The 112,540-nt window shown below is 64.7% G+C and carries 107 protein-coding genes, 4 pseudogenes and 1 riboswitch (1 of these 112 cut by a window edge); of the genes and pseudogenes, 68 read left to right on the forward strand and 43 right to left on the reverse strand.

Annotation, left to right across the window (positions count from 1 at the left end; translation table 11 throughout):
• Positions 1-377, forward strand: a pseudogene (glyA, locus tag QZM67_RS13385) (serine hydroxymethyltransferase); the annotation flags it as partial.
• A 120-nt stretch (positions 378-497) separates the two neighbouring features.
• Here glyA and QZM67_RS13390 read toward each other — a convergent pair.
• Positions 498-2,030 (reverse strand): amino acid permease, encoded by a 1,533-nt coding sequence (locus QZM67_RS13390; protein ID WP_175022411.1) that lies wholly within the window; start codon positions 2,028-2,030, stop codon positions 498-500.
• A gap of 289 nt (positions 2,031-2,319) precedes the next feature.
• Positions 2,320-3,330 carry a GlxA family transcriptional regulator gene (locus tag QZM67_RS13395; RefSeq protein WP_301803819.1) on the reverse strand — a complete coding sequence of 337 codons (1,011 nt, stop codon included), beginning with the start codon at positions 3,328-3,330 and terminating at the stop codon, positions 2,320-2,322.
• Positions 3,331-3,418: 88 nt separating this feature from the next.
• Between QZM67_RS13395 and QZM67_RS13400 the strand changes: the two genes are divergently transcribed.
• Entirely contained in the window at positions 3,419-4,519 is a 1,101-nt protein-coding gene (locus tag QZM67_RS13400; protein ID WP_301803821.1) for a DJ-1/PfpI family protein, read from the forward strand.
• 8 nt (positions 4,520-4,527) lie between these two features.
• Here the strand turns inward: QZM67_RS13400 and QZM67_RS13405 are convergent, their stop codons facing one another.
• From QZM67_RS13405 to QZM67_RS13415, 3 genes are all read right to left on the reverse strand, one after another.
• The gene (locus QZM67_RS13405; RefSeq protein WP_175022408.1) at positions 4,528-4,947 is read right to left on the reverse strand and encodes a hypothetical protein; all 420 of its coding nucleotides are present in this window, start codon (positions 4,945-4,947) and stop codon (positions 4,528-4,530) included.
• A gap of 116 nt (positions 4,948-5,063) precedes the next feature.
• Complete coding sequence (locus tag QZM67_RS13410) at positions 5,064-5,363, reverse strand: superoxide dismutase (protein ID WP_301803823.1); 300 nt, start codon at positions 5,361-5,363, stop codon at positions 5,064-5,066.
• Positions 5,364-5,391: 28 nt separating this feature from the next.
• Positions 5,392-5,946 (reverse strand): flavodoxin family protein, encoded by a 555-nt coding sequence (locus QZM67_RS13415; protein WP_301803825.1) that lies wholly within the window; start codon positions 5,944-5,946, stop codon positions 5,392-5,394.
• A gap of 157 nt (positions 5,947-6,103) precedes the next feature.
• On the opposite strand from QZM67_RS13415, the gene QZM67_RS13420 reads away from it, so the two are divergent.
• Positions 6,104-7,060 (forward strand): LysR family transcriptional regulator, encoded by a 957-nt coding sequence (locus QZM67_RS13420; RefSeq protein WP_301803829.1) that lies wholly within the window; start codon positions 6,104-6,106, stop codon positions 7,058-7,060.
• Between the two features lie 132 nt (positions 7,061-7,192).
• On the opposite strand, the gene QZM67_RS13425 is transcribed toward QZM67_RS13420, so the two are convergent.
• From QZM67_RS13425 to QZM67_RS13435, 3 genes are all read right to left on the reverse strand, one after another.
• Positions 7,193-8,689: an aminotransferase class V-fold PLP-dependent enzyme gene (locus QZM67_RS13425; RefSeq protein WP_301803831.1), complete on the reverse strand. Its 1,497-nt coding sequence runs from the start codon at positions 8,687-8,689 to the stop codon at positions 7,193-7,195.
• Positions 8,690-8,862: 173 nt separating this feature from the next.
• Positions 8,863-9,177, reverse strand: a complete 315-nt coding sequence (locus QZM67_RS13430; protein ID WP_301803834.1) for a TrfB-related DNA-binding protein — start codon at positions 9,175-9,177, stop codon at positions 8,863-8,865.
• An 18-nt stretch (positions 9,178-9,195) separates the two neighbouring features.
• The gene (locus QZM67_RS13435) at positions 9,196-9,453 is read right to left on the reverse strand and encodes a PAAR domain-containing protein (protein ID WP_301803836.1); all 258 of its coding nucleotides are present in this window, start codon (positions 9,451-9,453) and stop codon (positions 9,196-9,198) included.
• 470 nt (positions 9,454-9,923) lie between these two features.
• Between QZM67_RS13435 and QZM67_RS13440 the strand changes: the two genes are divergently transcribed.
• From QZM67_RS13440 to QZM67_RS13485, 10 genes are all read left to right on the forward strand, one after another.
• Complete coding sequence (locus tag QZM67_RS13440) at positions 9,924-11,177, forward strand: MFS transporter (protein ID WP_301803838.1); 1,254 nt, start codon at positions 9,924-9,926, stop codon at positions 11,175-11,177.
• 146 nt (positions 11,178-11,323) lie between these two features.
• A complete protein-coding gene (locus QZM67_RS13445; RefSeq protein WP_043178622.1) occupies positions 11,324-12,253 on the forward strand; it encodes a LysR family transcriptional regulator in 930 nt (309 codons plus the stop codon).
• A 115-nt stretch (positions 12,254-12,368) separates the two neighbouring features.
• On the forward strand, positions 12,369-12,863 hold the full coding sequence (locus tag QZM67_RS13450) for a hydroxyquinol 1,2-dioxygenase (protein WP_301803842.1): 495 nt from the start codon (positions 12,369-12,371) through the stop codon (positions 12,861-12,863).
• A gap of 38 nt (positions 12,864-12,901) precedes the next feature.
• Entirely contained in the window at positions 12,902-13,921 is a 1,020-nt protein-coding gene (locus QZM67_RS13455; protein WP_043178619.1) for a hydroxyquinol 1,2-dioxygenase, read from the forward strand.
• A 57-nt stretch (positions 13,922-13,978) separates the two neighbouring features.
• Positions 13,979-15,445 carry an aldehyde dehydrogenase family protein gene (locus QZM67_RS13460; RefSeq protein WP_301803844.1) on the forward strand — a complete coding sequence of 489 codons (1,467 nt, stop codon included), beginning with the start codon at positions 13,979-13,981 and terminating at the stop codon, positions 15,443-15,445.
• 8 nt (positions 15,446-15,453) lie between these two features.
• Positions 15,454-16,521 carry a maleylacetate reductase gene (locus QZM67_RS13465; protein ID WP_301803846.1) on the forward strand — a complete coding sequence of 356 codons (1,068 nt, stop codon included), beginning with the start codon at positions 15,454-15,456 and terminating at the stop codon, positions 16,519-16,521.
• Between the two features lie 28 nt (positions 16,522-16,549).
• On the forward strand, positions 16,550-17,419 hold the full coding sequence (locus QZM67_RS13470) for an intradiol ring-cleavage dioxygenase (RefSeq protein WP_301803849.1): 870 nt from the start codon (positions 16,550-16,552) through the stop codon (positions 17,417-17,419).
• Between the two features lie 5 nt (positions 17,420-17,424).
• Complete coding sequence (locus QZM67_RS13475; RefSeq protein WP_043178613.1) at positions 17,425-17,736, forward strand: YciI family protein; 312 nt, start codon at positions 17,425-17,427, stop codon at positions 17,734-17,736.
• A gap of 3 nt (positions 17,737-17,739) precedes the next feature.
• On the forward strand, positions 17,740-18,075 hold the full coding sequence (locus QZM67_RS13480; protein ID WP_301803851.1) for a Rieske 2Fe-2S domain-containing protein: 336 nt from the start codon (positions 17,740-17,742) through the stop codon (positions 18,073-18,075).
• Positions 18,076-18,278: 203 nt separating this feature from the next.
• On the forward strand, positions 18,279-19,367 hold the full coding sequence (locus QZM67_RS13485; RefSeq protein WP_301803853.1) for a porin: 1,089 nt from the start codon (positions 18,279-18,281) through the stop codon (positions 19,365-19,367).
• A 50-nt stretch (positions 19,368-19,417) separates the two neighbouring features.
• On the opposite strand, the gene QZM67_RS13490 is transcribed toward QZM67_RS13485, so the two are convergent.
• Positions 19,418-20,077, reverse strand: a complete 660-nt coding sequence (locus tag QZM67_RS13490) for a glutathione S-transferase family protein (protein ID WP_301803855.1) — start codon at positions 20,075-20,077, stop codon at positions 19,418-19,420.
• 128 nt (positions 20,078-20,205) lie between these two features.
• Between QZM67_RS13490 and QZM67_RS13495 the strand changes: the two genes are divergently transcribed.
• The 6 genes and pseudogenes from QZM67_RS13495 (at position 20,206) to QZM67_RS13520 (ending at position 25,820) form a co-directional block, all read left to right on the forward strand.
• Positions 20,206-21,021: a DUF6597 domain-containing transcriptional factor gene (locus QZM67_RS13495; RefSeq protein ID WP_301803858.1), complete on the forward strand. Its 816-nt coding sequence runs from the start codon at positions 20,206-20,208 to the stop codon at positions 21,019-21,021.
• Positions 21,018-22,226: a nitroreductase family protein gene (locus QZM67_RS13500; RefSeq protein WP_301803861.1), complete on the forward strand. Its 1,209-nt coding sequence runs from the start codon at positions 21,018-21,020 to the stop codon at positions 22,224-22,226. Before QZM67_RS13495 ends, QZM67_RS13500 begins: the two co-directional genes overlap by 4 nt.
• Positions 22,223-23,713: a phenylacetate--CoA ligase family protein gene (locus tag QZM67_RS13505; RefSeq protein WP_301803863.1), complete on the forward strand. Its 1,491-nt coding sequence runs from the start codon at positions 22,223-22,225 to the stop codon at positions 23,711-23,713. The genes QZM67_RS13500 and QZM67_RS13505 overlap by 4 nt, the downstream gene beginning before the upstream one ends.
• Positions 23,714-23,870: 157 nt before the next feature.
• A riboswitch (SAM-I-IV-variant riboswitch) is annotated at positions 23,871-23,974 on the forward strand.
• Positions 23,975-24,016: 42 nt separating this feature from the next.
• Complete coding sequence (locus tag QZM67_RS13510; protein ID WP_301803866.1) at positions 24,017-24,373, forward strand: hypothetical protein; 357 nt, start codon at positions 24,017-24,019, stop codon at positions 24,371-24,373.
• Between the two features lie 253 nt (positions 24,374-24,626).
• Positions 24,627-24,761 (forward strand): annotated as a pseudogene (locus QZM67_RS13515) (helix-turn-helix domain-containing protein); the annotation flags it as partial.
• Positions 24,762-25,007: 246 nt separating this feature from the next.
• Entirely contained in the window at positions 25,008-25,820 is an 813-nt protein-coding gene (locus tag QZM67_RS13520; protein ID WP_301803868.1) for a hypothetical protein, read from the forward strand.
• A gap of 475 nt (positions 25,821-26,295) precedes the next feature.
• On the opposite strand, the gene glmS is transcribed toward QZM67_RS13520, so the two are convergent.
• The gene (glmS, locus tag QZM67_RS13525) at positions 26,296-28,125 is read right to left on the reverse strand and encodes a glutamine--fructose-6-phosphate transaminase (isomerizing) (protein ID WP_301803869.1); all 1,830 of its coding nucleotides are present in this window, start codon (positions 28,123-28,125) and stop codon (positions 26,296-26,298) included.
• Positions 28,126-28,281: 156 nt separating this feature from the next.
• Here glmS and QZM67_RS13530 point away from each other — a divergent pair, with 156 nt between their 5' ends.
• On the forward strand, positions 28,282-28,773 hold the full coding sequence (locus QZM67_RS13530; protein ID WP_301803871.1) for an Lrp/AsnC family transcriptional regulator: 492 nt from the start codon (positions 28,282-28,284) through the stop codon (positions 28,771-28,773).
• A 5-nt stretch (positions 28,774-28,778) separates the two neighbouring features.
• On the opposite strand, the gene panB is transcribed toward QZM67_RS13530, so the two are convergent.
• Positions 28,779-29,636: a 3-methyl-2-oxobutanoate hydroxymethyltransferase gene (gene panB, locus QZM67_RS13535; RefSeq protein WP_301803874.1), complete on the reverse strand. Its 858-nt coding sequence runs from the start codon at positions 29,634-29,636 to the stop codon at positions 28,779-28,781.
• 77 nt (positions 29,637-29,713) lie between these two features.
• Here panB and QZM67_RS13540 point away from each other — a divergent pair, with 77 nt between their 5' ends.
• Complete coding sequence (locus tag QZM67_RS13540) at positions 29,714-30,532, forward strand: helix-turn-helix domain-containing protein (RefSeq protein ID WP_301803877.1); 819 nt, start codon at positions 29,714-29,716, stop codon at positions 30,530-30,532.
• A gap of 19 nt (positions 30,533-30,551) precedes the next feature.
• On the opposite strand, the gene QZM67_RS13545 is transcribed toward QZM67_RS13540, so the two are convergent.
• Together QZM67_RS13545 and QZM67_RS13550 are read right to left on the reverse strand one after the other, a co-directional pair.
• On the reverse strand, positions 30,552-31,085 hold the full coding sequence (locus QZM67_RS13545) for a methylated-DNA--[protein]-cysteine S-methyltransferase (protein WP_301803880.1): 534 nt from the start codon (positions 31,083-31,085) through the stop codon (positions 30,552-30,554).
• A complete protein-coding gene (locus QZM67_RS13550; RefSeq protein ID WP_301803883.1) occupies positions 31,082-32,560 on the reverse strand; it encodes a DNA-3-methyladenine glycosylase 2 family protein in 1,479 nt (492 codons plus the stop codon). Before QZM67_RS13550 ends, QZM67_RS13545 begins: the two co-directional genes overlap by 4 nt.
• Positions 32,561-32,880: 320 nt before the next feature.
• Here QZM67_RS13550 and QZM67_RS13555 point away from each other — a divergent pair, with 320 nt between their 5' ends.
• Positions 32,881-34,173 carry an MFS transporter gene (locus QZM67_RS13555; RefSeq protein ID WP_089453766.1) on the forward strand — a complete coding sequence of 431 codons (1,293 nt, stop codon included), beginning with the start codon at positions 32,881-32,883 and terminating at the stop codon, positions 34,171-34,173.
• Between the two features lie 102 nt (positions 34,174-34,275).
• Here QZM67_RS13555 and QZM67_RS13560 read toward each other — a convergent pair whose 3' ends face one another.
• Positions 34,276-35,379, reverse strand: a complete 1,104-nt coding sequence (locus QZM67_RS13560) for a LacI family DNA-binding transcriptional regulator (protein ID WP_301803887.1) — start codon at positions 35,377-35,379, stop codon at positions 34,276-34,278.
• 82 nt (positions 35,380-35,461) lie between these two features.
• Between QZM67_RS13560 and QZM67_RS13565 the strand changes: the two genes are divergently transcribed.
• Complete coding sequence (locus QZM67_RS13565; protein WP_043178578.1) at positions 35,462-36,298, forward strand: NAD(P)-dependent oxidoreductase; 837 nt, start codon at positions 35,462-35,464, stop codon at positions 36,296-36,298.
• 19 nt (positions 36,299-36,317) lie between these two features.
• Here QZM67_RS13565 and QZM67_RS13570 read toward each other — a convergent pair whose 3' ends face one another.
• From QZM67_RS13570 to QZM67_RS13580, 3 genes are all read right to left on the reverse strand, one after another.
• A complete protein-coding gene (locus tag QZM67_RS13570; RefSeq protein ID WP_301803890.1) occupies positions 36,318-36,638 on the reverse strand; it encodes a DUF1330 domain-containing protein in 321 nt (106 codons plus the stop codon).
• A gap of 198 nt (positions 36,639-36,836) precedes the next feature.
• On the reverse strand, positions 36,837-37,535 hold the full coding sequence (locus QZM67_RS13575; RefSeq protein ID WP_301803893.1) for a hypothetical protein: 699 nt from the start codon (positions 37,533-37,535) through the stop codon (positions 36,837-36,839).
• Positions 37,536-37,648: 113 nt separating this feature from the next.
• Positions 37,649-38,113, reverse strand: a complete 465-nt coding sequence (locus tag QZM67_RS13580; RefSeq protein ID WP_175022382.1) for a MerR family transcriptional regulator — start codon at positions 38,111-38,113, stop codon at positions 37,649-37,651.
• Positions 38,114-38,190: 77 nt separating this feature from the next.
• On the opposite strand from QZM67_RS13580, the gene QZM67_RS13585 reads away from it, so the two are divergent.
• From QZM67_RS13585 to QZM67_RS13625, 9 genes are all read left to right on the forward strand, one after another.
• Positions 38,191-39,435, forward strand: a complete 1,245-nt coding sequence (locus QZM67_RS13585; RefSeq protein ID WP_301803896.1) for an NADH:flavin oxidoreductase/NADH oxidase family protein — start codon at positions 38,191-38,193, stop codon at positions 39,433-39,435.
• Positions 39,436-39,628: 193 nt separating this feature from the next.
• Positions 39,629-40,012 carry a DUF2946 domain-containing protein gene (locus tag QZM67_RS13590; RefSeq protein WP_301803898.1) on the forward strand — a complete coding sequence of 128 codons (384 nt, stop codon included), beginning with the start codon at positions 39,629-39,631 and terminating at the stop codon, positions 40,010-40,012.
• 109 nt (positions 40,013-40,121) lie between these two features.
• Positions 40,122-41,039 carry a hypothetical protein gene (locus tag QZM67_RS13595; RefSeq protein ID WP_301803899.1) on the forward strand — a complete coding sequence of 306 codons (918 nt, stop codon included), beginning with the start codon at positions 40,122-40,124 and terminating at the stop codon, positions 41,037-41,039.
• A 16-nt stretch (positions 41,040-41,055) separates the two neighbouring features.
• Positions 41,056-41,421 carry a copper resistance protein CopC gene (locus tag QZM67_RS13600; protein WP_043178564.1) on the forward strand — a complete coding sequence of 122 codons (366 nt, stop codon included), beginning with the start codon at positions 41,056-41,058 and terminating at the stop codon, positions 41,419-41,421.
• Entirely contained in the window at positions 41,418-41,582 is a 165-nt protein-coding gene (locus QZM67_RS13605; RefSeq protein WP_301803903.1) for a hypothetical protein, read from the forward strand. Before QZM67_RS13600 ends, QZM67_RS13605 begins: the two co-directional genes overlap by 4 nt.
• Before the next feature lie 6 nt (positions 41,583-41,588).
• On the forward strand, positions 41,589-41,810 hold the full coding sequence (locus tag QZM67_RS13610; RefSeq protein WP_301803905.1) for a hypothetical protein: 222 nt from the start codon (positions 41,589-41,591) through the stop codon (positions 41,808-41,810).
• Positions 41,811-41,976: 166 nt separating this feature from the next.
• On the forward strand, positions 41,977-42,228 hold the full coding sequence (locus QZM67_RS13615) for a FeoA family protein (protein ID WP_031402528.1): 252 nt from the start codon (positions 41,977-41,979) through the stop codon (positions 42,226-42,228).
• The gene (locus tag QZM67_RS13620; RefSeq protein ID WP_301803907.1) at positions 42,225-44,084 is read left to right on the forward strand and encodes a ferrous iron transporter B; all 1,860 of its coding nucleotides are present in this window, start codon (positions 42,225-42,227) and stop codon (positions 44,082-44,084) included. The genes QZM67_RS13615 and QZM67_RS13620 overlap by 4 nt, the downstream gene beginning before the upstream one ends.
• Complete coding sequence (locus QZM67_RS13625) at positions 44,081-44,389, forward strand: DUF6587 family protein (RefSeq protein ID WP_301803909.1); 309 nt, start codon at positions 44,081-44,083, stop codon at positions 44,387-44,389. The genes QZM67_RS13620 and QZM67_RS13625 overlap by 4 nt, the downstream gene beginning before the upstream one ends.
• Before the next feature lie 124 nt (positions 44,390-44,513).
• Here QZM67_RS13625 and QZM67_RS13630 read toward each other — a convergent pair whose 3' ends face one another.
• From QZM67_RS13630 to QZM67_RS13660, 7 genes are all read right to left on the reverse strand, one after another.
• Positions 44,514-44,963: a hypothetical protein gene (locus QZM67_RS13630; RefSeq protein ID WP_175022377.1), complete on the reverse strand. Its 450-nt coding sequence runs from the start codon at positions 44,961-44,963 to the stop codon at positions 44,514-44,516.
• Positions 44,964-45,074: 111 nt separating this feature from the next.
• Entirely contained in the window at positions 45,075-47,192 is a 2,118-nt protein-coding gene (locus tag QZM67_RS13635; RefSeq protein ID WP_301803912.1) for a TonB-dependent siderophore receptor, read from the reverse strand.
• Positions 47,193-47,230: 38 nt separating this feature from the next.
• Entirely contained in the window at positions 47,231-48,703 is a 1,473-nt protein-coding gene (locus QZM67_RS13640) for a PepSY domain-containing protein (RefSeq protein WP_301803914.1), read from the reverse strand.
• 242 nt (positions 48,704-48,945) lie between these two features.
• On the reverse strand, positions 48,946-49,431 hold the full coding sequence (locus QZM67_RS13645; protein WP_175022374.1) for a hypothetical protein: 486 nt from the start codon (positions 49,429-49,431) through the stop codon (positions 48,946-48,948).
• 104 nt (positions 49,432-49,535) lie between these two features.
• Positions 49,536-50,081 (reverse strand): hypothetical protein, encoded by a 546-nt coding sequence (locus QZM67_RS13650; RefSeq protein WP_301803917.1) that lies wholly within the window; start codon positions 50,079-50,081, stop codon positions 49,536-49,538.
• On the reverse strand, positions 50,078-50,311 hold the full coding sequence (locus QZM67_RS13655) for a hypothetical protein (protein WP_301803918.1): 234 nt from the start codon (positions 50,309-50,311) through the stop codon (positions 50,078-50,080). Before QZM67_RS13655 ends, QZM67_RS13650 begins: the two co-directional genes overlap by 4 nt.
• 88 nt (positions 50,312-50,399) lie before the next feature.
• Positions 50,400-50,723 (reverse strand): hypothetical protein, encoded by a 324-nt coding sequence (locus tag QZM67_RS13660; RefSeq protein WP_021162626.1) that lies wholly within the window; start codon positions 50,721-50,723, stop codon positions 50,400-50,402.
• Between the two features lie 599 nt (positions 50,724-51,322).
• Here QZM67_RS13660 and QZM67_RS13665 point away from each other — a divergent pair.
• The gene (locus QZM67_RS13665; RefSeq protein WP_175022371.1) at positions 51,323-51,955 is read left to right on the forward strand and encodes a LysE family translocator; all 633 of its coding nucleotides are present in this window, start codon (positions 51,323-51,325) and stop codon (positions 51,953-51,955) included.
• Between the two features lie 18 nt (positions 51,956-51,973).
• Here QZM67_RS13665 and QZM67_RS13670 read toward each other — a convergent pair whose 3' ends face one another.
• A complete protein-coding gene (locus QZM67_RS13670) occupies positions 51,974-52,942 on the reverse strand; it encodes a LysR family transcriptional regulator (protein ID WP_301803919.1) in 969 nt (322 codons plus the stop codon).
• Positions 52,943-53,211: 269 nt separating this feature from the next.
• Here QZM67_RS13670 and QZM67_RS13675 point away from each other — a divergent pair, with 269 nt between their 5' ends.
• Together QZM67_RS13675 and QZM67_RS13680 are read left to right on the forward strand one after the other, a co-directional pair.
• Positions 53,212-54,540: an MFS transporter gene (locus tag QZM67_RS13675; protein ID WP_301803921.1), complete on the forward strand. Its 1,329-nt coding sequence runs from the start codon at positions 53,212-53,214 to the stop codon at positions 54,538-54,540.
• Between the two features lie 132 nt (positions 54,541-54,672).
• Positions 54,673-55,839, forward strand: coding sequence for a Xaa-Pro peptidase family protein (locus QZM67_RS13680; protein WP_301803923.1), 1,167 nt, complete (start codon positions 54,673-54,675; stop codon positions 55,837-55,839).
• A gap of 68 nt (positions 55,840-55,907) precedes the next feature.
• On the opposite strand, the gene QZM67_RS13685 is transcribed toward QZM67_RS13680, so the two are convergent.
• The 3 genes from QZM67_RS13685 to QZM67_RS13695 form a co-directional block, all read right to left on the reverse strand.
• Positions 55,908-57,536, reverse strand: coding sequence for an NADP-dependent glyceraldehyde-3-phosphate dehydrogenase (locus QZM67_RS13685; protein WP_043178538.1), 1,629 nt, complete (start codon positions 57,534-57,536; stop codon positions 55,908-55,910).
• A gap of 703 nt (positions 57,537-58,239) precedes the next feature.
• Positions 58,240-58,716: a hypothetical protein gene (locus QZM67_RS13690; RefSeq protein ID WP_301803925.1), complete on the reverse strand. Its 477-nt coding sequence runs from the start codon at positions 58,714-58,716 to the stop codon at positions 58,240-58,242.
• Between the two features lie 39 nt (positions 58,717-58,755).
• On the reverse strand, positions 58,756-59,703 hold the full coding sequence (locus QZM67_RS13695; protein WP_043178535.1) for a LysR family transcriptional regulator: 948 nt from the start codon (positions 59,701-59,703) through the stop codon (positions 58,756-58,758).
• Between the two features lie 224 nt (positions 59,704-59,927).
• On the opposite strand from QZM67_RS13695, the gene QZM67_RS13700 reads away from it, so the two are divergent.
• The 3 genes from QZM67_RS13700 (at position 59,928) to QZM67_RS13710 (ending at position 63,970) form a co-directional block, all read left to right on the forward strand.
• A complete protein-coding gene (locus tag QZM67_RS13700; protein ID WP_043178533.1) occupies positions 59,928-60,956 on the forward strand; it encodes a DUF1338 domain-containing protein in 1,029 nt (342 codons plus the stop codon).
• A 502-nt stretch (positions 60,957-61,458) separates the two neighbouring features.
• Complete coding sequence (locus QZM67_RS13705; protein ID WP_122948785.1) at positions 61,459-62,610, forward strand: branched-chain amino acid ABC transporter substrate-binding protein; 1,152 nt, start codon at positions 61,459-61,461, stop codon at positions 62,608-62,610.
• Between the two features lie 187 nt (positions 62,611-62,797).
• Positions 62,798-63,970: an FAD-binding oxidoreductase gene (locus QZM67_RS13710; RefSeq protein ID WP_301803927.1), complete on the forward strand. Its 1,173-nt coding sequence runs from the start codon at positions 62,798-62,800 to the stop codon at positions 63,968-63,970.
• A gap of 104 nt (positions 63,971-64,074) precedes the next feature.
• On the opposite strand, the gene QZM67_RS13715 is transcribed toward QZM67_RS13710, so the two are convergent.
• The gene (locus tag QZM67_RS13715; RefSeq protein WP_301803928.1) at positions 64,075-65,256 is read right to left on the reverse strand and encodes a serine hydrolase; all 1,182 of its coding nucleotides are present in this window, start codon (positions 65,254-65,256) and stop codon (positions 64,075-64,077) included.
• A gap of 353 nt (positions 65,257-65,609) precedes the next feature.
• Between QZM67_RS13715 and QZM67_RS13720 the strand changes: the two genes are divergently transcribed.
• Together QZM67_RS13720 and QZM67_RS13725 are read left to right on the forward strand one after the other, a co-directional pair.
• Positions 65,610-66,737, forward strand: coding sequence for an aminotransferase class V-fold PLP-dependent enzyme (locus QZM67_RS13720; RefSeq protein WP_301803931.1), 1,128 nt, complete (start codon positions 65,610-65,612; stop codon positions 66,735-66,737).
• A gap of 121 nt (positions 66,738-66,858) precedes the next feature.
• Positions 66,859-66,993, forward strand: a pseudogene (locus QZM67_RS13725) (GNAT family N-acetyltransferase); the annotation flags it as partial.
• Between the two features lie 207 nt (positions 66,994-67,200).
• On the opposite strand, the gene QZM67_RS13730 reads toward QZM67_RS13725, so the two are convergent.
• The 3 genes from QZM67_RS13730 to QZM67_RS13740 form a co-directional block, all read right to left on the reverse strand.
• Positions 67,201-67,665, reverse strand: a complete 465-nt coding sequence (locus QZM67_RS13730) for a serine/threonine protein kinase (protein ID WP_301803933.1) — start codon at positions 67,663-67,665, stop codon at positions 67,201-67,203.
• A gap of 199 nt (positions 67,666-67,864) precedes the next feature.
• Complete coding sequence (locus QZM67_RS13735) at positions 67,865-68,290, reverse strand: hypothetical protein (RefSeq protein WP_301803936.1); 426 nt, start codon at positions 68,288-68,290, stop codon at positions 67,865-67,867.
• 224 nt (positions 68,291-68,514) lie between these two features.
• Positions 68,515-68,973, reverse strand: a complete 459-nt coding sequence (locus QZM67_RS13740; protein WP_301803938.1) for a GNAT family N-acetyltransferase — start codon at positions 68,971-68,973, stop codon at positions 68,515-68,517.
• On the opposite strand from QZM67_RS13740, the gene QZM67_RS13745 reads away from it, so the two are divergent.
• A complete protein-coding gene (locus QZM67_RS13745) occupies positions 68,972-70,108 on the forward strand; it encodes a helix-turn-helix domain-containing protein (protein WP_301803940.1) in 1,137 nt (378 codons plus the stop codon). The genes QZM67_RS13740 and QZM67_RS13745 overlap by 2 nt on opposite strands.
• 87 nt (positions 70,109-70,195) lie before the next feature.
• Positions 70,196-71,110 carry an alpha/beta hydrolase gene (locus QZM67_RS13750; protein ID WP_301803942.1) on the forward strand — a complete coding sequence of 305 codons (915 nt, stop codon included), beginning with the start codon at positions 70,196-70,198 and terminating at the stop codon, positions 71,108-71,110.
• Between the two features lie 231 nt (positions 71,111-71,341).
• Here the strand turns inward: QZM67_RS13750 and QZM67_RS13755 are convergent, their stop codons facing one another.
• Positions 71,342-72,016: a hypothetical protein gene (locus tag QZM67_RS13755; protein ID WP_301803943.1), complete on the reverse strand. Its 675-nt coding sequence runs from the start codon at positions 72,014-72,016 to the stop codon at positions 71,342-71,344.
• 204 nt (positions 72,017-72,220) lie between these two features.
• Between QZM67_RS13755 and QZM67_RS13760 the strand changes: the two genes are divergently transcribed.
• The 3 genes from QZM67_RS13760 to QZM67_RS13770 all read left to right on the forward strand — a co-directional run bounded on the left by QZM67_RS13760 (position 72,221) and on the right by QZM67_RS13770 (position 73,602).
• Positions 72,221-72,595: a VOC family protein gene (locus tag QZM67_RS13760; protein WP_301803945.1), complete on the forward strand. Its 375-nt coding sequence runs from the start codon at positions 72,221-72,223 to the stop codon at positions 72,593-72,595.
• A 75-nt stretch (positions 72,596-72,670) separates the two neighbouring features.
• Entirely contained in the window at positions 72,671-72,877 is a 207-nt protein-coding gene (locus QZM67_RS13765; protein WP_089453716.1) for a hypothetical protein, read from the forward strand.
• A 146-nt stretch (positions 72,878-73,023) separates the two neighbouring features.
• Positions 73,024-73,602, forward strand: coding sequence for a hypothetical protein (locus QZM67_RS13770; RefSeq protein ID WP_301803947.1), 579 nt, complete (start codon positions 73,024-73,026; stop codon positions 73,600-73,602).
• Between the two features lie 120 nt (positions 73,603-73,722).
• Here the strand turns inward: QZM67_RS13770 and QZM67_RS13775 are convergent, their stop codons facing one another.
• Complete coding sequence (locus QZM67_RS13775; protein WP_301803948.1) at positions 73,723-74,064, reverse strand: hypothetical protein; 342 nt, start codon at positions 74,062-74,064, stop codon at positions 73,723-73,725.
• 246 nt (positions 74,065-74,310) lie between these two features.
• Here QZM67_RS13775 and QZM67_RS13780 point away from each other — a divergent pair, with 246 nt between their 5' ends.
• Both QZM67_RS13780 and QZM67_RS13785 read left to right on the forward strand, forming a co-directional pair.
• Positions 74,311-76,203: an SAM-dependent methyltransferase gene (locus tag QZM67_RS13780; protein ID WP_301803949.1), complete on the forward strand. Its 1,893-nt coding sequence runs from the start codon at positions 74,311-74,313 to the stop codon at positions 76,201-76,203.
• A gap of 107 nt (positions 76,204-76,310) precedes the next feature.
• Positions 76,311-76,988, forward strand: a complete 678-nt coding sequence (locus QZM67_RS13785) for a hypothetical protein (RefSeq protein ID WP_301803950.1) — start codon at positions 76,311-76,313, stop codon at positions 76,986-76,988.
• Between the two features lie 69 nt (positions 76,989-77,057).
• Here QZM67_RS13785 and QZM67_RS13790 read toward each other — a convergent pair whose 3' ends face one another.
• Positions 77,058-78,029 carry a LysR substrate-binding domain-containing protein gene (locus QZM67_RS13790; protein ID WP_175022346.1) on the reverse strand — a complete coding sequence of 324 codons (972 nt, stop codon included), beginning with the start codon at positions 78,027-78,029 and terminating at the stop codon, positions 77,058-77,060.
• Between the two features lie 137 nt (positions 78,030-78,166).
• Here QZM67_RS13790 and QZM67_RS13795 point away from each other — a divergent pair, with 137 nt between their 5' ends.
• From QZM67_RS13795 to QZM67_RS13825, 7 genes are all read left to right on the forward strand, one after another.
• A complete protein-coding gene (locus QZM67_RS13795; protein ID WP_175022345.1) occupies positions 78,167-80,467 on the forward strand; it encodes an NADP-dependent malic enzyme in 2,301 nt (766 codons plus the stop codon).
• 675 nt (positions 80,468-81,142) lie between these two features.
• Positions 81,143-83,674: a type VI secretion system Vgr family protein gene (locus QZM67_RS13800; RefSeq protein WP_301803951.1), complete on the forward strand. Its 2,532-nt coding sequence runs from the start codon at positions 81,143-81,145 to the stop codon at positions 83,672-83,674.
• 4 nt (positions 83,675-83,678) lie between these two features.
• Complete coding sequence (locus QZM67_RS13805; protein ID WP_301803952.1) at positions 83,679-84,689, forward strand: DUF4123 domain-containing protein; 1,011 nt, start codon at positions 83,679-83,681, stop codon at positions 84,687-84,689.
• Positions 84,690-84,709: 20 nt separating this feature from the next.
• Positions 84,710-87,571 carry a T6SS effector BTH_I2691 family protein gene (locus QZM67_RS13810; RefSeq protein WP_301803953.1) on the forward strand — a complete coding sequence of 954 codons (2,862 nt, stop codon included), beginning with the start codon at positions 84,710-84,712 and terminating at the stop codon, positions 87,569-87,571.
• 2 nt (positions 87,572-87,573) lie between these two features.
• Positions 87,574-88,317: a putative type VI secretion system effector gene (locus tag QZM67_RS13815; RefSeq protein WP_301803954.1), complete on the forward strand. Its 744-nt coding sequence runs from the start codon at positions 87,574-87,576 to the stop codon at positions 88,315-88,317.
• A gap of 51 nt (positions 88,318-88,368) precedes the next feature.
• The gene (locus QZM67_RS13820; RefSeq protein ID WP_301803955.1) at positions 88,369-89,106 is read left to right on the forward strand and encodes a putative type VI secretion system effector; all 738 of its coding nucleotides are present in this window, start codon (positions 88,369-88,371) and stop codon (positions 89,104-89,106) included.
• A gap of 56 nt (positions 89,107-89,162) precedes the next feature.
• A complete protein-coding gene (locus tag QZM67_RS13825) occupies positions 89,163-89,438 on the forward strand; it encodes a PAAR domain-containing protein (RefSeq protein WP_301803956.1) in 276 nt (91 codons plus the stop codon).
• A gap of 67 nt (positions 89,439-89,505) precedes the next feature.
• Here the strand turns inward: QZM67_RS13825 and QZM67_RS13830 are convergent, their stop codons facing one another.
• Complete coding sequence (locus tag QZM67_RS13830) at positions 89,506-90,507, reverse strand: type VI secretion system baseplate subunit TssF (protein WP_367620445.1); 1,002 nt, start codon at positions 90,505-90,507, stop codon at positions 89,506-89,508.
• A 51-nt stretch (positions 90,508-90,558) separates the two neighbouring features.
• Between QZM67_RS13830 and QZM67_RS13835 the strand changes: the two genes are divergently transcribed.
• From QZM67_RS13835 to QZM67_RS13845, 3 genes and pseudogenes are all read left to right on the forward strand, one after another.
• Positions 90,559-90,753, forward strand: coding sequence for a hypothetical protein (locus QZM67_RS13835; RefSeq protein ID WP_301803958.1), 195 nt, complete (start codon positions 90,559-90,561; stop codon positions 90,751-90,753).
• Between the two features lie 8 nt (positions 90,754-90,761).
• Complete coding sequence (locus tag QZM67_RS13840; protein ID WP_301803959.1) at positions 90,762-91,499, forward strand: putative type VI secretion system effector; 738 nt, start codon at positions 90,762-90,764, stop codon at positions 91,497-91,499.
• Positions 91,500-91,534: 35 nt separating this feature from the next.
• Positions 91,535-91,783, forward strand: a pseudogene (locus tag QZM67_RS13845) (PAAR domain-containing protein); the annotation flags it as partial.
• A gap of 54 nt (positions 91,784-91,837) precedes the next feature.
• On the opposite strand, the gene tssF reads toward QZM67_RS13845, so the two are convergent.
• Complete coding sequence (tssF, locus tag QZM67_RS13850) at positions 91,838-93,727, reverse strand: type VI secretion system baseplate subunit TssF (RefSeq protein WP_301803960.1); 1,890 nt, start codon at positions 93,725-93,727, stop codon at positions 91,838-91,840.
• Positions 93,728-93,894: 167 nt separating this feature from the next.
• Here tssF and QZM67_RS13855 point away from each other — a divergent pair, with 167 nt between their 5' ends.
• Together QZM67_RS13855 and QZM67_RS13860 are read left to right on the forward strand one after the other, a co-directional pair.
• Entirely contained in the window at positions 93,895-94,275 is a 381-nt protein-coding gene (locus QZM67_RS13855) for a hypothetical protein (RefSeq protein WP_301803961.1), read from the forward strand.
• A 485-nt stretch (positions 94,276-94,760) separates the two neighbouring features.
• On the forward strand, positions 94,761-95,663 hold the full coding sequence (locus QZM67_RS13860) for a hypothetical protein (protein ID WP_301803962.1): 903 nt from the start codon (positions 94,761-94,763) through the stop codon (positions 95,661-95,663).
• A gap of 40 nt (positions 95,664-95,703) precedes the next feature.
• Here the strand turns inward: QZM67_RS13860 and QZM67_RS13865 are convergent, their stop codons facing one another.
• Both QZM67_RS13865 and QZM67_RS13870 read right to left on the reverse strand, forming a co-directional pair.
• Complete coding sequence (locus QZM67_RS13865) at positions 95,704-97,398, reverse strand: bacteriophage N4 adsorption protein A (protein ID WP_175022335.1); 1,695 nt, start codon at positions 97,396-97,398, stop codon at positions 95,704-95,706.
• Positions 97,395-99,362 carry a glycosyl transferase family protein gene (locus QZM67_RS13870; protein ID WP_301803963.1) on the reverse strand — a complete coding sequence of 656 codons (1,968 nt, stop codon included), beginning with the start codon at positions 99,360-99,362 and terminating at the stop codon, positions 97,395-97,397. The genes QZM67_RS13865 and QZM67_RS13870 overlap by 4 nt, the downstream gene beginning before the upstream one ends.
• 940 nt (positions 99,363-100,302) lie before the next feature.
• Between QZM67_RS13870 and QZM67_RS13875 the strand changes: the two genes are divergently transcribed.
• From QZM67_RS13875 to QZM67_RS13900, 6 genes are all read left to right on the forward strand, one after another.
• On the forward strand, positions 100,303-100,611 hold the full coding sequence (locus QZM67_RS13875) for a hypothetical protein (RefSeq protein WP_301803965.1): 309 nt from the start codon (positions 100,303-100,305) through the stop codon (positions 100,609-100,611).
• A gap of 12 nt (positions 100,612-100,623) precedes the next feature.
• Positions 100,624-102,267: a DUF2334 domain-containing protein gene (locus QZM67_RS13880; protein WP_175022333.1), complete on the forward strand. Its 1,644-nt coding sequence runs from the start codon at positions 100,624-100,626 to the stop codon at positions 102,265-102,267.
• A 107-nt stretch (positions 102,268-102,374) separates the two neighbouring features.
• Positions 102,375-103,343, forward strand: coding sequence for a hypothetical protein (locus tag QZM67_RS13885; protein WP_301803968.1), 969 nt, complete (start codon positions 102,375-102,377; stop codon positions 103,341-103,343).
• Positions 103,344-103,646: 303 nt separating this feature from the next.
• Entirely contained in the window at positions 103,647-104,846 is a 1,200-nt protein-coding gene (locus QZM67_RS13890; RefSeq protein ID WP_301803969.1) for a PLP-dependent aminotransferase family protein, read from the forward strand.
• Between the two features lie 12 nt (positions 104,847-104,858).
• Complete coding sequence (locus QZM67_RS13895) at positions 104,859-105,050, forward strand: hypothetical protein (RefSeq protein WP_301803970.1); 192 nt, start codon at positions 104,859-104,861, stop codon at positions 105,048-105,050.
• A 95-nt stretch (positions 105,051-105,145) separates the two neighbouring features.
• Positions 105,146-105,742, forward strand: coding sequence for a pyridoxamine 5'-phosphate oxidase family protein (locus tag QZM67_RS13900; RefSeq protein WP_301803972.1), 597 nt, complete (start codon positions 105,146-105,148; stop codon positions 105,740-105,742).
• Here the strand turns inward: QZM67_RS13900 and gcvA are convergent.
• Positions 105,715-106,635: a transcriptional regulator GcvA gene (gene gcvA / locus QZM67_RS13905; protein ID WP_301803974.1), complete on the reverse strand. Its 921-nt coding sequence runs from the start codon at positions 106,633-106,635 to the stop codon at positions 105,715-105,717. The two genes, QZM67_RS13900 and gcvA, sit on opposite strands and share 28 nt — an antisense overlap.
• A 134-nt stretch (positions 106,636-106,769) precedes the next feature.
• Between gcvA and QZM67_RS13910 the strand changes: the two genes are divergently transcribed.
• A complete protein-coding gene (locus tag QZM67_RS13910; protein ID WP_039354670.1) occupies positions 106,770-107,474 on the forward strand; it encodes an SDR family oxidoreductase in 705 nt (234 codons plus the stop codon).
• A 182-nt stretch (positions 107,475-107,656) separates the two neighbouring features.
• On the opposite strand, the gene QZM67_RS13915 is transcribed toward QZM67_RS13910, so the two are convergent.
• A complete protein-coding gene (locus QZM67_RS13915) occupies positions 107,657-108,802 on the reverse strand; it encodes a succinylglutamate desuccinylase/aspartoacylase family protein (RefSeq protein WP_301803977.1) in 1,146 nt (381 codons plus the stop codon).
• Positions 108,803-109,123: 321 nt separating this feature from the next.
• On the opposite strand from QZM67_RS13915, the gene QZM67_RS13920 reads away from it, so the two are divergent.
• Positions 109,124-110,248 (forward strand): aminotransferase, encoded by a 1,125-nt coding sequence (locus QZM67_RS13920; RefSeq protein WP_175022327.1) that lies wholly within the window; start codon positions 109,124-109,126, stop codon positions 110,246-110,248.
• 94 nt (positions 110,249-110,342) lie between these two features.
• Here the strand turns inward: QZM67_RS13920 and QZM67_RS13925 are convergent, their stop codons facing one another.
• Positions 110,343-110,990, reverse strand: coding sequence for a transcriptional regulator (locus QZM67_RS13925; protein WP_175022326.1), 648 nt, complete (start codon positions 110,988-110,990; stop codon positions 110,343-110,345).
• A gap of 74 nt (positions 110,991-111,064) precedes the next feature.
• The gene (locus tag QZM67_RS13930; RefSeq protein ID WP_301803980.1) at positions 111,065-112,069 is read right to left on the reverse strand and encodes a succinylglutamate desuccinylase/aspartoacylase family protein; all 1,005 of its coding nucleotides are present in this window, start codon (positions 112,067-112,069) and stop codon (positions 111,065-111,067) included.
• Positions 112,070-112,339: 270 nt separating this feature from the next.
• Between QZM67_RS13930 and QZM67_RS13935 the strand changes: the two genes are divergently transcribed.
• Positions 112,340-112,540 carry the 5' end (the start) of an ABC transporter substrate-binding protein gene (locus tag QZM67_RS13935; RefSeq protein ID WP_301803983.1) on the forward strand. The gene runs 594 nt beyond the window's last position, so the window shows 201 of its 795 coding nt (coding positions 1-201); it begins with the start codon at positions 112,340-112,342; its stop codon lies beyond the right edge, outside the window.

The raw sequence follows: 112,540 nt of genomic DNA on the forward strand, positions 1-112,540 counted from the left end.
AGAACGCACGCGTGCTGGCTGAAACGCTGGTGAAGCGCGGTCTGCGGATCGTGTCGGGCCGTACGGAAAGCCACGTGATGCTGGTCGACCTGCGCGCAAAGAACATCACCGGCAAGGCAGCGGAAGCGGCGCTGGGTGCGGCGCACATCACGGTGAACAAGAATGCGATCCCGAACGATCCGGAAAAGCCGTTCGTGACGAGCGGCGTGCGCCTGGGTTCGCCGGCGATGACGACGCGCGGCTTCGGCGTGAAGGAAGCGGAGATCGTCGGCAACCTGATCGCCGATGTGCTGGAGGCGCCGGAAGATGCGGCTACGCTCGAGCGTGTGCGCGGGCAGGTTGCGGAGCTGACGAAGCGTTTTCCCGTCTACGGTTGATGGTCGCGGGGTTCGGCTGCCGCAAGGCGGTCGAACCGCGTCGCTTCACGTTCCAACAAAAAGCCGACTCGCGGCATCGAATCCGCGAGTCGGTTTTTTTCAGCCTGCTTCGAAGACGCTTCAGACAGTCGGATCGACGTTCGCCTCGAGTTCGCGGATGCGGTCGAGATTGCGTGTGTCCTTCAGCACCGGCGGCCCCGCGAACGTGTTGCGCACGCCGAAGCCGTACCAGATCACCATCAGCACGACGACGAAACCGACGAGCACGTACAGCACCTTCTCGTTCGGCGGCTGGATGCCGACATACGCGAGCACACAGGCGCCGACCAGCGCGAGCAGCGCACACGGCTTCGACCAGATCCCCAGTTGAAACGGGCCCTTGTCGGTCCACGTGCGGCCTTCGGCCAGCATCCCGGAGCCGATCGGCATCGCATACGAGATGAACAGGAACACCGCGCTGCCGGCGCTCAGCACCGAGAACGCGTCGCCGTACAGCGTGACGACGATCGCGAGCACCGCACACGTCCAGATGGCGGGGCCGGGCGTCCGGTGCGTCGGGTTCACGCTGCGCAGCAGCTTCGATGCCGGCAGCCCGCCGTCGCGTGCGAACGCATACATCATCCGCGACGTCGACATGATCGCGGCGAGCCCGCACACGTAGTTGATGAAGAACATCGCGAGTTCGAGGACGACGCGCAAGGTCTTCGGAATCGGCGCGAGAATCGCTTCGAAAAAGCCGGTGCCCTGTTTCATGCTGGCGGTCAGGTCGGGCATCACCAGCACGAACGCGCACACCATCACGTAGCCGAACACCGCAGACCAGAACACCGATCCGATGATGCCGCGCGGCACGTTTTTGGCCGCGTCGTGCGTCTCTTCCGACGTGTGCGCGGAAGCGTCGAAGCCGGTGATGGTGTAGGTCACGAGCAACAGGCCGGACAGGAACGCGAGCGGCGTGGCCTGCTTCGGCCATGCGCCGCCATCGACGCCGGTGAAGTTGGTGAACGTCACCAGCCGATGCGCATCGAACGCGACCGGCGAGTAGTAGAGCAGCGATACCACCAGCGCGATCGTCACCACGAAAATGAGGTAGCCCGACAGGTCGGTGATCTTGCTCGCAATCTTGATGCCGCGGGCATTCAGGATCGCCTGCGAGATCGTGATGAACGCGATGAACGCCGTCTGATGCCACCACGTCAGGCTGTCCGGGCTGACGCCGAACATCGGCGCGATCAGCGTCTTGAAGAACGGATCGTAGGTGCCGAAATTGATCGCGGCGATCACGAAGATCAGGCCGATCAGGTTGAGCCACGCGGTCATCCACCCCCATTTCTTCCCGCCGAGGATCGCGCCCCAGTGGTAGAGGCCGCCGGCCGTCGGAAACGCGGACGCAATTTGCGACATCGACACCGCGACGATCAGCGCGAACAGCGAGCCCAACGGCCAGCCGAGGCCGATCGACGCGCCGCCGGTGGCGGAAAACGCGAGCTGGAACGCGGTGATGCCGCCCGACAGGATGCAGATCACCGAAAACGAAACCGCGAAGTTCGAGAAACCGCTCATACGTCTCGACAGTTCCTGCGCATAGCCCATCTTGTGCAGCAGGCTTACGTCACTGTCGGTGCCTGAATCAGGCTGGAATTTTGCATCCATGGTCGCTCCGTCACGAATGTCCTGCGTGGCAGGACCGTCATCGCCGCCCGGGCCGTGCGATACGGCCCGCTCCTGGGATTCGTCGGCGGCTCGCGATGCCGTGGGGTAATCGGCAATCGCTTTCCAGTCCGATGCGTGAACGGTATGAAATCAAATCTCCCGGCTCTATCAGATTTCGGCAACGTAGTGAAATTCCGGATGACCGGGGCGTGACCGATGCGCCGCACGTGCCGACAGGCGATTGCCGCCGGGAAAGTGGCCCCGGACACATGCCGAACCCGGTGGCGGCCTATTCCGCCCGCGGCTTGTCGCGTCGCGGTCCGAAGCGCGCGCGATAGTCGCGCGGCGATACGCCGACCTGCTTCGCGAACGCGCGCTGCAGCGCGTCGATACTGCCGAATCCCGATCGCTCGGCGATCCGTTCGATTGGCCAGTCGGCCCGCTCCAGCAGCGCCTTTGCGCGCTCGATGCGCGCTGCCAGCACGTACTGCGCGGGCGACAGTCCGGTCTCCTTGAGGAAATGGCGCGCAAACGAGCGTTCGCTCATGTGCATCCGTGCGGCCAGCGCGGCGACACCGAGATCGCCGGCCGGATCGTCGGCGATCTCGGCGAGCAGGGCGCGCATGCGCGGCGTCGCGTGGGCCAGCGAGCCGAGCCCGACGCTGAACTGCGCCTGTCCGCCGGGCCGGTGCATGAACAGCACGAGTTCGCGAGCGACCGCGAGCGCGGTCGGCGCACCGCAGTCCGCCTCGACGAGTGCCAGACACAGATCGATGCCGGCCGTCACGCCGGCCGACGTATGGAACGGCGGATCGCTCACGTAGATCGCGTCCGGTTCGATCCGCGCGCCGGGGCAGAGCGCCTGCAGCGCCGCGCACTGGTTCCAGTGCGTGGTCGCGCGCTTGCCGTCCAGCCATCCGCCCGCGGCGAGCACGAACGCCCCCGTGCAGATGCTCGCGATGCGCCGCGTGTCCGCGATCCGCGTGCGCAGCCACGGCAGCACGCCGGCTTCCGACGCGGCGTGCCGCAGCGCCGCTTCATCGCCGCCGGCGACGACGATCGTGTCGATCCGCTCCGGCAGCGCCGCCAGCGCGACGGTACCGGCGAGGCGCAGGCCCGCGTGCGTGACGATGTCATCCCCGTGTTGCGACGCGAGCGTGAGCCGGTACGGCACGGCATGGTCGGGCAGGTAACGGTTCGCGACCGCGAACACTTCCATCGGGCCCGTGATGTCGAGCGACTGGACGCCTTCGAAGCCGACGACGACGATGTCGCGTGCCGGGCAGGTTGACTGGGACATGGCGGAAAGTGCGGTGGAGTTGTCCTTGTGACCGCGAGCATGATCCTTGTAATTTTCAGGACGTGCAATCGACGGATGCGGGTGGACGATGCGGGTATGGAAGACAGGCGGGGCAGTGCTGCTCGCGGGCGCGATGCTGGGCGCGTGTGCAGCGGGGCGGACGGCACCGGCGATGGCGGAGGACACACCGCCGGTCGCACGCGCGCTGACGATCGGCGCACCGAAGGCGGGCCGCACGCGGCCGCTCGTTGCGATCGTCGCGGACAACGCGGGCACGGAGACGACCGATTTCATCGTGCCGTACGCGATGCTGAAGACGTCCGGTGTGGCCGATGTCGTCGCCGTGTCGGCCGACGAAGGCGAGGTCGAACTGATGCCCGCGCTGCGCATGCTGGCCGACACGACATTCGAACGGTTCGATGCCGCCACGCCAGTGGGGGCCGATGTGGTGATCGTGCCTGCTTTGCATCGCGCGGACAGCCCCGCAGTATTGGCGTGGTTGCGCAAGCAGGCCGGTGCCGGCGCGACGATGGTGGCGATCTGCGATGGCGCGGAAGTCCTCGCGAATGCGGGCCTGCTGCGGCATCGCACGGCGACGTCCCACTGGTATTCGCGCGACGGCCTGCGCCGCCGCTTTGCCGATACGACGTGGGTCGACGATCGCCGCTACGTGATGGACGGCAACGTCATGACGACGACCGGCGTGTCGGCGTCGATGCCCGCTTCGCTGGCCTTGGTGAGTGCGCTGGCCGGGCCGGCAGCGGCACGCGAGACTGCGCGGCGCGTTGGTGCGCAGGCATGGAGCGATGTTCACGACGGCAGCCGGTTCGCGTTGACCGCGCGTGCGGTGGCGGTCGCGTTGACGAACCGCGTCGCGTTCTGGCGGCACGAGACGTTCGATCTTCCGGTCGAAAACGGCTTTGACGAGCTTCCGGTTGCGTTGACCGCCGACGCGTGGGCGCGAACCTGGCGCAGCGACGTCGTCGCGACGGCGGACGCGCGCGTGATCGCGTCAACGCACGGGCTGCGGTTGCTGGCGCAGCCGGCGAATGTCCGGCATGCGCGCGTGACGATGCCGGCCGGTCGGCGTGGCGAATCGGTGCTTCCCGGCGTGCTCGGCGACATCGCGGCCCGCTACGGCGATGCGACATCGGGCTGGGTCGCGCTGCAGCTGGAGTATCCGAAGTAGCGGCCGGTTTACTTCACCCACTCTGCGAGCACTGGATCGGGATAGGGCAGGATGTCCCGCGACTCGGTGGGCTCGGCCACCCATTTCGTCCCGTTCCAGTGAAAATCGGCCTGCGTCTCCGTCCCGTGGCCGTTCGAGCGGATGACCAGCGTGCAGGCCGCCTGGATCGGGTAAGTCGGGTTTTTCGCGCCGATGCAGGAGCCGAGAAACACCATGACGTCGCCGAGGCCGAACCGCTCCTTCATCGCGTAGGTCGCGTCGAAGTCCGAGAGTCGATCCGGTACCGGCGTCGCGTCGCACGCTGCGACGCTCGCGGCAAGCAGCAGCGCGGCGGCCCGGCTGGCACGCCGCCAGTTGCATGGGGTGTTGGCCGAACGTGCATCAGCGTCGGCGCGCTTCCACGCGCGGGAATGGGACGGGCAGGGCATTCGGGTTTCGGGTGACGGACACGACGGCCATTGTGCCGGATTTCACCGGGGCCCGGCCTTGCCCAGTCGAAGCGCGAGCGAGCGGCATGTTCGCGTCACGCCGCCGTCCGCGAGGATCACGCGTTGCCCGCCGCGAATAGCGTTTCCCAGCCGAGAAACGCGCCGAGCGGAATGATGTCCCAGTCGATCAGCCCGGCCTTCGCCAGCGGAAACTCGCGTAGCGCTTCGCGGGCGCTTTCGATCGAATCGCACTCCGCAATGATCGCGACGCCGGGACGATCCTGACGGAAATAGATGTCGCGGACGAACCCGTGCTTGAGCAGTTGCCACGCGTGGCGTACTTCATCGAGCAGGTGCGGCTGATAGGTCTCCGGGCTGGCGCCGGGCAGCGGTACATCGAGGCACAGCAGTTTCATGTCGATCCCCTTGCGAACGTCTTGCCGCTTACGCGCTGGCCGCGAACCGCGACGCCAGTTCGGCGACGCGCTGCCCAAGATGCGCGGCGGTGTCGAGGTCGCTGGCGATCGGCGAGTGTTCCGGCGACACGTCGTCGGACTGCGCCATCGCACCGAGCCAGCCGCCGATCCGGTTGCGCTCGTTCGGCGTGGCGCCGGCGAACAGGTCGAGCCCGACCCAGATCATCCCGTGCTGCGCCGCGAACAGCGTCATCGTCATCAGCGAGTTCAGCTTGTCGCCGTGCTGCGCGCCGGAGTTGGTGAAGCCGGCCGCGATCTTGTTGCGCCAGGTTTGCGGAAGCCAGGCGGGGCGCGTCGAGTCTTCCATGAACTTCTTGAGCCGCGAGCTGATCGAGCCGTTGTACGTCGGCGAGCCGAAGATGATCGCGTCGCTCGCGGCGAGCGCCTCCCACGGAATCGCGCCGTCGGCGACCGCGACGAGCCGGACTTCCGCGCCCGGCACGCGACGCACGCCTTCCGCGACGGCTTGTGCCTGTCGCTCGGTGTGACCGTGACCGCTGTCGAAAACGATGGTGACAAGCATGGCAACTCCTTTGCAGTACGTTGAACGATGGCCGCATTGTGGGCGGCGCGAGTCGTAACCGGAAGTTGGGTCCGGGTTGAGTCGCTCTCAACTTCAGGTTGATAATCGGCGGCAGGTGAGGATGTACCGTGCAACGTGTCGACTGAAGGAGGCTGCTTTGGATTTGTCACAACGGACGCGCGCGATCCTGTCGTTCGTGCACGCGGCCGACGGCGGCAGCTTTGCGGCGGCCGGCCGCATGCTGGGCATTACGTCTGCCGCCGTCAGCAAGAACGTCGCCGGCCTCGAGCACGCGCTGGGCGTGCGGCTGATGAACCGCACCACGCGCACGCTGAAGCTCACCGACGAGGGCAGCGTGTTCCTGCGCCAGGCGCGCGTCGCGCTGGAGGCGCTCGACTCGGCGGTCGACAGCATCGTCGCGCAGCGGCTCGGGCCGCAAGGGCGCGTGCGCATTTCGACCAGCGCCGCGTTCGGGCGCGATCACCTGCAACCTGTGTTGCCCGGATTGCTGGCGCGGTACCCCGGCCTGTCGGTGGAAGCCGATTTCGACGACCGGATCGTCGATGTCGTACGCGACGGCTACGACATCGTCATACGTGGTGGCAACATTCGCGATTCGGCGCTGGTGTCGCGGCCGATCTTTCGCATGCATGCGGTGCTGGTGGCGTCACCCGCGTATCTGGCCAGCCACGGGATTCCGAGAACGCCGGACGATCTCGGCGCGCACCGGCTGATCGCGCGCCGCTTTCTTGACGGTGAAATCGCGACGTGGGGATTCAGGCGGCGCGACGGGAGTCTGGTCGAGTTCGATCCGGGCGAATCGGCACTGCTGACGTTCTCGGCGCCGGAAGCCGGGGTGCAGGCGGCCGTCGACGGGTTGGGCATCGCGCGGGTCGGCGTGCATCTCGCTTGGACGCATCTGCAAGCCGGCAGGCTGAAGGTGTTGCTGCGCCGCCATTTCGCGCCGGGCACCTACGAGATGGCGCTGCAGTATCCGCATCGCGCATTGAAGGCGTCGCGTGTGCAGGCGACGGTCGACTATCTGCTCGACGCGTTTGCCTCGAACGAGAGCCTGCATGTGCCGTTGAAGGCGCTGGACGCGTATGGCGCGTGATGACGTGCGGAAGGCAAGGTGCGAAGCCGGTGCGGCTTCAATCGACACCGTCGCCCGGCCGCGCATCGAAGCATCGGCTTCGTGCGCGAACGCGGGTAGGGCGGGGGCAGTAGGGCGTGGCGGTGTTCCCGTTCAGGCCGAAGCCGAAGCCGAAGCCGTGCGCCGCGCGGACCAACGATTCCACAGCATGCCGGCGCGGTTGCCGCTGCCGCAGTAAGCGAGTACCGGCTTCTGCAGCGTATCGACCAGCGCGCCGAATGCGTCGACTTCTGCCTCGCCGATGCGGTCGCGCTCGACCGGCAGATAGCGTGCTTCGAGGCCCAGTTCGCGGGCCGCCGCGGCGATCTCGTCGAACGCGGGCTGGTCGACACCTTCGCCGTCGGGCCGGTTGCAGATCACCGAACGGAAGCCGGCATTGCGGATCGCCTTCAGGTCGGCCGGCGTGATCTGTCGCGACGCGGAGAAGCCGTTCGCGGCCGTCGCGCGACACTGTTCGATCGCTTGCCGGAAACAGGCGATCGCGAAATCGACATCCTCCTCCGTCGTGAAGCGGCCGAAGCTCACGCGCACGGTGCGGCCTGCCGTCTCCACATCGAGGCCGATCGCGGTCAGCACGTGGGACGGCGCGCCGCTGGTCGAGTTGCACGCGGACGTCGACGACACGGCGAGCGCTTCGCCGAGCATGAACGGGAAGAAGCCGGGCGCATTCACCGTCAGGCTCAACGTGTGCGGGATACGGCGCGCGGCGGCCGCGTTCTGCGTGACGTCGCCGAGTGCGACCAGCGCGTCCGTCAGGCGGGCGCCGAGCGCCGCGATCCGTGCGGTTTCGCCGTCGAGCTTTTCGGCGGCCAGTTCGCATGCAACGCCCATGCCGACGATCTGATGCGTCGCGAGCGTGCCCGAGCGCAAGCCGCGCTCGTGCCCGCCGCCGTGAATCTGAGGGGCGATCTGGTCTGCGATGTCGCGGCGGACGAACAGCGCGCCGATGCCCTTGGGGCCGTACAGCTTGTGCGCGGACATCGACAGCATGTCGATGCCGAGCGCGCGCACGTCGATCGGCGTCTTGCCGAGCGCCTGCGCGGCGTCGACGTGGAGCAGCGCGCCCGCGGCATGCACGATTCGGGAGATTGCGCCAATATCGGTCAGCGTGCCGAGCTCGTTATTGACGAGCATCAGCGATACGAGGCCCGTATCGGGGCCGATGGCGGCCGCGACCGCGTCGGCGGTGATCTCGCCGTCGCGGGTGGGCGTCAGGTACGTGACCGACGCGCCGTGCTTCGACAGGTTCGCCATCGTGTCGAGAATGGCCTTGTGCTCGATGCGGCTCGTGATCAGGTGGCGCTTGCCGGTCGCGTTTTCCGCATAGCCCTTCAGCGCGAGGTTGTTCGATTCGGTGGCGCCCGACGTCCAGACGATCTCGTCGGCATCCGCGCCGATCAGCGCGGCGACTTGCGCGCGCGCCTGCTCGACCTTGTCTTTTGCCAGCCGACCGGCGGCGTGCGAACTCGATGCGGGATTGCCGAAGATGCCGTCGAAGCCGAGGCAGGCCGTCATCGCTTCGATCACGCGCGGATCGGCGGGCGTCGTGGCCGCGTAGTCGAGGTAGTGCAGCGTGGTGGTGTCGCTCATGTCCTTCTCATACTCTTTTCTTTCGGAATGGAAGAAATGATACGGGGGACAGGCGGGAAAAAGGATCCAAAATTGGCTGGCGATTCAGCTTGATATGGAATAACGTTTTCTTTGGATGTGGAATAAGGGAATTCATTTCTCCGCAGGTTAGCCGGACCGGGAGCGGGTGTCGATCACGTCGTCGCATCGGGGCCGGGTTGGGTCGATAACCGATGTGCATCCCGTACCCATGCCAGCAGCGCGTGCTCGTGCTTCGACGGGATCGTGACCGTGAGCGTCGTGAGGCGCGTGTCGTTGCTCGGCAGTTCCAGATAGCGTCGCCAGGCTTTTCGTACAAGTTGCGACATCGCGGAGCACGTCATGCCGAGTTCGGCGGCCAGCGCCCGTTGTGATCTACCTTTCACGAAAATCTCGTGCAAGGCCCACTGGTTCAGCGGCTTGATCCTCGTATCCTGCATCCGCAACAGCCGGAATTGTTCGGCGGTCATGCGTCGGGTCGTCGGCATTCAGACCCGCCCCGAATGTTGAAGTGACGAGATCAATTCCGCGCCGCACGAAGTCTTGTGACCATCGAACGCGGCGGGGCGGCCTTCGATGTCGAAGGCCGGATCGCCTTCGGCGATCTCGCAGGCACCGTGAATCGGACACGAACACGCATCGCCGCGACGGGCGACCGCGCGCCCCATCACCGTGCTGTTCCTGGCACCGGATTCGACCCGGCCGCCGTGGGTATGCCTGTCTTCTACCCGGATAATTCCCCGCATGGGATTCCATCCTCCAAATGGTCTGACGCGGCGACCACGTTCGGGCGAAGCAATCTGCCGCGCCGGTTGGCATCACCACGAATACCCAGCCTGTCGGACGATGTTGTATAGCTCGCGTGCGCGGGGCCCTGCGCGGGCGCTCGCAATGTCTATCAGGGATTCCCCCGTCACGCGCGAGCGAGCGCCATGTCTACCTTGCGCGCACCGGCTCCACGCCCTCCCGCCGCCCCTTTCTGCCCGCTCCGCCCGATTATTTGCGTTTCGCGAATGGCGCGTTCGCCGGTTGTTCCATACCCGATTGGCGGCCTTGCACCTATCGTGGTGACGTCGGCTGACTGAATTCCGCGCCACGAACCGGAACGGCGGCCGACACTTCCTCGCGATTCGCGTCGCACACAAAAACCATCGGACCTGGCTCATGCGCAGGCGCTCCGGCGCGCGCAGGCGAACCTGTGTCCACGGAGACGGACATGAAAGCAAACGAGTGGGATACCTCATACGAGTGGAAGGCGGTCACGCTGCTGGCGCTCGGCTTCGGGCTGGTCGGCCTCGATCGCTGGCTGATCGCGCCGCTGTTCCCTTCGATCATGAAGGACCTCAACCTGAACGCGCAGGACGTCGGCAACTGCATCGGCGTGCTCGGCTTGTCGTGGGGCATCTTCGCGGCGCTGATGGGTGGCATCTCCGACAAGATCGGCCGCAGGAAGGTGCTGATTCCGGCCATCGTCGCGTTCTCGCTGCTGTCGGGCTTCTCGGGGCTCGCGGGCGGGCTGCTCGGGCTGATGGCGATTCGCGGCCTGATGGGTGTGGCCGAAGGCTCGTTCTGCCCGACCAGCTTTGCCGCGACGGCCGGCGCGTCGCATCCGCGGCGGCGCGGGCTGAACCTCGGCCTGCAGCAAAGCGGCTTCGCGCTGTTCGGGCTCGCGCTGTCGCCGATCATCGCGACGCAGCTGCTCGGCTTCGTGTCGTGGCGCTGGGTCTTTGCGCTCGTGGCCGTTCCCGGGCTGATCCTCGGCGCGATCATGTTCTTCGTCATCCGTGAGCCGAAGGTCACGAAGGCCGTTGCGTCGGAGCATGCGCCGGCGTCGCTTGGCCATGTGCTCAAGAGCCGCAACATCCTCGTGGCGATGGCCGCCCTGTGCTGCGCGATGACGGGCGTCTTCGTGCTCGGCGCGCTGCTGCCGCTGTACCTGACCGATTACCTGTCGCTCGGCACGCAGAAGATGGGTCTCGTCGTGTCGGCGATCGGCTTCGGCGGTTTTCTCGGGCAGTTCGGCTTGCCGGGCCTGTCCGACCTGGTCGGCCGCCGCCTCGCGAGCATCGTCGGCTTCGCGGGAACGGCCGCGATGCTCTACATTTTCCGCGGCCTCGGCCCGCAGCCGCTCGCGCTGTTCGGGGTCCTGTTCGTCGCGTCGTTCTTCACGCTCGGGCTGGTGTCGCTGCTGTCCGGCCCGGTGGCGACCGAGGCCGCGCCCATCGGGCTCGTGTCGACGTCGATCGGCGTGGTGGTCGGGGTCGGCGAGATATTCGGCGGCGGCATCGCGCCGGCGCTGGGCGGCTACGTCGCCGCACACTTTGGCATCCAGAACATTCTGTGGCTGCCGATGTGCGCGGTCGTGCTGGGCATCGTGGTCAGCCTGCTGCTGAAGGAAACCGCGCCGGCCGTGCTGCAGCGTCGCATGGCCGTGCAACCGGAACTGGCGGCCGGCGAGCAATCGCGGTAAGGCCCGCGCGGGCAGCGCGGCGCATGCGGGGGCCGGTGTCCTCGGCAATTGACATCGATTGGGGGACACAGTGACGCCTCCCGCATGACACAGCCCGATACCCGCACAGGTAGACTGCCGGTTTCGCTGTCGAAAAAGGGCGCGGTATGGACCGGTTTCTGAGCATCGAGGCATTCGTCAGGGTGGCGGAGGCGAGCAGCTTCGCCGAGGCGGCGCGGCAGCTCGGCGTGACCAGCTCGGTCGTGACGAACCGCATCCAGCAGCTCGAGAAGTTCGTCAACGCGCCGCTGTTCCATCGCAGCACGCGCCACGTGCGTCTGTCGGAAGTGGGCGAGGCGTTCTATCGCGAGTGTGCGGAGGTGGTCGGGCGAGTCAACGAGTTGACGGACCAGATGCGCGAGCTTCGCGCGACGCCGACCGGGCGGTTGCGCATCCAGGTGCTGCCCGGTTTCGCCCTCGATCACTTCGGTGCGCCGCTGATGGAATTCAACCGGCGCTACCCGGGCATCCAGCTTGACGTCATCGTCAACGACCGCGTCGTGGATCCTGTCGAAGAAGGGTTCGACATCGCGTTCCAGATCTTCCCGCCGATCTCAGAGTCGCTGATCGAACGGCGGCTGTTCACCGTCAGGCGCCTCTTTTGCGCGTCGCCCGCCTACCTCGACGCGCATGGTGCGCCACAACATCCGCGCGACCTGCTGCAGCACACCACGGCGCTCTATTCCGGCTATCCGTCGCGCAACCGCTGGACGATGACGCGCGGCGACGAGGTCGTCGAAATGGAGTTGCCGGGCATGATCCGCTCGAACTCCGTGCACCTGCTGCGCGAGTACGCGCTGTCGGGCGGCGGCGTCGTGTGCCTGCCGACGCTCGTGGCGAGCGACGCGCTTGTCGCCGGCCGACTGGTGCCCATCCTGACCGACTTCCAGCTCGCGCCGCTGAGCTTTGCCGCGGTTTATCCCGCGACGCAGCGACAGGCGTTGAAGGTGAAGGCGCTCGTCGAATTCCTCGCGGAAACCATCGGCGACGAATCCCCGTGGGATCGTCCGCTTTTGGAGCGTGGTTGGGTGCGTTGAGCCGCGCGGATTATTCGCGAAACGCAAATGCCGTAGTCGCCGTCCCGTGCCTTGTTGCGGGGGGGCCTTGCCCCTAGAGTTGAATCCAACAAGCGGTTCAACTCAGGAGACAGAAATGACCGACACGGCATTCCACACCGTATTTGGCTCGCTCGACCATTACCGGAAGGGCGAGATCGAAATCACCAGCGGCAGCGCCCGCCACTACGCCTTCTCGAATGTCTTCGAGGTGGCATCGAAGTCGGCCCCTTATGAAAAGGTCGTCGCCGGCAAGAACCTCGAATACGTGATCGAAGTGCTGCGAACCGACGGCCAGTCGCCGTGGTTCGCCTGCGCGCACGACGAGTTCGTGATCCAGATGGATGGCGAAGTCCGGATCGAATTCATCAAGCTCGATACGCCGCCGACATCGGGGCGCGGCACCATGAGCGCCGGCACCCAGCCGGCCGGCCGCAAGATGGGTTACGTCGTATTGCGCCAAGGCCACCAGGCGCTGCTGCCGGCCGGCTGTGCGTACCGCTTCACCGCGAGCCAGCCGGGCGTCGCACTCGTGCAGACCGTCCTGGGCGAGCTGTCCGTGGAGAAGTGGGCCGATATCTGCCTGCACTGATTCGACCGACCTCATTCGACTATTCCAGGAGACACGTTATGGCCACCCTCGACACGCTCGACCTTTCCGCGGGCTTTGCCGCCGATCTGGTGCAAGCCACCGAAGCCGATGCCGTCACCGGCTACCGCCGCTTCCGGCTCGGTGAATTCGAATTTCAGCGCGACGAATATTTCGTGAAGATCTGCTGGCCCGCGAAAGGCCAGACGCGCACGCATGCGATGCCGGCGGACGCATTCCTGCGCGCAATGATGCGCGACGTGGCATGGGGCTTCTTCTACGGCTGGGTGAACTTCGACCACGTGTTCGGCACGCGCAATCACTACGGCAAGGTGGACATGTATGCGGGCACCTTCAACGGCATCCTGAAGGACGCCGGGGTCGACTATACCGAGACCTTCGACACGCCCACGATCATGGCGACCTTCAAGGCGATGCTGCACGACTGGACCAACGAAGGCTTCGACCCGTTCGCGGCGCCGGAGGAAACGGGCACGGCGTTCGGGCGCAAGCACGGCGAAAACGGTTCGGCGATCGAGCGCACGCGTATCGCGACGCGCCGCATGCCGGGCCTCGAAGGCGATTCGCCGCTGCGTGACGACCTGCCGGTCAACCGCGCGTTCGTCGACGTCGCGCAGGACGAACCGGAAGTGCATGTCGAGCCCGGCTTCGAAGGCGAGCTGCACGCGTTCAACCTGTTCAAGTACCTGTCGCGCTCGGACGTGACGTGGAATCCGTCGGTCACGTCGGTGTGCGGGCGCAGCCTGTTCTGCCCGACCACCGAGGAATTCATCCTGCCGGTGTTCCACGGCAACGACCGCGTCGAATGGTTCCTGCAACTGTCCGACGAAATCGTGTGGGACATCGGCGACAAGAACACCGGCGCGCCGCGCGCACGCGTGACGATGCGCGCCGGCGACATCTGCGCGATGCCTGCCGACATCCGGCATCAGGGCTATTCCACGAAGCGGTCGATGCTGCTGGTCTGGGAAAACGCGACGCCCGACCTGCCGCAACGCTACGAGAGCGGCGAGCTCGCGCCGTATCCGATCGCGTTCTGAGCGGCGCGTCAGTTTCCGCTTCCGCATCCGCTTCAAGCCTGACACCGAGGACGATTCATGCAAACCCAACTCTTCATCGACGGGCGCTTCGTTGACGCCGTCGACCGCGGCACGATCGACGTGCTGAACCCGCACGACGGCTCCGTCATCACGAAGATCGCGGCCGCCACCGCGGCCGACGTTGATCTGGCCGTCGAAGCCGCGACGCGCGCGTTCCCCAAATGGTCGGCCCTGCCGGCCGCCGAACGCGGCCGGTTGCTGCTGCGCCTGGCCGACGCGATCGAGGTCAACGCCGACGAGCTGGCGCAGCTCGAATCGCTGGACACCGGCCACCCCATCCGCGATTCGCGCTCGCTCGACGTGCCGCGCACGGCCGCCTGCTTCCGCTACTTCGGCGGCATGGCCGACAAGCTGCAAGGCTCGGTGATTCCGGTCGAAACCGGCTTCCTGAACTACGTGCAGCGCGCGCCGATCGGCGTCGTCGGCCAGATCGTGCCGTGGAATTTTCCGCTGATGTTCACGAGCTGGAAGATGGGCCCGGCGCTCGCCGCCGGCAACACGGTGGTGCTCAAGCCGTCGGAAATCACGCCGCTGTCGACGCTGCGCATCGTCGAGCTGATGGCCGAGGTCGGGTTCCCCGCGGGTGTCGTCAATATCGTCCCCGGCTACGGGCAGTCGGCTGGCCAGCGGCTCGCCGAGCATCCGGGCGTCGGCAAGATCGCGTTCACGGGATCGACGGCCACCGGCCGACGGATCGTCGAAGCGTCGCAGGGCAACCTGAAGCGCGTGCAACTCGAACTGGGCGGCAAGGGCGCCAACATCGTGTTCGACGATGCCGACCTCGACGCGGCCATCAACGGCGCCGCGTGGGCGATCTTCCACAACCAGGGGCAGGCGTGCATCGCCGGCTCGCGTCTGGTGCTGCACGAGCGCATCGCGGATGCGTTCCTCGAGCGCTTCGTGGCACTCGCGTCGTCGATCCGCATCGGCAACCCGCTCGATGCGAACACCGAGATGGGGCCGCTGACGTCGAAGCAGCACCTCGATCGCGTGCTGTCGTTCGTCGACGTCGCGCGCGAACAGGGCGGCCGCGTGCTCACGGGCGGCAGCGCACCGCAGGATCCGGCGCTCGCCAACGGCTACTACGTGCGCCCGACGGTCATCGAGGCAAGGAGCGCGGCCGACCGCGTCGCGCAGGAAGAAGTGTTCGGCCCGTTCGTCACGGTGCTGCGCTTCGGCAGCGACGATGAAGCGCTGGCCATTGCCAACGCAACCGAATACGGGCTGGGCAGCGGCCTCTGGACCAAGGATCTCTCGCGGGCACACAAGATGGCATCGCAGATCAACGCGGGCATGTGCTGGATCAACTGCTACAAGCGCGTCAATCCGGGCAGCCCGTTCGGCGGCGTCGGCCAGTCGGGCTACGGCCGCGAGATGGGCTTCGAGGCGATGCACGACTACACGGAAGCGCGGTCGGTGTGGGTCAACGTCGACGGCAACGTGCCGCCGCACTTCAAGCGCTGAGGTTCGCCATGGATCGCTTCGTCTATCAGGGCACCCCTTCCCGCGTGGTGTTCGAATGGGGCGCGCTCGACAGGCTGCCGGACGAGCTGTCGACGCTCGGCGCCCGCCGCGCGCTGATCCTGTCCACGCCCGAGCAGCGGCCGCTCGCCGAGCGCGTGGAGGCGATCCTGGGTGAGCGGGCCGCCGGCATCTGTGCGCAGGCGGTCATGCACGTGCCGATCGAGGTCGCGCACGCGGCGCGCGAGATGGCCGGCGAGCTGGAGGCGGACTGCTGCGTCGCGATCGGCGGCGGGTCGACGATCGGGCTCGGCAAGGCCATTGCGCTCGAATCGGTGCTGCCGATCCTGGCCGTGCCGACGACGTATGCCGGCTCGGAGATGACGCCGATCTTCGGGCTCACGGAAGGTCGGCTGAAGCGCACCGGGCGCGACGCGCGCGTGCTGCCGCGTACCGTGCTCTACGACCCGTCGCTGACGCTGTCGCTGCCGCCGGACATTTCGGCGGCATCGGGCATCAATGCGATGGCGCATGCCGTCGAGGCGCTCTATGCGGAAGACGCGAACCCGGTGATCAGCCTGATGGCCGAAGAATCGATCCGCGCGCTCGGCGAAGCGCTGCCCGTGGTAGTGCGCGATCCGGGGAACCGCGAGGCGCGTAGCCGCGCGCTGTACGGCGCATGGCTCGCGGGAACTTGCCTGGGTGCGGTCGGCATGGCGCTGCACCACAAGCTGTGCCACACGCTCGGCGGCACCTTCAACCTGCCGCATGCACAGACGCACGCGGCGATGCTGCCGCACACCGCGCACTACAACCACGCTGCCGCGCCCGATGCGCTGCGCCGCGTGGCGCGCGCATTGGGCGGGAACGACGCAGCCGAAGCCGGCCCGCTGCTGTTCGCGCTGAACGCGCAGCTCGGCATCGCGCCGGCGCTCGCCGACCTCGGGATGCCGGAGGCGGGCCTCGACGAAGCGGCCGACCTCGCGTGCCGCAATCCGTACGCGAATCCGCGGCCGATCGAACGCCCGGCGATTCGCGCGCTGCTTCAGCACGCATGGGAAGGGCGTGCGCCGCAATGAACGGCCCGACGCGTCAACGGAGACAGAGATGAGCCATGACCACCATGACGACGCCAGGCTGACCGGGCAGGTCGTCGCCAGCTTCGACGGCACGCCGAGCCCGCGCCTGCGCGCGCTGATGCAGAGCCTCGTGCGGCATCTTCACGCGTTCGTCCGCGAAACGGAGCTGACGGAGGCGGAGTGGATGGCCGCGATCCGCTTCCTGACCGAGACCGGGAAGAGGTGCGACGACGCGGTGCGACAGGAGTTCATCCTGCTGTCGGATACGCTCGGCGTCTCGATGCTGGTCGATGCGATCAACCATCGCTTCGCGACCGGCGCAACGGAAACGACCGTGTTCGGTCCGTTCTATATCGAGGGGATGCCCGATCGCGCGTATGGCGAGAACATGGCGTGTACGCCCGGCGTGCCGGCAGTCGTGCACGGCCGGGTGCTGACCACCGACGGCAAGCCGGTGGCGAACGCCGTGCTCGACGTGTGGCAGACGGCGGAAAACGGCATGTATTCCGGCCAGGATACGGCGCAACCGCACGGCAACCTGCGCGGCCGCTACCGCACCGACGCCGAAGGCCGTTACGCGATCACGACGATTCTGCCGATCAGCTATCCCATTCCGACCGACGGCCCGGTCGGGAAGATGCTCGAAGCCACCGGGCGTCATCCGTGGCGGCCCGCGCATCTGCACTTCATGATCGACGCGCCGGGCTGCCGTACGCTCGTGACGCATCTGTTCGACGAGGACGATCCCTATCTGAAGTCGGACGCCGTGTTCGGCGTGAAGCCGTCGCTGATGGTGGCGTATCGCCGGTGCGACGCGGACGACGCGCTCGCCCGTCAGTTCGGCCTGACCGGCCCGTATCGCGAGGTGACGTACGACTTCGTTCTCGACTGGAGCTGACTGTCATGGCGCGATTCTTTGCGGTGTTTGCAACGGACCAGCCGGGCATGCGCGACGTGCGCGATCGCGTGCGGCCGCGTCACCGGACCTACCTGCGCTCGGCCGACCAGCACGGCGTGGTGGTGCGGCTCGGCGGCCCGACGCTGGACCCGCACGGCGACGCGATGAACGGCACGCTGCTCGTTGTTGAGGCGGACGACATTCAGGCGGTGATGCAGTTCATCGGCAACGATCCGTATGTGAAGGAAGGGCTGTTCTCGCGTGTGGAGGTGCGGCCGTGGGACTGGAGCCTCGGTAACCCCGAGCAGCGAGTGTGAGACATGGACGCACGACAACTCTGCCGGTTTTCCGATGTGCCCGACGGCGGCGCGCGGGTCGTCGATGAAGCCTGCATCGGACGTCCGGTGATCGTGGTGCGACGCGGCGAGCAGGTATGGGCGTACGTGAATCGTTGCCCGCACTTCTCGGTGCCGCTCGATTTCGTACCGGGCAGCGTGTCCTGTTACCGGTCGCAGGTATTGATGTGCGCCCATCACAGCGCGCTGTTCCGGTTCGACGATGGCGTGTGTATCGACGGGCCGTGTTCGGGATCGGCGCTGGAGGCCGTGGTTGTCGAGGTGGATTCCGCTGCGTGGATCATCTATCGGGGCGCTTGATTCGAGTGCTTCGATGCGTATGGGCGGGGCCGGTCGATAAGACGGTAATCGTATTGATAAATCAGTAAGACTAATCATATTTCAGGTACTGGCCAGACGACGCCGGACACCGGAATGAAGGCGATTTCCTGTGGAGCATCGAGCGAGCACCTGCCACGTAGCGGGTGGCGGTCTCGCATTTTCATAAAAAAGACGGAGACGCAATGAAACTCAGGTTTGGAGCAGTGGCGATTCTCGCCGTGGCGCAGGGCGCATGGGCGCAGAGCAGCGTGACGATGTTCGGTCTGATCGACGCCGGCATCTCTTATGTCAGCAACGAGGGCGGCGGAAAAAACGCCAAGTTCGACGACGGCATCTACGCGCCCAATCTGTTCGGCTTTCGCGGCACGGAGGATCTCGGTGGCGGATATCGCGCGACCTTCGCGCTCGTGAACCAGTTCTCGATGGCGAACGGCAGCATCATCGGGACGGGGATTTTCGGGCGCAACGCGTACGTGGGCCTCGAAAGCGATCGGTTCGGCAGCATCACGCTGGGCAATCAGTACGATTTCATGGTCGATTCCCTGTTTTCAAGGAACAACGCGATTTCACGGGATATCTCGGGGCTGTACGGCTTCCGGAATGGCCCGTTCCAGCGCCTCGCGCTTCCTGGTAATCCGACCGGTGCGTTCGATTGGGATCGCACGGCGGGTAGCAAGCCGATCGCGAACTCCGTCAAGTACAGTTCGCCGACGGTGTCGGGTTTTTCCGGCGGCGCGATGTACGCGTTCGGCGGGGTGGCCGGATCAGTCGGGGCGGACAATGCGGTCAGCGCAGGGCTGAACTACGACATGGGGCCGTTCGGGGTGGGCGCGGCCTACACGAACGAGAAATACGGTCCCGCACCCGGCGTGCCGTCCACCAGCGTGCGCAACTGGGGCGTCGGGATGCATTACGACTTCGGTGTCGTGACCGCGGATGCGCTGATGACCACCGTGCACAATTCCTTCAACGACGCCGGGGTGTGGATGGCCGAAGCGGGCGGGCTGTGGCACGTCAGGCCGGATGTCGTGCTGGGCGCGAAGTACATGTACATGAAGGGCAATGAAGCGGTGAACAACAACCACGCTCATCAGGTCAGCGTGGCACTTCAGTACCTGTTCTCGAAGCGGACGATGGTGTATGTGTCGGCCGACTACCAGCGCGCGAACAACGGCGCGAATGCGCAGGTCAACGGCGTGCTGGATCCGAACGGGGCGTCGAGCTCCGCGAGTCAGACCGTGGCGCGGATCGGGTTACATACGGTGTTCTGACGGAGCGGGTGGAACGGGCATCCCGTTCCGCCCCGCCTTGTGCCTTTGCGCTACCTGGCAGGCGCGGCGGCCGTCTTCGCGTTGTCCTGCTCTGCCGCCAGCGCCGCGTCGGCCGCTTGCGCGCGCTGGATCGCCGGACGCGCGAGGATACGGTCGATGTACGCGCGCACCGTCGGCGTCTCGGGCATCAGCTTGAACAGCGTGATCCAGTTCAGCGCCGCGCCCCACAGTACGTCGACGGCCGTCAAGCGCTCGCCCAGCAGATAGGGCCCCTTGGCCAGTTGCGTCTCGATCGCGTTGACGACGGCATCGAAGTCGCCATAGGGCGACGTGGCGTACGGTGCGGGCGGGCGGTTCATCGAGCGATCGACGATGGCCGGCTCGAAACACGAACCGTAGAACACCATCCAGCGCAGATAGGGCCCCCGCAGCGCATCGCCTGCCGCCGGCGAGAGACCGGCTTCCGGATACAGCTCGGCCGCATACAGGTAGACGGCGGCCTGTTCGGTGACGATCACGTCGCCGTGGCGCAGCGCGGGCACCTTGCCCATCGGGTTGGTGCGCAGGTAGTCGGGGTCGTGATGCTTGCCGCTCGACAGGTCGAATGTGTGCAGTTCGTAATCGGCGTTCAGTTCTTCGAGCAGCATGCGGGCGCCGGCCGAGCGGCTGCGCGGCGCGTGGTAGAGGATCAGGTGACGGTCTGGTTGCATGGCGAGCATCCGGAATGCGGTCGGGGAAAGGGAACCCAATGTAGGACGTCCGTGCGCCGCCGTCTTGGAAAAATCCGCTGTGGCGGTGCATCATCGTGACATCGCCGCTACCGTCTACCGTCCACATCATGTCCGACTTGCGCAATGTGACCACTACCCCGAAGGGCGTGGTTGGCCCACGGGCTGCCCGGCAGCGCTTCCGCCTGAATCGCTACTACCCGTGTGCGGAACTGGCCGGCGTGCTGGATCACCACTGGATCGTCGAATGGGATTTGCGCGACCAGCCGCCCCATGTGCAGCGCACGCTGCCGTATCCGTGCGTGAACCTGGTGTTCGACCGGCGGCGCACGGGCATCTTCGGTGTGGTGTCCGGTGCGTTCGAAACCACGCTGGCCGATGCGGGGCGCGTGATCGGCGTGCGCTTCCGGCCCGGCGCCTTTCGTGCGTTTTTCGGCAAGCCCGTGCATTGGATGACCGACAAGGTGCTGCCGGTGTCGACGCTGTTGGGTGGTAGCGATGCGGAAGCCGAGGAGGCGGTGCTCGGTGCGCCGGACGATGCCGGAATGGTGTCGGCCGCGGAGGCGCTGCTGCTGCGGGTGCTGCCGCCGCCCGATCCGCAGGTCGAACGCATCCACGACATTCTGCAGATGCTGCAGCAGGATAGCGGTCTCACGCAGGTGCGTGACCTAGCCGAACGTGCCGGCCTGAGCGAGCGCACGCTGCAGCAGCTTTTTTCCGGCCATGTGGGCGTGACGCCGAAGTGGGTGATCTGTCGGTATCGGCTGCATGAGGCCGCGGACAAGCTCGCCAGCGGCGATGCGGTGGATCTGGCGGAGTTGGCGCATGCGCTCGGCTACTTCGACCAGGCGCATTTCACGCGCGACTTCCGCAAGCTGGTGGGCAAGGCGCCGGCCGAATACCGGCGGGACGACTCGCAGCAGTGAGGTCGCCCGGGCATCCGTGGGGGAGCCTCGGCCCTCATGTAAGATGCGCACAGCTTTACCCGGTCTTGAGAGGGGCCGGTTCTCGCGCAACAACGGCAATCAGCCGCACAACAACAAGGAAGCCACGAGATATGCCGGGGATTCCCGCTGAAGACTTTTCTGTCTGGCACACGATCCTGACCGTGGCCCGACATGCACCGTCGCCGCACAACGTTCAGCCGTGGCGCGTGCAATTGATCTCGGACGATTACGCCGAGCTGTTCATCGACGGCACGCGCACGCTGCCGAAGGAAGACACGACCGGTGCGTTCCTGTTGTCCGCGATGGGCATGTTCATCGACGCGATCGATCTGCTCGCGGCGCCGCACGGCTTGCGCGTCGAATGGCAACTGCATCGCCCGGTGCAGGCATTCGCGGCCATGCTGTCGCAGCCGACGCCGCCGGGGCTGATACCGTTCGCCGCGTTGCGGCTCGTTGCCCACGCGAACGCGGACGCGTCGCGCGACGATCCGTCCGCGCTGATGCTGGCGCGCCGCACGTCGCGCGTTTCGATGGATCCGACACCGGTACCGGACGCGGCCGTCGCGCAGCTGGCGGCGCTCGCCGACGAATGGGGGCATCGATATACGCACCTGTCGGGTGCGGAACTGATCGAGCCGATCATCGCGACGAACATCGACGCCGTGTTCCATGACATGAACGTCGCGGACTACCACGACGAAATCACCGGCTGGTTTCGCTTCACCGACCGTTCGACGGCCCGGCACCGCGACGGCCTCGACTGGCGCTGCATGAACCTGTCGCGGGCGGAGTTCTGGATGTCAGCGCGTCTGTCGAAGATCCTGACGTTCAAGCCGACGCGCTTCTATTTCAAGCGCCGCTATCGGTCGCAACTGGGCCACGTACCGGCGATCGGCGTGTTGAGCGGCGATTTCTTCAATCCGGAGAACGCGATCGAATCGGGCCGTTTCCTGCTGCGCTTCTGGCTCGCGCTGACGAGCCTCGGCCTGTACCTGCATCCGTACGGCAACCTGGTCACGAACCCCGAGGCCGCCGCGTGGTTCAGCGCGCATACCGGAGTCGACCGGGCCTGGCTCGTGTTCAAGGTCGGCTACTCGCGTACGCCGCCGCAGAGCCAACGCAGGGCGCTTGCCGACATCCTCGTCGATGCGCCGGTTCCGTTCCACTCGCCGAGATCCGCATGAACACGCTCATTCGCCTCTTTCTCGAAGCCGTCCTCTGGACGCTCTGGTTCCTTCGTCGCGTGATCAGCGTCGACGGACGTCTCTATGTATTCCTCAACGCGCCGATCTTTCAGCCCTATCTGGCTTATGTCGGCCGCATGCGCGCCCGCGTCGCGTTCCTCAAGGCGAGCACGTCGTGCCCCGCGTACATCGCGTTCCTGAAGGCCGAAGGCTACAAGGCCGGCGGCACATGGCGGCTGTCGGACCTGCCCGCCATGACCAAGGAGAACTACATCAAGCGCTATTCGATCGAGCAGCGCTGCTATGGCGGCGCGATACCGAAGTCGGGCGTCGTCATCGACGAATCGTCGGGATCGACCGGCCAGCCGAACAACTGGGTGCGCAGCGCGGCCGAACGCAGCGACGTCAAGCGCATCCTGCAGCTGAACTATCAGCTGGTGTTTCGCGACTCCGGCAAGATGCTGCTGAACTGCTTTGCGCTCGGGCCGTGGGCGACCGGCATGAACGTATCGATGTCGCTCGTCGACGTCGGCATCATGAAGTCGATCGGCCCGGACAAGGCCAAGCTGATCAACACGCTGAAGCTGTTCGGGCCGAAGTACCAGTACCTGATCTTCGGCTACCCGCCGTTTATCCGCTCGGTGGTCGACGAATGCGACCTCGACCTGACGCCGTATCACATCGATTTCATCGTCGGCGGGGAAGGGTTGTCGGAAGCGTTGCGCGACCATCTCCTGCGCAAGGCGAGCACGGTGATCTCGTCGTATGGCGCGTCGGACCTCGAGATCAACATCGGTGTCGAGACGCCGACGACGATCGGCTTGCGGCGTGCGCTGCTGAGTCGCCCCGAGTTGTGCCGCGAACTGTTCGGGCGCGATACGCCGCCGATGATCTTCCAGTACAACGCGCTCGATTACGTGATCGAGACGAATGACGACGGTGAACTGCTGGTGACCATCGGGCGGCAGTCCGGCGCCGCGCCGAAGATCCGGTACAACATTCGCGATTCGGGTGGGACGTATCAATTCCGCGAGCTGAACAAGCGTCTGTCGGCGCATGGCATGCGCCTGACGGACTTTGCGTCACGCACCAGCCATTTCCCGTTTCTGTTCGTGTACGGGCGTAACGATTCGAGCGTGCCGTTTTATGGCTCGAAAGTGTTCCCGTCGGATATCGAGCAGGTTCTGTCCGCGTCGCCGGTGCTGCATGACGCGATCAGCACGTTCCAGCTCGCGACGACCGAGGACGCGCAATTGACGAGCTTCCTGCATGTCCATCTCGAACGGGCTTCGGGGAATGGGGCGATGCAGCTCGACGATGCAGCGCTGCACGGCGAGGTGTTCGAAGGGATGAAGCGCGTGAATCAGGATTTTCGCGAGGTGTCGCGGCTGTTCGATTCGGAGCAGGTGATCGTGCATGTGCATGAGCACGATACGGGGCCGTTTCAGGGGCGGGATATTCGGATCAAGAACAAGTACATCGCGTGAGGGTGGGGCGATGCGCTCGGACACGCGTTGCCTGATGGGGGGCGCGAGGGTCGGATCGGCGGCGCCGTCCGGCCAAGGTACTGCTTTCCCGGCACTTCTTGCCCGATATCTGTTTTTCGGTATAATGAACCATCGTTCGAGATGTCGAACGTGAGAAGTCAAGCATCCAGAGTCGGATTCTCCGACGCCAACCTGCCCTCCCGGGCAAGGTGGACGCCTCTGAGGCGATGCGGCCGATTTACGGCAACGAAACGGGAGCAGCATGGCTGGCACCGGTTCGATAACCAATCATCCGGAGCAACCATGAGCCAAATTTCCTCCGCTTCCCGCCCGGCAGTCTGTGAAGACTGGTCGCAGTTCCTTCCTGGTTTTACGTTGACGCATACGGTTCATCTCGTGTCGAGACGGAATCCGGGCATTGTCTCGACTGCGGCGGCTGTGCTCGAAGGTGAAACTGCTACGGTTGATCGTTGGGCCATTACCCGCTGTGGTGATGTTCTTGAGCAGAAAATCGTTCTCGGGGAAATGACGGAAGGGCAGGCGGTGCGGCTGCGTGAACGGCTTGCTGGGCTCGATGGTGTACTGCGCACGAGGGTGGAGCATCATTTCGTGCGGGGTGGGTCAGCTGCGTCCGAGAATGCGTCGGGGAGCGGTTGTTAGGCGATGGCAGTGCGACCTGTCGCCCCTGAGCTTGAACGTTTCTCACTGCCAGCCAAGCTAACGAGCGTTCACATACGACTTCCTCGACATGTTTCGGAGACGTAGTCTTCAAAACTAAAGTGCCAGTGTCATCTGGTAGCCAGAGCTCTTGAGCGACGCGTTCGACCGCCCGGAGATTTCCTCGCCGCGCTGAGCACCCGTCGATGCATAGAGCCCGACGGAGTGTATCCGTGCGTGAATCTGGTGTTCGATCGGCGGCGAACCGGTCGATCTCGCGGAGCTGGCTTATGCGCTCGGGTATGTCGATCAGGCGCATTTCACGCGCGATTTCCGCAAGCTGGTGGGGAAGGCACCAGCGGAATACAGGCGGGAGGATCGGCAGGAGTGAGGTTGCGGTTTCGCGACGGGCAACTGAATGTCACCGCCCCCGCCCGTCGCGCCGCTGCTCGCTTGTCGTGGATTGTTGTAGTCTGGGCAATACGATAGTGTGGCGCGCCGGCCTGTCGCCCAACTGACAATGAACCTATGATGTGTCGCGCAGGCGATCGGTGAACTCGAACGGTTGGTACGTTACCGATCGTTTGATCCTGCCGATCTCATAGTCGACCGATCCGCCAGAAAACCAGGAGTTGTCGTGTCTCACCGGAGATCCTTGTTGGGCCGTCTGAATGGCGCGTGCGTCGTCGCCGTGGCGATCATGCTGGCCCCAGTCGCGACGCGTGCAGCGGCCGACGATGTCAACGAAACGGCGAGCGTCGCGCCTGCCGTTTCGGCCAACACGCCGCTCACGCGGCCGATTGTCGGCGACGATCCGGTTGCGATTCGGGAAGCACTGGAGAAGCTGCACGTCAACAGCGCGTCCCCGTCCCTGAGCGATCGCGTCCGCAGCCTGATCCCCGGCGTGGTCGACAAGCATGGCCAGAACGCCGACCTGGCTGCGGTCAACCTGGATCGTGAGGTAACTTTCCTGGTGCCGGTGTCGTACGGGCTGCGATATCAGTCGCAGAAGCATCTGTTGAAGGTGAACGTCGACCTGGTCGACGCCGACGGCGAAGGCCGGACAGGCATCCTGCTCAGAAAGGTCATTACCGGGCCGCGAGGGCGAGGGCTCGTGATCGCACCCGAGGCGAAGGCGAAAGGCTATATCCAGCAGATCGACATCATCGAACTCGATCCCGGAAAAGGCAGGAAGTCCACTGTGCGCGGCCGCGTGAGGCTGTCACCCGCTGCGTACGCGCAAACGCATGGCGGGTTCGTGTTCGCTCTTTCCGGGCGTCTGGTCCGGCCGTACCTGACCGAACACATCGCGCACGCCGAGCCGAGCAACGACGAGCCGACCGACATCACGACGAGGACTTCGAGGTTGTACCTGGATATCGAATCCATTTCGCTCGTGAGTCCGGCGAGTGGTGCGGTGTTGTTGAAGAAGCGGAGTCTCTCGAAATAGCGGGTTTCTTGCGCGAGTCTTTGGCCGGTAAAGGGGCTCCGCAACGGAACATTCGAGCGTGCGGGGTTGAGCGAGCGCACGCTGCAGCGGCGTTTTTCCAGCGATGTGGGCGTGATGCCGAAGCGGGTGATCTGTCGATACCGATTGCATGAGGCCACCGTCCGGTTCGCCGGCGGCGAGCCGGTCGATCTCGCGGAACTGGCTCATGCCCTCTCGGGTATCTCGATCGGGCTCGCTGGACGCGCGATATCCGCGAGCTGGCGGGGAAGACTCGGGCAGAGTATCGGCGGGAGCATGGTCTCGAGTGACGCCGCAGCACACGGCGGTGCCGCAACGTCAGGCCGGATGGTGCTGCTGCGGAAACAGGGCGACGTCAGCCTGATCGTTGCTCGGCTGCGATGCGGGCAAGTCATTCCTGAAAACTTCTCGCGCTGCGCGTTGTCATGCCCGACCCGAATCGCTGATTCGGAGACCCTCACTCCACCGTCACCGACTTCGCCAGATTCCTCGGCTTATCAATATCTGTCCCCCGTGCCAGCGCAGCGTGATACGCGAGCAGTTGCATCGGCACCGTATGCAGAATCGGCGAAAGCGGCCCGTAGTACTCATTGAGCCGAATCACCTCGATCCCCTCGCTGGGCACCAAACCGCAGTCCACATCCGCAAACACAAAAAGCTTGCCATTCCGCGCACTGACCTCATGCATGTTCGACCGTAGCTTTTCGAGCAGCATGTCGTTCGGCGCGACCGCAATCACCGGCATTTCGTTGCTGACGAGCGCCAGCGGCCCATGCTTCAGCTCCCCTGCTGGATACGCCTCCGCGTGAATATACGAAATCTCCTTCATCTTCAGCGCGCCCTCTAGCGCGATCGGATAATGCATCCCGCGCCCGAGAAACAGCATGTTGTCGCGTCGCGCGAGCAACTCTGACCACGCCATGATCTGAGGCTCCAGCGCGAGCACCTTCGACATCGCATCGGGCAGATGCCGCAGCGCACGCAGATGTTCCTTCTCCTCGTCGTCGCTTAACCGCCCGCGCACCTGCGCAAGCGACAACGTCAGCAGAAACAACGCAACGAGTTGCGTCGTAAAAGCCTTCGTCGAAGCCACCCCGATCTCGATCCCCGCACGTGTCACGAACTGCAGCGCACATTCGCGCATCAACGCACTCGTCGCGACGTTGCAGATCGCGAGCGTATGCATCATCCCGATACGCTTGGCGACATGCACCGCACCGAGCACGTCGGCCGTCTCGCCGCTTTGCGACACTGCGACGACCAACGTGCGCGGATTCGGCACACTGTCGCGATACCGGAACTCGCTGGCAATTTCCACGCTGGCCGGCAGCTTCGCGATGCTCTCGATCCAGTATTTCGCCGTGAGCGCCGCGTGATAGCTACCACCACACGCGAGCAACAAAACCGAATCGACGTCATTGAAAACCCGCCACGCACCGTCACCGAACAACTCCGGCATGATCGAAGACACATCGAGCAACGTATCGGCCACTGCCTGCGGCTGCTCGAAAATCTCCTTCTGCATGTAGTAGCGATACGACCCGAGATCGGCCGCACCGCTATGCGCGGCGACCCGTTGCACCGCGCGCTCGACGCGCTGGCCGGCCGCGTCGACGATCCAGTAGCGATGCAGCTGGATATCGGCAACGTCGCCGTTCTCGAGGTAAGCGATCCGATCGGTGATCCCCGACAGCGCAATCGCATCGGACGCCAGAAAATTCTCGCCTTCACCGACGCCAACGACGAGCGGCATCCCGTCGCGCGCGCCGACGATCCGGTGCGGCTCGTCGCGACACATCACCGCGATCGCATAGCTGCCGCGCAGTCGCGCGACCGCGCGCCGCACCGCCTCGAACAGATCGCCGTCATACAGGTGGTCGATCAGGTGCGCGATCGCCTCGCTGTCGGTCTGGCTCGCGAACGCGTAGCCATGCGCCTGCAATTCCGCGCGCAGTTGATCGCAGTTCTCGATGATCCCGTTGTGCGACAGCGCGATGCGCGCATTGGCGTCGCTCGGCGAGAAGTGCGGATGCGCGTTGAGCGTGACGGGCGCGCCATGCGTGGCCCAGCGCGTATGCGCAATGCCGGTGTAGCCCGACAGCGCTTGCTCGGCGATCTCGCGCTGCAGGTTCGCGACGCGGTCGACGCTGCGGGCGCGCGCCAGCGCCCGGTCGCGGTAGACCACGACGCCGCACGAATCGTAGCCGCGGTATTCGAGCCGTTTCAGCCCGTCGACCAGGTTCGGCAGGATGTCCCGCTGGGCAACCGCCCCGACAATTCCACACATATCGCGCTCCGTAAATGTCCTGTCTGGATCAGTGAGAGCGATGGTAGAGCGGCCTAAATGGAATTTAATTTCAAAATACAAGTACAAATGAAATGAATGGCAGATCGTCTATCATGTTGAAATTAAATTTCACGTCCTGACTGGAAGGAGCCGCCGATGGCCGGCATCACCCTCGACGATCTCGACCTGCGCATCCTCGCGATCCTGCAGGACGACGCGTCGGTGTCGAACCTGCAACTGGCCGAGCGCGCGCTGTCGTCGCCGCCCACCTGCATGCGCCGCGTGCGGCGGCTGATGGAGGCCGGCGTGATCCGCCGGCAGGTCGCGGTGCTCGATCCGGTGGCGATCGGCACGGCCGTCACCGCGCTGATCGAGATCAGCCTCGACCGGCAGACAGCCGAAGACTACGACGCGTTCGAAGCGTACGTGTGCGCGGAGCCGGCCGTCACGCAGTGCTATCGCGTGTCGCCGGGGCCGGATTTCGTCGTGGTGGCCGATCTGGCCGACGTCGCCGAATACGACGAATTCGCGCGACGCTTGTTCACCGGCGCGTCGAACGTCCGCAACGTGCGGACGTTCTTCTCGACACATCGCGCGAAATTCGAAGCGAACGCGCGGGTTGCGCATGCGATGCGCAAGCGCGCGTAGTGCGATCACGCAGTCGCGTCGGCCACGTCCACCAGTTGCAGCGGCTTGCCGTACCCGAAGCAATGCGCGGGGTCCGGGAACACACGCTGCCGCACGTCGTGTGCGTACTGACGAATCGCATCGCGCATCACCGCATTCGCATCGGCGTAACGCTTCACGAAGCGCGGCGTGTATGCATCGAATGCGCCGATCATGTCCTCGGTCACGAGCACCTGCCCGTCGCACGCGGGCGATGCGCCGATGCCGATGGTCGGGATCGTCAGAGTTTCGGTGATATGGCGCGCGAGCGCTTCGGCAGTGCCTTCGACGACAACGCTGAACGCGCCGGCCCGTTCGGCCGAGCACGCGGCGTCGAACACCTGCGCGGCCGAACGCGGGTCCATGCCCTGCGCGCGGAAGCCGCCCGTCGCGTTGGCCTGCTGCGGCATGAGGCCGACGTGCGCCATCACCGGGATACCGCGCTCGGTCAGGAAGCGGATCGTGTCGGCCATTTCGCTGCCGCCTTCGAGCTTCACGGCCTGCGCGCCGGTTTCGGCGAGCAGGCGCGCGGCGGAGCGATACGCTTGCGCGGGCGATTCCTGGTAGGTCGAGAACGGCAGGTCGACGACGACGCACGCCTGCGCGGCGCCGCGCACGACGGCTGCACCGTGTGCAATCATCATGTCGAGCGTGACGCGCAGCGTATCGGGCATCCCGTACAGCACCATGCCGACGGAGTCGCCGACGATGATCACGTCGGCCACCTCGTCGACCAGCTTCGCCATCGGTGCGGAATACGCGGTCAGCGACACGAGGCTGCCGATGCCCTTGGTCGATCGGATCGCGGTGACGGTCTTGCGGGTGGTGCGGGTATGAGCGCTCATGAACGGAAGCCGTGTGAAAGAAGAGCCGCCACGGTAGCATCGCGCTCGTTCGTGCAATGACCTTCGGAGGACGTCTTATGTTGCTGGCGGGACAACCGGGTGACCCTTACGCGGTGCCGCCGATGGCGCGCCTGCCGAGGCCGTTGTACGTGCGTGCGTTCGAGATTCCCGGCAACGCGAATGTCGACGCGCATAGTCATCCATGGGCGCAGCTGATGTATGCGACGAGCGGCGTGCTCGAGGTGTCGACGCCGTCGGGCCGTCACCTGCTGCCGCCGCACTATGCGATGTGGATTCCGCCGCACGTGCCGCATGCGGTGTCGACGCGCGATTGCGTCGCGTTCCACAGCCTGTATCTCGATGCAGCGATCGCGCGCGACGACGTGCACGACGATTGCGCGATCCTCAGCATGACGCCGCTACTGCGCGAGCTGGTGATCGCCACGGCCGACTTGCCGGTGAACTACGACGAGACCGGGCCGGACGGTGCGCTCGTCTGCCTGATCGCCGACCGGATCGCGCGGATGCGACAGGCGCCGCTGACGGTACCGCTGCCGCGCGATCCGCGTCTGCTGAAAATCGCGCGTGCGTTGCATGCGTTTCCCGGCGATACGCGCAGTCTCGACGATTGGGGGCATCAGGTCGGCGCGACGCGGCGCACGCTGTCGCGGCTGTTCCGGCAGGACACGGGGCTGTCGTTCACCGAATGGCGGCAGGCGGTGCGGCTGCTTGCGTCGCTGCCGCTGCTCGATGCCGGCGAGCCGATCGGCGCGGTGGCCGCGCAACTGGGCTACGACTCGACGTCGTCGTTCATCGCGCTGTTCCAGGCGAAATTCCGCGTGACGCCCGGCGCGTATGCGAAGCGTGAAGCGCGCCGGCCTGTGCTGAGCGCGTGACGCGGTCGCTTGACGCTACTCAGAACGCGAGCGCCTGCTGCACCGGATGATGAGCACCGCGCTCGAACCCCGCGCCTTCGAGCGACAGCAGCGCGCGCTTGCGATCGATGCCGCCCGCATAGCCGGTCAGGCTGCCCGACGCACCGACCACGCGATGGCACGGCACCATGATCGACACCGGGTTCCGGCCGACCGCACCGCCCACGGCGCGCGCGCCGCTCATCGGCAACCCGACGCGCTCGGTGATCTCGCCGTACGTCACGAGTTCGCCGAACGGAATCGCGAGCAACTCCTTCCAGACCCGTCGCTGAAACGCCGTGCCGCGCAAGTGGATCGGCACCGAGAACGTCTCGCGCGTGCCGGTGAAGTATTCGGCGACTTCTTCCGCGACCTGGCGCGCAAGCGGCGACATCGCGCGCGCGTCCGCTTCGGTCACGATCGCAACCGGCGGGAAGTATTTCTGGCCGACGAAGTAGAGGCCCGTCAGCGCATCGTCCTCGATGCGCACGGCGATGTCGCCCAGCGGGCTCGGAATCAGGTGAGCGGGAGTCATCGCAACACATCTCCATGAAGGCGCCACACGTGCAGTGCGGCATACGCGCGCCACGGCGCCCAGCGCGCCGCATGTGGCGCAGATGAGGGCATACGGGCGCGTTCGGTGCGGGCGGGAAGCCACGCGTCGTCGGCCGGGAACGCATTCGGCCAGGCCATCGCGCGCATCGCGACGTATTGCACCGCGCGTTCGTCGAAGCCGGGCAGCGCGCGCAGCGCGGCCAGCGTCGCGTCGAGCGGCGCTACCTGTTCGAGCGCGAGCGTGCCGTCGCCGACTGCGCGGGCGAGCGACACGATCGCCTGGGCGGCGTCGCGCGCGATGCCGATCGTTTCAAGGGCGGAAGGCGGCAGGGCGGCCAGCGTCGCGGCGGAAGGCAGCGCGTGCGCGAGGCCCGGCGGCGCGCCTTCCACCGATGAGCCGAAACGTTCGGCGATGCGCGCCAGCACCGGCGTGCCCGCATGCGCTGCCGCCAGCCGTTCGCCCACGATCGCACGGATCGCAATCTCGACGCCGTCGAACGCGCCCGGTACACGCAGGCCCGGCGCGCCGCTCGCGAGTTCGCCGAGATGCGCGTCGATTACGTCGGGACGGCTGTCGAGATCGAACAGCCGCCGCACGCGCGCGAGCACGGCCGGTACGACCGGCGTCAGCGCGGGCGATACGGTGACGGCCAGCGCGAAGCGCTGCGGTACGTGCGTGACGGACAGCCAGCCGGCGACGCGCCCGTTCTCGCCGTTGCCGTTCCGGTTCGGCATGTCGACGACACGCGCATAACCCTGCGCATCGATCCGCTCGACCCCATCGATCTGCCGCTGCGCGAGAAAGCGCATCAGGTCGTCCCACGCGAACGGCGGCCGGTACGCCAGCGGAAACGTCATGTCGCCATCGGACGATGCACGGGCCCCTTTGCGCAGCCGCAATGGATTGAGGCCGTAACGCTGCAGGAACAGGTCGTTGAAGCGCCGCACGCTGCCGAACCCGGCCGTCGACGCGACGACGGCCACCGGCAGCGCGGTATCGGTCAGCAGCCGCTTGGCCATCAGCAGCCGGTGCGTTTGCGCGAACTCGACCGGCGACACGCCGAACTGCGCGCCGAAGATCCGTCGCAGATGGCGCTCGGTCACCCCGACACGCTGTGCGAGCGCGTCGACGGAATGGGTGTTCAGAAAACCGTCCTCGATCAGCGTGGCGGCCGCGTCGGCGAGATTGCCGGACAGGTCGAGCAGCCCGTGGCCGGGCGCGAGCTCCGGGCGGCAGCGCATGCAGGGTCGAAAGCCGGCTTTCTCGGCGGCCGCGGCGGTCGGGTAGTAGCTGCAGTTCTGCGCCTTCGGCGGCTTCACTGGGCAGACGGGGCGGCAATACACACCGGTCGTCGCCACGCCGACGAAGAACCAGCCGTCGAAGCGGCGGTTCCGCGAAAGCAGGGCGTCGTAGCAGGTGTCGGGATCGAGGCGCATGGGGCGACTGTAAACCATCCCGGCCGCCGGTTCTGGCTGGAATCGGACATGTGTATCGGTTGCCGCACCCGTGGGCGCCCGTCAAGAAAATCCGGGAAAAACGGTTAATGCCACGCGGCGAAACAGTCGTCTCTTTTGCCACGACCAATTTGAGATGACTCATCGAAATCCCCGACTGACAGGGCGCCGGCACACGCCCTATCCTTTGAAAAACGTTTTCCAGATTGATCGGCGGAATCGGCCGCGCGCGACAGCGCGCAACCGTCCGCCCCGGCGCCGGTCGCCGGTCAACGAACATCGTGCGGCGCGACGGGCGCGGCCGCGTATCGGAGACATTCATGCAATCTGCCGTCGTCGGCGCCGTGCGCGCTGCCGCCAGCCGCTACCGCTGGACCGTCTGTGCGCTGCTGTTTTTCGCGACCGTGATCAACTACATGGATCGGCAGATCCTCGGCCTGCTCGCGCCGATGCTCCAGCACGACATCGGCTGGAGCCAGGTGCAGTACGGCCGCATCGTGATGGCGTTTTCCGCGTTCTATGCGCTCGGCCTGCTCGGCTTCGGGCGCATCGTCGACCGGCTCGGCACGCGCATTTCGTATGCGCTGGCGATGCTGGTGTGGAGTATCGCCGCGATGCTGCACGCGGCGGTCGGCTCGGTGATGGGCTTCGCGTTCGTGCGCGCGCTGCTCGGGATCGGCGAGGGCGGCAACTTCCCGGCCGCGATCAAGACGACGGCCGAATGGTTCCCGCGCCGCGAACGCGCGCTTGCCACCGGCATCTTCAACTCGGGCGCGAACATCGGCGCGGTGTTCGCGCCGGCGATCATCCCGGCGATCGCGGTGGCCTACGGCTGGCGCGCGGCGTTCGTGATCATCGGCGCGATCGGCCTCGTGTGGCTCGCGGTGTGGCTCGTGTTCTATCGCCAGGCCGATACGCGCGCGCTCGCCGCGGAGTACGACGAGCCGCGCGACGAGGCCGAAGCGCTCGACGCGGCGAACGCGAACGCCGGTGCGCCGCGCTGGGGCGAGCTGATCCGCAAGCGCGAGACGTGGGCGTTCCTGATCGGCAAGTTCCTGACCGACCCGGTGTGGTGGTTCTACCTGTTCTGGCTGCCGAAGTGGCTCAACGAATCGCGCGGGATGGACATGCAGCACATCGGCCTGCCGCTCGTCTGCATCTATGCACTGACGACGGTCGGCAGCATCGGCGGCGGCTGGCTGTCGTCGATGCTGCTGCGCGCGGGCTGGAGCGTGAACGGCGCGCGCAAGACGGCGATGCTGATCTGTGCGTGCTGCGTGCTGCCGATCGCATTCGTGTCGCAGGTGCAGAGCCTGTGGGCTGCGGTGCTGATCGTCGGCCTCGCCGCCGCCGCGCACCAGGGCTGGTCGGCGAACCTGTTCACGACGGCATCCGACCTGTTCCCGCGCCGCGCGGTCGCGTCGGTGGTCGGCATCGGCGGGATGGCCGGTTCGATCGGCGGCGTGCTGTTCTCGGAAGTGATCGGCCAGGTGCTGCAGCGCACGGGCCACTACTGGGTGCTGTTCGCGATCGGCGCGTCGGCCTACCTGATCGCGTTGGGCGTGATGCACATGCTCACGCCGAAGATGAAGCCCGCGCAGCTCGACGCGTGACGCGGCGATCGCTTAGTCGCTCAATCGTGTAATCGCCTGTCTGCAAACGAACGCGCCGCCCTTGGGCGGCGCGTTTTCTTTTGAAGGCTCGAAGCGGGGAACTCAGCCGACCGCGGCCGTCGACGCGCGCATGATCAGCCGCGGCTCGAACGTCGAATAGCTCGCATCGGTGCGCCCCGCGAGCGCGTCGATCAGCTTCTGCATCGCGAGCTCGCCCATGTTCTCGCTCTGGATGTCGACGGTCGTCAGCGCAGGCGCCGCATATTCGCCGTACGGCACGTTGTCGATGCCCGCGACCGACACATCCTGCGGCAGCCGGAAGCCGAGCGACGCGGCTTCCTTCATGAAGCCGAGCGCGATCAGGTCGTTGTAGCAGATCACGGCCTGCGGGCGCTGCGGCCCGAGCATCACGCGCGAGCACGCGCGTTCGCCGGCTTCGGCGGTCGGCGCATGCGCATCGTGCACGTCGAGCGTGAGCCCGGCTTCCGCGAGGCAGTCGCGCGCGCCCTGGATCCGCTCGTCGTTCACGCGCGCGGTGCCGAAGCCGAGATACGCGATGCGCGTGTGGCCGAGATTGAGCAGGTGGCGCGCGAGCATGTAGGTCGACAGCCGGTTGTCGATGCCGACGCTCGGAATCGGCAGGCCGGGGCTGCGACGCAGCAGCACGAGCGGTTTGTTGAGGTCGAGCATCCAGCCGGCTTCTTCATCCGGCATCCGCGTGCTGACGATCAGCCCGTCGACGCGCTGCGCGAGCGCTTCGATCAGCGAGCGTTCGCGCGTCTGGTTCTCCTCGGTATCGACGAGCAGCAGCGTGTAGTCATGCTGTAGCGCGACGCGGTTCGCGCCCTTCACCACGTTCGTGAAGTGCGGGTTGCTGATGTCGAGGATCACGAGGCCGATGGTGCGCGTGCGCCCGGTGATCATCGAGCGCGCGAGCGGGTTCGACCGGTAGCCGAGACGCTCGATCGATTCCTTGAGCCGTGCCTCGACGGTCGGCGAGAAGCGCTGCGTGCCGTTCACGTACTTCGATACCGTCGCGACCGACACGCCGGCTTCCGCCGCCACGTCGCGGATCGTCGGGGAAACTTTTTTCATCGGAAGGGTAACGTTTTCGTTCGATAACGCCGGATTGTGGCAGAAAAAGGGCGCGCGCGGCCACGCGGCGATATCGGGAAAGTGCGGATGGCTGCGAACGGGTTCGGCCATTGACGTTCGGCGACGCTCCCGCGTATAGTTGGAAAACGTTTTCCGATTCGGTCAGATTTCAGGTCAGATTCAAGGAGATTCAATGAACGCCTCATCCACCGGCACGCGCAAACCGTTCGGGCGCCTGCTGCTGACGGGCGCGGCCGGCAACCTCGGCCGCCAGTTGCGCGGCGCGCTCGCCGACTGGGCCGACGTCGTGCGCGTCAGCGACATCGCGACGCTCGGCGACGCGGCCGCGCATGAAGAAACCCGCGTCGTCGATCTGGCCGACCGGGCCGCGGTGATGCAGCTCGTCGACGGCGTGGACGCGATCGTCCATCTCGGCGGCATTTCGGTCGATGCGCCGTTCGACGATCTCGTCGGCGCGAACATCACCGGCACGTACAACCTGTACGAAGCCGCGCGCAAGCACGGCGTGAAGCGCGTCGTGTTCGCGAGCTCGAATCATGCGATCGGTTTCCATCCGGTCACGGAAGTGCTCGACGCCGATTCGCCGCTGCGTCCCGACAGCCTGTACGGCGTGACGAAGTGCTTCGGCGAATCGCTGTCGCGTTACTACTTCGACCGCTTCGGGATCGAGACGGTGTGCCTGCGGATCGGCTCATCGTTCGAAGTGCCAAAGAATCCGCGCATGCTCGTGACGTTCCTCAGCTATCGCGACTTCATCGAGCTGGTGCGCTGTTCGTTGCTGACGAACCGCGTCGGGCACGCGATCGTGTACGGCGCGTCGGACAACCCGGTGAAGTGGTGGGACAACACGAAGGCCGGCTTTCTCGGCTTCCGCCCGCGCGACAGCTCCGAGCAGTTCGCCGGGTTGTTCCCGGTGACGGCGCCGACCGCCGACTACGACGATCCCGCGCAGCGGTTCCAGGGCGGCGGGTTCGTCGTCGGCGAGCCGATGGAGCGCAACGCGTCGTAAGCGCCGCCGGCGTGGCCGATCAGCGCAGGATGTCGGTCGCCTTGTGCGGTTCGTCGACGCCGTCGATCAGGATCAGCGGGCCGCTCGCATGTCGGGCGCGCAGCGGCTGGATCTGCCGGTACGCAGCCGATTCGTACCACGTGCGTGCCGTGTCGAGATCGGGAAACGCGATCGCGATCAGGTCGCCGCGCCATACGCCTTCGCGTACTTCCGGCCGCGCGCCGTGAATCACGAAATGGCCGTCGAACGGCGCAAGCGTGCCGTCGATGCGTTCGAGGTACTCGACGATGTCGTCGCACATCTCGACGTCGTGCAGGTGGGCGATGGCGTACGCGGTCATGGTGGGCTCCCTGGCGTGATGCGGTTCGTGCGTCGATGGAGCCATGATCGCGGCGCGGGCGGCGCGCGTCGATTACCTGCGACGTAATCAAAGCTGCACGGCCGGGGAAGGGCACCCGCGCGTGCCGACAGCCACATCGCGCGTGCAGCACGGTACCGCTTACCCGCCTGCATCGTCAGCCGTGACGCCGCGTTGCAGTCAATGCGGCTTGCTGCAAACCGGATCGGTGTCGCGCCGCTCCACCGAATCGCACCAGTAACGCGGCCGCCATGCTTCGAACGTGACGGCTTTCGCCGCATTGGCGCGCGTGACGCGCACCGGGTCGGCCTTCAGCGCATCGCCGTCCGGGGCGTCGTTGAGGCGCCAGTTCCGCATGACCTCGCGGTGGAACACCCACGTGCGATGGGCGGCGTCGTAGCGAAACGTCACGCGGTCGCGCCAGTGGCTCGGCCCCGCGAAGACACCCTGTTCGACCGTGAAGGTGCGGGGTTCGATCGTGAGCGCGTTGTCGGCCACGCCGTCCAGATACGGGTCGCCCATCCCGCCTTCGTCGGCTTTCATGATCACGGCGTCGTTGCGCGCCGCCAGCCGATAGTGCCCGTCCTTGCCCGGCAGGAAGATCAGCAGCGGACGCAGCGACGCGTTGCGCATCGAATCGTCGGGCTGATGCGCGACGACGACATAGCCGATGCGGGCGCCGTCGGTCAGGCGCCCCGATGCGGCATCCAGCGCTTCGTAGCCGGCGGGAAGCTGCGCGACGATGTCGCCTGGAAGGCCGGCGGTGTCCGGGCAGCGGATCGAAGCCGGCGTGTCGCCGCAGGTCGCGGCGAAGGTGCTGCCGATGCCGAACGTCAGCAGCGCGGCGACGAGGCATCCTTTGATGCGGGGGATCGTCATGCGGATCGGGACTTGATGAGGATGAGGTCGCGCGGCGGAAGCCGACGGGCACGCGTCGTCTTGTCTCGCCACGGCGCAGGTTGTGTGTGCGTCAGGTGACGCAGTGTAGCCAGTCATGCGCGCTTGCGCGTCGGCCGCGGGACGGGCACGGGCACCGGTGCCGGCGGCTCGTCGGCCTGCGCGCACAGCCGGTCGAGCATCCGTTGCGCGGCGCCCGCGCAATCCTCGCCCGCCGGCTTGTTCTCGATCTCGTCGATCAGCACCTGCAGATGTTGCCGGTTCTGCGCGAGACGCCGTTCGAGCAGCGCGATTTCATCGACCTTGTGCCGCAGCGCGACCAGCAGTTCGTCGCGCGGCCACGCGCCGAGATCGGGCGGCAGCACTGCGCGGATTTCGTCGAGCGCAAAGCCCGCGCGCTGCGCGCGGTCGATGATCGCGAGCCGCGTCAACGCTTCCGACCCGTATTCCCGATAGCCGTTTGCCTGCCGACGGGCCGGTTCGAGCAGACCGCTCGCTTCGTAGAAGCGGATGCGCGACGCCGCGATGCCGCTGGCGCGCGCCAGTTCGCCGATTTTCATGCTGTGCTCCAAAGGGGCTTGACCTTAAAGTTGACTTTAAAGTTATCGTTGGGCATCGTCAATCGAGGGTGCCCTCCATGAACCTGTTTACACCGCTGACACTGCCCAACGGGGCGGTGATTCCGAACCGTCTGGCCAAGGCCGCGATGGAAGAGAACATGGCCGATGCGAACCACGCACCGTCCGACGCGTTGCTGCGCCTGTACCAGGCGTGGGCCGATGGCCAGGTCGGCCTGATCCTGACCGGCAACGTGATGGTGGACGGCCGCGCGATGACGGGGCCGAACGGCGTCGTGCTCGAGAGCGATGCGCATCTCGACCGCTTCCGCCGCTGGGCGCAGGTGGCGGGCTCGGGCGGCGCGCACGTGTGGATGCAGATCAATCACCCGGGGCGCCAGATGCAGGCGGCGCTTGGCCAGACGACGCTCGCGCCGTCGGCCGTGCCGCTCGCGCTCGGTGCGTTGTCGAAGCAGTTCCCGGTGCCGAAGGAGATGACGCAAGCCGATATCGCCGATGTGCAGCAGCGCTTCGTGCGCGCGGCGCAGCTCGCGGAGCGGAGCGGCTTCACCGGCGTGGAGATTCACGCGGCGCACGGCTATCTGCTGAGCCAGTTCCTGTCGCCGCTGACGAACCGCCGGCAGGATCAATGGGGCGGCAGCATCGAGAATCGCGCACGCCTGTTGCTCGATATCGTGCGGGACGTGCGCGCGACGGTGTCGCCGGCATTTGCCGTCGCGGTCAAGCTGAACTCGGCCGATTTCCAGCGCGGCGGCTTCAGCGCGGACGATGCGAAGCGCGTGGTCGAACTGCTGAATCCGCTCGGCGTCGATCTCGTCGAACTGTCGGGCGGCAGCTATGAAGTGCCGGCGATGCAGGGCGAGGCACGCGACGGGCGCACGCTGGCCCGAGAAGCGTATTTCCTCGAATTCGCGCGCGACATCACGGACGTCGCACGGATGCCGCTGATGGTCACGGGCGGCATCCGGCGCCGCGCGGTTGCCGAGCAGGTGGTCGACAGCGGCGTGGCGATGGTCGGCATCGCGACCGCGCTGTCCATCGAACCGAACCTGCCGCGCGACTGGCGAGCCGGCAAGGACAGCGCGCCGGTGCTGGAACCGATTCGCTGGAAGAACAAGGCGCTGGGCGCGCTGGCGAACATGGCCGTCGTCAAGTTCCAGCTGACGCGGCTCAGCGAAGGCCGCCGCACGCACCCGCAGGTGTCGCCGCTGCGCGCGCTGGTCAGGCAGCAAATGGCCGCGCAGTGCCAGACGCGGCGCTACCGGAAGTGGATGGCGGGGCGCGCGGCAGGCACGCGTGCGTGACGTGTGCGCGCGGGGCTGCATCGACCGCCCCGCACGGATCGGCCCGCCGCATGGCGGGTCGTTTCAAGGCTCGATTCTTTCGGATTGCTTTCCGAAATATCGAGCCTGTTTACTGCATTATTCAGGCACCTGAGCGCGATTTCAGCGTGGCATAATCCACCACCTTCATCGCCAGCCATCCTCGTCGCGCGTCATGCATGTCGCCCGTTTCCGCAAGCCCGGCAGCCTGATCGGATTGATCGCAATCCTGATGATGGCGCTCGCCCCTGCGGTCTCGCAGATGATGGCGTCGCGTCACCGGCTCGTCGATGCGCTGGCCGTCTATTGCACGGCGAGCGTCGAAGAGGCGGTGGTCGTGCACGACGACGGCAAGCCCGCACATGGCGTCCACGCGCACTGGCAAGCTTGTCCCTATTGCAGCTTCGTTGCCCACGCCGTCGCACTGCCGGGCCATTCCGTCTCCTTCGCCGTGCCGCGTCGGGATTCGCAGCGGCCGATCGTGTCGGCATCGATTCCGGCCCGCATCCGTCTCGTCCATACCGTCGCGCAATCGCGCGCGCCGCCTGCGTTCTCCTGAGTTCGTCTGATTTTCCTGCCTGACACGCCGCCGCTTCGCGCTCGGAGCGAGCGGCCGTTCGTCGCGCGCGTGCGCGACGGCATCGAACGACAACCGGAGAACACACCACATGCCCCGCTTTACCGAACGGCACGCGCCCCGCGCATGCGCCGCGCTGCTGGCCGCCTTTGCCGGCCTGTCCCATGTTTCTTTAGCGAACGCGCACGCCGTGGTCGGCGATCGCGTCTTTCCTGCGACGATGACCGTGGACGACCCCGGTGTCGGCGACGAATTCGACACACAGTTCGGTCACATCAAGTCCTCCGACGACAGCGGCAACAGCTTCAACGTCAATACCGTGTCGTACGAGTGGGACAAGCTGATCACGAAGAACCTCGCGTTCAGCGTCGCCAGCCAGTACGTGTCGCAGAACGTCCCGGACGGCGGCTCCGCGAAGGGCTGGGACAACGTGACGCTCGGCGTGAAGTACCTCGCCTACACGAACGCCCCGCACGAATTCATGGCGTCAGTCGGCCTGAAAACCCAGATCGGCGGCACCGGCGCGAAATCGATCGCGAATCCATACTCGACCTTCACGCCGGCCGTCTACGTCGGCAAGGGCTTCGGCGATCTGCCCGCGTCGCTCGGCTACCTGCGCCCGCTCGCGCTGACGGCCGAGCTCGGGCCGAACCTGACCACCGCGTCGTCCGACCAGGGGCCGAATTCGCTCGGCTGGGGCGTGACGCTGCAATACAGCATCCCGTACCTGCAGCAGCAGGTGAAGAACCTCGGCCTGCCGCAACCGCTCAGTAACATGATCTTCGTCGTCGAGGCGCCGATGAGTACCTGCACCGCGGGCGCGTGTTCGGGGCAGACGACGGGGACGCTCAACCCGGGTGTCCTGTGGCTCAATCGCTACGGGCAATTCGGTGTCGAAGCGCAGATTCCGGTCAACCGGGCAAGCGGCCATCATGTCGGTGTGCTCTTCGATGCGCATCTGTATTTCGACGACCTGTTCCCCGGCTCGCTCGGCAAGCCGCTCTTCTGATCGACGGAGACTCGACATGACTGTCCAGACCACGCTGCGCGCTGCCGCCGCCGCGCTGTTGCTCGCCGGCGCACAGCTCGCGCACGCGCACGCCTATCCGACCCACCAGGCACCGTCCGCGGGCGAAACCGTGACCGGCTCGCCGAAGACGGTCGCGATCGATTTCGACGACGGGCTCGAACCCGCGTTCAGCTCGATCGCCGTCACCGATGCGCAGGGTCACGCCGTCACGAACGGTAAAGCCGAAGTCGACGCGTCGAACCGCAAGCACATGTCCGTCGCGCTGAACCCGCTGACGCCGGGCGTCTACACGGTGGCATGGGTGGCCGTCGCGCTCGACGGTCACCGCACGCAGGGGCACTACGCGTTCACGGTGAAGTGACGGCAAGCGCGCTCGTCGACGCGCAGAGCGCGCTGGCGGCCGGGCAGGGCCTCCTGTTTGCCGTCGCGACCGGCGCGTTCGCCGTCGTGCTTGTCACGGAGTGCTACGACGTGCAGCGGGATACGGCGCTGACCGGGGCGCGGCTGCTCGGGCCGGGGTAGGTCCGCGTGCTCGCGGCCCCGCTCGCGTGCGCGCCGCTGCTCGGCGGCTGGAACCGGATGGTCGTGCTGCCTGCGCTGCATATGCGCGCTGAACAGCACGATCCCGGTTGTCCCGCCGCGCAGCGGCACTTCGACGCAGTGCTCTGCGCCGAGGCCGCCGTCATGTTCGCGGCGCTCGTGCTCGCCGCAGTGCTCGGCCAGACAGCGCCGACCGCCGGCTCGCCCTGAGGCGGCGTCCGTGGCCGCACCCAGCCGGGGCCTCGCGCCGGGGCCTGCCTCACAGTCATTGCACCTCGCGGTCGAACAGGTTCGGGCCGACCTTCGCGTCGTGATTGTCCCCGGCCACTTATAATGAGAACGATTTTCATTTTTCTTCCGTAGCGTTCTCCCCGCCATGCGCCTCTCGAATCTGACCCAACACACGCCGGCCTTGGTCGACCATGTCGACGACGCGCGGCCCGACGACCCCATCGCCCAGCGCCTGCGCGATCTCGGCTTCGTGCGCGGCGAGCCGGTACGCGTCGTGGCGCGCGGGCCGTGGGGCGCCGATCCGCTGCTGATCCAGGTCGGCTCGACCCGCTTCGCGCTGCGCCGCGCCGAAGCGGAGCGTGTCAGCGTGAGCGTGCAGGAGGGCGGCCAGTCATGAGCGCCACGGCATTGCGTATTGCGCTGGTCGGCAACCCCAATTGCGGCAAGACCGCGCTGTTCAACCAGCTGACCGGCGGCCGGCAGAAGGTCGCGAACTATGCCGGCGTCACCGTCGAGCGCAAGGTGGGACGTTTTGTCGGGCCGTCGGGCCGGCAGATCCAGGTGCTCGACCTGCCGGGCGCGTACAGCTTCGATTCGACGAGCCCCGACGAGCGCATCACGCGCGATGTGCTGCTCGGCCGTCACCCGGGCGAAGCGCCGCCCGATCTCGTGGTGTGCGTGGCGGATGCGACCAACCTGCGCCTGCACCTGCGCTTCGTGCTCGAAGTGCAGCGCCTCGGCCGGCCGGTCGTGCTGGCGCTGAACATGATGGACGCGGCCGAACGCCGCGGCATCAGGATCGACGTCGACGTGCTGGCGCGGGAGCTGGGCGTGCAGATCGTGCAGACGGTGGCCGTGCGGCGCGGCGGCGCGAGCCGGCTCGTCGACGTGCTCGACCGCGCCGTCGCGAACCCGCCCGCGGCACCGGCTGGCCAGCCGGCCTCGGTCGACGCGGCCGATCCCGATGCGATCCACACGCGCGTGCGCGCGCTGCTCGCGGCCGCCGTCGTGATGCCGCGCGCCACCGACATCCGCGACGATCGAATCGATCGCTGGGCGCTGCATCCGGTGTTCGGGCTCGTGATTCTCGCGGCCGTGATGTTCCTGGTGTTCCAGGCCGTGTATTCGATCGGCAAGCCGATTACCGACGCGATCGGCGACGGCTTCGGGTGGCTCGGCACACTGGCTGGCGCGCACCTGCCGGACGGGCCGCTGCGCGGCCTCGTCACCGACGGGCTGATCGGCGGCCTCGGCACCGTGCTCGGCTTTCTGCCGGAAATCCTGGTGCTGTTCCTGTTCATCCTGGTGCTGGAGGAGTCGGGCTACCTGCCGCGTGCCGCGTTCCTGCTCGACCGGATGATGGTGTCGGTCGGGCTCACCGGCCGCTCGTTCATTCCGCTGCTGTCGAGCTTCGCGTGTGCGATTCCCGGCGTGCTCGGCACCCGCAGCATCACCGACCCGCGCGACCGGCTCGCGACCATCCTCGTCGCGCCGCTGATGACATGCTCGGCGCGCCTGCCGGTGTACGCGCTGCTGATCGGCGCGTTCATCCCGTCGCAGCGCGTGCTGGGCATCTTCAACCTGCAGGGCGTCGTGCTGTTCGTGCTGTACGCGGCAGGCATCGGCGGCGCGATGCTGGTGGGCTGGATCATGAAGAAGGTGCGCGGCCCGCAGGGCGAGCACGCGTTGCTGATGGAGCTGCCGTCGTATCGCCTGCCGCGCCTGCGTGACGTGGCGATCGGCCTGTGGGAGCGCGGCTCGATCTTCATGAAGCGGCTGACCGGCGTGATTCTCGCGCTGACCGTGCTGATGTGGTTCATCTCGACGTTCCCGTCGCCGCCGGCCGGCGCGGTCGGCCCCGCGATCGACTATTCGTTCGCCGGCTACATGGGACGCGGCCTGCAATACGTGTTCGCTCCGCTCGGCTTCAACTGGCAGATCAGCCTGTCGCTGATCCCCGCGTTCGCCGCGCGCGAAACCGCTGTCGCGGCGCTTGCGACGGTCTACGCGGTGAGCGGCGGCGACGCCGACATCGCGAGCGTCGGCCACGCACTCGCCGCCAACTTCTCGGTCGCCAGCGCGCTGTCGCTGCTGGCCTGGTTTGCATTCGCGCCGCAATGCATGTCGACGCTCGCGGTGATTCGCCGCGAGACGGGTTCGTGGCGCAACGTCGCGATCTCGTTCAGCTACATGTTCGTAATGGCGTATGCCGCGTCGTTCGTCACCTACCAGATCGCGCGGGCGCTGACATGAGCGCGGCCCTTGCCTGGCAATACGCGGCGATCGCGGTGCTGGTCGCCGCCAGCGCGCTCTTCATGTTCCGCAAGCTCGCGCCGAAATTGGCGGCGCGCGGTCAGCGCGCCGCCGCGCTCGCCTTGTCTCGGCCGGGCCGGCCGCGCGCGCTGCGCTGGCTCGGCACGCGCCTGATGCCGGGCTCGGCGGCCGCGAGCGCCGGTTGCGGCGACGGCTGCAGCACCTGCGGCGCCTGCGACACCGGCGGCGCACCCGCGCCGTCGGACGAACAGCCGCTCAGGTTCCATTCGCGCGTGAGAGACTGAAGGGCGCGGCGAGGATCACGATAGCCCGGTCAGGCAACGGTCTGGCTATCGCATTCCTCGTCGAGTTCCGGCGGAGCCGGCCGTCGCGATAGCACGCGCAACGCGTCGGCTGCACGGCGGCCGCCTACCATTTGAACGCCTGCCACCGGTACGTATCGTCGAGCGACTCGATGACGAGCCGCTCGACCGGCACCGGCTTCACCGATCCGCACCACTCGAGCGGGTCGGCACCCTGCCGCACCCCCTCCGTGACGAGCGCGTCGCGCGCCGCATCATCGACACGCGCGCGCTGCCAGAGCGTCTGGTCGTGAAGCAGCTTCGTCGCATCGATTCCGAAGCGCACCAGCCCGCCGCCGGCCTGCCGCGTCTGCCACATCGTCAATGTCACGCGATCGCCGGTCACGGGATCGATCGCCCGCCGGTTGGCCATCTTCTCCCAGTGGGGATTGCGCGAGAACCAGGCGACGGGTTTCGCTTCGGGCGCCATGTCGAGCGCGTTCGGCATGATCACTTCGCTCATGATGATCGACTCGAAGTGCAGCATGACCGTGTAGTGCCACGCCATCGTAGCCATCCGGCATTCTCCTGTTTCGATTGAACGTGTCCGCGGGGCGACCCGGCCCGCCCGCTCGCTCGTCCGCCGCGGCGGATCGGCCGCGCGGGCGTGGGGCGGGGTCGCGCGGCGTCAGAACCGGTAGTTCGCGAGCACTTCGAGCCGCCGGTCGTTGCCGAGCAGGTACTGCGTCTCGTTGTAGTACGCGGACTGCACGAAGCGCCGGTTGAACACGTTGTAGGCGCGCGCGGTGATCGTCGTGTCCTTGCGCGGCTTCCACGCGAGGCCGAGGTCGACGGTGGTGTACGACGGCATCACGAGCTGGTTCGCGGTGTCGGCGAAGCGCTTGCCGACGTACTTGACGCCCGCGATGCCCGTCCAGTCCGGCGCGAAGCGCCAGCTCACCCACAGGTTCGCGAGCCGCTGCGGCACCGATATCGGCACGTTGCCCGCGCGCGAGACCGTCGTGCCGCCGGAGGTCTGCTGGAAGTCGTCATATTTCGCGCGCAGGATCGACACGTTCGCGTCGACGCGCCAGTCCTTCGCGATCTCCGCGCCGACCGTCGCCTCGAGCCCGCGCGACGACTGCTGGCCGACCTGGATCGACTGGTTCGGATTCAGCGGATCGGCCGTCAGGAGATTGCTCTTCACGATCCGGTAGGCGGCCAGCGTCCATTCCGCCTTGCCGCCGAGGAACGACTGCTTCACGCCGATCTCGATCTGCCGGCCGGTCGCGAGCGTGAAGTTCGCCTTCGACGCATTCAGCGACAGCAGCGAGCTGATCGGATCGGCCGCGACCGAATACTGGCCGTATACCGCGAGGCCGGGCTGCACGTCGTACACGGTGCCGATGCGCCAACCCGTGTTCGCGAACACCTTCGTGAACGCGCCACCGTTCACGAGATCGTCGCGGTTCACGCTCGCGTGGTCGTAGCGCAGCCCGCCGATCACCGACCAGCGCGGCGTGATCTCCAGCCGGTTCTCGGCGAACAGCGCGTACTGGTTCGACTGGCTGCGGTACTTCGGATAGGTGCCGGCCGTGTTGATGAAGCTGCCCGGATCGAAGTTGAACGGATCGACCGTCGACGTGCCCGAATACGGTGAGTCGTTGTCGTGCTGGAACGTCGTGTGATTGAACTCGAAGCCCGCCGAGAACGTGTTGCGCATCCCGAGCAGCGCGCTGCTCACGGTGGCCGCCGTCACGTTGCCGTACTGCTCCTGGTCGTGGAAGATCTCCGTGTAGCTGCTGCGCCGCACTTGCGCGGTCGACGGCAGGTACGTGTAGTACTCGGCATCCTTCCAGTGACGGTTGCTCTTCATCCGGTACAGCGTGCTCGTCACGTTCAGGCTGTCGCTCGGCTGCCAGTTCGCCGACACCGTCGCCCAGCTGTCGCGGAACGCGATGTCGCTGTCGCCGACGTTGTAGTTCTTCTTGTCGAGCGCGCGATCGCGTGCGCCGTTGACGAGCGGCACGCCGAAATACTGCATCGGATGCTGGAAGCCCTGCGCATACGACGCCGTCACGTACAAGTCGGCTGTCACGTCGTAGCGCAGCGCGCCGGAGATCGACAGGTTGCGCGAATTGCCGCGGTCGACCCAGTTCGACGAGCGGTTGCCGCTGATGTCGAAGCGGTACGACAGCTTGTCGTTGATCGCGCCGCCGCTGCCGAACGCGGCCCGCGCCGTGCCCTCGGTGCCGCCGCCGACCTGCAGCTCGTTCTGGATCGCGCCGCGCGTCGGCTTCTTCGGCACGATGTTGACGACACCGCCGATCGCGCCTTCGCCGTAGATCACCGAAGCCGGGCCACGCAGCACGTCGATATGGTCGACCGACCACGTGTCGAACGGAAAGGTGATGCCGATCGCGCCGTACGGGCGCAGGCCGTCATAGAGCTGCGTGACCGACGACGCGCCGACGAAGCCGCGCGCGCCGAGCTCCGAGCCGCCGTTGCCGGGATGCGGCGATGCGCTGATGCCGGTGGCGCGGCTCACCGCGTCGACGATCGAACTGTCGCCGCGCGTGTCGAGCGTCTTGCGGTCGAGCTGCTCGACGCTCGCGGGCGTTTCGAGCGACGACAGCCCGAGACGGCTGCCGGTGTCGAGCGGTTGCGTGAGCGGCGTCGCCTTCCGGGCGTTGACGCGAATCGGTGCGAGCGTGGTGCCGGTGCTTCCGGCGTCGCTTTCCTGTGCCTGCCCGGCCGGCGCGAAGGCCGCGAGCAACGCGGCGGGCAGCATCAATCTGAACTTCATGTTTCGTTATCCTTCGAATCGGTGGAATCGCTTCGCGATCACGCTGCCGCGCGTGCCGCACGGCCGAACAGCAGGCGGTCGACCAACCAGACCGCGACGATCGTCGCGCCCATCAGCGGAAAGACGACGCCAAGCAGCACGAGCCCCGAGATCCAGCCGCGCATCGGCGGCGCACCGCGCTCGCGCGACGGCGCGCCCAATTTGCGGGCCGGGCGGCGCTTCCACCACATCACGGTACCCGTGACGGCCATCGCGGCGAGCCCGAGCGACAGCACCGCGCAGACGATCTGGTTCGCCAACCCGAAGTAGCGGCCCATGTGCAGCGACGTGCCGTACGACACGGCCCGCGAGACCGCGCCGTAGTCCTCATAGCGGATGTCCTTCAGGACGGCCCCGCTGTACTGGTCGATGTAGATCGTCCGCTCGGCCTTCGGGTCGTCCGGGAAGTACGACGCGGTGAACACGCCGTCCGCGCCGGACGGCAGCGCGAGCGTGTAGCCGCTCGTCACGCCGAGGCCCGCGACGATCGCGATCGCGCGGGCCGGCGGCAGCGGTGCCGGCGTCGGTGCCGACGGCGAATGCGGGACGGGCACGTTGCCGACTGCCCACGGCGTTTGCGGCAACGGCAGGTCGTCCATCACCATTCCCGGCATCGATTCGCCGGATGCGTGGTGATGGCCGGCCGGCGCCGCGGCCTGGGCCGGCGCGGGCGCCGTAGCGGCACCCGGGCGGGTCGAGCGCACCGACCCGCCGCCCCATGCGCCTTCCGGCGCGCCGAGGTTCACGGTCGCGGCCAGCGCCTTGAAGTTCTTGCCCCACGAGCCCGACCACGGCAGCCCCGTCAGGATGAATGCCACCGTGCCGGCCGCGAGCCAGATGCCGGCCGTCGCGTGAATGTTCTTCCACAGCGGTCGGCCGCGCAGCGACAGGTCGGGGCGCAGCGCCTGCCCGACGCGCGCAGCGCCTCGTGGCCACCACAGCGCGATGCCGGTGCCGATCATCACGAAGGTCCAGCACGCGGCGAGCTCCATCAGCAGTTCGCCCGTCTTGCCGAGCAGCAGCTTGCGATGCAGCATCCGGTCGATCTGCATGAAGCGGTTCTCGACGCTCAGCGTGCCGAGCACGCTGCCGTCGTACGGGTTCACGTACACGCTCTCGCGGCTGCCGTCGCGCAGCCGGAACACGTATTCGGCGCTGCGGTCCGGCGCGGTCGAGACCTGCATGGAAACCGGCGTCGCGCCGGCCGGCATCGCGGTGCGCGCGTTCGCGAGCAGCGCGTCGGGATCGAGTCGCGGCGTGGCACGCGGCTCGACGACGAGCCGGTGCGGATACAGCAACGGCTCGATCTGCGGCTGGAAGCAATAGAGCGTTCCGGTGATCGCGAGGACCACCAGGAACGGCATGACGAACAGGCCGGCATAGAAGTGCCAGCGCCAGAGCGTCCGGTAGCCGGCGTGGGCGGATTGGGCGGATTGGGCGGGCGAGATGGCCCGCTCGACGGTGGTCGACATGGTGTCAGCTCCTCGTGTTCGTTGAGCGGCCACGCCGGCGCGGGCCGGCGGACGTCAACGTGCGTCGCGCCCGCCAGCGCGCATCGATGGAACGGGCGGCGCGGCGCCACGCGCAGGCGGGGCGCATGACGGCGTCGCCCGCGCGATGCGGGCAGGCGGGTGAACGCTTGAATCAGGTCGTATGAGACGAATGGCGTGCAGGCCCATGCACATCGACGTGCACGAGCCGCTGGGCGGAACCGTCAGCAGAACAGAGGAGGCGCGCGGGAAGGTGGGCGATCGTCGAAGATCGATCGCACGAAGGGAATACTGTCGAAGTGAATCCGGAAGCGCCGCGGCGCGGCGGCGGGAAACAGCAACACCAGCAATACGAACGACGCCAGCGCCGTGAACAGCGCGGCACCGAATGCGCACAGGCTGTCGCCGTTTCCGGACGATGCCGTGTTGTCGGCATGCGCGTCATGCTTGAGCGCATCGGCGAGCGCCAGCGCATCGTTGGCCGGTGTGATCGGCGCGCCGGCATCGAAACGGACTGCCAGCGCGGCCACGTTGACGATCAGCGGGCCGCGGCCCGAACACAGCACCACCGAGCCCGCATCCGGACCTTCCGGATCGAGCATCACGGCACCCGACATCAGCGCACGGGACAGCAGCGTCACGAGGAGGAATCCCCACAGAAGCTGTCGCGCGACACCGTGCCGGAGCAGGAAGCGGCGAAGTGCGTTCATGGCGCGCGATTGTACCTCCGTTTGCGGGGCGGGGCCGGTCGTCACGCTGATGCGCGGCATCGGCCCGGCGTGCTGTAGCAGCCGAACGGGCGTGTCGGCGGCGGCTAGTCGGAACTGCACGATTCGCTGCCGGGCGGCGCGTTCGCCGGGCCGTACGACCAGGTGCCGTCCGCGCGGGCGGTCAGCACGTTGCCCGAGCGCCGGTCGTAGAGGTGCCACTGTTCGTCCGCCGGGTCGTCACCGTAGGGCCAGGTCGTCAACTGGCCGCCGAGGTCGAAGTCGAACGCCCACGAACCCGGCTGGGCACGCGGCGCGACCGATTGCAGGATCTGCCCGTCGAGACGTTGCGCGGCAGCCGCGATGTCGCCGGACCGGGATTCGCTGTGCGCGAGCTCGTGACCGTCGAGCGCGATCGACCAATGGCAGTAGCAGATCCACAGATGCCCGTTGCCGGTGACCGTCACGTGCCGCGACGCGAGCCTGTCGCGTGCCGCCGCGGACAGGCCGCGCGAGCCGGCGATCGGCTCCCTGACATGCAGCGCGGGTTGCCCGAATTCGAACGTGAGAAAGCTGCCCTGGCCTTTCGTCACGGACCAGGCCGGGGTTTCGCAGATGGCCGGCCAGATCCGGTCGAAGTCGGCAGCGTTCACGGCGTGCGTCTCACCTCGGCGAAACCGGCCTCGGCGTCATCCGCGCTGGCGTCATCGTCGGCCAGCAGATCGGAGAGGTCGGCCGGCGACAAGCGCAGCATCGTGCGCTCGACGTCGTGATCGTAGCGGCGGTCGTTCGGGTCGTGATGCTTCTGCGCCTTGCGCCCGTAGCGCTTCATGAACACGCCGAGTGCGCCGGCCAGCCGGGATTTCCGGTTCCTGATGCTCATGCGGCGAGGTCATCGGGCATGCGCGCGGATCGGGCAGGGCTGCCGTGGCCGCGCTTGCCGCCCGCGGCAGCCGCTGCGTGGTGCCGGCTCAGGCCGGATACGCATCGTCGACTTTCAGGTTCGCGAGCCGGAACAGCGTGCGCAGCGTCTGCGGATGAATGTCGCGGTGCGCGGCGAGCGACGTCAGCATGAAGTCGAGCACCTTCGCGTAGCGGAGCAGCACGAGGCAGCGCGCCAGATCGGGCGTGCGGCCGCGCATGTCCTCGGCGAGGTGGACCATTTCGGTGGACAGCGAGCGCGCCATCTCGAGTTCCATCTGCTGTTTTTCGGTCCAGTCGGGCAACGGCTGTTCGAGCAGCTTCGCGAGAAAGAGCTGGAACGACGTGTCGGACGAATTGGGCAGCGCATCCATGAAGGGCCTCGTTGCTTGCGCGGATCGATCGGGCGTATCCGGTGGGTGCGCCCGAGGGTGGATTCGTGTCCGCGCGATGAACGGCGCGGCTGTCCCCCGAATGGAATGCAGGTTCCGTACCAGCGCCGCGAGACCATTGTCGAGCAGGGCTGAGCCGCGCTGCGGCGCGCGGCGGCGAGTCCCGCCGATACTGGGGAGCGGAGGTGATCGAGGCGGCCATCGACATGCGCGGCGCGATGCATGTCGGGTACGGCGGGCGGTGCGGCGAGGCGAAATGCTTCACGGATGTAACGTAACGGCGGGATAAATTGCGCGGCGCGTGCCTCGCCGGATCGACGAAACGAGGCGGCCCGTGCGTGCCGCCTGCGCCTGCCAAGCGTTCGGCCGGCCGGACGCGGTGGGACGGGACGGCCGCCAGGGTCGGCAAAAACCGCAGGGGAATGTGACGAGTGTTTCAAAACCGAGACGGATTCGCCGGCGGCGATCCGGTTGCGCGACCGCCCAACTGGCAACTGGCCCAGCGAATTACCGGCCAATTGTCCATGGGCAGGCGGCGCGCGTTTGCCAACAATCTCCCGATCATCCCTGCGAGGTTCGACATGAGCGTCCACGCCTTCTTCTCGGCCAACCTGTTGCTGGCCTACACCGCCTATTTCATCGGTACGGCCAGCCCCGGGCCGAGCAATCTCGCGATCATGTCGGTCGCCGCGAACCAGGGCCGCAAGGCGGCGCTCGCGTTCGCGCTCGGCGTCATTTCCGGGTCGATGTTCTGGGCGACGGTGGCGGCGCTCGGCGTGTCGGCCGCGCTGCTGGCGTGGTCGAAGCTGCTGGTCGCGATCAAGCTCTTCGGCGGGGTGTACCTGCTGTGGCTCGCGTTCAAGTCGGGGCGCACGGCGCTGTCGGGCAACGCGGCAGCGTCGCTGAACGCGGCGGGCGAGCAGCGGCTCTCGCGCTTCTATGTGCGCGGCGCGATGCTGCACCTGACCAATCCGAAAGCGATCCTCGTGTGGGTGTCGATCGTCGCGCTGTCGTCGAACGGCGCGGGTGCGTCGCATGGCGCGGTCGTGCCGGGCTGCCTTGCGATCGGGTGCCTGGTGTTCGGCGGCTATGCGCTCGTGTTCTCGATGGACGGCGCGCGCCGGCTGTACGTGCGCGGCCGGCGCGCGATGGAAGCGTGCCTCGCCGTCGTGTTCGGCGTCGCGGGGATCAGGCTGCTGGTGTCGAACGTCTAAGGCGGCACGCCCGCGCATCTAGCGGGCGGCGCGCCGGGTGGCCGGGCGCGCCGTGCTGCCCGGCTGCTCCGCCGGGCGCGTGAACAGCGACACGATCGTCTGTCGGAGCCAGCGGTGCGCGGGATGGCTGTCCCAGCGTTGATGCCAGATCACGCAGTAAGGCCGCGCGGGCATGCGCACCGGCGGTTGGCGCGACACCAGTTGCTTTTCATGGATCGACAGATCGAGCAGCGTGGTCGGCAGCACGCCGATGAAATCCGACTCCCGGATGATCGCCAGCGCGGGCGAGTACGCATTCAGCGTGAGGACGAGATTGCGCTGCAGGCCATGCGCCGAGAGCAGGCTGTCGTACACCGGCACCCGCATGCCGGAAAACCCGACGTCGAGATGCCGCGCCGCGAGGAAGCGTTTCAGCGTGAGCGGCCCCTTGGCGAGCGGGTGATCCTTGCGCATCAGGCAGCTCCAGTGGATCGGCCACATCTCGTGCGTGCGCACGCCGTTGCTCGGGCTCGAGTCGTTCAGGTAGCCGCCGATCGCGAGGTCGACGCCGCCACGGTCGAACATGCCCGGCAGGTCGGCGACGCTGAACGGCGTGAGCTCGATCCGCATCGATGGCGCATGCGTGCCCATGTATTGCGCGAGGCGCGGCATGATGCGTTCGACCGAGTAGTCCGACATCGCGATCGTGAAGGTGCCCCGATGTTCCTGCGGGTCGAACTGGTCGGGCGAGATCGCCTGCTTCAATGCGTCGAAGTGCGGCTGGACCGCCGACCACAGCTCGCGCGCACGCGCGGTCGGCCGCACACCCGAGACGGTCTTCTCGAACAGCACGTCGTCGAGCGATTCGCGCAGCCTGCGCAGCGCATTGCTGACCGCCGACTGTGAAAGCGCCAGCCGCTCGGCGGCGCGCGTGACGTTGCCTTCGGCCATCAATGCCGCGAACACGCGCAGCAGGTTGAGGTCGAGCTGGCGGAACACATCCTTCATCGCACCTCTCCCGTTTGAGTGCCGGCCTCCCGTGCGCGGCGCGGGAACCGGAACGTCGTGGCGGCCAGTGTCCGGTCGGCGGACCGTTCGGGCAACGCGCGTTTGCCCTTGTGGCGCGCCGGCCTGACGACGCAACGAAGCCGCGCGACGGCGCACACCATTATTCACGTTGGTGATGATCATATTCCGGAAATCCGTTGGACGCGGTAACGGTGCGCATCGAACATGAGCACGAAACCACTGCAGCCAGCAGATGGAGGAGACAGACGATGAAAGAGGATGCAGTGAATCCGGCCGGCACCCTGGCGCTCGATCGCCTTTCGGCTGCGGCGCAGCCGTCTGCGCGGGCAGGCACGATGCGCGACGTCGCGGCGGCCGCGGCAGGCAACGCGCTCGAATGGTTCGACTTCGTGATCTACGGCTATTTCGCCAGCGTGATCGCGAAGCTGTTTTTCCCGGTGGCCGGGCAGGTCGGGTCGCTGTTGCTCGCGACGGCGACCTTCGGCGTGGGGTTCGTCGTGCGGCCGCTCGGCAGTGTCGTGCTCGGGCTGTACGGCGACCGGTACGGCCGCAAGGCGGCGATGTCCGTCACGATCTGGCTGATGCTGGCCGGCACGGCCGCGATCGCGGTGGCGCCGCCGTATGCGCAGGCCGGCTGGCTCGGCGCGACGATCCTCGTGCTGGCGCGGCTCGTGCAGGGCTTCGCGGCATCGGGCGAATTCGGCAGCACCGTCGCGTTCCTCGCGGAAAAGGCGCCGCCGCATCGACGCCATTTCTTCGTGAGCCTGCAGATGTCGAGCACGATGCTGGCCATCGTGCTGGGCGGCACGATCGGCACGATCCTGACGACGTCGCTCAGCCAGCCTCAGCTCGAAAGCTGGGGCTGGCGCGTGCCGTTCGTGGTCGGCCTGCTGATCGGCCCGGTCGGCTTCTACATCCGCAGGAGCGTGTCGGAAACCGATGCGTTCGTGCACGGCGAAGCGCTGCCGGTCGCACAGGTGCTCAAGCGCCTGTTCGGCGAGCACCTCGCGTCGTTCCTCGCGGCGATCGGCGTGACGATCGTCAGTACCGCTGCGTTCTACATGTATCTGATCTACATGCCGACGTTCGCGGTGAAGCAGCTCGGGTTGCCGATGTCCGCGCCGTTCATGAGCACGACGGTCGCAGGCATCGTGATGGTGGCGATCGCGCCGCTCGCTGGCCTGATCGGCGACGTCTGGCGCCGGCCGGTCGCGATGGTCGCCGCCGCGATCGTCGTGCTTTCTGCGATTACGCTGCCGCTCTATATGTGGGTCATTGCGAGCCCTTCGCTGCGCAACCTGCTGATCATGCAGGCCGCCGCCGCCGCACCGATGGGCGTGCTCGTCGGGCTGGTGCCCGCGCTGTCGGCGCGGGCGTTCCCGGCCGCGGTGCGCAGCACCGGGCTCGCGGTGTCGTACAACATCCCGACGACGGTCTTCGGCGGCTTTTCACCGCTGATCGTCACGTGGCTGATCGCGACCACGCACAACAAGGCGTCGCCCGCGCTGTACATCGTCGCGATGTCGGTCGTGAGCCTGGTCGCGCTGGTCGGGTTCCGACGCATGCCGCACGAATAAGCGAACCGGATTCAGTCGCCGTTTGTTTCTGTGAAATGCAGGATAACGAAAGAATTAAGCGTACTGGAGTGGTGGCATCGAAATGACCGGTCTGTGCGGCCGCTCCCTCACCCTCAACAGGAGAAGTCCCGCATGAAATTCACCCCCACCTTCGCGCCGCCCAGCGAGGCGGAACTCAAAGGACGCCTCGACCGCGTGCGTGCACGCATGGCGGAAGCCGGCCTCGATCGCTACGTGGCGTTTTCGCCGGACAACATCTACTACCTGACGAACTTCGCGAACATCGTCCATGAGCGGCCGTTCGTGCTGGTCATTTCGCGCAGCGGGCCGCCGCAGTTCGTCGTGCCGCAGCTCGAGCAGCCGCATGTGCGGACGCGCTCGATCGGCGAACTCGAGATGATTCCGTACTTCGAATTCCCGGCGCCGGCCGGTCGCGAATGGAGCGACCGCTTCAAGGCGCTGTTCGGGCCGGGCGAACGCGTCGGCGTCGAGTCGGTGTGTCCGTTGCAGGTCTATGCGCAGACGCCGGGCGAGCGCGTGTGCATCGACATCATCGACGATGTCCGGATGATCAAGTCCGACTACGAGATCGGCCGCCACGTGTATGCGTGCGGGATCGCCACCGACGCGCACAACCTGCTGCTGAGCGAAGCACGCCCGGGCCTCGGGATGGCGGAGATGTCGTCGCGCGTTCGCGGCTTCATCATGCAGCGGCTGCTGGGCGACGATCCGTCGCTGAACCCGTCGGCCACGCGGATCGTCGCGGTGTTCCAACCGGCCAGCGTGTCGCACGATCCGCACAACTTCAGCAACATCGACATGCGGATGGAGGAGGGCGGCCCGCACGTGTCGATCGTCAATGCGGTGATGAACGGCTACGGCGCGGAAGTCGAGCGGACCTTCTTCCTCGGCCACGTGCCCGACGCGGCGCGCCGCGCGTTCGACGTGATGTCGGAAGGGCGCCGGCTGGCGTTCGATGCGGCGACGCCCGGCGCGTTGCTGAGCGACGTCGATCGCAAGGTCAACGACTATTTCCGCCGCGCGGGGATGGGCGACCGGCTGCTGCACCGGACGGGGCACGGGATGGGTGTCACCGCGCACGAGGCGCCGTTCTTTGCCGAAGGCGACGACCGGCCGATCGAGAAGGGAATGTGCCTGACGATCGAGCCGGGCATCTATATCGAGGGTGTCGGCGGCTTCCGTCATTCCGATACGGTGCTGATCGGCGATGAAGGCCCGGTTCAGCTGACCGGCGGGCCGCTCGATCTCGACGCGTTGACGTTCCCGGTTCGGGCGTAGTGACGCGCAGGTGCAAAAAAAGCCGCTGCACGGGCGTGTGCGGCGGCTTTTTTCACGAACGCTTCGCTTCAGAAAATGAAGCCCGTATTGATGAACTTCGAGTAGTGATCCGACACGATCGAATCGAGCAGCTGCTTGCTGCTGTCGGTCTGCTTTGCCGCGACCATCGAGCGGATCGAGAACGCGCGCAGCGCGTCGCTCACCGACAGCGTGCCTTCCGCCGAATCCTTGCGGCCCGCGAACGGGAACACGTCGGGCCCGCGCTGGCACTGGCAGTTGATGTTCACGCGGCACACCTGGTTCACGAGCGGATCGACGAGCGCGCCGATCTGCGCCGGATCGGAACCGAAGATGCTGACCTGCTGGCCGTGATCCGACGTCGTCACGTAGTCGAGCGCGGTGTCGACGTCGTCGAACGGCGCGACCGGGATGATCGGCCCGAACTGTTCCTCGCGATACAGCTTCATCCCTTCCGATACCGGATACACGACGGCCGGATAGAACAGCGTCTTGCTGAACTCGCCGCCCGAATGGTTGACGACCTGCGCGCCCTTGGCCTTTGCGTCGTCGATCGCGTCCGTCATGTAGGCGGTGCGATGCATGCCCGGCAGCGGCGTGATGCTGACGCCCTTCTCCCACGGCATGCCGATCTTCAGCTGTTCGAGCGCGGCGGTGAAGCGCTTCAGGAACTCGTCGACGATCGAGCGGTGCACGAGCAGCATCTTCAGCGCGGTGCAGCGCTGGCCGTTGAACGACAGCGCGCCGAGCAGGCATTCCTTCACGGTGAGGTCGAGATCGGCGTCGGGCAGCACGATCGCCGCGTTCTTCGCGTCGAGGCCGAGGATCGCGCGCAGCCGGTGCGACTTCGGGTGCTGCTTCTTCAGGTGATCGGCCACCTTGCTCGACCCGATCAGCGCGAGCACGTTGATCTTGCCCGACGCGAGCATGTGCGGCACGACCACCGCGCCCGGCGCGTAGATCGTGTTGATCACGCCCTTCGGGAACGCGTCGCGGAATGCTTCGAGCAGCGGCTCGAACAGCAGCGTGCCGTACTGAGGCGGCTTGAACACCACGGTGTTGCCCATCAGCAGCGCGGGGATCAGCGTCGCGAAGGTCTCGTTCAGCGGATAGTTGTACGGGCCCATGCACAGCACGACACCGAGCGGCGTGCGGCGGATCTGGCCGATCGTGCCTTCCGCGATCACGAAGCGCGAATTCGCGTTGTCGAGCTCCTTCAGCGCGTCGATCGTCTGCGTCATGTACGTGACGGTGCGGTCGAACTCCTTCTGCGAATCGGCGAGGCTCTTGCCGATCTCCCACATGATCAGGTTCACCACCAGCTCGCGCTGCGCGACCATCCGTTTGATGAAATCCTGCATGCACGCGATGCGCTGCTCGACCTTCATCGTCGGCCACTCGCCGCGGCCGGCGTCGTACGCGCGCACCGCGGCGTCCAGCGCCGCGTCGCTTTCCGTTTCGCCCATCACCGGGTAGCTGCCGATTTCGACTTGCTCGACGCTGCCGTCCGCCTGCCGGACGCACACGGGCGACAGCACGGTCTTGGTCGCGCCGTCCCACGGCCGCAATGCGCCGTCGACGAGCGACACGCGCTGGTGGATCGGCGAAGTCAGCCGGTACTCGGCGGGGATGTCCTGAAAGGCGGGAAACAACTGCTGCAGGGAGGCGGAATCGGGCATGACGGTCTCGTTTGACGGGGTGTCCGGGAAGGACGGGCGATGCGAATCCTGAGCTGAGCGATCCTCGATCCTGAATCGGCATCATGACGCGCGGACGACGGAGCGTCACGCATCGGCATGGCCGAATCAAGGATTGGAACCAGTTCCATTAAAAAGGAACGCCGAGCCGAATGCAAGATTTGCCGAACGATGACGCATGCGCCGTAAGCATTTGGAAAGACTATTGCCGAATGGGCGGTATAACGCGCGCGGAGCACGCGCAAACGTTTCCCTTGGGCCGGATTACGCGGATAATGGCGCAGCGCGGCGAAGAAAAAAATGCAGTGAACCTGAGAGCATACGTAGTGAAGAACAGCAGTCGGTCCGCCGCGCTGCCGATGCGAGGTCGGCTGCCCGGAGCGCCGGGTCGGGGTTGCCCGGTCCGGCGCGTACCGGACCCGATGTGCCCCGCCGGCTTCAACGGATCCTTCGCGATTCCTCTCCCTTTTCAGCGTGGTCGTGTGCCCGGCTTCGGTTTCCGTCCGGCCGGTGCGGCGCGAAGCATGGCACGCGGCCGATCGCCGCTAGCCCCCGAATTCCCCCGATCGTACGGATCGTCGCTGCCGCGCACGGCCTGCGTATGCCGTCTGCCACGATGACGCGGCACCTGCTGCAATGCACGCGCTGCGCGACAATGCGGGTCTTCGTCACGATGCCCCGCACCTCACTGCCCATGATCCGCAAAGCGCTTGATGTGTCGACCCTGACCGGCTGCGCCCGCGCGCTGGGCGTGTTGCTGCTGGCGTGCGGCGCGGCCGCGGCGGGCGCGCAGCCTGCGCCGGCCGACGCCGAACCCGAATGCCATCCGGTGCATGTCGGCCGGGCGATCACGCTGTCGGGCCGTTACGCGCTCGACTACGGCGACGAATCGATCGGGTCGGACGTATGGTTCGAAGAGGACGAGGCATCGGCGCGGCGCTTGCCGGACCGCTCGCAACGCGCGGGCGTGATCGTCTTCACGAACCAGCGCGATGCGCTGCGCGGACTGCGGCTCCCCGCCGCGCAGCCCGACGGCGTATGCCGCTTCGACGGGCGCGCAACGGTCGTGATCCGCGCGCTGGACACCGTGTGCCCGGGGCTGGAAGCGCCCGATCGCGCGCGGCTGGTGAAGGTGGTGACGGCCGGCCGACGCGACACGCATGCGACGCCACCGCGCCATGACGCCGGCGCGACCGCGCCGTTACTCGACGTCCTCGTCGTCCACCATCTCGCCGTCATCCGCGTCGAAATCCGGCGACGCATACGCGCTCGCCTGCTCGAGCAGCCAGCCGCGAAACAGCTCCAGCGGCTTGCTGTGGCTGAGCTCCGTCGGATACACGAGGTAGTACGCGGAATCGCCGACGGTCGCCGCGTCGCACGGCACGACGAGGCCGAGCTGCTGCAACTGTTCCTCGACGAAGAATTTCGGCACGAGCGCGACGCCGAGCCCGGCCGCGGCCGCGCTGATCAGCATCGTGTGCAACTCGTAGCGCACGCCCTGCATCGTGCGGATGTCCTCGACGCCGTGCGTCTCGAACCACTGCGCCCACGCGCCGGGGCGCGTCGTCGAGTGCAGCAGCGGGTACGCAAGTAGATCCTCGACACGCTCGACGGGCCCGTCGAGCAGCGCGGGCGAGCAGATCGGCACGACTTCCTCGCCGAACAGGTAGTCGGACGATGTGCCGGGCCAGGTCGGCTTGCCGTAGTGGATCGCGGCCTCGAAGTGGGTGTCCTCGAACGAGAACAGGTCGGTGCGGCTGCCCATGTTCACGCGCACGTCGGGCGTGCGGTCGTAGAAGCTCTTGATGCGCGGAATCAGCCAGTGCGACGCGAAGGTCGGCAGCACCGCCAGCTCCAGGTAGCCGCCGCCGCTGCCGTGCGCGATGATCGACAGCGTGTCGCGGTCGAGCGTCTCCAGCGCGCGCCGCACCTGCGTGCCGTACAGCTTGCCGGCGCGCGTCAGCACGACGCGCTGCTTCACACGCGCGAACAGCCGCACGCCGAGGCTTGCTTCGAGCGTCGCGATCTGGCGCGATACCGCGCTTTCGGTCAGGAACAGCTCCTTGGCCGCGTGCGTGAAGCTCTCGTGGCGCGCGGCGGCTTCGAAAGCCACGAGCGCGCCCATGTTGGGGATCTTGAATTTACGCATGATGTTCGATTCGTCTGACGATCAGCCCACACGGCACAAGGCGGAGGGCGGAGCAGGGGGCGGCTGATAATTCCAAAAACTCATCACATATCAATTTAATCTCGCTTTACGCCCGGCTGCAACCCTTTGAATAATGCTCCCCACGCAAGGCCAGGCGCCCGCAGGGCAGCCGGCCAACGAGTTGCCGGCACGTTTGCCGGCGGTCCCCCGAGACGAGAAACCTGATGCGCAATCCGAATATCGAGAGCTTGCTGACGAAGCTGCTGGGACAGGCGAAGACCGACGCCCTGTTCTCGACCCTGAACATGCCGGCCATCCTCGAAGAATGGGAAGACGGCGTCGTGACGCGCGCGGAAATCGCGCAGGCGATGAACATGGCGCTGTTCGAAGGGCTGCTCGAACGATCGGCGAATGGCCGCGCGTACACGGCCGATGCGATCGAAAGCGGCGGCTCGGTCTATTTCGACCACGGCGCGCTGCGCACGGTGCGCTGGCCGAACACGGGCGCGCTGCCGCCGGGCGAAGCCGCGTTCACGCGCATCCTGCGTCCGCTCGGCTTCCGCCTGAACGGCCGTTACCCGCTCGACAAGCTCGGCATGACGGGCCGCGCGTATGCGCATGAAGACGCACCGGACGAAATCGCGCAATTCTTCGTCAGCGAGTTGCATCCGGAACGTTTCTCGAAGGAATTCCAGCAGGCCGTGACGAACGTCGTGAGCACGTCGCGCGATCCGCTGTCGCCGGCCGCCGTCGCGCTGCTGTGGGAAGTCGAGCGCGAAGGCTGGCTGTCGCTCGACGCCGCGCACGCGCTGCTGCCGGAGATCGTCGGGGCGTTCGCGCGCCAGCACGACCTGCCGAACGAGCTCGACTACGAGACGCTGCTGCTGGAATCGGCGGAAATGGCGTGGATCTCGACCGAAGGCAACGCGTTCAACCATGCGACCGACCGCGTCGCCGACGTGTTCAAGCTGTCCGACGACGAGAAGGCGAAGGGCCGGCCGATGAAGCCGGAAGTCGAGCGCTCGCGCTCGGGCCGCGTGTTCCAGACCGCGTATCGCGCGGATACCGTCGAGCGCGAGTTCCGCACGCGCGACGGCAGCACAGTGAAGCGCAACGTGCCGGGTTCGTTCTACGAGTTCATCACGCGCAAGCGCACGTTCGACCAGGCGGCACGCCGCTGGGTGACCGACCTGCGTTTCGATGCGGGCAACGCGCAGGGCATCTTCAAGATGACGGCGAACGCGGCGAAGTAACGCAGCGAAAGCGGGGCGCGCCGCTTCCGGAAGAAGTGAGCCGATCGGGCAGGGCGCGTACGCGTCCTGCCCGATTTGCGTTGGGCGGCCCGCGACGCAGCGGAATACGCGCGGCCGGCCGGGCCGTCATCGCAACGATGATGCGCCGCCGGCATGACCACCGCCGGCCTTGATGGACGGGCGCCGGCGCGGTTTCCCACCGCAACTGTCGACCCACGGCTCCCCGTTGCGCGGGCCGCGGGCCGGCCGCGAGCGCGGAACTTGATGACAAATCCTCACAACATAGTTCCGATATTTCGTTTGCTGCACGGGTATTGGCTACCCACAATCCATTCACCTCTTTCGCGATGAAAGGTTCTTCGGAGACGGAGCCGCGGCGATCGACCCGCTAGCAGGGCGTGTTGCATGACGCCCCGCCGGCGGACGAGATGACCGGCACGCGAGAGGTTGCCGACGCGCGGCAGTCGCGTGTTGCATCCCGGCCCCCAGAACAAGGATTGTCATGACGTTCCGCATTCGTTCGCTTTCCGGCGTCGCATTGACCGCCGCGATCCTCGCGCTCCAGACGGGCGCGGTTCATGCGCAGGAGACGGTCGTCAAGGTCGGCGTGGCCGGCCCGCTGACGGGCGGTGGCGCCGCGTACGGCAAGGACATCGAGAACGGCGTGCGCATGGCCGTCGACGAAGCGAATGCCGCGCATACGACGGTGGGCGGCAAGCCCGTGAAGTTCGTCGTCGCGTCGCAGGACGACCAGAGCGATCCGCGCACCGGCGTGCAGGCCGCGCAGCAGCTCGCCGACGCACAGGTGGCCGTCGTGATCGGCCACTTCAACTCGGGCACGACGCTGCCCGCATCGAAGATCTACGCGAAGGCCGGCATTCCGATGATCACGCCGTCGGCGACCAATCCCGACATCACGCGCGCCGGGCTCGGCACCGTGTATCGCGTGATCGCGACCGACACGCAGAACGCCGGCAACGCAGGCGCCTATGCGGCGAGCGTGACCAAGGCGAAGCGCATCGCGATCATCGATGATCGCACCGCGTTCGGCCAGGGCGAAGCCGATGAATTCGAGAAGTCGGTGAAGGCGAACGGCGGCACGATCGTCGCGCGCGAATTCACGAACGACAAGGCGGTGGACTTCAGCGCGCAGCTCACGAAGATCAAGAGCACCAATGCCGATCTCGTGTTCTTCGGCGGGCTCGACGCGCAGGCCGCGATGCTTGTGAAGCGCATGCGCCAGCTCGGCATCCGCGCGCAGTTCCTCGCGGGCGGCGGCGTGATGAACGCGAACTTCATCAAGCTGGCCGGCAATGCGGCGGAAGGCGCGTCCGTGTGGGAATACGGGCAGCCGCTGTCGCGTCTCGCGAAGGGCAAGCAGTTCGAAACGAAATTCAAGCAGAAGTACGGCATCGACATGCTCGCGTACGCGCCGTTCGCGTACGACGCGACGTGGATCGCGATCAACGCGATGCAGAAGGCGAACTCGACGAAGCCGGCCGATTTCAACGGCGCGCTGAAGGGCACGCGCTACGACGGCATCACGGGCACGATCGCGTTCACGAACACGGGCGACCTGAAGAACCCGAGCTCGACGCTGTATGAGGTGAAGAACGCCGCGTGGCAGCCCGTCACGACGAAATCGGCGGATTAACCCGCGCGCGGACTTTCGCGGCGATGCCGGACGTGCTGAAATGCCATCAGCGATCGGTTGCGATCGCGGCGCACGCCGGTGTGGCAGCCGCCCGGGTCTGCCCGCGCGACGCCGCGTGTGACGCGGCACGAACAACCCACGGGCATGGCCGGCTGGCCGCGCCCAACCTGTGCAACTGGAGTCAGTCGTGAGTTCTCAAGTCGTCATCGTCGGCGGTGGTGTGATCGGCAGTTCGATCGCCTATTTCCTGCGCGCCACCGATCCCACGGTTTCCGTGACCGTGATCGAGCGCGACCCCACCTACGCGCGATCGTCGTCGGCGTTGTCGGCCGCGTCGATCCGCCAGCAGTTCTCGACGCCGCTGTCGATCGAGATGTCGCTGTTCGGCATCGACTTCCTGCGCACGATCGGCGAACGGCTCGAAGTGGACGGCCACCAGCCGTCGATCGACCTGCACGAAGGCGGCTACCTGTTCCTCGCGACGCCGGCCGGCGATGCGACGCTGCGCGAGAACCATGCGCTGCAGACGAGCCTCGGCGCGGACATCCGGCTGATGGATCGCGATGCGCTGCGCGCGAAGTTTCCGTGGCTGAACGTCGACGATCTCGTGTCGGGCGCGTACGGCGTGAGCGGCGAAGGCTGGTTCGACGGCTACGGGCTCGTGCAGGCGCTGCGCAAGAAGGCGCAGGCGCTGGGGGCGCGCTATGTGCCGTCCGACGTGAAGTCGGTGGTGCGCGACGGCCGCAAGGTGACGCAAGTGGTCACGGCCGATGGCGAGCGCTATGCGTGCGACACGCTCGTCAACGCGGCAGGGGCGTGGACGCGCGCGCTGTCGTCGATGATGGGCATCGACATCCCCGTGTATGCGCGGCGCCGCAGCATCTTCAACGTGTCGTCGCCGGCGAAGCTCACGGATTGTCCGCTGCTGATCGATCCGACCGGCGTGTATTTCCGGCCGGAAGGGCGCACGTACATCTGTGGGACGTCCCCGAGCCCGAACCGCGACCCGGACGACCTGCCGCTCGACGAAGTCGACCACGACCTGTTCGACGACGTGATCTGGCCGACGCTCGCGAATCGCGTGCCGGAGTTCGAGGCGCTGCGCGTGGAGAACTGCTGGTCCGGATACTACGAGTACAACGTGTTCGACCACAACGCGATCATCGGGTATCACCCCGAGCTCGACAACGTCGTGTTCGCGAACGGCTACAGCGGCCACGGGCTGCAGCAAGGGCCGGCGACGGGGCGCGGGGTCAGTGAACTCATTCTGGGCGGGCGTTATGACACGCTCGACCTGTCGACGCTCGGCTGGGCGCGGGTGCTGGAAAACCGGCCGATCGTCGAAAAGAACGTCGTGTAGCGCGGCGTAACCCGCCCGGTGTGGTGGGCGGGGATTCTCCTTGTGTCTCAACTCATTGGCCCGACTGTGTCGGGCCTTTTTTGTTGCGCGCGCAATTGTGCGTGTCAGCCGATGCCGTAGATCGCGTCGCGCAGATCGAGCGTGTACGGGCCGTTCATCCCTTCGTAGAGCGTGTTCGACAGCGACACGACGGTGAGCCCGCGGGCGCGGTCGACGAACCACGAATGCCCGTAGACGCCGCCCCAGCGCCACGTGCCCGGGGACTCCGGCGACAGTGCCGCGCGCGGGTCGCGCAACACGGAAAACCCGATCCCGTAACCCGCACCCGGCAGATCGGGCAACTCGAGGTTGCCGGAGTGGATGCGGCCCATTTCGTCGACGAGCTCGGCCGGCAATACGGTGCCACCGCCCGCTCGTAGCGTGTCCAGCACGTTCAGCACGTCGCCGGCGGTGCCGACCATCCCGGCGCCGCCCGATGCGAATGCATCCGCGTTGAGCGCACGCGACGGCGAGTACGTCACGCCGACGGTTCCCTCGTAGATGGGTACGGCTTCGTTCTCGGCGAGCCGGTGCGGCTGCGGCGTGTCGTTGACGTAAGGCGTCGCGAGCCGCGCGGCGTCGCGTGCGACGAATCCCGTGTCGCGCGTACCGAGCGGGCGGAGCACGAGCGCATCGACCGCATCGGCGAGCGGCAGTCCGGTGACGGCCTCGATCACCGCCCCAACGACGTCGATCGACAGCGAATAGTTCCAGCCGGTGCCGGGTGCGTACAGCAACGGCACGCTCGCGATCCTGCGGATGTTTTCGGCGAGCGTGATCGATGCGCCATCGAGCCCGTCGGAGACGCCCGCACGCGCATACGGGCCCGTCGCGTCGGCTTCCGCGAAGCGATAGCCGAGGCCGGCGGTATGCGTGAGCAGGTGGCGCACCTTGATCACCGGTACGCTGCCGTCACGCAGCGCCGGGCGGAACTCGGGCAGCCAGCGCGTGACGTCGTCGTCGAGCGACAGCTTGTGTTGCGCGACGAGCGCCATGGCGGCCGTCGCGACGATCGGCTTCGTCACCGACGCGAGCCTGAACAGCGTGTCCTCTTGCATCGGCGTGCGCGCTTCGCGGTCGGCGAACCCGGCCGCACGGCGATAGACGAGCTCGCCGTCGCGTGCGATCAGGACGACCGCACCGACGAGGCGTTGCGTTTCGAGTTGACGGGACAGTACCGCATCGACGCGCTGGGTGAGTGCGGGATCGGCCGACGGTTGCTGTGATGACGCTCGGTTGGGGATCATCGAAGACTCTGTCGTGAGGGGGGAGCCGACATGTTAGGCGGCACGCGGCGGAAGTGCCACTTATCCATACATGGAACAGGGCTTCGTGCGCCGCACGGTCGACGTCGACGGCCACCGGGCGGGCGATTCAGCCGGGGGCCGCGGCGGCTCCGTGGCAGCGGCGCTCCGGCTGGCGGCGGCGCCACGTCGCCCATACGCGGGACCGCCGACAAAATAGGCCCCAAGCGGCGCGCGGCCTTCGTTAGAATCTGCTTTCGTCGAGAAAATAACGCAATTGCATGGGTGCAGGGCGGTATCGCATGACGGACACTGCTCGCCCAGATTCCATCGTTCATCTTTCACCGGAGGCGAGCATGCCTGGTTTACTTCCCGATGTTGACCGCGAGGGGCTCCTCGAATATTCGGTGGTGTACACCGATCGCTCGGTCAACCATATGTCGCAACGCTTTCAGGGCGTGATGCGCGACATCTCCGCCACGCTGAAAAAAGTCTACAACGCGAAGTCGGTCGTGATCGTCCCCGGCAGCGGGACGTTCGGCATGGAAGCCGTCGCGCGGCAGTTTGCAACGAACAAGAAGTGCCTGGTCATCCGCAACGGCTGGTTCAGTTTCCGCTGGTCGCAGATTTTCGACATGGGCAGCATTCCGTCCGAAACGACGGTGCTGAAGGCGCGCCCGGTCGAAGCGGGACGGCAGGCCGCATATGCGCCGGCCCCGATCGACGAAGTGGTCGCCGCGATCAAGGAGCACAAGCCGGATCTGGTGTTTGCGCCGCACGTCGAAACCGCGTCCGGAATGATGCTGCCCGATGCGTATCTGCGCGCGGTGTCGGACGCCGTGCATGCGGTCGGCGGCATGTTCGTGCTGGATTGCATCGCGTCCGGCACGGTGTGGGTCGATATGCAGGCGAGCGGCGTCGATATCCTGATCAGCGCGCCGCAGAAGGGCTGGAGCGCGTCGCCGTGCTGCGCGATGGTCATGCTCAGCGCGCTCGCCCGCGAACGCATCGACACGACGACCAGCACCAGCTTCGCGTGCGATCTGCGCAAGTGGCTGCAGATCATGGAAGCCTATGAAGGCGGCGGGTTCGCGTACCACGCGACGATGCCCACGGACAGCCTCACGACGCTGCGTGACGTGATGAAGGAAACCGAGTCTTACGGTTTCGACAAGGTGAAAGCGGAGCAGCTCGAGCTCGGCACGCGCATTCGCGCGCTGCTGGCCGACAAGGGTTTCCGCAGCGTCGCGGCCGAAGGCTTCGAGGCACCGGGCGTCGTGGTCAGCTATACGGACGACGACGGGATTCGAACCGGGAAGAAGTTTGCCGACGTCGGCCTGCAGATCGCGGCCGGCGTGCCGCTGATGTGCGACGAGCCGGAGGATTTCAAGACCTTCCGTCTCGGGCTGTTCGGCCTCGACAAGCTGCATGATGTCGATGGGGCGGTTGCACGGTTCTCCGACGCGCTGGATCGGATTCTCTAGCAGGCTGTTGAAATCGGGAACGGTATAAACGGGCCCGGAGGACGGTGCGTTAGAGATATGCAGCAGTTTCTTTCGCATCGTCGCTCATTGCGACAGTGTCCCGGTCGGAGTTGGCCGGGTAATCGGCGACGGCGGCTGTTTCGTCGAGATCGTCGATATCGCGGTGTTGCCCGCTCACCAGAAGAAGGGCGTAGGCGACCTGATCATGCGGGCGCTCATGGGCTACATTCACGAGCATGCGCGGCCGACCGCCTATGTCAGCCTGATGGCCGATCACGGGGCGCCGAAGTGCTACGAGCGTTACGGCTTCCAGCCGTCGCTGCTGCCCGACAAGGCAGGGATGTTCCTGCGCATCGCGTCACGCGCGGGACGCCGATGCAAGCCGTCAGATGTGGTGGTGCACGATCTTGACGCGATGCCCGAGAATCTTGCCGAGTTCGACGGCGAGACGTGGCTCGATCAACTAGTTCGTGAACCCGAATCCGAGATTGCCGAATGCCCAGTCGAGCTCGAGGAACGTCCAGTCGACGATGCGTGCCGAGCCGCCGCATGCGGGGCAGGCGAGCGTGTCATCGGCTTCGTTCGAGTACCAGGCGCCGACTGCGTCGCCCCAGGGCACCTCATCGAGTGAGTGAGACGCGCCGCAGTGTGGACAACGTACGTCGTTGGGCCCCGGGCCTGAATGAAAGACCGTGCGTTCGGTCTCGAGGCCGACGCCACACCAGTCGTTGCCGAGATTGATGAACTCGGACCACGCATCGGCATTCGGGCCGGGACGATAGATATCGCCGTGCAGCCCATTGCCGCTTTCGGGCACCGCTTGCACGATGCCTTGCTCGGCAAGCCATGCGATGCCGCGTTGCGCGAGGATCGGTGCTTCTTCAAGGCTTGCGTCGATATCGACGACCCAGACGATATTGTCACTCATGGCGAATCGGGTTATCTGATCGGATGGTCGGGGTTCACTGGCTCAGTCACTCGATTGTCGGCGATCCGAACGTGCCTGTCGAATGACCCGGATTGGACCCTGTCGCCGGTACTCCACAGTACCGATGAAGGCTTCCTCGACGGGGAGGACGATCGAACGATGACACGGCCGGCGCGTTTCGTCACGACGTCGGCAACGTTCAACCGGCTGCCAGGCGCTGGTTCGGGTAAGGGTCTTCATCCGAAGACTGGTGCCAGACGGATCGATCGGCCCGCTGGAGTGCTTCAGCATGTTTTTCCCTGAGCCGTTCGATGTCCGACGCCGCCAACAGGTTTTCCGAGGCACGGATCGAGTCGCCGCTGGTGAGATACAGATAGAGCGCGGTCAACTCCTCCAGTTCTGGCGCGTCCGATTTGACCGCGAAGATGGCTGGATCGGTGTCGGTCGGATCGATCTCGACGCTCGGGGCGTCGCTTTTCCTGTCGCGGAGGTACAGGCGCGTCCAAAGCCTGCTGTTGACCGGATAGGCGTCGCCATCCGTATCCACATTCCGTGGGTGCCCGTACAGCAGGTCGATAAAGCATCTGAAATCCGGGCGGTTCCTGGCGATCTTGACGGTATGCATTGGGTTCCTGGCTGTTCGCACGCTGCTGTGGATCGCAGCAGGAAGCGATTCTAAATCGCTATGTCGAAAGACGCTTCATCCGCGTTCTGGCGGTGTCGAAGGCGCTTGTCGATGTTTGGCTGGACTGAATTGGCTGACCACATTTCTCCTCGGCAACCATGCCCGTCTCATCTCTTCAATCATCGCCGATGACGAACACGCGATGCGAGCCACGCGGGCCGACGCTACCGCGCCAAGCGATACAAAACATCGGGACAACCTTCCTCGTTCCTGCTTCCGTCGCTGTATGCAATCGCAACGAACCCATGCCGCTCATAAAACGCAGCAGCATCGCGATTCATCTGGAACGTATAGAGCTGGAGCATGCCAACCGTCTGCGACTTCACCGATTCCAGGAGGGAAGACCCAATCCCTCGTCGCTTGAATTCGGGGCACACATACAACTGGTCAAGCCATGCCACGCCATCGGTAACGACGTGCGCGGCCATGCCGACTATGCGGTTATCGTTCACGGCGACGGTAACGTTGCCCGACGGCACCAGTACGTTGGCAACCCAATCGTGGACCGCGGTTTCAGCGTGCGCGAGCGGCGCATAGGATGCCAGCGTGTTGCGCGACCGTAGATAGACTTCAGCCACCTCTGCGGCATCATCCGCAATCGCTCGACGCAAGATCAAGGGCATGTATCGGCCGCTCCGAAAGCTTCAAAAGGGGCACAACGATAGCAGCACGGAATCGAACTTCCAAGATCGCGCAGACTGCGCTGGAACTGGCGCGATCGGAAGTTCAATGCGGCGTATCGAGTCTCCGGTACAGCGAATCGGCGGTGAGATCTCGTTACCGATTCACGGCTTCCCGCCAGGATTCCCGGGATCCGACATTCCCGTATCATCTGTCCGATTCGCCCGGATCGCACGACCTGGCGATCCCGCACAAACGAGAGGACGAGCGATGAAGGTCGAAGGGCGCGGCCACGGTAAAGCGATCGAGCACGACGCGGCGGCAGCGCCGAAGCGGGCCGGTATCGCATCCGTCACGAAGAGCACCGACCCGCGCGACTACCAGCATGCGCCGGGGATCGCCGCCGTCATGCCGAAAGCATTCCCCGACGGCTTCGTTGTCGCCGAGCATCGGCACCCGCGCGCGCAACTCGTCTACACCACGACGGGCATCGCTGAAGTCATCGCCAGCCAGTCGGTCTGGATGATCCCGCCTCATCGCGCACTCTGGATTCCGCCCGACCTGCCGCACGCGATGCGCGCGCACGGGCCACTCGAAATGCGCACGGTCTACGTCGACCCGCAAGCGTACCGGTCGGCATACCCGGATCAGCCGAGCCTGGTCAACGTTTCGCCGCTGCTGCGTGAATTGATCGTGCGCGCGTCGTCGTTCCCGGTCGAGGTCGATCCCGACGGCCGCGACGATCTCGTCATCCAGCTCATGCTGGCCGAGATCGAGTGGTCTCCGGAGCAGCCCTTGCGGCTGCCGTCAGGCCAGGACCGGCGTCTTGCCCGAGTCTGCGACGCGCTGCTCGAGCATCCGGCCGATCAGCGAACGCTGACGGAATGGGCCGATGAAGTCGGTGCGTCGAGCCGGACACTCGCCCGGCTGTTCACTGCCGAAACCGGGTTGTCGTTCAGCCAGTGGCGGCAGCAGGCCCGGATTTCAGCCGCGCGTCCGTTGCTGGCGTCCGGATGCGCGGTGATCGCCGTCGCGGCCGAACTCGGCTACGAAACCACGAGCGCCTTCTCGACCGTGTTTCGCCGGTTTGTCGGCATGACGCCCAGCGCGTACGCGAAACTGTCCGATTCCGCGTAGCAATCGTCTTTCCTGCAAACGCGGGGCGTGGCGTGCACGCTTATCGTGTCGGTCATCGATAACACTGACCGAAAGAGGTACGCCGACATGACGCGACACGACATCGAATTCCTGTCCGAAGCCGCCACGCTGCGAGGCTGGTACTACGAGCCGGCGCAGCGCCTCGCCGATACGGCGACGTATCCGGCGATCGTGATGGCGCACGGTTTCTCCGGCGTGAAGGAGCAATATCTGGACCGCTACGCCGAGGTGTTTGCCGCCAGCGGTTTTGGCGTGCTGCTCTACGATCACCGGAATTTCGGTGCGAGCGACGGGTACCCGCGTCAGGAGATCGACCCCGTGCAACAGAAGCGCGGCTATCGCGATGCGATCAGCTATCTGCTGACCCGCCCCGAGGTCGACGCCGCACGCATCGGCATCTGGGGCACCAGTTACAGCGGTGGCCACGTGCTCGAAGTCGCGGCAATCGACCGACGCGTCAAATGCGTGGTTGCGCAGGTGCCGACGATCAGCGGGTATCAGTCGGCGTTGCGCCGCACGCGTTCCGATCTGGTGCCGGCGCTGCTGGCTCGCTTCGATGAAGATCGCAGGCAGCGATTCGCGGGTGGCGCGCCGGCGATGTTGCCGGCAGTGAGTGCCGATCCCGCGACAGCCTGTGCGATGGCCGGCGCGGATGCGTACCGGTTCTTCACCGAGTCGGCGGCGCAGTTTGCACCGAACTGGAAAAACGAAGTGACGCTGCGCAGCGCCGAGATGTCGCGCGAGAATGAACCGGGCCAGTTTGTCGATCGCATCTCGCCCACCCCGTTGCTGATGATCGTGGCCGACCAGGATCTGCTGACGCCCACCGACCTGTGCCTCAAGGCGTGGGGAAACGCGCTGGAGCCGAAGCGCTTGCTCCAGATCAAGGGCGGGCATTTCACGCCGTATATCGAGCATTTCGACGCAACCAGCCAGGCGGCGGTGGAGTGGTTCACGCTGCATTTGTCCGGCACGCGTTGATCTGGCACGTTGCTGTGTTGGCGGTGTCCATAGCTTGTATGACTGCCGCCGCTGCCGGTTTTGACGGTGCGTGCGTTTGCCGGGCACGTGGAAGCTTGAAGCGCGATGGCGCCCATCTGCCAGCCCGGAGCGACGCACGCGAACGGCACGCCGTGCCGTCGTGACACGGGCACGCGGGCTCACGGGCGATGTGTCACCACCTGGACGCATGCGACGGCAGCCGATGCTTCGTTATATGGAGTAATAGCTGTAATTTGGCCTGAAATTTTCTTTCGGGCGACTCGGGCTAGACTGGTCTCGCCTTGATACCCCCCCAAGGTGTTGTTGTGTTCTCGGCTTGGCCCGCGCATTCACGTGCGGGCCAATTTTTTCGGGCGGGCGCCGCGGGCGGCCGGACGATCGCCGACAGGATGCACATTGGAGGAAACGTAGCGTGACAGTACGCCCGACCGTTCGCGATGCCGGTTCGCTCGTGCGGATCGCCGCGTTGAGCGCGGCGGCCGCCGCGATGATGTCCGCCATGCCGCCGGCGTTCGCGCAAGCCAGCGAGTCCGTGACCAGCAGCGTATTCGTGCACCGGTCGTACGATACGGGCAATAGCGCGATCAATGAAAACTTCCAGTACATCGCGCATCCGCCGATCCGGCCGGTTGCCGCGAGCGCGCCCCCGGTCGTGCGTGGCGCACACCGCGGCCGCCGCGGACAGACTGGCACCACGAATTCGGCCGGCGCAACGGGCAGCGGGGCGAATAGTGCGGCGGTTCCGTTGCCGACGATGCCGGCGGACGGAGCATCCGGCGCTCCGGTTTCGCAGTAGTCGTTTCTTTCCGAATCCTTCCAGGCAAGCCTGTTGATCGACGATCGGTCGCAACGCCGTGCGCGATCGTCGGCTATCGCCAGGATCATGATGATGTCAGGTAGCGCGCAGTGACCGCTCGATGAGGGATGAGCGGGATGTCTCCTTGTATCTCGCTCGTTGGCCCGACTGTGTCGGGCTTTTTTTTGTTCGGTCGCGAGCGGGGGTGCCGGCGACGGCTACGTGTGGCAACATCGCGGTGATTTCCACATTCCATCCGGGTGCCGGCAGACCCATCTATCCGAGGGGGAGTCATGTTTGACCATGTCAAATTCGGTGTGAGCGACTATGCAGCCAGCAAGGCGTTTTTCCTGAACGCGCTTGAACCGCTTGGCGTAGTGGTGCAGGGGGAGGGCGAGCCTTCGTACGGCATCGAGATTTCTCCGCCGGGCCAGCCCTCGTTGTGTCTGTTCCAGACGACGGAGAAACCGGCGCATCTTCACATCGCGTTCGTGGCCGAGCATCGGCAGCAAGTCGACGCGTTCTATCGCGCGGCGCTGGAGTCAGGCGGGAAGGACAATGGCGCGCCGGGGCTGCGGCCGCGTTATCACGCGAATTACTACGCGGCGTTTGTCATCGGACCGGATGGACACAATATCGAGGTGGTGTGTCATCGGGCGGAGGGGTGAGCTTCGGGCGACTGATCGCTGTCATTCAAACCATGAGCGAACGCATGCGCCACGCACGCAACCGAGCATTCCCGGATGAGTGAAATCACCATTGATTGGCCTTTTTATCTCATCGTGCTTGGAACCGGCATGGAATACTGGCCCGTGACGCTTTGTGTCGGCGTGGTGGGATTGTATTTCGGGGCGACTCGCCTGCGCGGTGTGTGGCGAGTTGCCTGCCTCCTCATTGCGCTCTTGTTCATCGTTGATGCCGGTACCGGAATTTACTTATCCCTTGGTTAGCGTTCAGGAAAATCACGCTGACGCATGGCGTGCAAAACGTTGTCGGCGTGGGCGCGCGGTACGCGTCGGAGCGCGAGCGGTCAGGAGCAGGCGCCGGGTTTCGGTGTCTGGCGTGTCAATCAGTAGTGGAAAGGCAGCGTAAAAGAATGACGAAAAATCGCGGTAACGGGATGCGCGCCGACGGCGGTGCGGGCGTGTTCCCCTTGCGGGCACGGGCCGTACTTTTGCGGGCGGTTTTATTTTTCCCGTTGGCATACCACTGCCAGGCTCACGCCGAAGCGTCGGTACCGAAGAACATCACGCCGGCAAGCTCCGGATATAAAACGGAGATCTTCAATCTCGTCGGCCCGGACGGGGATCAATTCGATACGGCGATCGGCCGGACGGTATCGGCCGCATTCGACCGTTTCCTGAATCTGGCCGGCCAGGATTCGAAAACGATTCGAAAGCGCTTGCTGAGCGGTCCCGCGACGGAAGGGACCCTGTGGCAAATCGGTGAGTCTCGCGAATGGCTTTATCACATTTGCCAGGCCCACCAGTGCAACGTGACGAATGTTGCCCTGCTTTACGATGAACAATCACATCGCACGGCAGGACGGCTGCTGTACCGCTGCGAGACAAAGTGGCTCGGAAACCCGAGCGACGCGGAACGGGCGCTGATCGAGCGTGAATATCCCGTCAAGATCGACCCGGACGACGCAAAGTTCTTTTGCAAGAAGCCGTGATCGACGTGGTTTTCCTCGCCAACGCGACCGCAACGGGACGCGTTTGTGCGGGGCCGTATTCGCGTGGGTTCAAGCGTGCGACTTCAGTCTGGCCGCTGGCGTAGCGGCCGGATGAATGGTCTATTTCTTCCACGATGGCGGGAAAAACAGCTCCGTGGTCGCCGCAAGCAAACTGGCGTCAAACATCTTCAAAAGGTGTTCGGCGCGCATGTCGTACAGCTTGATATGGACCAACTCGATCGCGCCGCTGTCGTCCTCAAGCGTGGATGCGTCCACTTCCGGACTCACGTAGTGTTGTTCGCCGGCGAACCGTTCGAGTGGCTGCATCCCGAGCGCCGTCGCAAGGAAGATTCGAGTGGCTTCGGGCAGACGGGTATCGGCAGTGAACTCCCAGCCATCGTCGGTTAGCCGCTTTTCATTCGGTAGCGGGAGAATGAATGCCGCTTCGTAGCGTCGCCTCAACGGAACCCCCTTGAATCATGGCGAAAGACAGACGATCGAAGCATATCTCTTCCCGCTCCCGCGTTCGGCATGATCGGGCTTCGTCGACAAGAATCCGGGAACGCCGTCGCAAACATCCGCAGCAGGTTTGCGTGAAGACCCGGAAGATGACCCCGACGTCTTCCAGCCGCACATACAATCCCTTCGATTTCACTTGCACCTGACGCTACGTCAGCTTTTATGGTCGACCCCGACGACTGGGAAAAAATGCGACTCAAAATCGGCGATCTGGCGAAGCAGGCGGGACTGAGCGTCCGGGCCCTGCATCACTACGATGCAATCGGGCTGCTGTCACCGTCGCAGCGCACGGATGGCGGCGCGCGCCTGTATGGGCGGGACGACCTCGTCCGGCTGCATCGGATCGAGGCGCTGAAGCGGTTCGGGTATTCGCTGCCGGACATCAAGGCCAGCCTCGATGGTCAACTCGCAGGTTCGCCGCTCCAGCTTCTGCGGCGCCAGATTGCGGAACTCGACGTGCAGGCATCGCGTGCGCAGCGCCTCAGTCGTCACCTGCGATACATCGTGGACATGATCGCCGCCGGCGACGAGACCACGGCGACCGACTGGCTGAACGCTCTGGAGTTGATGAACATGATCCAAAAACACCTTGATGACGACGAACTCGATGCGCTGCTGGCAACCGGGCCGGATACGATCGCGCCGACGGATCCATCCTGGCTCGAACTGATCGACGAAGTCCGCATTGCCCGGCAGCAGGCGCTGCCGGCCGACAGCGAGGCCGCCCATGCACTGGCGTGGCGCTGGATCCGGCTCGTGGTCCGGATGACCCGCAACGACCCGACGCTCGCGGCCAAGCTGATGACGATGCAGCTCGACGAGCCGCGCGCCCCGCAAATCGTCGGCATCACGGCGGAGATGCTGGCATGGATCGACAAAGCGTTCACGCACGCGCGCTGTGCGTTGCTCGCGAAATACCTCGATCCGGCTCAGGCCGACGAAGTGCGGCGGCGCCAGTTCGCCGCGATGAAGCATCGGGCGTGGCCGGCACTGGTGGTCGAGCTGAGAGCGCACCTGGACGCGGGCGTCGACGCCGGCGCCGCACCGGTGCAGGCCGTCGTCAAGCGCTGGCAGCAGCTGTTTCTCGACAGCTTCTGCGGCGACGACGCGGCGCTGGAGGCACGCGTGCGCGATGCGATGATGCGTGAACCGGATCTGCAACTGGGCATCGGCCTCGACGATGCGTTGCTGGCCTATCTGAACCGGGCGCATATCGTCGGCCACGACACGACACCGGTGAACGCCGGCCCCAAGCCGAGCGCATTGATGGTGGCCACGCAGCGGGCCGCGCACCAGTGGCTCGACCGGCCGCTGGTGCTCGACGATCCGGTCGCGCTGACCGTCCTCGGCACGGCCGAGGCGCAAGCGTTGCGCGACAACCTCGACAAGTTCCGCCAGCCGATGACCGTGGGCATGCGCAGCACGGTGGTCGTACGCAGCCGGCTGGCCGACGACGTCTGGGCCGATGCGATCGAACGCGGCACCCGCCAGTACGTGGTGCTCGGCGCGGGGCTCGATACCAGCGCATACCGGCGACCCGATGCGCCGGGGCGCGTGTTCGAGGTCGACCTGCCGGCGACGCAGGCGTGGAAGCAGGCCCGCTTGCGCGAGGCCGGCATCGCGGTTCCGCCGTCGCTGCAGTTCGTGCCGGTCGACTTCGAGCGCGTCGGTCTCGCGGAGGGACTGGCGCGCGCCGGTTTCGATGCCGATGCGCCGGCGCTGTTCAGCTGGCTTGGCGTGACGATGTATCTCGACGAGGCCGCGGTCGTCGAGACGCTGCGCTTCATCGCCGGCTGCGCCAAAGGCAGTGCGGTTCTGCTCGAATATGTGGTCCCGCTGTCGAGCCTGTCGCCGATCGTGCGTATCGCGGTGGAGCAGATGATGGTGCGCTTCGCCGAGCGTGGCGAACCGTGGAAGAGCTTCTTCGAACCCGCCGAGCTGACCGGGAGGCTGGCTGCGCTGGGCTTCAGCCACAGCAACACCTGGACGCCGGACGAGTTGAACCAGCGTTATCTCGCGAATCGTTCCGACGGGCTGCATATCGGCGCGTCACCGGGGCGTCTGGTGCTGGCCACCGTCTGATGTGTGTTGGCCGGCGCACGTCGCCGGCCGCGCCCGTTCATTCGACAGACGCGGCCGGATCATCGACAATTCGCGCCTAACAAAACATGAGAGAAGGGGGCAGGTGCATGCGCAGGGTTTTCAAGCCGCTCGGCGTGATCTTGAGCGTTTCCGTCATTGGCATCGCAGGGGCTCAAGCCGCATCCAGCGAACTCGCATTCCCACGTTTCGCTCAGGCGGAGGGCCGGCTGGACAACGAGGGGTTCCCGTTGTCCGGCGTGAAACTCTGCGTGCTCCCCGATCGCGCGCCGTGCTTCGAAATGCCGCCCGCGCCGCTTTACGATGGCTCGAAGGACGTGTACCAGTTCGGTCTGAAGCCGCGATCCGAACGGTTGCCGATTGCGTCGGGCGGCTCGTGGGTGTTCTTCTCGGGGATGTTCTTCGGCGGTGGCAGCGGGATGCTGGAGCGCGTGGCGATATTGCGTTATGGCGCGAACGGCAAGATCGAGAACCTGATGCCGAAAGTCACCCAGACGGAGCTGGCCGACCGCGCGATGTGGAAGGTGCCGGACGTGTCGCCCTATCCGGTGTTCGTTCGAGCCGATTACGTGTGGGGCGACGGCGAGAGTCATTTCGAGGCGCACCTGTTCGTCGTTGATGCGTGGGTGTTCGATCCCGCCACCAGCCAGTACAGGAAGCGGTTTTCCTACCGGACGACCAAGCGCTATGACCGCGGCGAGGGCTCGGATCATGTGCTGACCGCTGAGCGTGCGGAAATTCTGCGTCGCCTCACCGCCAGCCAGTAGCCTGCTACGGGGCGGCCCGGTATTCGTCGAAGCGCATCACGGCTTTCGGCGGACCCGGCGCGCGAACCCTTATCGCTGTGCATCCCCGTACGTCTCCCTGCACACCTCGCGCAGTGCGTCCACGAGCAGATCGCGCGCCGGCGCGCGCGAATCGGCGGCGCGGGTAAACAGCGCGATGGGCGGGAGCGTCCACACCAGCGAGTACGGCACGATCGCCACGCCCGCGAACCGCACCAGTTCTTCCGCGATATCGGCGGGCACGATCGAGACGGCCTCGTCGCTCGACGCGATCATCTCGCCGATCAGCTTCGACGAATAGCTTTCGACGATCGGAACGGGCGGCGGGATGCCGGCCGACAGGAACAGGTCGGTCACCTGTTCCCGCATCGGCGTATGCGGTGCGCCGAGAATCCAGTCGAGCGCGTGCAGCTTGTGCCAGTCGAGCGCGGTGCGAGCCAGTTTCGCGGCCAGACGCCGGCTCGCGATCATGCGCGGCTGCTGCTGGTACAGCACCTCGAAGGAGACCTGGCCCAGATCGATCGCCGACGACGCCCGCCCGATCACGATGTCGACGCTGTGGTCCCTGAGCTGCAGCAGGAGCTGATCGCTGGTGCCTTCGTGAATCGTTACGGTCACGCGCCGCTCCATGCGCGCTTGCAGCCGCTTGAGCGCCGCCGACAGCATCTGTCCGGAAATGAACGGAATCACGCCGATATGCAGGTGGGCCGCATGCCCGGCGGCGACGGCCTCCATTTCGCGGGCGAGGTGGTCGAGATCCTTGATCATCGCCTTCGCCCGCTCGAGCACGACCGCGCCGAGCGCGGTGGGCCGCATGCCGCGCGACGAGCGCTCGAACAGCGGCGTGCCGAACATGCTCTCCAGCTCGGACAACGCGTTCGTCACGGCCGGCTGGCTGCTGGCCATGTGCTCCGCGACGCGCGTCAGCGATCCGTGCTGCTGGATCTGCAACAACAACACCAGGTGCCGCATCTTCAGGCGCGCGCCCAGCCGCCTGACCACGTCGTTCGCGTCAAAAGTCATTGACTGGTCATGTATTCATCATGAAAAAGTGATGGGCCGATATTAAAACAGAATCATCTCCTTATGGCGGATCCCTAGAATCACCTTCATGGATCGCGCCGGGACTGGCCTGGCGCCCGTGCCCGGATCGGAAAAACATGAAACAGACAGAGACACAGCAGCAGGCCGCGTTCGACTATCACGAATTTCCGACCCCGGGAAAGATCTCGGTCGTCGCCAGCAAGCCGCTCGTGACCCAGCGCGATCTCGCGCTGGCCTACACGCCGGGCGTGGCGGGCGTGTGCGAAGCCATCGCCGCCGATCCGCTGCAGGCGCACCGTTTCACGAGCCGCGGCAATCTGGTGGGCGTGATCACGAACGGCACGGCCGTGCTGGGTCTGGGCAACATCGGCCCGCTCGCTTCCAAGCCGGTCATGGAAGGCAAGGCCGTGCTGTTCAAGAAGTTCGCGGGGATCGACGTGTTCGACATCGAGATCAACGAAACCGATCCGGACAAGCTGGTCGACATCATCGCCGGTCTCGAGCCGACCTTCGGCGGCATCAACCTCGAGGACATCAAGGCGCCCGAGTGCTTCACGGTCGAGCAGAAGCTGCGCGATCGCATGAAGATTCCGGTGTTCCACGACGATCAGCACGGTACCGCCATCACCGTCTCCGCCGCGTTCATCAACGGGCTGAAGGTCGTCGGGAAGTCGATTTCGGACGTGAAGGTCGTGACGTCGGGGGCCGGCGCCGCCGCGCTGGCCTGCCTGGACCTGCTGGTCGACCTCGGGCTGCCGGTTGAAAACGTCTGGGTGACCGACATCGAAGGCGTCGTCTATCGCGGCCGCACCGCGCTGATGGACCCGGCCAAGTCGCGCTTTGCGCAGGAAACCGACGCGCGCAAGCTCGCGGAAGTGATCGGCGGCGCGGACGTGTTCCTGGGCCTGTCGGTCGGCGGCATCCTGACCGCCGACATGCTGAAAGAGATGGCGCCGCGCCCGCTGATTCTCGCGCTGGCCAATCCCACGCCGGAAATCTTCCCGGAACTGGCGCATGCGACGCGCGACGACGTCGTGATCGCGACGGGCCGCTCGGACTACCCGAACCAGGTCAACAACGTCCTCTGCTTCCCGTACATCTTCCGCGGTGCGCTGGACGTGGGCGCGACGACGATCACCCGCGAAATGGAGATCGCCGCGGTTCACGCGATCGCGGGGTTGGCCGAGGAGGAGCAGAACGAAGTCGTTGCGGCCGCCTATGGTGCGTACGACGTGGCGTTCGGCGCGCAATACCTGATTCCGAAGCCGTTCGATCCGCGCCTGATCGTCCGCATCGCGCCGGCCGTGGCCAAGGCGGCGATGGAAGGCGGCGTGGCGAAGCGCCCGCTGACCGATCTCGACGCGTACGTCGAGCAACTGCAGCAATTCGTCTACCACTCCGGCGCGTTCATGAAGCCGCTGTTCGCGACGGCGCGCCAGCTGGTGCGCGACGGTGGCAAGGCGCGGATCGTCTTTACCGAAGGCGAGGACGAGCGCGTGCTCCGCGCGGTGCAGGTGATCGTCGATGAGAAGCTGGCGCGTCCGATCCTGGTCGGGCGCCCGGAAGTGCTGCTGGCGCGCATCGAGCGATTCGGGTTGCGGATCCGGCTCGGGCAGGATGTCGAGGTGACGAACCCCGAGTATGACGAGCGGTTCCCGCAATACTGGACGACGTACTGGGAACTGCGGTGCCGGGATGGCATCTCGAAGGAAATGGCGCGGGTCGAGATGCGCCGCCGCCTGACGCTGATCGGCGCGATGATGGTGCGGCTCGGCGACGCGGACGGGATGATTTGCGGGACGGTGGGCGAGTATCACAACCACCTGCGGTTCGTCGACGAGGTGATCGGGAAGAAGCCGGGTGCGTCCACCTATGCGGCGATGAACATCCTGTTGCTCGATCAGCGGACGGTCGCGCTGGTGGATACGCACGTCAACGACAACCCCGATGCGGAGCAGATCGCGGAATTCACGATTGCCGCGGCACGTCAGATGGAATGGCTGAATCTGACGCCGAAGGCGGCGTTGCTGTCGCGCTCGAACTTCGGGTCGGGCAGTGCGGCTTCGGGCGTGAAGATGCGTCGGGCGCTGGAGATCGTCCGGGAGCAGGCGCCGGATATCGAGGCCGACGGCGAGATGCATGGCGACTGTGCGCTCGACGAGGGCTTGCGGTCGCGGCTGCTGCCGATGTCGCCGCTGAAGGGGGCGGCCAACCTGCTCGTGTGCCCGAACGTGGATGCGGGGAATATCGCGTACAACCTGCTCAAGACCGAGGCGGGCAGTAATGTGGCGGTGGGGCCGTTCCTGCTGGGCGTCAATGCGCCGGTGAACATTCTGACGTCGAGCTCGACGGTGCGGCGGATCGTGAATATGGCGGCGCTGACGGTGATTGAGGCGAATCGCAACGCGGGTGCCTGAGTAGGGGCAGAAAGGGGGGCGGGTTGACCGGGCGTGGTGTCGTTCGGGGAACCCGCCCCATTCGTGATTGATTCGAACACGTCGTGTCGCGCGGCGTGGGTCGAAACGGCGTTCGGGTTCGTCAATGCGATCAAAGGCGGGATCGGCGTTGTTCGTTTCCTTATGGCGATCTTGACGAGCGCCGTTTATTACAAGATCGTGAAACGACGCCTGATTTTCCCATTTCTTGCACTTCTCCAATCGAAAGGGCGACGGGATAGGTGGCGCCGAGGGCGAGAAAGCTCGAGCCGCTTAATTCCTGGCTGAGAGTCAATAGAGCCCGGATACGAATCTCGCGATCGATACGCATGCGAGGCTGACTGGCACGGCATCAAAGAGGGGGAAATTCGCCGAATTTCCCGTGCGCAGCGCGCACTATCCGGGAGTACGGCCGCAGAGTCGCCACGGTTGGCCGGGTTCAGAAAAGAGATGAGTGGTTTAAAGCGACTCACGAGAATAATCGGAAATTTTTTCCTGAAAAATTGTGAAGTCTCTTTAATTTCGTGTGCGCCGGTCATATTTTCCGTCTATTTGAAATAGATGAGGTGCAACGGCCACTATCGTCTTGTTCCGAAAGGTATTTATAATCACCGCTCGGCAGAAACCCCACCTGAATACCAACCAAGGGCAAGCTGCATGGGCCATACCGCGCTTTATAAGACATTGCGTCTTGGCGACGCGCAATACAATCGTCTTGTCAAACTGGACACGCCGCTCGGCGTCGACTGGTTATTGCCGCTCTATGTGAAAGGAACGGCTAGACTCGGCCGCGATTACGAATTCGAGATTGATGCCGTTTCACCGCGCGGCAGTCAGATCGAACTCAGCGCGCTGCTCGCCAAGCCGGTCACGCTTTGGATCCAGCAGGCAAACGGCTCATACATGCCGATCCATGGCTATGTTCACCGATTCAGCCGGTTGGGAGCGGATGGGCCGTTGACCTTTTACAAGCTGGCCTTCTCTTCCTGGCTCTATTTTCTGCGCCTGCGCCGCGATATGCGGGACTGGCAGGAGCAGAACGGCGAGCAGATTCTGACCGACGTATTCGACCAGCATCCGCAAGCACGCGGCGCGTATCGTTTCGATTTGCATAAACCGCTTCCGTCGTATTCGAACCGCGTGCAATGGGAATACGACCTGAACTTCGTTCATCGCAGCCTTGAAGAGGTGGGCGTGTTCCCGTACTTCGAGCAGGCGGACAATGGTCGGTCGCACACGATGGTGCTGACGGACGACGTTTATTTTGTCCCGCAGCTGAAGCAGCCGGTTGTCGAGTTCGGCCCTACGGAAATCAGCGGCGAACTGGACGGGTTCGCGCAATGGAAGGAGCAGCTCCAGATCGATAGTGCGCAACTGACGTCGCGCTCGTTCGACTACAAGCGCCCCGATCTTCCTCGGCAGGTGCAGGGTGTGACCGACGTGGACGGCAAGCTGCCGACCGATGGGGAGATCTACGACTATCCCGGTGCGTACATGTGGTCGGATCGTGAGCAAGGCGAGCGTCTTGCGCAGATTCGGCTCGAAGAGCGCAAGTCGCGGATGAAGCGCTTTCACGGCATCGGCGGCTTGCGTTGTGCGATGCCGGGGCGGCGCTTCGAACTGCGTGGCCATCCGGTACACGATGCGGGCAGTCAACCGGATCGCGAATTCGTTCTGCTTGGCGTCGACTGGTTGATCTGCAATAACCTGCCCGGTCTGGACGAAGCAGAGCAATTCCCCGACGGGCTGGCTGAGGAGGTTGCGCAAGCGAAGGCAGGCGCGACGGTTCGCCATGCCGATGGCAGCGAAGGTTTCTTTCAGGTGATGGTCGAAGCGCAACCGCGCAACGTTCCGTTCCGCAGCCCGTTCGAACACAAGAAGCCCGTGATGCAGTTGCAGAATGCGATCGTGGCCGGGCCGAGCGGCGAGGAGGTCTATACCGATTCGCTGAACCGGGTGAAGGTGTGGTTCCACTGGAATCGCCGCAACGGCCAGGATGAACGCGCGTCGTGCTGGGTACGTCCGACGTTTCTGGATGCGGGCTCGAGCCGTGGCGGGATTCAGCCACTACGCAAGGGCGACGAAGTCGTCGTGGGCTTCATGGAAGGTGACTGCGATCGGCCCGTCATCATTGCGAGGATGTACGGGGGCGCGACGCAGCCGGTGTGGCACACGAACGGTTTGCTGTCCGGTCAACGCTCGCGCGAGTACGGCGGCACCGGCTACAACCAGCTCGTGATGGACGACTCGACGCAGCAGAATCGGGTTCACCTTTACTCGAGCAGCTACCAGTCTCATTTGCACCTCGGGTACCTGATCCAGCAGACCGACAATACGCGTGGTGCGTTCCTCGGTAGCGGTTTCGACCTCAAATCGGACGCCTATGGCGCCATTCGGGCGGGGCAGGGCTTGTTCGTATCCACGCACCCGACAGCGACGAACCAGCCATTGAACGTGACCGCTGCATCCGAACAGTTGGCCAGTGCGGAAACCGTCGTCGATCTGACGTCGCAGGCGAGTTCGGCGAACCAGGCGGAGAGCCTGCAGGAAGGGCAGGACGCGCTCAAGAAATTCACCGACGCGACGCACTATGGCGTGAGCGGCGGCGCCGGCAGTGGTGGTCGGACGGACGGGGGCGGCACGGGCAACGCGAACGGGTTCTCGACGCCGATCATGCTGATGGCGAGTCCCGCAGGCGTGGGCCTGTCGACGCAGGAGTCGGCGCAGGTCACGGCGAACCAGCAGGTCAATATCGTCAGTGGCAAGAGCGTGCACGTGGCGGCCGGCAAATCGCTGATCGCGAGTGTGATGGAGAAGATCAGCCTGTTCGCGCAGAACGCGGGGATCAAGCTGTTTGCGGCGAAGGGCAAGGTTGAGATTCAGGCGAAAAGCGATGCTATGGCGCTGACCTCGCAACAGGATCTGAGCATCACGAGTGTCGACGGTCGGGTGGTGATTTCGGCTGACAAGGAGATCTGGATTGGTGCAGGCGGGTCGTATATCAAGATCACGCCCGATCTGATCGAGAACGGGACAACAGGCCAGATTCTTGAGAAGGGTGCGTCGTGGAGCAAGCAGGGCGCGTCGTCGATGCGCTTGCCGGCACAGATTACGAGTGTCACGAAGGGATGCTCCTGGCAAACAGCTTCGGCGTCCGCCAATAGCGCGTCAACCGTCGTGCTGGAGTAAGTCGATGTCATACGTGCAGACACCGCAAGGGCGCGATGGACGTGAGGGGGACGATTCCGTTACGGAGGATGTCCGGATTCGCGAGCAGGTCAGTGCATTAAAGCGCTGGTTCAACCAGCATCCAGACATGCGTTGCCTGTTGCTTGTCGACCCCAGCCAGCGGGATCCGCTGGCCGACGATGCGGGTGACAACCCGCTATCCGCAGACCTACCCAAGACCGACGTGGTAATCGATCACGAGGCGGTTTCGCCGACACATTACCCCTACCTGCTCGAGCTGGATCTCAAAACTGAATCGGATGTTGCCGCGCTGGCAGAAAGTGCGCGACTGGCGTTTGAGGACAGACGCCCGCAATCGATGGCCGAGGGGCTGGGACAACGCATCGGTGGCTGGCTGGCCAGTTCTGCATCAGCACGAGAGGTCGCGGCACATTGCTCGCGTCTCGCGCTTCAGAACGACGATCGGGGCCGTCTTTGCTTGGTGAGATTTTACGACCCTCGTTCACAGGCGCTGCTGTGGCCTTTGTTGGCGCCAGCGCAACAGCATGCTTTGTTAGGTCCGATCCAGGCATGGCATACCCTCGATGCCGGAGCGGCAACTATCACCCGCATGAACACCGTGGGGCGACGAGACGACTTTGTGCTCGACGACGCGCAATGGCAGGCTATCCAGTGCCATGGCATCGTCAATCGTGCACTTGCGCTGCATGCGTACGATCTCGACCGTCAACCGAAGCAGCATGAGGTCGATGCAGCTGTGGCAGCGTCGCTGAGGGCCCGACGCTATGGCCTGACCGATGAGGAAGATGAGGTGGCGTTTGTTGGTCACGCGCTCTCATTGCATCCGGAGTTCGACCTTCACCCACGGGTCTTACAGATACTGGGTAGCAGGGCCGACGGGGACCTCTATACCGAACGGATCGACGAACTCACCTCGGACGAAATCGCGGAAATTCGCCAGGGCATCTGGCATGAACGCCTGCGCAACTCGGCTAGCCCGGCAGGCCGCGGCTGAACCCTATAACGAAACAGATCATGGCAAACACTCCTCTGACTTGCACCGCGACTTGCCCGAACTGTATGAAATCCGGTCTGGCGATTCTGCCGGTTCGATATGCCGTTGTGCCGAAAACCATGTCGAGTGCGATGCCGCCCGGTATCGTTGGTCCGGGTGTCATGGACATTACGCTGAGCGCACACCACTACAGCCTGAGAACCCTCCGGGAGGGCTGGCTCTATCTTTTCTACGAGAAGGGCGCCCGTGGCAGTAACTACTGGGAAGCTTATCGGGTGACTGAAGACGGACGGCTCTGGAAGCAGACGATTCCGGTGCCATCGGTGCCGAAGACGGACCCCGCGTGCGCCCAGACCGGCGGTGCGGTACAAATGGACGTGATCTGCATCGAGAAGCCTGAGAAGGCGACACGGGTCTTCATCGCTTTCTCCGAGTATCCGTGGATCAAAGAGGTTTTCCAGAAGTACACGACGTCCTCGAAGCTGCGCAGCGAACGCATGCAGGTCATCATGCCGGCGACTTGGCTCAAGACAGCAAGCGGCATGTTCGGCATGAATAAAGGCGAGGCCGGGCATGCGACCGCTGCGACGGAGGCTGGAATAGACCAGATCGTCGAATACCAGCCGGGCTTGAAGGCCGATCTGCTCGCTCCGCCCGCCAAACCGATCGCAGTGGATGAGTATGGGCGTGCGACTGACGATACCATCTGGGAGCAGGAAGCCACGCGCTACCCTCTGTACATCCGTCAGACGTCGCCATCGGGTTCGTCCAGCAAGGATCTGGTGAAGCTGATGAACGATATTGGCGAGAATGCTGGCGGCACGCCCCATAAACCGATGCTGCTGGCGTTATGGGACGGCATTGGTATTACGCACGAACTCGCCGGGTTTCACAACGATCCCGCCGGCACGCTGATGCGCTACGTCAGCATGCAGCCGCTTCGCGTGGATGCCACGCAGTCGATCGAAGCGGCCGAACGGTCGGTTCGCAGTGGTGCGGCATTGAGCGCGAGTCTCTTGCGTAAGGGGATGATGAGTGCTGCGCTGGGTGCGGGTGACGGCGGCATTATGGCGCCCAGCGCACTGGAGATGATTGACAAGGCGGGGCAACTCACGCCGGACGAAAAACGAACCGTAGGTAACAAAGCCTGGCACAAATACCAAGCCAGCATCAAGGGCGGGAAATGGCCGAACAACTTCAGTACTTGGTTCGATAAAGTCACCCTCAAGGTCGAACAGCTACAGAAGCAACGTGTGCCCGACCGCGACGCCTGGCTGTCTTCCGATGCGTTCCGGCATGCGCTCAACGACTACCATTCGGATGACGCGGGGGACGGCTTGGCGTTTCACGGGGTGATTGACGAAGCGTACGCTGGATTGTCGGCGACTGATCCGGGGCTGCGTATCGTTGAGAAACTCATCAACAACATGGACCCGACCGATGAGCGCAGCTATTACTGGCGGGCGTTCGCGTATAACCAGACCGACATTCGCGAGGAGATGAAGACTTTCCTGGCGATCGTGCGGGCCGGCCAAAGCGAATCCATCGTGGACCGGGCCGCGTCGTGGTACGTGACGAAGCAGGCATCGCTCTATCTCGATCTTGGCTACCTGAAGGCGTTTGTGAAGTTCTACGAAAAGGTCGAGGACATATTCAAGCACGAACGCGCGGGGTCGGCGACCGAGCGCCCGCTCAAGGCGCTCGGGATTGAGCGATTGATGCTGTGGTCAGGGCGTGCGATGGTGAATGTCTTCGGACCGATTTCTCGTTCCGTTGGCGGGATCTTGATCAAGGGCGCGCTCTTGGTCCGTGGGGGCCTCGTACTGGAAGACGCGAAACGTATCGTGGCGGAGCTGGCTGCCTGGGAAGGGCAGATGGATACCGCCGTAAGCAAAGCGGTATGGGACATCAAGGCGAAGAATCCTAGTTTGGACCCGATGCAGGTCCGGGCACAAGCTTATGTCGCGTTGGCTGAAGATGACCGTGGGGCGCTCGTGCGCAAGCTGTATGCCGAGGCGCGGCTTACCCCGAATGCCACGCGGGACAAGGCTGCCGCGTCGGTGAAGCTTTCCGGGGCGTTGTTCATTATCGAGATGATGAATTACTTCCTGCTCTGGACAAAGCCGGACAAGACAGCTACAGACGACTTGGCTATTGCGAGCGGGACGTTATCGTTGGTTGGGGCGGGGCTGAACGTCTACAACAAATGGCTGAGCAGCTTCGGCAAGACATCGGCGAGTTCGACGCTTGCCAGCATGAAAGTCGCCGCGAGTTGTTTGGGCGGAATGTCGTCGTTTATTTCGATGACTACTGATGGGATGAAAGTTGTATCTGGATTCTCATCGTCAAACTACAAGCAGATTATTTTCTATACTTTTAAGGCGTTTTTCGATTTTGGGATCGGAGTCGGGACTGTATTAACAGCTATCAGTTCCTCTGCGCCCTTGCTAATGAAATCAACTAGTTTGGCACCGGGCAAGGTGCGATTCGTGGGCCGGCTCGCGGCGGGCATGGCCGGTGCCCAGGCTCGGATCGAAGGCAGGGCGGCCGGGTTAGCGGGACGAGAACTGGGGACCTTTGTCGGGGAATCGGTACTTAAGCAGGTCGGGGCCTACGCAAGCGAGACTGTTGCAGCCGGACTGGCGAGTGAAGTAACCGCAGGAGGATGGCTCCTGTTTAGTGGACGGGTGATCCTGATCGCAACGGGTTGGGAAGTGGGTGTGATCGTAGCGATCATTACGCTGATCTACAACTACTTTACGCCAGATGACCTTGAAAATTGGTTATCCAGTTCGCCATTTGGAACTGCGCCGGACAAAGGGGTTACATTGGATAAGCAGCAGGCCGCCTTTAATAAGGCGCTTGGGGTGACGGGGAAATAAAGATGGGAAATAAGCAGGCTGCTGCTCCAGTGCTTCTGCGTGGAGTGATCACGGAAATGACGAAAAGTCGAGTCTACTATGACGCCATCTTCACGGAAGCAGATAAGCGGGCGATGGAGAACACTGCGATCGTTGCGGCATTGGCAGGATTGAACGATATTGCGCTTAACCTCAGTGCATCCTCGGAATTCACGGATACGGTTGGTGATCTTGTGACCTTCCGGTTGAACGGTGAGGAAGTCCGCGCATGGCTTTGGCTGTCTGTCTTCGAGAATGGAGACGAGGTTGAGGTTGTTGCAGAACGGACGGAGGCTGGATGGATAGGGTATGCCATCCGGCGATGCAGTGATGGGATTTTATCCGTTCATCCTCATTGTGAGCGGGGTAGTCGGGCGTTATTTAAATTCTTTGTGAAGATATCGATGTTGTTTTGGAGTGGTTGTGCGCTTGTTGTGACGTTGATGGTGGCATCGATGATGCTTTATCAAGGCATGCATGATCGGTGGATAATGTTTGCTGAAACCTTTCTTGTTTCATGGGGAGGGATTGAGGTGGTGGCTGTCTTTTTGGCGTATAGAGTGAGTAGCCGATTCAAGAGGCAGTTGCCAATGGCAAATCGGATATTTGCGACATTTGGCTGGAAGGATCCTGAAAATGTTAATTTACCGAGAACCTCTAAGAAGTTGCGGCAACCAGAAGATACATGGCAGATGGGAGTGCTGATTTTTCGCTACAGCGAGTCATGACTTTTCATCAAGTTAGAGCGTGGGCGGTGCTGACCGTAACCGGATACCAAGATGGACCGTAATCAAGCCGCCGCTCCAGCGCTTTTGCGCGGAGTGATCACGGAAATGACGAAAAGTCGAGTCTACTATGACGCCATCTTCACGGAAGCAGATAAGCGGGCGATGGAGAGCACTGCGATCGTTGCGGCCTTGGCAGGATTGAACGATATTGCGCTTAACCTCAGTGCATCCTCGGAATTCACGGATACTGAAGGAGATCTTGTTACTTTCCGGTTGAACGGTGAGGAAATCCGAGCGTGGCTTTGGTTGTCCGTCTTCGAAAATGGGGACGAGGTTGAAGTTGTTGCAGAGCGGACTGAGTCTGGATGGATAGGGTATGCCATCCGGCGATGCAGTGATGGGATTTTATCCGTTCATCCTCATTGCGAACGTGGTAGTCGGGCGTTATTTAAATTTTTTGTGAAGTTGTCAGCTCTATTCTGGAGTTTCTGCGCGTTAGTCCCAACCCTTTTTTTGCTACTGCCCCTCCCGCATGATCAAGATCAGTGGATATTTTTTTTGAAAGTCTTTGTCCCTTTGTGGACTGGGACTGAGTTAATGGCCGTTTTTCTTGCGTATAGAGTAAGCCGCAGATTCAAGAGGCAGTTACCTATGGCAAATCGGATATTTGAGACATTTGGGTGGGAGAATCCGTCCAATGTTGATTTGCCGAAGACCTCTAAGAAGTTGCGGCAACCTGAAGATACATGGCAGATGGGTAAACTTATTTTTCGCTACAGCGAGTCATGAACTCTTGCGGGATGGGAAACGAAGCGCCCTCAACCGTTCACTAGCCGGAGTCCACTATGAGTAAAGCGTTGGTATGCGATGGCGATCCGACTACGACCGGCGGGCGTGTCATCGCGGCCGCTTCGAGTATGTACGATGGCGACAGACGTATCGCCCTGGATCACGAAATGGCAACGTGCACCAAATGTCCTGGCGAGCATCCGATCCAAGGTAGCGGTGCCGATATGCAAGAGGACGGTCGGTCATGCGTCTTGGATGGCGATCTGGTTCTGTGCCCTTGCGGAACGAACCACGTTAAGGCAGGCAGTGGATCGGGGTGCTCGACAGTCTGAAGAAGAAATGCGTCCCATGCTGATGGGGTATCAGTCTATCTGTTTTGGCGGGCCATGCAACAGCCCGTCAAGCGAGCGGAATTGTGCCAGGTCGCGGTGTACAGCGTCGAATTTCTGCACCAGTGCTGGCAGACATCACGACGAGTTGAACAAAGCTTGTCGCCGGCGCGTGCACCGTGAAGAAGTGATCCATCACGCCGATGAAAGCGTTTAAGTTGACGGCGGCAAACGCTTGTTCGTCGACCGTCAACGTCACTTCAAGACCCCGGACGAAACTCGGCATTGGTTTTCCTGGAAGCCAGAGCTGTTTGGCCCGATGGCTCAGGTTCGTCAGTCCGTCGAGCAGTTTCGCGTGTCCCGCGGAATGAGCGGTGAATTGGTGGAACAGGCGTTTCAGCTCCGCAAGCCCGGTGCGGGTCAATTCGATCGAGTGCGGGGCGAACTGCGTGATGAGCCGCCAAGCCGCATCGCCTTCCTTCGACAATCGCGCGCCTTCCGTAGGTACGTCCAGCATCACGATGCGCGAAACCATCGTTCCCTGCTCGTTCACCAGATCACCATCCTCGGCACCGACCCGCATCGTGCGAGGGCGATTGCCATTCGAGCAGGTGACGTCTGCTGTTATCTGTTCGATCTCGGTGTCGATCGCCGGTCGGCCGTCGAGTTCGACCAGGCTGAGCGCGGTTTCCTTCTTTCCCGATGGCGAGGCCGCGTTATGGTGCATGAGAACCCAATAGGGGCCGGCCGGTTTGGCGGAACTGCCGTGCATGAGCGACGCGAACGGATGAATGATGTTCGCTCTGGAACTGCCTGTCGTGGCACGGACCGACTCGACAGACCAAACTTCGACTCCCGCAGCGTCCGTATTCTGGGATTGCACGGGGTACGCGTTCGTGATCGGATTCCGCTTGAGTGGCCGCGACGTAAGCCGGGCTTCCGGAACGACGCTGAGACTCGGGTCGTTCACAAGCCCCGAGGTTGCGGAGGCCGGCGGGTGGTTTGCTCGACAGGGTGCGGCAAAGAAGGCTGGCATAACCGCAGTCGGTACAGCGGTGGAGGAGGCTGGCATAACGGTCGGTTGGCGAGGGGGGGGGTGCTCCTCGGTCGAGGTGTTTTGATCTTGACTGGTTGGGAAGTCGCCGTGGCAGTGGTCGCTATTCAGTTTTTGATTTGGTATTTTTCGGACGATGAGCTGCAGACATGGCTTGAAAAGTGTGCATTCGGACGAAAACCTGTGAATCCGGCTTGGGATGCGGGAAAGCAGAGCGATGAATATGAAAAGGCATTGAAGGTAATGGGTCTTTCGACTGACTGAATGGATTAATGATGGCAGACACAGCACAATCCGCCCCTACACAGCTGTTGAGGGGGCATATCCGGAATCTTCGTAGCACGAGGCAGTCCCAGGCGTTTTTGTTTACAGATGCTGACCGGACGGGGATGGGAGTTACAGCTGTTGCTGCGGGGCTGGCGGGTCTTGGCGGTGTAGCTATCGGGCTGGCCGCGTCTGCGGACGATACTGCCGAGGACGCCGATCTGCTTGAATTTGAACTGGATGGGAAAAGCATTCGTGCTTGGGTATGGGTATCCGTGTTCAAAGAGGGCGACGAAGTCGAGATTGTTGCTGAACGATTGGATCAGGTATGGCATGCATTTGGCATCAGGCGTGTCAGGGATCGAATCGTGGCGCTGCATCCGCATTGCAGTCGAGGCCGATATGCGCACTATAAGGCGACTGTGCGATGGTGGATTGGTCTGACGGGAGTATTCTTATTGTGCTTTAATATTTTTGCTGTAATTGTTTTGTATTTTAGTGACGAGAATGATTGGCTTGGTGTTTCAAATTTGTTTTTGGGGGGTGGGGTGATCGTCACGATGATTACTGGCGTCATTTCATTCCATATAGGTAGGAAGATGATGAAATTCGTTCGCCTTGCCGAGGGAATTTTTTCGGGGTTTGGTTGGAAGGATGTCAAGAGTATCGATCTGCCCACGATCACGAAAAAGAGCAAGCAGCCTGGGGAGCCTGGTGCATTGGGTGTCTTGTATTTCCGTTACTAACCGTAGTTCGCTCATTCGAAGGTTGGGCCTTACTCATGATGAATCTCATCCGTGTCGGCGATGACACCGACCACGGCGGCAAGGTGATCACTGGTTCGTCGACGATGCGCTTCGACGGCCGTTTTGTTGCCCGCAAGGGCGACGAGGTATCGTGTCCTCAGCATCCCGACGTCAAGCCGAATCTGATTGTCGAGGGCGATGAATCAATGACCGACAACGGTGTTCCGATTGCGCGGCACGGTCATCGGGCGACCTGCGGCTGCCATCTGATTTCGAGTCTTACCTATCCGCGCGGATTTCGGACGTGCCATGACGCCGGGATTTGGGCCGCAGGAAAGTCAGGTCAGCGGGATCGTGCCCGGCCTCGGTGCGCAGCGTCGAATCTCTCTGCCATTGTTAGCAGACGTCACGACGAGTTGAACGAAGCTTGTCGCCGGCGCGTGCATGGCGAAAAAGTGGTCCATGACGACAATGAACGTGTTCAGGCTGGCAGCAGCGAATGCCTGTTCATCGACCGTCAACGTCACTTCCAGGCCTCGCACGAAGCTCGGCATCGGTTCTCCCGACAACCAGAGCTGCTTGACGCGATGGCTCAGGTTCGTCAGCCCATCCAACAGGTTCGCGTGTCTCGCAGCATGATTGGAGAATTCGCGGAACAGGCGTTTCAGCTCCAAGAGCCCCGCTCGGGTCAGTTCGATCGAGTGTGGGGCGAGCAGCGCGATAAACCGCCATGCCGCATTGCCATCGCGCGGCAAACGTTCGACCTCCGTCGGAGCGCTCAACATCACGATGCGTGACACCAGCGCGCCCTGCTCATTGACCAGATCGCCATCGTCGGCACCGAATCGCATCGTGCGAGGGAGGTCGCCATTCGAGCAGGTGACGTCTACCACGATCTGCTCAATCCCGGTGTCGGCAGCGGGTCGTCCGTCCAGTCCGACCAAATCGAGTGCGGCCTCCTTCTTGTCCGATGGAACAGCCGCGTTGCGTTGTTTGGGTACCCAGTAGGGACCGGCCGGTCTGGTATAGCTGCCGTGCATGAGCGACGTGAACGGATGAATGACGTTCGCCCGGGATGCGTTTGTCGTGGCGCGGACTGCGTCGACCGAGCAGATTTCGACGTCGGTGGCATCGGTATTCTGGGACCGGACGGGGTACGTGCCGCTGATCGGGTCTCGCTTGAGCGACAGCGACGTGAGTTGGAACAGGTTGACGATTGGCGTGCAAAAGAGCCTGAGATGGTCGGCCGACAGATTCTTCAACCTCTGGGCAGCCGGCGAATCCGGGTGAATACTGGAAATGGCGAGGTGGAGTGTCAGACGTTGCGCGGAGCCCGCCGCACGCGCGAGCGACGCGAGATCGACGTCGACGAAATCGAATTTCTTCGGATACGCAAAGTATTCGCTCAGCAACCTCAACGCTGCCGGGCCGTCATCTTCGTCAATCAGCCTCTCGGAATCACCGTAACCAACTGCGGCAAGGGGTGGCGCGTTCAATGCCTCCCAGCGATGTTCCGTGTCCTCGACGAAGGCTGCGGCCGTGTATATCGTCATCGCATCCATGGTGGCGCTGACGACTTCGCTGGCGCCACTGATGTGGATGCGCAACGGGTGGGGCATGGCGTCGATGCGGAAGTCCGGCCGGGCAACTTCGAAGGTGATGGAGAGCAGGCCAGCCGTGTTCGGGGGCAGCGCCACATTGGACGGGGCGGCCGATGCCGACGTGTAGCGCGCATCCGAAATACGTACGGGTGCCAGCGTGACGTCATAGACGGTTCGGAAACGGCAGTCTTCGGTCTTGCTGACCAGCTCGGTTGCGCGGGGAACGATGGACGGCTCGGTGATCTTGTCGAACATGTCCGAGACATCGAACTGGGCGACCGCGCATGCCGGAAACGCGCGTAGATACCGGGGGTAAAGCATGCCGAGGAGGGCGTCGGCAAACTCCGGATAGCTGTCATCGAGCCGACTGTCTATATCCGCCGCGAGGAGCGCGAACGACTGCAGCATTCGCTCGAGATGGGGATCTTCGGAACGGTCGCCGCTGATCCCGAGCCGAATGGCAATCTTGGGATAGCGTGATGCGAAGGCGGCAACCGATCGGCGTAGTAGTGCAAGTTCTCGTTCGTAATGCGGAAGCAGGTAATCCATCGCGTAAAGTGAGGAGCCGGCACGACGACAAAACTGTCTGTTCGCCGGTTGGCGGTTGCGCTGAATGGTGTCAGGCATACTAAGGTCGGCTGTCGCTATGATAACCGCTTAATCGACGACGCTCGTTGAAGTGTTCTCGACCGACTGGCAGGGCCGCGATGCCGCGATTGAGTGAAGTTCCCGAGCCGTCCACCGACCAAGCCTGATTCCAATAGACTTTCCGCAGCGAACGGCTGCCTGCACCGATGCGTCAGATACCTTTTCTTGCCTTTGCGCTCTCGGCCCTCGTGCCCGGTCTACTGTGGTCGTATTTCACCGGCGATCACGGGTCACTGAAATATTCCATTCCAATCGCCTATTTCGGCACGGCAGTGTTTGCCATTCCACAATATCTGCTGGTCGTGAAATACTGGCGCGTTTCCGTGATCGCATCGTGTCTGTGTGGCGGGATTACTGGATTGTTGACGTGGATTGCCACCTTTTTGATTTATACGTCGATCCGGGATGACGATCTTTTCAAAGCCGGTTTGTCGGCCGCTTTGGGGTTCCTGGCATTCGTATGCCTGGGCGCGGCGGCGGGATTCGTGTTCTGGCTCATGCATCGTTGGCAACGAGCCAAAGGCTGAGCCGTGCGCGCGAAGCCATGTCGCGCGCCTTCGTCGCGGCGGTTTCCGGTACCGGTCGCCTGGCGAGCACCCGTGTCGCGTGCGGCGCCTGTCGCGGGGCGCACTTGTCGGTCGAGGTGGGCGGCCACCCGCTTCGAGCGTTGGCAATCGTTTGCCCCCGGCCACCCGGACATCGGCTTTACCCTGATACGCACGCGTCGAACGCCCGCCGGCTCCCCGCGCCAGCGCTTCCGCGCCGATGCTGCAGTGCAATTGATCAGTATCTCGTAACAATAGCCCCGTCGCGACGCCCCGAAGTGCTCACTTTCGATACCAATCCTAACGATGTTTTGGGGTTCGCTAGTTTCGATATCGTCCGATAATTAGCTTTTATTTTCGTCTAAAATCGCGCTTCTTCTTACTTTTGGATGGAAGGCGTTTTGAAAAAACTGACGAAAAATCTCTCGCGCACGGCCATCGCCGCATGCGTTGCTTATGCCGGGCTCATGCCCTTATCCCGGCCCGCCGAGGCTCAGGTCGAACCTCTGAAGAATCCCGTCTACGGTGTGACCCTCGACGACCTGACCAAGCTGGACGCGATCGTCGCGTCGCTGCAGAACCTGCCGTACAAGCCCACCGTGCGTGTCGTGTTCGATCCGGGTACGTCTGCCGCCGACTACTACGCACCGCTGCTGCGCCTGCACGCAGTCGCGTACGTGATGGGCGAAGTCTACGATTCTTACTATTTCCCGACAGATCTCGCCACGTACAAGGCACGGACGCAGGAACTGGTGTCGCAGTTGAAGAACACGGTCGACGTCTGGGAGATCGCGAACGAAATCAACGGCGAATGGCTGCGTACTGACCCGAGCGGCACGAACTCCGTGGTCAACTCGGAAGAGCAGCAGATCGGTCAGATGGTTGCCGCGGCCAACCAGATCGTCAAATCGAACGGCGGCAAGACGGCCATCACGCTGTACTACAACGACGACAGCAAGGGCAACAACTGCTGGGAGAAGCCGCAGGATTACTGGAAGACGTGGCCGACCACCTTCCTGTCCTCGACGGTCCGCCAGCAGGCCGACTATGCGCTGTTCAGCTACTACCCGTACCAGGATTGCCCGGGGCTGAGTCCGACGTGGAAGAACGATTTTGCGGCGCTGGAAGGCATCTTCCCGAACGCGAAGGTCGGCTTCGGCGAAATCGGCACCTCGGACACCGCCGCGCCGGCATCGGTGCAGCAGAACCTGATCAAGACGTACTACCCGATGGTCAACAGCATGACCGATCCGCGTTTCATCGGCGGATTCTTCTGGTGGAACTACGTCGAGCAAATGCTCCCGTATTCGACGAGCTCGTACTTCCAGCTGTTGCGTCAAACGATCCTTCCGCTCAAGTCGCCCAACTAAGCGAAAAGCGCCGTTCAAGATCAAGCGTCAGCGTCGATGGCTAGAACCACAATGTCGCGCGTACCACGAGACCACGTGCGCGTGCCGCTGACGTCAACCCGAACCGGTATTGCACCGTGACATCCAGGTAGCTTGCCGGCGCGCTATACCGGCCTTCGCGAAACCAGTACCGCAACTGGATGCCCGGCCCGGCGCCGATCGCCGTCTTGTCCGGCTGTCGATTGTCGTGATCGCCGGCCACCGCGGCGTGCGGGTAGATGGTCAGCCGATCGCTGATCATCGGCAAGCGCCAGGTGTGCCCGTAACGCAACTCCGAATAAATGATGTACCGACCCGCGCTGATGAAGTACGCGCCCTCGACATACGCCTGCCAGCTGCGCCAGCTCGGTTCGGTCACCCTCAGGTCGGTCCCGGCTTCCGACGAATAACCCAGGCGCATCAGCCAGTCGGTCGTCGACAGGGCGCCGACGTGGAACAGCCGCTCGGCGGTCAGCACGACGTTCTGGTCGGGCAGCGGCTTGTAGCGTGCGCCCACCGAACCCTGCACGGTCGGCATGCCGGTCACGTTGCCTGTCCCGTCGTAGGCCGTGCCGTATCCGCGCACGAAGAACTGGAAGATGCGGCCGTTCTGATAGCCGATCTTCGGCGGCTGCCAATACACTTCGATACCCGGCTGCAACACGCTGATGGTGCCTTGCGGGCCGAACGCGGCCGACTGGTACGGCGCGCTCAGCACGAACCCCCAGGTGCGCTGAAGCTGCTCGACTTCCCGCCGATAGCCGAACTTGTGCTGCGCGTCGAACGTGTGTTCGTTTTCGTCGGCGTCGAGGCTGTGCTCGAACAGATCGATAGACTCCTGGTTCAGCCCGATCCGCTTGGCGGCGTAGCCCGCGTCCGCGTAGTTCATCGCGTTGCCGGCGCCGCCGGAAAATCCTTCCTGGAATGCATCGAGCGCCTCGCGATCCTTGTGGTCGCGCAGCAGGTCGTAGGCGTCCTGCAGCTTCTGTTGCGCGGTATTGTCCACTGGCGCCTGAGCGGCCTGATCGTCTTGCCGCGCCTGCGCCGCGATCGACGCGGCCATGTTGCGCTCGCCATCGGACGTCGCATCGCTGGTTGCCAGGTCCGCCATGCGGATCGCGGTGTCGCGGTCGCCTGCCTGCAGGCTCATCTGTGCGATACGCAACTGCACCACGGCCGATTTCTCATCGGCCAGCGGCGTCAGTGCAATGCCGGCTTCATGCGGACGCTTCGCCGCGAGCGCGCTGTCCGCCCAGGCGAGGCGCAGGTTGCGCTGCTGTTCCTTGCTCCATTTCCCGGTCGCGACGGCGGCGGCGAAATCGCTGCAGGCAACGTCGTAGCGCATCTGCCGCTGCGCCAGGTAGCCATGCTGTGCGCGTACCGCTGCACTCTTCGGAAAACGAACGATCAGCGATTCGGTCATCGCGTCCGCTTGGTCGACTTTTCCTTCCCGTCTGTAGACATCGACGAGCAGCAGCCCGAGCTGTTCGCTTCCAGGTTGAATCTTGATGGCACGCGACGCATACACTTCCGCGAGGGGCAGGTCGCCGGCATTGATCGCCTTGTAGGCGCTGTCGGCGAGCCGGTAGGCTTTGGGCGTCAAGTGCTGGGCGGCGGATGCCGGCGCCTGCCAGGCCAGCGACACGGCGATCGCCAGTGCGCTCAACCGTGCGCAGCGCTTGAGGCTGGCCGCGAGCGGGAATCTCGAATGCTTCATGCCTGTTCTCCCGACGGCTTTTTCGTGGGAGCGTCCTGCTGCGCCGACGGATCGCCGTCGCGTGCGCGTACGAGTTCGACGAAGCGCGAGTGCCGGGCGAGTTCGGCGGTAATCTCCAGATCGCAGGCAATGAAATAGGCCACCTTCGCCCGGGCGCCGCGCCGCACGACATCCTGTTCGTCCGGCGTGAGCGGCCGTCCGACCGCGATGTTCAACGTGCCGTCGTCCGCCGTTGAAAACGGGACGGCGCGATACGCGTACTGCAGCTCGAATGCCAGTGAATCCGCGAAGTGGCCCACCGCGACGTTGCTCAGGCACACCCGAGGCAGTTCGGCTTGCTCGGCGATTGCATCCGCCAGAGATTCGGTCGAGAGCGCGCTACCTTCGATCAACAACTCGCCCAGCCGCTTGCCGCAGATCAGCTGCTTCTCCAGGCTCGCCTGCAATTGTTCCAGCGTGACCACTCCCCAATCGACGAGAATCTCGCCGATCTTGAGGCGCACTTTGCCGAGTTCCTTGTTCGACAGGTAGGTATGACTGGTCTTGTCCCACGCGATGGGCTTGCCGCTCGCGAGATGGCCGAGATAGATGCGCCACGCGCGGCAGACCGCGTAGAAATTGATCAGGTTGTTGACGAACATCCGCGGAATCGACAGCAGCCCCTGGACCGGGCCGTTCAGCTTGCTGACGAAGTGATAGCGCTGCCCCGCACGCGCAAACAGCATGGCGGTGTTCACCCACAGCAGCGGCGCGACCCACGGGCTCGCCGCGAGGGCGGTGGCGCCGACAGGGATGGCATGGCCGGCTTTCTGAAGGGCGGCCAGCAACAGGAAGTTGAGCAGCACGCCATAGGCAATCACCGAAAACAGTGACGTCACGATGCCTTTGCGATCGTGGAAGAACATGTAGCGGGTGAGCAGGTTGCCTTTCCAGCCGAGTTGCTCCCAGCCCTGAAAGGCGATGCCGAGAATCCAGCGGGCGCGCTGACGGTAGGCGGTGCGAAATGTCTTGGGAAAGTACTCGCGTGTGGCCAGCAGGTTTCGATTGACGACGCTGCTGCTACCACTGGCACGCTCGGCCCCGGTGTCGCGCGCGATATCCGAAAGCGGAAAGCGGGCGAAGGTTTCCTTCATGCCGAGGTCCCTCAGCCGAAAGCTGAAGTCGTAGTCCTCGGTCAGCGAACTGGTGTTGAACGGGCAGCCGTTGCGTTCCTTCATCGCCGCTTCGATCGAGCGCCTGCTGTAGCACGACGCCACGCCCGCACCCGGGACGATGCCGGTCAGGCGGGCCCGCACCGGCACGTCCTTCTGGTGCGTTTCGCTGAAGTCGTCGAGGTAGCAGCCGGCGACGAACTCGTTCCACTTGCGCGGCAAGGACAGCACGGGAAGCTGGACCAGGTCGCTCTCCGCTACCGCGTGGTTGAGGTACTTGAGTTCGACCGGATGAATGACATCCTCGCAGTCGTGCATCACGACGCCCGCGAACTGGATGTGATGAACCGCTTCGTAGCGCAGGATGGCTTCGACGATCCAGTTCAGGCAGTCCGCCTTGCAGGTCGGCCCGTCGTTCATGACCGTCGCGCGCGTGACCCTGCCCGGATACCGGCGGACCATCCGTTCGACCTCGGCCGTGGTTTCGGCATCGTTGTGATAGGTGCCGACGAATATCACGTAGCGCTCGTATTCGAGGGTCGCCAACGTGTTTTCGATCATCTTGGCGATCACGTCATATTCTTTCCAGGCCGGCACCATCAGCGCCAGATGCCGTTCTTCCAGCGCGCGCAGCATGCCGATATCGATCGTTTGCGATTTTTCGCGGCGCAGGATCCGACCGATTTCAAATGACCAGTAACAGGCATCCAGCGTGAGGTCATCCAGTGTGCTGACCAGGATGACGATTGCGGTCACAATGGTGACAAGGTTCAGTGCATATAAATACGCACTCCAAATCATGTTATCCATCATTTTTTCCGCGCTGTTATCTTGTATTGAATTATTTCCCCTCGTACCGACGCAAGACGAAACGTTCCCCGTCTTCGCCGCCCCCGTCACGTCCACTCCGTGGTGTGTGCCACGCGAATGCCTGCCGCTCGAAAAGGCGCTGCGCCGGGCGCGACCTTCCTCGATGCAGCGTGTTCAGTGGATGACTTTTCGACAACCCGGTCCCTGCTTGCCTGCTTCCGTCCCAGCGTGCTTCAACACGCTTGCCGCCACGCCCCACCCGGCGCACGCGCAGTGCTCCCCGCGCACCGACTTCGCAACCCACTGCTCATGAAGCAAGTCGTGCGCCATCGCTGCGTGACCCTTGAGCCTGAGGGCGTCACGGGGCGTCGCACAGGATCGGCCCATCGAATCCGAGCCAAATGTTTCAGTGCTGAAACACGCGGTAGATCGACCGGATGACACATCGTTTTCAGACCCTCTGCCGGGCGTCGGCGGCCACCCTCGGTAAGTCGTCGCGCGATTCCTGCCGCGACCGGCCGGATGGATCGGCGTCGAACCGGAAATCAGGCGCCTCGGTCGTCATTTCGCATGCATGTCGTCCGCGGCAATGACCGCGTCGCATCGCTGCGAAGCGCCGCGATCAACTGGTTTTCCCTGAATCGTACGAACAGGCTTGGCGCGTTTGTCCGATTAAATTCGTGACACCGCCGCGTTGCACGCCTGAAACGTTTATCGAGGCAATTTTTGAGCTGAATTGATGCGCCAATTTCGGCACCTTGGCGCTATGCCCATTTGCGACGGATGGTACGGTTCTAGCTTGAAAGTCAAACCATCTCCTGCCGGATTTATTCGTCTGGTTTCAATCTCGCAGCAGAAATTCACGACATAACGCCCCGAATCCGGATGGCGCTTCGCCGTGCTCGTTTCGTTAACGAGATGAACTTATTTTGCATATCAAAGGATGAAAATCATGCCTTCGCATCGCAAGCAATCTTTTCGAAACGGGTTGAACACCGCCGGATCGCTCGTCGCATTGATCGCCACGCTTGTCTTCGCCGTCGGCGTTCAGGATGCGAGTGCGCAGCAGAACGGCAATTCTTCTGTCCAGAAGAAGGTGAAACCGCCTCCGCTGCCGACCGGCTCGGCTCAGGTCAAAGTGAAAGCAGGGATGTCCGACGAGGATTGGGACAAGGCATACAAGGAAACGGGCCGCCCGAAGTTCAGCAAGAATTCCGTCAAGAAATCCAATGGCAATGTGGAACGTGACTAGGGAGAAACGGCCATGAAAAAGATCTTGCTCGTCATCGCCCTGCTTGCCGGACTCGCGCAAATGACATTGCCGGGCACCGCGCATGCGCAGGCCACCACCGCCCATACGCTCGTGCTGTACGACAATCCGGCCAACGATCCGTATTCGAAGCTGGGCCTGATGTACAGCATCATGCTGAGGAACCTGCTGGGTCACTTCAATACGACGGTCGACCTGGTGCCGATCCAGAACTACACGTCCGGCATGATCGGAAGCCACGACGCGACGTTCTATATCGGCGACTACTACAACAACCCGATTCCGACGGCGTTCCTGAGCGACGTGATGACCGCCCAGAAGACGGTGGTCTGGTTCAAGTACAACCTGTGGGAACTGGCATGGAACACGGCCTACACGTTCAACCAGACCTACGGGTTCAGCTTCCAGGGCCTCGCCGGGATGAACGCGACGCCGTCGGCGAGCAATCCGAATCCCGGCTTCTACGACACGGTCACGTACAAGAACCTGTCGATGGTCAAGTACTACGCCTATGACGCGTCGACCGGCGTCATCAGTGCGGATCCGGACGTCGGCCTGACCCAGATCGTCGATGCCACCAAGGCGCAGGCGCTCGTCACCATCAAGAACAGCCAGAGCGGTGCAACCACGCCCTACGTCATGCGCTCGGGCAATCTCTGGTACTTCGCGGACATGCCGTTTTCCTACATCGGCCCGACGGATCGCTACCTGGTGATTTGCGACATCCTGCACGACATTCTGAAGACCAATGCACCGGTGAATCATCGTGCGCTCGTCCGCCTGGAGGATCTCGACGCGTACACGACGACGAGCTCGATGCAGCAGCTGTCGAATTACCTGTACTCGAAGCGGATTCCGTTCACGATGGCCACCATCCCGTTGTATACGGACCCGAACGGTTATTACAACGGCGGCGTGCCGGAGACGATCCATCTGGCGCAGGCGACCGGCCTCAAGAGCGCGCTGAACTATGCACTCGCGCGTGGCGGCTCGATCGTGATGCACGGATATACGCACCAGTACGATTCGACGCCGAATCTGCAGAACGCCGTGAGCGGCAGCGATTACGAGTTCTGGTTCGCCGTGCAGAACCGACCGGTCGATGAGGACTCCGTGCAATGGGCGGAAGGCAGGATGACCGATGGTCTGCTCGAGTTCACGACCAACGGCTACAAGGTCGTCGGCTGGGCTGCGCCGCAGTACCAGATGTCGCCCGCGGCATCGTCGGCGACCGCGCTCACGTTCCCGACCACGTTCCAGCGGGCCGTGTACTACACGTCGACCAATCCGCAAATCGGAACGGGGGCAGCCAACCAGGACTTTTCCGCCGGGCAGTTTTTCCCGTACATCATCAACACCGATTACTACGGGCAGCGGATCATTCCGGAGAACCTGGGCAGCGTGCAGTACAACATCTGCAATATCGACCCGTTCTCGTGCATCACGTACACGTGGCAGCAAATCGTGACCAATGCCCAGTATGGTCTGGCGGTGCGGGACGGGTTCGCATCGTTCTTCTTCCATCCGTACTGGCTTGAACCCGATCTCGGATTGCCGGCGTATCGGGACTTCCAGAGTCTCGTCACCGGCATCACGAATCTCGGCTACAAGTGGGTGGACGGCACGACGGCCAAGTGAGGGCGCCGTAGCGGCAACCCCGTGCGACCCGCATCGACAACGCGGGTCGCACGTTTGCATTTGATCGGCTACGATGACGCGCAGGCATGCTTCCCGGGGAGCCAGCGATGACCACGTACGCGATCCCGGCCTTGCGCAGGATTCGTCTGCGCATGGGCCGGTTTCGGCTCGCAGCACGGCCGGGCCTGCTCGCCGCCGCGCCGCGTTCGCCCCGGGCGGCAACGCTTGCGGCCATCGGCGCATCGCTCGTCGTGGCCGCCTGCAGCTGGACCGCGCACGACGTGCACGCGGACGGCATCGTCTGGCAGGTGGACAACTCGACGACGAACCCGGTCGGCAACTGGCAGATGCTCGGCATCAGCGATCTGCTGATTCAATGGACCGTCGTCGACGATGCCGCGTACATCCCCAACACCCGCATTCAGCCTGCTGCGCACCTTCCCGACTGGGAGCGTATCGGTCGTGAGCCGTGGGCCAGAAACGTCATCCTGGGCCTGGCCGGCTACCAGGACGAAAAGCGTGCGCGCACCCATCTGTCGACGCTCGCCGACCAGTCCCTGGAAGTGGCGCACGCATCCGTCCCGCTGCATGTCACCGGCTACTACTTCCCGGTCGAAATCGATCCGACCTGGCAGGATGCCCCCAAGCTCGCCGCGGTCCTGCAACGGCTGCCGCGTCCGCTCTGGGTGAGCGTGTACGACCAGACCAATATCGGCGGAAAGGCGCTCGCGGACTGGCTCGCAACGTGGCTGCCTGCGGACGTCGGCGTGTTCTTCCAGGATGGTTGCGGCGTCTATGCCCGCGAGCCGTATGTCGCGCGCAGCTACCTCGACGAGCTGGTTGCAAAGCTGGGCAAACGGCGCGTGCGGGTCATCGCCGAGGCGTTCCGGCCCGCCGAGCGCGGCGGGTTCCGTTCGGCCAGCGCCGACGAGTTGAGCAGGCAACTGCTGGCGTATCGCGGCTATTCGGTCTATCTGTTCGATGGTCCGCACTATGTGTCGGACGACCTCACGCGCGCGCTCTCGACGTGGAAGCCCGGGCCGCCGCCGGTCGCGCCTGCGGGGCCGGCGCACTGAGTCGGCGCGATCCCGGCAAGCGGGGCGAACGCTTCGCGAAACAATCGGCCCGATTGGCTTTCTGCCGGCAACGCGTGCCCGGAATCCGGTGTCGAGACGCCGGGAACCAGCGCGTTTCGCATCCCCCGGCCAAGGCCCATTTGATGACCAAACCGCAAGACCTAGTGCATAGATATCGTTTGCCGCGGCCTTAATGACTATCGACAATCGTGGCTCGATTTCACCGCCGTGGCGCCAGCAGCGCCGCGGTGGCCGGCATCGGGCGGCTATCCCGGCCGTCCGCGCCATCCAGCTCACGACGACATGTACGCGTTCACTCCCTCATTCCAGAATCCCGCCGGTTCGCCGATCCGCGAACTGTTCAAGTACCTGTCCGAACCGGGCATGATTTCCTTCGCGGGCGGCTATCCGGCCAGCGACCTGTTCGACGTCGACGGCCTGAACGCGGCCGCCGAGCGCGCGTACGCGCAGCCCGTGCGCTGCCTGCAATATGGCCCGACCGACGGCCTCGCCGACCTGAAGCAGCAGCTGATCGCGCTGATGGCGCGCCGTGGGGTGGCGTGCACGTCGGCCGAACTGCTCGTCACGACCGGTTCGCAGCAGGGCCTCGACCTGTTGCTGCGCGTGATGGTGTCGCCCGGCGACGTGGTTTTGACCGAGCAGCCGGCCTATCCGGCGACGCTGCAGGCGATGCGTCTGCAGCAGGCGCGCATCGTGACGATTCCGGTCGACGGCGACGGTCTCGACGTCGATCGTCTTGGCGACCAGCTCGCGTCCGGCGCAATCGCGCAGCCGAAGTTGCTCTACACGGTGCCGACCTTCGCAAACCCGACGGGTGCGACGCTCACGCGCGAGCGCCGGCTGAAGCTGCTGCGTCTCGCGGTGCAATACCGTTTCCTGATCGTCGAGGACGATCCGTACGGCGACCTGCGGTTCGCGGGCGAGGCTGTGCCGTCGATGCTGGCACTCACCGATGAAGTGGACGGCGCACGCGACTGGCTCGTGCATTTCGCGAGCCTGTCGAAGATCGTCGCGCCGGGGCTGCGCGTGGGCTGGACGATCGCGCCGGCCGAGATCGCGCGGCGCTGCGTGATCGCGAAGCAGACGGTCGATCTGTGCAGCACGCCGTGGACGCAGGCGGCCGCCGCCGAATATCTGGCCGACGGCGCGCTCGAACGCCATCTGCCGCGCATCACGGCTGCCTACCAGCGCAAATGCGAGGCGATGTGCGACGCACTGCGCGACGGCCTCGGCGATGCGATCGAATTCCATCGTCCCGAAGGCGGGATGTTCGTGTGGGCGCGGATCGGCGCGGTGTCGTCGGACGTGCTGCTGCAACAGGCGATCGCGAACAAGATCGTGTTCGTGCCGGGCAAGGCATTCTTCGCGGACAACGTCGACGCGTCCTCGCTGCGGCTGTCATTTGCCGCACCGGACGTCGACGCGATCCGGGAAGGCGTTGCGCGCCTCGTGCGCGCGTATGGTGCGGCGCTGGCCGCTTGAGGAGACATCCACATGAAACTCACCGTCAACGACACCGTATCGATGGGCGCAGCACCGGGCGCGGGCGATCACCGGCCGGTTGAGCACCGTTCGTCGCAGATCAGCGCGGGGCCGCAGTATGTGGCCGACGTGCTCGGCCGCTTCGGCGCGGAGCCGGCAGCCGACCTCGGCGAAGCGGCATCGGTCGTACTCGGCTACAACTGAGCCGCACGGCGACGGCCGGCGCGCCATGCGCGTGCCATCGCCGCCGCAAACGGTTAAGCTTGCGCGATCGCCACCCGCACGATCGCCGCTTCGTCATGCCCGACTCAATGTTCGAATCGCTCGCGCAAACCTACGAGCGCCTGTGGTCCTGCCTCGAATCCGGCGTGAGCGCGCAGCGCTCGCCGTTCACGATGCTGCAGGCCGCGACGCTCGGTATCGACGGCGCGCCGAAGGTACGCACGATCGTCTTGCGCCAAGTGAGCCGCGCCGATCGCGTGCTGTCGTTTCATACCGATGCGCGTTCGGAGAAGGTCGCGGAGCTGCGCCGCGATCCGCGCATCGCGCTCGTCGGCAACGATCTCGATGCGCTCGTGCAGATTCGCGTGGAGGGGGGTGCATCGATCTGCGACGACGACGCGCAACGGCGCGCGATCTGGCAATCGAGCCGCCCGCATACGCTGCTGCTGTATCGCGCGCCGTTGCCGCCGGGTACGCCGGTCGAGTCGCCTGAGGCGGCGCATGTCCCGGCAAGCCAACGTGCCGAGCCAGCCGGCGACGGTTATGAAAACTTCTGCCTGCTTCACGTGACCGCGACGCGCATCGACTGGCTCGAACTCGCGCGCAGCGGCCATCGCCGCGCGGTATTCGATCTGCACGCAGGCGGCTACGAAGGCCGCTGGATCGCGCCCTGACCCTGCTGTTCGTCGGACACTGCCTGCGCGATCATCCACTCGCGCATCACGGCGATCGCATCGTCGTCGCGCCGCTCGGCCGGATACACGAGATAGAACCCCACCGACAGCGGAAACGCAAAATCGAACGGCTTGCACAGCCTGCCCGCGGCGATGTCGCGCTCGACGAGCGGATCGGTCGCGAGCGCGATGCCCTGGCCGGCGACGGCCGCATCGATCGCGAGCGACGTCTGGTTGAAGCGCAGCCCCTTGTGCGGATCGATGTCGACGGGTTCCGGCATCGCGGCGAGGAACTCGGGCCACAGGTCGTGCGCGTCGTGCAGCAGCACCTGGCCCGCGAGCGCGCTCGACGACGCGGGCGCGGCCAGCAGCGTGGGGCTGCACACCGCGCACACGTCGAGCGGGAACAGCGCATGCGTGGCGAGATGCTTGCCGAACGGCGGCTTGCCGTAGCGAATCGCGAGATCGACGCCGTCGTGGCGGAACGTCGCGAGCTGCGGGTCGGCGATCACGCGCACGTCGTAGTCGGGATGCGCGTCGGTGAACTGCGCGAGTCGCGGGATCAGCCATTTCGACGCGAACGACGGCGTCGTGCTGATCGTCAGCGCGGCGCGCCGCTTCACGAGCTTGTCGGTGGCGTCGGCGATCGCGTGCAGCGCGCGCTGCACGTCGGAGAAATAGGCGGCGCCGTCGTGCGTCAGCGCGAGGCCGCGCGGCAGGCGTTCGAACAGTTTCAGGCCGAGCACGTCCTCGAGGTGGCGCACCTGCTGCGCGACGGCGCCCTGCGTGACGCCGATCTCGTCGGCCGCGGCGCGGAAATTGAGGTGCCGCGCGGAGACTTCGAACGCGCGAAGCGCATTCAGCGGCGGCAGGCGGGAGGGGCGAGGCGGCATCGTCAGGCTGTAGAAAAACTATCGACTGGAGGCAGAAATACTGGTTCGACAGTCGGTATCGATGCGCCTACATTACCACCATGGCGCACCGAACGGCGGCTGCGCGGCGGCAGGATCCGAACGAGGAGCAGATCGTGACTGTAGAAAAAGTGGCGTTGATCACGGCGGCGGGCAAGGGCATGGGCGCGGCGATCGCGCGCGAACTGGCGGCGACGGGCTATCGCGTCGCGCTGATGTCGCCGTCGGGCAGCGCGGTGGCGCTCGGCGAGGAGCTGGGCGGGTTCGGCATCCAGGGCTCGGTGACGGAAGAGGCCGACATCGACCGGCTCGTGCAGGAAACGGTCGCGCGCTACGGCCGCATCGATGCGGTCGTGAACAACACCGGGCACCCGCCGAAGGGCGAGCTGCTGGCGATCACCGACGACAACTGGCACGCGGGGCTCGACCTGATCCTGCTGAACGTGGTGCGCGTGATGCGCCGCGTGACGCCGATCTTCCAGAAGCAGGGCGGCGGTGCGGTGGTCAACATCTCGAGCTTCGCGGCCGACGCGCCCGAGCAGCCGATGCCCGTTTCGTCGGCGCTGCGCGCGGCGCTGAGCGCGTGGACGCGTCTTTACGCGGAACGCTATGCGGCCGAGAACATCCGGATGAACGCGGTGCTGCCGGGCTTCATCGACAGCTGGCCGGAAACGCCGGAGATCGTCGCGCGCATTCCGGCCGGCCGCTTCGGCAAGACCGGCGAGATCGCGAAGACGGTCGCGTTCCTGCTGTCCGACGGGGCGGGCTACATCACCGGGCAGAACATTCGCGTCGACGGCGCAATCGTCAAGGCGCTCTGAGCGTCACACGGGCGAGCGGCCGCGCGGGCCGCTCGCCGTGAGACTCACTGCCTGACGGCGCACGAAGCTCCGCCTCCGGTCATCGCTGAAGCGTCCCGGGCGAGAGATCGGGAAGCGGTAAGTCCCGTGTTTCCATGCGTCGGTTTGGGTGTGAGACGCGTGGGCGGCGTAGCGACGAACGGTCAGAAATCCAGCAGCAAATTTCCGGGATCGCGATCGACGAGCGGCGCGTGGCCGGCGATCAGTGCCGCGCGTTGCCCCGGCCGCACGAGCTTCTGGAGCTGACGCACGACCATCACGCCGTCGATCGGGCTGACGACCGGAACGCGCGCATTGATCTCGGGGCTGTCGAGGCGCACGATCTCGGCAAACGTCTCGCCCGCGGCAATCCGCTCCCCGGGCGCGCGCCGATACACGATCACGCCGGCGCAAGGGCAGCGGACATGGGCCGCGCCTTCCAGCGGAAACGCTTCGGGTGACGTGATGCGGGCGCAATCGTTGAACCCGTCGGGCAAAGACAGGACCCCTTCGGATTCGGCGAAGCGCAGCAACCTTCCGGCATCGGTCGACGCGAGCGCGTCGCTGACGTCCGACTGCCCGCGCAATTCGATCGTCGCGGAAAAGCCGCTGGCCTCGCCATCGAACAGGCCGGCCCGCTGCAGTTCGCCCCATGCGCCGGAATGACTCTGATCGAACGCACCGCCTCCGGCTCGCGCCGGTTCCAGCAGCACGACCGGGGCGTCGATCCATCGCGCCACCTTGATCGCGCGTTCGCGCTGGAGCGTCGACGCGTAGACGTGGGCGATGGCATCGGTGTCGCAATGAAGGTCGATGACGATGTCGTGCTCGATCGCCAGCCGGGTCAATTCAAGCTTCATCGCGGCAGCGGGGCTCATTGCATTGCCGCCGTCCAGCAGGCCGCGAAAGAAGCGCTTCCACTCGGAACGCGTGAGGCTCGCGGCGTCGTCTTCGCGCAAACGCTGTTCGACGGCTCGCCCGAGTGCCGGGAAGTTCCTGTTGAAGTTCTCGCCGTTCTCGAAATCGAATCGCCCGACGACAGGGCCGAAGAGCCGCTGCGACAGGCCGATCGGATTGGAAAACGGGACGACCGTGACGCAACCGTCGATGCGCCCGGCCCGGTCGAGCGCGTGCAGCGCCGCGAGCATGTGTTGCAGGACGAGCAGGCCGGGATGCTCGTCCGCATGCAGGCCGGCGTGGAAATAGAGGCTGCGGCCGTGATCGATCTGGCCGAACCGGTGTGCCGTCAGGCTGAGCGCCACACCCGGCGCGGGCGACGGCAGGGGAATCTCGATGCGTCGATAGGTCATGCGTAGTCTCCTCAAATGGGGTGCGGCGCCGTGGAAGCGCGGACGCCGACGAAACGCTCGTTCGGCGATTCCCGACAAGCGCCGGGCCTCATGACTGAATTTAGATTTTCTAGTCTACTCTGGACATTTTGGTTTAGGAAGTGGATACTTTGACCAGGTTGTTCCGCAGGGATGTCGGGTCGTCATGGAATTCGCGCTCGGGCAACAGGCGGAAGCTGCCTGCCGCGGAGATGTCGTGCCGGACGAGGTGCCCACCTGCTCGCTGTCTACACGCGCGGCCGATGGCAGATCGCGCAATCCATATCAAAGGAACGGACTGACATGAAAATCAAGGAATTCGGTGTCGAGCGCTGGATGGATCTTTACGAGCACCACTGCACGTACAACCTTGCGGAAACGTGCGTCGAATCGCTGACCGTCGACCAGCTTCTCACGCTGACCGGCCGTCAGGAGTCGGTGCTCGACGAGCTGCGGCCGATGAAGCTGACGTATGGCGCGATCGAAGGGACCGCCCGGCTGCGCGAGGCCATCGCTCGCACGTATTCGAAGCAGTCGGCGGAAAACGTCATCGTGACGCACGGCGCCATCGGCGGGAATGCGCTGATCTACGAAACGCTCGTGGAACCCGGCGACACCGTTGTCTCGGTCCTGCCGACTTATCAGCAGCACTACTCGATTCCGGAAAGCTATGGCGCGAACGTCAAGGTCCTGAAGCTGCGCGAAGAGAACGGCTTCCTGCCGGATCTCGCCGAACTGGAGTCGCTCGTCGACGGAAAAACGCGACTCATCGCGATCAACAACCCGAACAACCCGACGGGATCGCTGATGGACGAAGCGTTTCTGCGCAAGGTCGCGGATATCGCTCGGCGTTGCGGCGCCTATGTCCTCTGCGACGAGGTGTATCGCGGCACGGACCAGGAGGGGAGCGGGTATAGCGCATCGATCGCGGACCTCTACGAAAAGGGCATCAGCACGGCCAGCATGTCGAAGACCTATTCGCTCGCCGGGTTGCGTCTCGGCTGGATCGCCGGCCCGACCGACCTGATTCGGGCAGTCGCCGTCCATCGCGACTACAACACCATCAGCGTGGGGATGATCGACGACTACTTCGCCACCCTGGCGCTCGAACACCGCGATGCGATCATGAAGCGCAATCTCGACATCGTCCGCACCAATCTCGCGATCCTCGCGGCGTGGGTCGATCGGGAACCCGCGATTTCCTGGATCAAGCCGAAGTCGGGAACGACCGCGCTCCTGAAATATGCGTACGACATGCCGTCGCGCGATTTCTGCGTCGAATTGCTGGAAGCGACGGGCGTGATGTTCACGCCGGGGAGCGCGCTCGAGATGGAGGGGACTATCCGGATCGGTTACGCAAACCACCGGGATGTCCTCGAGCAGGGGCTGGCGCGCGTGTCGGATTTCCTGCGGACGAAGTCAAGCTGACGGGGCCGGTATCGAGCCGCTCGGGTGGGCCGTTGCCGCGCCCGGCCGGCGCGGCCGTCACGCCGTTACCGGCGCCGAAGCAGTGCCGAATCCGTCATTCGAGCCCGCGCATGTCCCGCAAGTGCTGGTAGACGGTAGCGCGTCCCATGTCGAGCACGTTCGCGACATAGTGGGCGGTACGCTTGCCGTTGAAGCCGCCCTGCGCGTACAGGGCCTTGACGAGCTCGCGCTTGTGTTTCCGGGACAGCGAGTCGAGCGCGAGCTGACGTTCGCGTAGCCAGGTGTGCAGGAACGTGTTGATGCGCTCTTGCCAGTCATCGTTGAACAGGGCTTCCTGCGGTCGCACGGGGCCCGCACCGGTCACGAACAGGTCGAGTGCGTGCCTGATGTCGTTGAATGCCGCGATATTGAAGTTGATGCACACGACCCCGATCGGCTCCGACGATTCACCGGGTACGAGGACGCTGACGCAGCGCATCTGACGGCCGTCCCAGTTCGTTTTCTCGTAGGGCCCCATCACGTGCTCGATCGCGGACGCCTTGAATTCGTCCAGGGCCGAGTCGTCTCCGGTTTCGCGCTTCGAGAGGTTGTTGGCGATGTAAGCGACGGTTTGCGTCGCGAGATCGTGGATCACGACTTCCGCGAAAGGGAAGAACAGCGCGGCGATACCGTCGGCGATGCGCCGATATCGATCGAGCGGGCGTTGATCGGCGAGGGCTTGTTTCGGCTTGCGGAGGAGCATCTTTCGTCTGCCAATCGGGATGGGTTCAGATCGTGAGCAACGAGACGGGCGGGGGCGTCACGGCGCTACGCCGGTCAATTGCCCGGTGTGTCCGCGGTAAACGGGACGGCGATGACCGCTACGGTATCGTCGCGCCGGACGAGTGCCTGGCCGTTCAGGCAGAGCAGTACGCCCTCCCGTGGCGCATGAACGGGCGCCGGTGGTGTCGTCCGGTCCATGTAATGCTGAACCCCCAGAACGTCTCCCTGCCGGACCGTTGCGCCGAGCTCGACCATCGGTTCGAAGAGTGCCGTATCGTCGGCCAGCACCGTGTATTCGGAGCCTGGCACGTGGAGCACGCGGGACGCAGGCGCCGGCGTTCGACAGTCCGCGCGACGGAAGTGTCCGAGATGCCGCAGCAGCCGATGCAGCCCGTCATGCGTCAGCTTGATCGTTGACGGCGTGACCAGTGCACTGCCGCCGAGTTCGCTTGCCAGCATCAGCTTTCCGGCGCGTTCCACGACATCGTCGATCATGACGTCGGCATGATCCTCGCGCAGCACGACCGTGAAGGGCGCATCGAAGCTTCTCGCCGCGTCGATGAACGCAGCCGTGCGCGATGCATCGGATTGCTCATGAACGAACATGCACGGATGAAAGCGCAGCGTGCGGCCGCCGGAATGCAGATCGACCACATGGTCGACGCGCGGAACGAGTTCGTACGAAATGAAATGTGCGAGGCGCTGCGTGACCGAGCCTCTGTCGTTGCCCGGAAACTCCCGATTCAGGTTGCAGTTGTCCAGCGGAGACAGGCGGGCGCCGTCCAGTACGGCAGGCAAATTCAACGACGGGATGATGATGACCGAGCCTGCGAGCGCGCGCGCATCGAGCGCATGCGCGAGCTTGGAGAGTGCAATCTGGCCTTCGTACTCATCGCCATGACTTCCCCCCAGCAGCAGCGTCGACGGTCCGACGCCGTTCCGGAAAAAGAAGACCGGGATGCGCAGATTTTGCCAGGCGCTCGTGTTGGTGGAACTCGGCAGTTCCAGGTAGGCCGCCTGGCGTCCGTCGAGCTGCCAGTCGATATTCAGTCGCGTCATTGACAAACCTCTTGCGGTGACGGGAGTGCGTCGCGTGACGGCGACGCCGGATGCAGCGGCTCGCTCCCCGGTTTCGAGAAGCGAGGACAGGGTTGGCACGGGGTGCATCCATCTTGATGGATCACAAAATCCAGTTTAGACTAAAAAGTACATGCCGATCAATCGACGTCGACGGCAAGGTGGTCGGGCAATTCGGTCTCGTTCCTGAAGACGCGACGCGCCCGCCGCATCGATCGTTTCATGGACCTAACCCGGTGTGAGGAGAGAGCGATGGGGAAGCACGGAGTTCGCGCGGTATTCGCGGTTGCGCTTGCGGCGATGGCGATGTGGGGACCAGGGGCCCATGCGGAAGGCATCAAGACCATTCGGTTCGGCCTGGAAGCCGCCTATCCCCCGTTCGAATCGAAGGCGACGTCCGGGCAGCTCCAGGGCTTCGACATCGACCTCGGGAATGCACTCTGCGCGCAACTG

This window comes from Burkholderia sp. AU45251, assembly GCF_030482905.1.
GTDB classification, from domain to species: domain Bacteria; phylum Pseudomonadota; class Gammaproteobacteria; order Burkholderiales; family Burkholderiaceae; genus Burkholderia; species Burkholderia aenigmatica.

What these genes read in the sequence shown, in the direction of transcription:
- QZM67_RS13785 (WP_301803950.1), top strand. Translation starts at nt 76,311, where the DNA reads ATGCGCAGGGTTTTCAAGCCGCTCGGCGTGATCTTGAGCGTTTCCGTC.
- QZM67_RS13765 (WP_089453716.1), top strand. Translation starts at nt 72,671, where the DNA reads ATGAGTGAAATCACCATTGATTGGCCTTTTTATCTCATCGTGCTTGGA.
- QZM67_RS13585 (WP_301803896.1), top strand. Translation starts at nt 38,191, where the DNA reads ATGAACCTGTTTACACCGCTGACACTGCCCAACGGGGCGGTGATTCCG.
- QZM67_RS13930 (WP_301803980.1), bottom strand. Translation starts at nt 112,069, where the DNA reads ATGACGCGACTGAATATCGACTGGCAGCTCGACGGACGCCAGGCGGCC.
- QZM67_RS13560 (WP_301803887.1), bottom strand. Translation starts at nt 35,379, where the DNA reads ATGGCCGAACCCGTTCGCAGCCATCCGCACTTTCCCGATATCGCCGCG.
- QZM67_RS13640 (WP_301803914.1), bottom strand. Translation starts at nt 48,703, where the DNA reads ATGTCGACCACCGTCGAGCGGGCCATCTCGCCCGCCCAATCCGCCCAA.
- QZM67_RS13555 (WP_089453766.1), top strand. Translation starts at nt 32,881, where the DNA reads ATGCAATCTGCCGTCGTCGGCGCCGTGCGCGCTGCCGCCAGCCGCTAC.
- QZM67_RS13735 (WP_301803936.1), bottom strand. Translation starts at nt 68,290, where the DNA reads ATGCATACCGTCAAGATCGCCAGGAACCGCCCGGATTTCAGATGCTTT.
- QZM67_RS13460 (WP_301803844.1), top strand. Translation starts at nt 13,979, where the DNA reads ATGCAAACCCAACTCTTCATCGACGGGCGCTTCGTTGACGCCGTCGAC.
- QZM67_RS13495 (WP_301803858.1), top strand. Translation starts at nt 20,206, where the DNA reads ATGTCCGACTTGCGCAATGTGACCACTACCCCGAAGGGCGTGGTTGGC.
- QZM67_RS13895 (WP_301803970.1), top strand. Translation starts at nt 104,859, where the DNA reads ATGAAACTCACCGTCAACGACACCGTATCGATGGGCGCAGCACCGGGC.
- QZM67_RS13645 (WP_175022374.1), bottom strand. Translation starts at nt 49,431, where the DNA reads ATGAACGCACTTCGCCGCTTCCTGCTCCGGCACGGTGTCGCGCGACAG.
- QZM67_RS13865 (WP_175022335.1), bottom strand. Translation starts at nt 97,398, where the DNA reads ATGAAGCATTCGAGATTCCCGCTCGCGGCCAGCCTCAAGCGCTGCGCA.
- QZM67_RS13745 (WP_301803940.1), top strand. Translation starts at nt 68,972, where the DNA reads ATGTATCGGCCGCTCCGAAAGCTTCAAAAGGGGCACAACGATAGCAGC.
- QZM67_RS13925 (WP_175022326.1), bottom strand. Translation starts at nt 110,990, where the DNA reads ATGCTCCTCCGCAAGCCGAAACAAGCCCTCGCCGATCAACGCCCGCTC.
- QZM67_RS13465 (WP_301803846.1), top strand. Translation starts at nt 15,454, where the DNA reads ATGGATCGCTTCGTCTATCAGGGCACCCCTTCCCGCGTGGTGTTCGAA.
- QZM67_RS13530 (WP_301803871.1), top strand. Translation starts at nt 28,282, where the DNA reads ATGGCCGGCATCACCCTCGACGATCTCGACCTGCGCATCCTCGCGATC.
- QZM67_RS13875 (WP_301803965.1), top strand. Translation starts at nt 100,303, where the DNA reads ATGAAAATCATGCCTTCGCATCGCAAGCAATCTTTTCGAAACGGGTTG.
- QZM67_RS13445 (WP_043178622.1), top strand. Translation starts at nt 11,324, where the DNA reads ATGGACCGGTTTCTGAGCATCGAGGCATTCGTCAGGGTGGCGGAGGCG.
- QZM67_RS13435 (WP_301803836.1), bottom strand. Translation starts at nt 9,453, where the DNA reads ATGCGGGGAATTATCCGGGTAGAAGACAGGCATACCCACGGCGGCCGG.
- QZM67_RS13730 (WP_301803933.1), bottom strand. Translation starts at nt 67,665, where the DNA reads ATGAGTGACAATATCGTCTGGGTCGTCGATATCGACGCAAGCCTTGAA.
- QZM67_RS13490 (WP_301803855.1), bottom strand. Translation starts at nt 20,077, where the DNA reads ATGCAACCAGACCGTCACCTGATCCTCTACCACGCGCCGCGCAGCCGC.
- QZM67_RS13685 (WP_043178538.1), bottom strand. Translation starts at nt 57,536, where the DNA reads ATGCCCGATTCCGCCTCCCTGCAGCAGTTGTTTCCCGCCTTTCAGGAC.
- QZM67_RS13810 (WP_301803953.1), top strand. Translation starts at nt 84,710, where the DNA reads ATGGCAAACACTCCTCTGACTTGCACCGCGACTTGCCCGAACTGTATG.
- QZM67_RS13615 (WP_031402528.1), top strand. Translation starts at nt 41,977, where the DNA reads ATGCGCCTCTCGAATCTGACCCAACACACGCCGGCCTTGGTCGACCAT.
- QZM67_RS13550 (WP_301803883.1), bottom strand. Translation starts at nt 32,560, where the DNA reads ATGGTTTACAGTCGCCCCATGCGCCTCGATCCCGACACCTGCTACGAC.
- panB (WP_301803874.1), bottom strand. Translation starts at nt 29,636, where the DNA reads ATGAGCGCTCATACCCGCACCACCCGCAAGACCGTCACCGCGATCCGA.
- QZM67_RS13600 (WP_043178564.1), top strand. Translation starts at nt 41,056, where the DNA reads ATGACTGTCCAGACCACGCTGCGCGCTGCCGCCGCCGCGCTGTTGCTC.
- QZM67_RS13570 (WP_301803890.1), bottom strand. Translation starts at nt 36,638, where the DNA reads ATGACCGCGTACGCCATCGCCCACCTGCACGACGTCGAGATGTGCGAC.
- QZM67_RS13400 (WP_301803821.1), top strand. Translation starts at nt 3,419, where the DNA reads ATGCGGGTATGGAAGACAGGCGGGGCAGTGCTGCTCGCGGGCGCGATG.
- QZM67_RS13410 (WP_301803823.1), bottom strand. Translation starts at nt 5,363, where the DNA reads ATGAAACTGCTGTGCCTCGATGTACCGCTGCCCGGCGCCAGCCCGGAG.
- QZM67_RS13590 (WP_301803898.1), top strand. Translation starts at nt 39,629, where the DNA reads ATGCATGTCGCCCGTTTCCGCAAGCCCGGCAGCCTGATCGGATTGATC.
- QZM67_RS13700 (WP_043178533.1), top strand. Translation starts at nt 59,928, where the DNA reads ATGCGCAATCCGAATATCGAGAGCTTGCTGACGAAGCTGCTGGGACAG.
- QZM67_RS13635 (WP_301803912.1), bottom strand. Translation starts at nt 47,192, where the DNA reads ATGAAGTTCAGATTGATGCTGCCCGCCGCGTTGCTCGCGGCCTTCGCG.
- QZM67_RS13705 (WP_122948785.1), top strand. Translation starts at nt 61,459, where the DNA reads ATGACGTTCCGCATTCGTTCGCTTTCCGGCGTCGCATTGACCGCCGCG.
- QZM67_RS13425 (WP_301803831.1), bottom strand. Translation starts at nt 8,689, where the DNA reads ATGAGCGACACCACCACGCTGCACTACCTCGACTACGCGGCCACGACG.
- QZM67_RS13790 (WP_175022346.1), bottom strand. Translation starts at nt 78,029, where the DNA reads ATGACTTTTGACGCGAACGACGTGGTCAGGCGGCTGGGCGCGCGCCTG.
- glmS (WP_301803869.1), bottom strand. Translation starts at nt 28,125, where the DNA reads ATGTGTGGAATTGTCGGGGCGGTTGCCCAGCGGGACATCCTGCCGAAC.
- QZM67_RS13675 (WP_301803921.1), top strand. Translation starts at nt 53,212, where the DNA reads ATGAAAGAGGATGCAGTGAATCCGGCCGGCACCCTGGCGCTCGATCGC.
- QZM67_RS13620 (WP_301803907.1), top strand. Translation starts at nt 42,225, where the DNA reads ATGAGCGCCACGGCATTGCGTATTGCGCTGGTCGGCAACCCCAATTGC.
- QZM67_RS13480 (WP_301803851.1), top strand. Translation starts at nt 17,740, where the DNA reads ATGGACGCACGACAACTCTGCCGGTTTTCCGATGTGCCCGACGGCGGC.
- tssF (WP_301803960.1), bottom strand. Translation starts at nt 93,727, where the DNA reads ATGCCTGACACCATTCAGCGCAACCGCCAACCGGCGAACAGACAGTTT.
- QZM67_RS13455 (WP_043178619.1), top strand. Translation starts at nt 12,902, where the DNA reads ATGGCCACCCTCGACACGCTCGACCTTTCCGCGGGCTTTGCCGCCGAT.
- QZM67_RS13470 (WP_301803849.1), top strand. Translation starts at nt 16,550, where the DNA reads ATGAGCCATGACCACCATGACGACGCCAGGCTGACCGGGCAGGTCGTC.
- QZM67_RS13660 (WP_021162626.1), bottom strand. Translation starts at nt 50,723, where the DNA reads ATGGATGCGCTGCCCAATTCGTCCGACACGTCGTTCCAGCTCTTTCTC.
- QZM67_RS13760 (WP_301803945.1), top strand. Translation starts at nt 72,221, where the DNA reads ATGTTTGACCATGTCAAATTCGGTGTGAGCGACTATGCAGCCAGCAAG.
- QZM67_RS13695 (WP_043178535.1), bottom strand. Translation starts at nt 59,703, where the DNA reads ATGCGTAAATTCAAGATCCCCAACATGGGCGCGCTCGTGGCTTTCGAA.
- QZM67_RS13630 (WP_175022377.1), bottom strand. Translation starts at nt 44,963, where the DNA reads ATGGCTACGATGGCGTGGCACTACACGGTCATGCTGCACTTCGAGTCG.
- QZM67_RS13690 (WP_301803925.1), bottom strand. Translation starts at nt 58,716, where the DNA reads ATGCGTGTCGCGTCGGCCGGCCGTCACCACCTTCACCAGCCGCGCGCG.
- QZM67_RS13750 (WP_301803942.1), top strand. Translation starts at nt 70,196, where the DNA reads ATGACGCGACACGACATCGAATTCCTGTCCGAAGCCGCCACGCTGCGA.
- QZM67_RS13915 (WP_301803977.1), bottom strand. Translation starts at nt 108,802, where the DNA reads ATGACCTATCGACGCATCGAGATTCCCCTGCCGTCGCCCGCGCCGGGT.
- QZM67_RS13770 (WP_301803947.1), top strand. Translation starts at nt 73,024, where the DNA reads ATGACGAAAAATCGCGGTAACGGGATGCGCGCCGACGGCGGTGCGGGC.
- QZM67_RS13805 (WP_301803952.1), top strand. Translation starts at nt 83,679, where the DNA reads ATGTCATACGTGCAGACACCGCAAGGGCGCGATGGACGTGAGGGGGAC.
- QZM67_RS13510 (WP_301803866.1), top strand. Translation starts at nt 24,017, where the DNA reads ATGAGCCAAATTTCCTCCGCTTCCCGCCCGGCAGTCTGTGAAGACTGG.
- QZM67_RS13880 (WP_175022333.1), top strand. Translation starts at nt 100,624, where the DNA reads ATGAAAAAGATCTTGCTCGTCATCGCCCTGCTTGCCGGACTCGCGCAA.
- QZM67_RS13890 (WP_301803969.1), top strand. Translation starts at nt 103,647, where the DNA reads ATGTACGCGTTCACTCCCTCATTCCAGAATCCCGCCGGTTCGCCGATC.
- QZM67_RS13390 (WP_175022411.1), bottom strand. Translation starts at nt 2,030, where the DNA reads ATGGATGCAAAATTCCAGCCTGATTCAGGCACCGACAGTGACGTAAGC.
- QZM67_RS13820 (WP_301803955.1), top strand. Translation starts at nt 88,369, where the DNA reads ATGGACCGTAATCAAGCCGCCGCTCCAGCGCTTTTGCGCGGAGTGATC.
- QZM67_RS13430 (WP_301803834.1), bottom strand. Translation starts at nt 9,177, where the DNA reads ATGACCGCCGAACAATTCCGGCTGTTGCGGATGCAGGATACGAGGATC.
- QZM67_RS13680 (WP_301803923.1), top strand. Translation starts at nt 54,673, where the DNA reads ATGAAATTCACCCCCACCTTCGCGCCGCCCAGCGAGGCGGAACTCAAA.
- QZM67_RS13575 (WP_301803893.1), bottom strand. Translation starts at nt 37,535, where the DNA reads ATGACGATCCCCCGCATCAAAGGATGCCTCGTCGCCGCGCTGCTGACG.
- QZM67_RS13545 (WP_301803880.1), bottom strand. Translation starts at nt 31,085, where the DNA reads ATGACTCCCGCTCACCTGATTCCGAGCCCGCTGGGCGACATCGCCGTG.
- QZM67_RS13780 (WP_301803949.1), top strand. Translation starts at nt 74,311, where the DNA reads ATGCGACTCAAAATCGGCGATCTGGCGAAGCAGGCGGGACTGAGCGTC.
- QZM67_RS13900 (WP_301803972.1), top strand. Translation starts at nt 105,146, where the DNA reads ATGCCCGACTCAATGTTCGAATCGCTCGCGCAAACCTACGAGCGCCTG.
- QZM67_RS13830 (WP_367620445.1), bottom strand. Translation starts at nt 90,507, where the DNA reads ATGCCAGCCTCCTCCACCGCTGTACCGACTGCGGTTATGCCAGCCTTC.
- QZM67_RS13670 (WP_301803919.1), bottom strand. Translation starts at nt 52,942, where the DNA reads ATGAAGGATGTGTTCCGCCAGCTCGACCTCAACCTGCTGCGCGTGTTC.
- QZM67_RS13755 (WP_301803943.1), bottom strand. Translation starts at nt 72,016, where the DNA reads ATGATCCTGGCGATAGCCGACGATCGCGCACGGCGTTGCGACCGATCG.
- QZM67_RS13505 (WP_301803863.1), top strand. Translation starts at nt 22,223, where the DNA reads ATGAACACGCTCATTCGCCTCTTTCTCGAAGCCGTCCTCTGGACGCTC.
- QZM67_RS13885 (WP_301803968.1), top strand. Translation starts at nt 102,375, where the DNA reads ATGACCACGTACGCGATCCCGGCCTTGCGCAGGATTCGTCTGCGCATG.
- QZM67_RS13840 (WP_301803959.1), top strand. Translation starts at nt 90,762, where the DNA reads ATGATGGCAGACACAGCACAATCCGCCCCTACACAGCTGTTGAGGGGG.
- QZM67_RS13815 (WP_301803954.1), top strand. Translation starts at nt 87,574, where the DNA reads ATGGGAAATAAGCAGGCTGCTGCTCCAGTGCTTCTGCGTGGAGTGATC.
- QZM67_RS13450 (WP_301803842.1), top strand. Translation starts at nt 12,369, where the DNA reads ATGACCGACACGGCATTCCACACCGTATTTGGCTCGCTCGACCATTAC.
- QZM67_RS13920 (WP_175022327.1), top strand. Translation starts at nt 109,124, where the DNA reads ATGAAAATCAAGGAATTCGGTGTCGAGCGCTGGATGGATCTTTACGAG.
- QZM67_RS13580 (WP_175022382.1), bottom strand. Translation starts at nt 38,113, where the DNA reads ATGAAAATCGGCGAACTGGCGCGCGCCAGCGGCATCGCGGCGTCGCGC.
- QZM67_RS13485 (WP_301803853.1), top strand. Translation starts at nt 18,279, where the DNA reads ATGAAACTCAGGTTTGGAGCAGTGGCGATTCTCGCCGTGGCGCAGGGC.
- QZM67_RS13540 (WP_301803877.1), top strand. Translation starts at nt 29,714, where the DNA reads ATGTTGCTGGCGGGACAACCGGGTGACCCTTACGCGGTGCCGCCGATG.
- QZM67_RS13860 (WP_301803962.1), top strand. Translation starts at nt 94,761, where the DNA reads ATGCCCTTATCCCGGCCCGCCGAGGCTCAGGTCGAACCTCTGAAGAAT.
- QZM67_RS13715 (WP_301803928.1), bottom strand. Translation starts at nt 65,256, where the DNA reads ATGATCCCCAACCGAGCGTCATCACAGCAACCGTCGGCCGATCCCGCA.
- QZM67_RS13795 (WP_175022345.1), top strand. Translation starts at nt 78,167, where the DNA reads ATGAAACAGACAGAGACACAGCAGCAGGCCGCGTTCGACTATCACGAA.
- QZM67_RS13825 (WP_301803956.1), top strand. Translation starts at nt 89,163, where the DNA reads ATGAGTAAAGCGTTGGTATGCGATGGCGATCCGACTACGACCGGCGGG.
- QZM67_RS13800 (WP_301803951.1), top strand. Translation starts at nt 81,143, where the DNA reads ATGGGCCATACCGCGCTTTATAAGACATTGCGTCTTGGCGACGCGCAA.
- QZM67_RS13665 (WP_175022371.1), top strand. Translation starts at nt 51,323, where the DNA reads ATGAGCGTCCACGCCTTCTTCTCGGCCAACCTGTTGCTGGCCTACACC.
- QZM67_RS13595 (WP_301803899.1), top strand. Translation starts at nt 40,122, where the DNA reads ATGCCCCGCTTTACCGAACGGCACGCGCCCCGCGCATGCGCCGCGCTG.
- QZM67_RS13855 (WP_301803961.1), top strand. Translation starts at nt 93,895, where the DNA reads ATGCGTCAGATACCTTTTCTTGCCTTTGCGCTCTCGGCCCTCGTGCCC.
- QZM67_RS13395 (WP_301803819.1), bottom strand. Translation starts at nt 3,330, where the DNA reads ATGTCCCAGTCAACCTGCCCGGCACGCGACATCGTCGTCGTCGGCTTC.
- QZM67_RS13720 (WP_301803931.1), top strand. Translation starts at nt 65,610, where the DNA reads ATGCCTGGTTTACTTCCCGATGTTGACCGCGAGGGGCTCCTCGAATAT.
- QZM67_RS13440 (WP_301803838.1), top strand. Translation starts at nt 9,924, where the DNA reads ATGAAAGCAAACGAGTGGGATACCTCATACGAGTGGAAGGCGGTCACG.
- gcvA (WP_301803974.1), bottom strand. Translation starts at nt 106,635, where the DNA reads ATGCCGCCTCGCCCCTCCCGCCTGCCGCCGCTGAATGCGCTTCGCGCG.
- QZM67_RS13655 (WP_301803918.1), bottom strand. Translation starts at nt 50,311, where the DNA reads ATGAGCATCAGGAACCGGAAATCCCGGCTGGCCGGCGCACTCGGCGTG.
- QZM67_RS13415 (WP_301803825.1), bottom strand. Translation starts at nt 5,946, where the DNA reads ATGCTTGTCACCATCGTTTTCGACAGCGGTCACGGTCACACCGAGCGA.
- QZM67_RS13625 (WP_301803909.1), top strand. Translation starts at nt 44,081, where the DNA reads ATGAGCGCGGCCCTTGCCTGGCAATACGCGGCGATCGCGGTGCTGGTC.
- QZM67_RS13740 (WP_301803938.1), bottom strand. Translation starts at nt 68,973, where the DNA reads ATGCCCTTGATCTTGCGTCGAGCGATTGCGGATGATGCCGCAGAGGTG.
- QZM67_RS13475 (WP_043178613.1), top strand. Translation starts at nt 17,425, where the DNA reads ATGGCGCGATTCTTTGCGGTGTTTGCAACGGACCAGCCGGGCATGCGC.
- QZM67_RS13565 (WP_043178578.1), top strand. Translation starts at nt 35,462, where the DNA reads ATGAACGCCTCATCCACCGGCACGCGCAAACCGTTCGGGCGCCTGCTG.
- QZM67_RS13870 (WP_301803963.1), bottom strand. Translation starts at nt 99,362, where the DNA reads ATGATGGATAACATGATTTGGAGTGCGTATTTATATGCACTGAACCTT.
- QZM67_RS13405 (WP_175022408.1), bottom strand. Translation starts at nt 4,947, where the DNA reads ATGCCCTGCCCGTCCCATTCCCGCGCGTGGAAGCGCGCCGACGCTGAT.